The organism is Agrobacterium larrymoorei (assembly GCF_005145045.1).
Lineage (GTDB): Bacteria > Pseudomonadota > Alphaproteobacteria > Rhizobiales > Rhizobiaceae > Agrobacterium > Agrobacterium larrymoorei.
Genome location: NZ_CP039692.1, coordinates 1,292,020 through 1,407,362 on the forward strand (window position 1 = coordinate 1,292,020; position 115,343 = coordinate 1,407,362).

At 57.2% G+C, this 115,343-nt stretch carries 104 protein-coding genes, 1 tRNA gene, 1 pseudogene and 1 other annotated feature (2 of these 107 only partly in view); of the genes and pseudogenes, 65 read left to right on the forward strand and 41 right to left on the reverse strand.

The window, feature by feature from the left end; all coding sequences use genetic code 11:
* Positions 1–540, reverse strand: partial view of a GAF domain-containing sensor histidine kinase gene (locus CFBP5473_RS20225; protein ID WP_027675155.1) — the 5' portion only. Its footprint begins 1,176 nt before the window's first position; 540 of the gene's 1,716 nt are visible here — the first part of the coding sequence; it begins with the start codon at positions 538–540; the stop codon falls past the left edge of the window.
* A 316-nt stretch (positions 541–856) separates the two neighbouring features.
* Here CFBP5473_RS20225 and CFBP5473_RS20230 point away from each other — a divergent pair, with 316 nt between their 5' ends.
* Positions 857–1,228 carry a response regulator gene (locus tag CFBP5473_RS20230; RefSeq protein ID WP_027675154.1) on the forward strand — a complete coding sequence of 124 codons (372 nt, stop codon included), beginning with the start codon at positions 857–859 and terminating at the stop codon, positions 1,226–1,228.
* A 37-nt stretch (positions 1,229–1,265) separates the two neighbouring features.
* Here CFBP5473_RS20230 and CFBP5473_RS20235 read toward each other — a convergent pair whose 3' ends face one another.
* From CFBP5473_RS20235 to CFBP5473_RS20245, 3 genes are all read right to left on the reverse strand, one after another.
* Positions 1,266–1,493: a hypothetical protein gene (locus CFBP5473_RS20235; protein ID WP_027675153.1), complete on the reverse strand. Its 228-nt coding sequence runs from the start codon at positions 1,491–1,493 to the stop codon at positions 1,266–1,268.
* Between the two features lie 27 nt (positions 1,494–1,520).
* A complete protein-coding gene (gene rpsU / locus CFBP5473_RS20240; RefSeq protein ID WP_027675152.1) occupies positions 1,521–1,757 on the reverse strand; it encodes a 30S ribosomal protein S21 in 237 nt (78 codons plus the stop codon).
* A gap of 257 nt (positions 1,758–2,014) precedes the next feature.
* A complete protein-coding gene (locus CFBP5473_RS20245; protein WP_027675151.1) occupies positions 2,015–2,224 on the reverse strand; it encodes a cold-shock protein in 210 nt (69 codons plus the stop codon).
* Between the two features lie 242 nt (positions 2,225–2,466).
* On the opposite strand from CFBP5473_RS20245, the gene CFBP5473_RS20250 reads away from it, so the two are divergent.
* The 12 genes from CFBP5473_RS20250 (at position 2,467) to CFBP5473_RS20305 (ending at position 12,893) form a co-directional block, all read left to right on the forward strand.
* Positions 2,467–2,658, forward strand: coding sequence for a CsbD family protein (locus CFBP5473_RS20250; protein WP_027675150.1), 192 nt, complete (start codon positions 2,467–2,469; stop codon positions 2,656–2,658).
* A 159-nt stretch (positions 2,659–2,817) separates the two neighbouring features.
* A complete protein-coding gene (locus CFBP5473_RS20255) occupies positions 2,818–3,054 on the forward strand; it encodes a DUF6894 family protein (RefSeq protein ID WP_027675149.1) in 237 nt (78 codons plus the stop codon).
* 95 nt (positions 3,055–3,149) lie between these two features.
* Positions 3,150–4,115, forward strand: coding sequence for a magnesium/cobalt transporter CorA (corA, locus tag CFBP5473_RS20260; RefSeq protein WP_027675148.1), 966 nt, complete (start codon positions 3,150–3,152; stop codon positions 4,113–4,115).
* Positions 4,115–5,002: a PaaX family transcriptional regulator C-terminal domain-containing protein gene (locus tag CFBP5473_RS20265; RefSeq protein ID WP_027675147.1), complete on the forward strand. Its 888-nt coding sequence runs from the start codon at positions 4,115–4,117 to the stop codon at positions 5,000–5,002. Before corA ends, CFBP5473_RS20265 begins: the two co-directional genes overlap by 1 nt.
* 165 nt (positions 5,003–5,167) lie before the next feature.
* A complete protein-coding gene (gene pcaF / locus CFBP5473_RS20270; RefSeq protein WP_027675146.1) occupies positions 5,168–6,373 on the forward strand; it encodes a 3-oxoadipyl-CoA thiolase in 1,206 nt (401 codons plus the stop codon).
* 22 nt (positions 6,374–6,395) lie between these two features.
* The gene (gene paaA, locus CFBP5473_RS20275; RefSeq protein WP_027675145.1) at positions 6,396–7,400 is read left to right on the forward strand and encodes a 1,2-phenylacetyl-CoA epoxidase subunit PaaA; all 1,005 of its coding nucleotides are present in this window, start codon (positions 6,396–6,398) and stop codon (positions 7,398–7,400) included.
* A gap of 13 nt (positions 7,401–7,413) precedes the next feature.
* Positions 7,414–7,698, forward strand: coding sequence for a 1,2-phenylacetyl-CoA epoxidase subunit PaaB (paaB, locus tag CFBP5473_RS20280; protein WP_027675144.1), 285 nt, complete (start codon positions 7,414–7,416; stop codon positions 7,696–7,698).
* Positions 7,698–8,480: a 1,2-phenylacetyl-CoA epoxidase subunit PaaC gene (gene paaC / locus CFBP5473_RS20285; RefSeq protein ID WP_037170924.1), complete on the forward strand. Its 783-nt coding sequence runs from the start codon at positions 7,698–7,700 to the stop codon at positions 8,478–8,480. Before paaB ends, paaC begins: the two co-directional genes overlap by 1 nt.
* A gap of 9 nt (positions 8,481–8,489) precedes the next feature.
* Positions 8,490–9,014: a 1,2-phenylacetyl-CoA epoxidase subunit PaaD gene (paaD, locus tag CFBP5473_RS20290; RefSeq protein ID WP_027675142.1), complete on the forward strand. Its 525-nt coding sequence runs from the start codon at positions 8,490–8,492 to the stop codon at positions 9,012–9,014.
* Positions 9,015–9,036: 22 nt separating this feature from the next.
* Positions 9,037–10,113, forward strand: a complete 1,077-nt coding sequence (gene paaE, locus CFBP5473_RS20295; protein ID WP_027675141.1) for a 1,2-phenylacetyl-CoA epoxidase subunit PaaE — start codon at positions 9,037–9,039, stop codon at positions 10,111–10,113.
* Between the two features lie 102 nt (positions 10,114–10,215).
* Positions 10,216–12,273: a phenylacetic acid degradation bifunctional protein PaaZ gene (gene paaZ / locus CFBP5473_RS20300; RefSeq protein ID WP_027675140.1), complete on the forward strand. Its 2,058-nt coding sequence runs from the start codon at positions 10,216–10,218 to the stop codon at positions 12,271–12,273.
* A gap of 5 nt (positions 12,274–12,278) precedes the next feature.
* Positions 12,279–12,893: a transferase hexapeptide repeat family protein gene (locus CFBP5473_RS20305; RefSeq protein ID WP_027675139.1), complete on the forward strand. Its 615-nt coding sequence runs from the start codon at positions 12,279–12,281 to the stop codon at positions 12,891–12,893.
* A gap of 22 nt (positions 12,894–12,915) precedes the next feature.
* Here the strand turns inward: CFBP5473_RS20305 and CFBP5473_RS20310 are convergent, their stop codons facing one another.
* From CFBP5473_RS20310 to paaG, 4 genes are all read right to left on the reverse strand, one after another.
* Positions 12,916–13,512: a TetR/AcrR family transcriptional regulator gene (locus tag CFBP5473_RS20310; RefSeq protein WP_027675138.1), complete on the reverse strand. Its 597-nt coding sequence runs from the start codon at positions 13,510–13,512 to the stop codon at positions 12,916–12,918.
* Between the two features lie 96 nt (positions 13,513–13,608).
* Entirely contained in the window at positions 13,609–14,919 is a 1,311-nt protein-coding gene (gene paaK / locus CFBP5473_RS20315) for a phenylacetate--CoA ligase PaaK (RefSeq protein ID WP_027675137.1), read from the reverse strand.
* A 45-nt stretch (positions 14,920–14,964) separates the two neighbouring features.
* Positions 14,965–15,405, reverse strand: a complete 441-nt coding sequence (gene paaI / locus CFBP5473_RS20320) for a hydroxyphenylacetyl-CoA thioesterase PaaI (RefSeq protein WP_027675136.1) — start codon at positions 15,403–15,405, stop codon at positions 14,965–14,967.
* Positions 15,402–16,190: a 2-(1,2-epoxy-1,2-dihydrophenyl)acetyl-CoA isomerase PaaG gene (paaG, locus tag CFBP5473_RS20325; RefSeq protein ID WP_027675135.1), complete on the reverse strand. Its 789-nt coding sequence runs from the start codon at positions 16,188–16,190 to the stop codon at positions 15,402–15,404. Before paaG ends, paaI begins: the two co-directional genes overlap by 4 nt.
* A gap of 201 nt (positions 16,191–16,391) precedes the next feature.
* Between paaG and CFBP5473_RS20330 the strand changes: the two genes are divergently transcribed.
* The 10 genes from CFBP5473_RS20330 (at position 16,392) to CFBP5473_RS20375 (ending at position 29,203) form a co-directional block, all read left to right on the forward strand.
* Entirely contained in the window at positions 16,392–17,531 is a 1,140-nt protein-coding gene (locus CFBP5473_RS20330) for an ABC transporter substrate-binding protein (RefSeq protein ID WP_027675134.1), read from the forward strand.
* A 66-nt stretch (positions 17,532–17,597) separates the two neighbouring features.
* Complete coding sequence (locus CFBP5473_RS20335; RefSeq protein ID WP_027675133.1) at positions 17,598–18,470, forward strand: branched-chain amino acid ABC transporter permease; 873 nt, start codon at positions 17,598–17,600, stop codon at positions 18,468–18,470.
* A gap of 1 nt (position 18,471) precedes the next feature.
* Positions 18,472–19,428, forward strand: coding sequence for a branched-chain amino acid ABC transporter permease (locus CFBP5473_RS20340; RefSeq protein WP_027675132.1), 957 nt, complete (start codon positions 18,472–18,474; stop codon positions 19,426–19,428).
* Positions 19,425–20,210 (forward strand): ABC transporter ATP-binding protein, encoded by a 786-nt coding sequence (locus tag CFBP5473_RS20345; RefSeq protein WP_027675131.1) that lies wholly within the window; start codon positions 19,425–19,427, stop codon positions 20,208–20,210. The genes CFBP5473_RS20340 and CFBP5473_RS20345 overlap by 4 nt, the downstream gene beginning before the upstream one ends.
* A complete protein-coding gene (locus CFBP5473_RS20350) occupies positions 20,197–20,898 on the forward strand; it encodes an ABC transporter ATP-binding protein (RefSeq protein WP_027675130.1) in 702 nt (233 codons plus the stop codon). Before CFBP5473_RS20345 ends, CFBP5473_RS20350 begins: the two co-directional genes overlap by 14 nt.
* 3 nt (positions 20,899–20,901) lie before the next feature.
* Positions 20,902–22,962 (forward strand): 3-hydroxyacyl-CoA dehydrogenase NAD-binding domain-containing protein, encoded by a 2,061-nt coding sequence (locus tag CFBP5473_RS20355; protein ID WP_027675129.1) that lies wholly within the window; start codon positions 20,902–20,904, stop codon positions 22,960–22,962.
* A 77-nt stretch (positions 22,963–23,039) separates the two neighbouring features.
* Positions 23,040–23,957 (forward strand): helix-turn-helix domain-containing protein, encoded by a 918-nt coding sequence (locus CFBP5473_RS20360; RefSeq protein ID WP_027675128.1) that lies wholly within the window; start codon positions 23,040–23,042, stop codon positions 23,955–23,957.
* A 108-nt stretch (positions 23,958–24,065) separates the two neighbouring features.
* The gene (locus tag CFBP5473_RS20365) at positions 24,066–25,472 is read left to right on the forward strand and encodes an aldehyde dehydrogenase family protein (RefSeq protein ID WP_027675127.1); all 1,407 of its coding nucleotides are present in this window, start codon (positions 24,066–24,068) and stop codon (positions 25,470–25,472) included.
* 25 nt (positions 25,473–25,497) lie between these two features.
* On the forward strand, positions 25,498–27,477 hold the full coding sequence (locus CFBP5473_RS20370) for a copper amine oxidase (RefSeq protein ID WP_027675126.1): 1,980 nt from the start codon (positions 25,498–25,500) through the stop codon (positions 27,475–27,477).
* 229 nt (positions 27,478–27,706) lie between these two features.
* Positions 27,707–29,203 carry an amidase gene (locus CFBP5473_RS20375; RefSeq protein WP_106389381.1) on the forward strand — a complete coding sequence of 499 codons (1,497 nt, stop codon included), beginning with the start codon at positions 27,707–27,709 and terminating at the stop codon, positions 29,201–29,203.
* A gap of 227 nt (positions 29,204–29,430) precedes the next feature.
* Here the strand turns inward: CFBP5473_RS20375 and CFBP5473_RS20380 are convergent, their stop codons facing one another.
* The 4 genes from CFBP5473_RS20380 to CFBP5473_RS20395 are packed head-to-tail and all read right to left on the reverse strand — an operon-like array spanning position 29,431 to position 36,625.
* The gene (locus CFBP5473_RS20380) at positions 29,431–30,045 is read right to left on the reverse strand and encodes an invasion associated locus B family protein (RefSeq protein WP_051441255.1); all 615 of its coding nucleotides are present in this window, start codon (positions 30,043–30,045) and stop codon (positions 29,431–29,433) included.
* Between the two features lie 26 nt (positions 30,046–30,071).
* Entirely contained in the window at positions 30,072–31,805 is a 1,734-nt protein-coding gene (locus CFBP5473_RS20385) for a ShlB/FhaC/HecB family hemolysin secretion/activation protein (protein ID WP_027675123.1), read from the reverse strand.
* Between the two features lie 15 nt (positions 31,806–31,820).
* Positions 31,821–32,681, reverse strand: coding sequence for an MBG domain-containing protein (locus tag CFBP5473_RS20390; protein WP_027675122.1), 861 nt, complete (start codon positions 32,679–32,681; stop codon positions 31,821–31,823).
* A complete protein-coding gene (locus CFBP5473_RS20395; protein ID WP_234881885.1) occupies positions 32,678–36,625 on the reverse strand; it encodes a beta strand repeat-containing protein in 3,948 nt (1,315 codons plus the stop codon). The genes CFBP5473_RS20390 and CFBP5473_RS20395 overlap by 4 nt, the downstream gene beginning before the upstream one ends.
* On the opposite strand from CFBP5473_RS20395, the gene CFBP5473_RS25395 reads away from it, so the two are divergent.
* From CFBP5473_RS25395 to CFBP5473_RS20405, 3 genes are all read left to right on the forward strand, one after another.
* Entirely contained in the window at positions 36,549–36,725 is a 177-nt protein-coding gene (locus CFBP5473_RS25395) for a hypothetical protein (RefSeq protein ID WP_234881888.1), read from the forward strand. The two genes, CFBP5473_RS20395 and CFBP5473_RS25395, sit on opposite strands and share 77 nt — an antisense overlap.
* A gap of 591 nt (positions 36,726–37,316) precedes the next feature.
* A complete protein-coding gene (locus tag CFBP5473_RS20400) occupies positions 37,317–38,072 on the forward strand; it encodes a response regulator transcription factor (protein ID WP_084631621.1) in 756 nt (251 codons plus the stop codon).
* A gap of 174 nt (positions 38,073–38,246) precedes the next feature.
* Positions 38,247–40,319 (forward strand): sensor histidine kinase, encoded by a 2,073-nt coding sequence (locus tag CFBP5473_RS20405; protein WP_027675119.1) that lies wholly within the window; start codon positions 38,247–38,249, stop codon positions 40,317–40,319.
* 571 nt (positions 40,320–40,890) lie between these two features.
* Here CFBP5473_RS20405 and CFBP5473_RS20410 read toward each other — a convergent pair.
* On the reverse strand, positions 40,891–41,469 hold the full coding sequence (locus CFBP5473_RS20410) for a histidine phosphatase family protein (RefSeq protein WP_027675118.1): 579 nt from the start codon (positions 41,467–41,469) through the stop codon (positions 40,891–40,893).
* Between the two features lie 139 nt (positions 41,470–41,608).
* Here CFBP5473_RS20410 and zwf point away from each other — a divergent pair, with 139 nt between their 5' ends.
* Complete coding sequence (gene zwf / locus CFBP5473_RS20415) at positions 41,609–43,114, forward strand: glucose-6-phosphate dehydrogenase (protein WP_027675117.1); 1,506 nt, start codon at positions 41,609–41,611, stop codon at positions 43,112–43,114.
* Positions 43,115–43,186: 72 nt separating this feature from the next.
* On the opposite strand, the gene CFBP5473_RS20420 is transcribed toward zwf, so the two are convergent.
* Positions 43,187–44,458 carry an ROK family protein gene (locus CFBP5473_RS20420; RefSeq protein ID WP_084631618.1) on the reverse strand — a complete coding sequence of 424 codons (1,272 nt, stop codon included), beginning with the start codon at positions 44,456–44,458 and terminating at the stop codon, positions 43,187–43,189.
* Between the two features lie 213 nt (positions 44,459–44,671).
* On the opposite strand from CFBP5473_RS20420, the gene CFBP5473_RS20425 reads away from it, so the two are divergent.
* The 6 genes from CFBP5473_RS20425 to CFBP5473_RS20450 all read left to right on the forward strand — a co-directional run bounded on the left by CFBP5473_RS20425 (position 44,672) and on the right by CFBP5473_RS20450 (position 51,505).
* Positions 44,672–45,922, forward strand: a complete 1,251-nt coding sequence (locus tag CFBP5473_RS20425; RefSeq protein WP_027675115.1) for an extracellular solute-binding protein — start codon at positions 44,672–44,674, stop codon at positions 45,920–45,922.
* 92 nt (positions 45,923–46,014) lie between these two features.
* Complete coding sequence (locus tag CFBP5473_RS20430) at positions 46,015–46,914, forward strand: carbohydrate ABC transporter permease (protein WP_027675114.1); 900 nt, start codon at positions 46,015–46,017, stop codon at positions 46,912–46,914.
* Entirely contained in the window at positions 46,911–47,783 is an 873-nt protein-coding gene (locus CFBP5473_RS20435) for a carbohydrate ABC transporter permease (RefSeq protein ID WP_051441254.1), read from the forward strand. Before CFBP5473_RS20430 ends, CFBP5473_RS20435 begins: the two co-directional genes overlap by 4 nt.
* 29 nt (positions 47,784–47,812) lie before the next feature.
* Complete coding sequence (locus tag CFBP5473_RS20440; RefSeq protein WP_027675112.1) at positions 47,813–49,330, forward strand: DUF5060 domain-containing protein; 1,518 nt, start codon at positions 47,813–47,815, stop codon at positions 49,328–49,330.
* 16 nt (positions 49,331–49,346) lie between these two features.
* Positions 49,347–50,447: an ABC transporter ATP-binding protein gene (locus CFBP5473_RS20445; protein ID WP_051441253.1), complete on the forward strand. Its 1,101-nt coding sequence runs from the start codon at positions 49,347–49,349 to the stop codon at positions 50,445–50,447.
* A 77-nt stretch (positions 50,448–50,524) separates the two neighbouring features.
* Positions 50,525–51,505: a sugar phosphate isomerase/epimerase family protein gene (locus CFBP5473_RS20450; RefSeq protein ID WP_027675111.1), complete on the forward strand. Its 981-nt coding sequence runs from the start codon at positions 50,525–50,527 to the stop codon at positions 51,503–51,505.
* A 140-nt stretch (positions 51,506–51,645) separates the two neighbouring features.
* On the opposite strand, the pseudogene CFBP5473_RS25740 reads toward CFBP5473_RS20450, so the two are convergent.
* From CFBP5473_RS25740 to CFBP5473_RS20460, 3 genes and pseudogenes are all read right to left on the reverse strand, one after another.
* Positions 51,646–51,753 (reverse strand): annotated as a pseudogene (locus CFBP5473_RS25740) (DUF6538 domain-containing protein); the annotation flags it as partial.
* Positions 51,754–51,873: 120 nt separating this feature from the next.
* Positions 51,874–51,947: transfer RNA gene (locus tag CFBP5473_RS20455), tRNA-Gln, on the reverse strand.
* Between the two features lie 106 nt (positions 51,948–52,053).
* Entirely contained in the window at positions 52,054–52,491 is a 438-nt protein-coding gene (locus tag CFBP5473_RS20460) for an Lrp/AsnC family transcriptional regulator (RefSeq protein WP_027675110.1), read from the reverse strand.
* A gap of 129 nt (positions 52,492–52,620) precedes the next feature.
* Between CFBP5473_RS20460 and rocF the strand changes: the two genes are divergently transcribed.
* Positions 52,621–53,541 (forward strand): arginase, encoded by a 921-nt coding sequence (rocF, locus tag CFBP5473_RS20465; RefSeq protein WP_027675109.1) that lies wholly within the window; start codon positions 52,621–52,623, stop codon positions 53,539–53,541.
* A gap of 11 nt (positions 53,542–53,552) precedes the next feature.
* Positions 53,553–54,641: an ornithine cyclodeaminase gene (locus CFBP5473_RS20470; RefSeq protein ID WP_027675108.1), complete on the forward strand. Its 1,089-nt coding sequence runs from the start codon at positions 53,553–53,555 to the stop codon at positions 54,639–54,641.
* On the opposite strand, the gene CFBP5473_RS20475 is transcribed toward CFBP5473_RS20470, so the two are convergent.
* Complete coding sequence (locus CFBP5473_RS20475; RefSeq protein WP_027675107.1) at positions 54,636–55,520, reverse strand: DMT family transporter; 885 nt, start codon at positions 55,518–55,520, stop codon at positions 54,636–54,638. The two genes, CFBP5473_RS20470 and CFBP5473_RS20475, sit on opposite strands and share 6 nt — an antisense overlap.
* A 231-nt stretch (positions 55,521–55,751) precedes the next feature.
* Between CFBP5473_RS20475 and CFBP5473_RS20480 the strand changes: the two genes are divergently transcribed.
* Positions 55,752–57,977, forward strand: a complete 2,226-nt coding sequence (locus tag CFBP5473_RS20480) for a heavy metal translocating P-type ATPase (RefSeq protein WP_027675106.1) — start codon at positions 55,752–55,754, stop codon at positions 57,975–57,977.
* A gap of 257 nt (positions 57,978–58,234) precedes the next feature.
* Here the strand turns inward: CFBP5473_RS20480 and CFBP5473_RS20485 are convergent, their stop codons facing one another.
* The 6 genes from CFBP5473_RS20485 to CFBP5473_RS20510 form a co-directional block, all read right to left on the reverse strand.
* Positions 58,235–59,248 carry an IS5 family transposase gene (locus tag CFBP5473_RS20485; protein ID WP_136954340.1) on the reverse strand — a complete coding sequence of 338 codons (1,014 nt, stop codon included), beginning with the start codon at positions 59,246–59,248 and terminating at the stop codon, positions 58,235–58,237.
* 248 nt (positions 59,249–59,496) lie between these two features.
* Complete coding sequence (locus CFBP5473_RS20490) at positions 59,497–59,961, reverse strand: molybdenum cofactor biosynthesis protein MoaE (protein ID WP_027676144.1); 465 nt, start codon at positions 59,959–59,961, stop codon at positions 59,497–59,499.
* A 4-nt stretch (positions 59,962–59,965) separates the two neighbouring features.
* On the reverse strand, positions 59,966–60,220 hold the full coding sequence (moaD, locus tag CFBP5473_RS20495; protein WP_027676145.1) for a molybdopterin converting factor subunit 1: 255 nt from the start codon (positions 60,218–60,220) through the stop codon (positions 59,966–59,968).
* A complete protein-coding gene (pgsA, locus tag CFBP5473_RS20500; RefSeq protein ID WP_027676146.1) occupies positions 60,220–60,807 on the reverse strand; it encodes a CDP-diacylglycerol--glycerol-3-phosphate 3-phosphatidyltransferase in 588 nt (195 codons plus the stop codon). The genes moaD and pgsA overlap by 1 nt, the downstream gene beginning before the upstream one ends.
* Positions 60,808–61,071: 264 nt before the next feature.
* Positions 61,072–63,114: an excinuclease ABC subunit UvrC gene (gene uvrC / locus CFBP5473_RS20505; RefSeq protein ID WP_027676147.1), complete on the reverse strand. Its 2,043-nt coding sequence runs from the start codon at positions 63,112–63,114 to the stop codon at positions 61,072–61,074.
* The gene (locus CFBP5473_RS20510) at positions 63,111–63,875 is read right to left on the reverse strand and encodes an SDR family oxidoreductase (protein WP_027676148.1); all 765 of its coding nucleotides are present in this window, start codon (positions 63,873–63,875) and stop codon (positions 63,111–63,113) included. Before CFBP5473_RS20510 ends, uvrC begins: the two co-directional genes overlap by 4 nt.
* Before the next feature lie 369 nt (positions 63,876–64,244).
* On the opposite strand from CFBP5473_RS20510, the gene CFBP5473_RS20515 reads away from it, so the two are divergent.
* Together CFBP5473_RS20515 and CFBP5473_RS20520 are read left to right on the forward strand one after the other, a co-directional pair.
* Entirely contained in the window at positions 64,245–64,901 is a 657-nt protein-coding gene (locus CFBP5473_RS20515; protein WP_027676149.1) for an outer membrane protein, read from the forward strand.
* A 280-nt stretch (positions 64,902–65,181) separates the two neighbouring features.
* Positions 65,182–67,956 carry an autotransporter outer membrane beta-barrel domain-containing protein gene (locus tag CFBP5473_RS20520; protein ID WP_027676150.1) on the forward strand — a complete coding sequence of 925 codons (2,775 nt, stop codon included), beginning with the start codon at positions 65,182–65,184 and terminating at the stop codon, positions 67,954–67,956.
* A gap of 56 nt (positions 67,957–68,012) precedes the next feature.
* Here the strand turns inward: CFBP5473_RS20520 and CFBP5473_RS20525 are convergent, their stop codons facing one another.
* Both CFBP5473_RS20525 and CFBP5473_RS20530 read right to left on the reverse strand, forming a co-directional pair.
* A complete protein-coding gene (locus tag CFBP5473_RS20525; RefSeq protein ID WP_027676151.1) occupies positions 68,013–68,609 on the reverse strand; it encodes a glutathione S-transferase in 597 nt (198 codons plus the stop codon).
* An 18-nt stretch (positions 68,610–68,627) separates the two neighbouring features.
* Complete coding sequence (locus tag CFBP5473_RS20530; protein WP_027676152.1) at positions 68,628–69,356, reverse strand: ribonuclease T2 family protein; 729 nt, start codon at positions 69,354–69,356, stop codon at positions 68,628–68,630.
* Between the two features lie 206 nt (positions 69,357–69,562).
* Here CFBP5473_RS20530 and CFBP5473_RS20535 point away from each other — a divergent pair, with 206 nt between their 5' ends.
* Complete coding sequence (locus CFBP5473_RS20535; RefSeq protein WP_027676153.1) at positions 69,563–70,519, forward strand: lysylphosphatidylglycerol synthase domain-containing protein; 957 nt, start codon at positions 69,563–69,565, stop codon at positions 70,517–70,519.
* Here CFBP5473_RS20535 and CFBP5473_RS20540 read toward each other — a convergent pair whose 3' ends face one another.
* Positions 70,520–71,365 (reverse strand): 23S rRNA (adenine(2030)-N(6))-methyltransferase RlmJ, encoded by an 846-nt coding sequence (locus tag CFBP5473_RS20540; protein WP_027676154.1) that lies wholly within the window; start codon positions 71,363–71,365, stop codon positions 70,520–70,522. It abuts the gene before it with no gap.
* Between the two features lie 30 nt (positions 71,366–71,395).
* Between CFBP5473_RS20540 and CFBP5473_RS20545 the strand changes: the two genes are divergently transcribed.
* The gene (locus CFBP5473_RS20545) at positions 71,396–73,594 is read left to right on the forward strand and encodes a molybdopterin-containing oxidoreductase family protein (RefSeq protein ID WP_027676155.1); all 2,199 of its coding nucleotides are present in this window, start codon (positions 71,396–71,398) and stop codon (positions 73,592–73,594) included.
* 11 nt (positions 73,595–73,605) lie between these two features.
* Complete coding sequence (locus CFBP5473_RS20550) at positions 73,606–74,223, forward strand: NUDIX domain-containing protein (protein WP_027676156.1); 618 nt, start codon at positions 73,606–73,608, stop codon at positions 74,221–74,223.
* Between the two features lie 13 nt (positions 74,224–74,236).
* Here the strand turns inward: CFBP5473_RS20550 and CFBP5473_RS20555 are convergent, their stop codons facing one another.
* The 4 genes from CFBP5473_RS20555 to purM all read right to left on the reverse strand — a co-directional run bounded on the left by CFBP5473_RS20555 (position 74,237) and on the right by purM (position 76,677).
* Positions 74,237–74,635: a type II toxin-antitoxin system VapC family toxin gene (locus CFBP5473_RS20555; RefSeq protein ID WP_027676157.1), complete on the reverse strand. Its 399-nt coding sequence runs from the start codon at positions 74,633–74,635 to the stop codon at positions 74,237–74,239.
* Positions 74,635–74,874 carry a type II toxin-antitoxin system Phd/YefM family antitoxin gene (locus CFBP5473_RS20560; protein WP_027676158.1) on the reverse strand — a complete coding sequence of 80 codons (240 nt, stop codon included), beginning with the start codon at positions 74,872–74,874 and terminating at the stop codon, positions 74,635–74,637. The genes CFBP5473_RS20555 and CFBP5473_RS20560 overlap by 1 nt, the downstream gene beginning before the upstream one ends.
* A gap of 73 nt (positions 74,875–74,947) precedes the next feature.
* Positions 74,948–75,607: a phosphoribosylglycinamide formyltransferase gene (gene purN, locus CFBP5473_RS20565; RefSeq protein WP_027676159.1), complete on the reverse strand. Its 660-nt coding sequence runs from the start codon at positions 75,605–75,607 to the stop codon at positions 74,948–74,950.
* Positions 75,604–76,677, reverse strand: coding sequence for a phosphoribosylformylglycinamidine cyclo-ligase (gene purM, locus CFBP5473_RS20570; protein WP_027676160.1), 1,074 nt, complete (start codon positions 76,675–76,677; stop codon positions 75,604–75,606). Before purM ends, purN begins: the two co-directional genes overlap by 4 nt.
* A gap of 235 nt (positions 76,678–76,912) precedes the next feature.
* On the opposite strand from purM, the gene CFBP5473_RS20575 reads away from it, so the two are divergent.
* From CFBP5473_RS20575 to CFBP5473_RS20595, 5 genes are all read left to right on the forward strand, one after another.
* Complete coding sequence (locus CFBP5473_RS20575; RefSeq protein WP_027676161.1) at positions 76,913–78,070, forward strand: AI-2E family transporter; 1,158 nt, start codon at positions 76,913–76,915, stop codon at positions 78,068–78,070.
* A 3-nt stretch (positions 78,071–78,073) separates the two neighbouring features.
* Positions 78,074–78,787: a DnaA regulatory inactivator HdaA gene (gene hdaA, locus CFBP5473_RS20580; RefSeq protein ID WP_027676162.1), complete on the forward strand. Its 714-nt coding sequence runs from the start codon at positions 78,074–78,076 to the stop codon at positions 78,785–78,787.
* A gap of 63 nt (positions 78,788–78,850) precedes the next feature.
* Positions 78,851–81,055: an RNA degradosome polyphosphate kinase gene (locus CFBP5473_RS20585; RefSeq protein ID WP_027676163.1), complete on the forward strand. Its 2,205-nt coding sequence runs from the start codon at positions 78,851–78,853 to the stop codon at positions 81,053–81,055.
* Entirely contained in the window at positions 81,052–82,575 is a 1,524-nt protein-coding gene (gene ppx / locus CFBP5473_RS20590; protein ID WP_027676164.1) for an exopolyphosphatase, read from the forward strand. Before CFBP5473_RS20585 ends, ppx begins: the two co-directional genes overlap by 4 nt.
* Before the next feature lie 70 nt (positions 82,576–82,645).
* Positions 82,646–83,155, forward strand: a complete 510-nt coding sequence (locus tag CFBP5473_RS20595; RefSeq protein WP_027676165.1) for an MgtC/SapB family protein — start codon at positions 82,646–82,648, stop codon at positions 83,153–83,155.
* A gap of 36 nt (positions 83,156–83,191) precedes the next feature.
* Here CFBP5473_RS20595 and CFBP5473_RS20600 read toward each other — a convergent pair whose 3' ends face one another.
* The 3 genes from CFBP5473_RS20600 to rnd all read right to left on the reverse strand — a co-directional run bounded on the left by CFBP5473_RS20600 (position 83,192) and on the right by rnd (position 87,016).
* Positions 83,192–84,553 carry an esterase-like activity of phytase family protein gene (locus CFBP5473_RS20600; RefSeq protein ID WP_027676166.1) on the reverse strand — a complete coding sequence of 454 codons (1,362 nt, stop codon included), beginning with the start codon at positions 84,551–84,553 and terminating at the stop codon, positions 83,192–83,194.
* 110 nt (positions 84,554–84,663) lie between these two features.
* Complete coding sequence (locus CFBP5473_RS20605) at positions 84,664–85,686, reverse strand: adenylate/guanylate cyclase domain-containing protein (protein WP_027676167.1); 1,023 nt, start codon at positions 85,684–85,686, stop codon at positions 84,664–84,666.
* 178 nt (positions 85,687–85,864) lie between these two features.
* Positions 85,865–87,016 (reverse strand): ribonuclease D, encoded by a 1,152-nt coding sequence (gene rnd / locus CFBP5473_RS20610; protein ID WP_027676168.1) that lies wholly within the window; start codon positions 87,014–87,016, stop codon positions 85,865–85,867.
* A gap of 296 nt (positions 87,017–87,312) precedes the next feature.
* Here rnd and aspS point away from each other — a divergent pair, with 296 nt between their 5' ends.
* The 3 genes from aspS to CFBP5473_RS20625 all read left to right on the forward strand — a co-directional run bounded on the left by aspS (position 87,313) and on the right by CFBP5473_RS20625 (position 91,243).
* The gene (aspS, locus tag CFBP5473_RS20615; protein ID WP_027676169.1) at positions 87,313–89,103 is read left to right on the forward strand and encodes an aspartate--tRNA ligase; all 1,791 of its coding nucleotides are present in this window, start codon (positions 87,313–87,315) and stop codon (positions 89,101–89,103) included.
* Between the two features lie 5 nt (positions 89,104–89,108).
* Positions 89,109–89,585, forward strand: a complete 477-nt coding sequence (locus CFBP5473_RS20620; RefSeq protein WP_027676170.1) for an FUSC family protein — start codon at positions 89,109–89,111, stop codon at positions 89,583–89,585.
* Positions 89,586–89,629: 44 nt separating this feature from the next.
* Positions 89,630–89,685, forward strand: a sequence feature (sul1 is cis-regulatory element that is thought to sense ions involved in sulfur or methionine metabolism; They are found in Alphaproteobacteria).
* A gap of 76 nt (positions 89,686–89,761) precedes the next feature.
* Positions 89,762–91,243, forward strand: coding sequence for a SulP family inorganic anion transporter (locus CFBP5473_RS20625; RefSeq protein WP_027676171.1), 1,482 nt, complete (start codon positions 89,762–89,764; stop codon positions 91,241–91,243).
* Between the two features lie 43 nt (positions 91,244–91,286).
* Here CFBP5473_RS20625 and CFBP5473_RS20630 read toward each other — a convergent pair whose 3' ends face one another.
* Entirely contained in the window at positions 91,287–92,477 is a 1,191-nt protein-coding gene (locus CFBP5473_RS20630; RefSeq protein WP_027676172.1) for a membrane protein, read from the reverse strand.
* A gap of 224 nt (positions 92,478–92,701) precedes the next feature.
* Between CFBP5473_RS20630 and parC the strand changes: the two genes are divergently transcribed.
* Positions 92,702–94,957, forward strand: a complete 2,256-nt coding sequence (parC, locus tag CFBP5473_RS20635; RefSeq protein WP_027676173.1) for a DNA topoisomerase IV subunit A — start codon at positions 92,702–92,704, stop codon at positions 94,955–94,957.
* A gap of 151 nt (positions 94,958–95,108) precedes the next feature.
* Here the strand turns inward: parC and CFBP5473_RS20640 are convergent, their stop codons facing one another.
* From CFBP5473_RS20640 to hemB, 5 genes are all read right to left on the reverse strand, one after another.
* A complete protein-coding gene (locus tag CFBP5473_RS20640) occupies positions 95,109–95,498 on the reverse strand; it encodes a type II toxin-antitoxin system death-on-curing family toxin (protein ID WP_027676174.1) in 390 nt (129 codons plus the stop codon).
* A complete protein-coding gene (locus CFBP5473_RS20645) occupies positions 95,495–95,716 on the reverse strand; it encodes an AbrB/MazE/SpoVT family DNA-binding domain-containing protein (RefSeq protein ID WP_027676175.1) in 222 nt (73 codons plus the stop codon). Before CFBP5473_RS20645 ends, CFBP5473_RS20640 begins: the two co-directional genes overlap by 4 nt.
* A 62-nt stretch (positions 95,717–95,778) precedes the next feature.
* Positions 95,779–96,537, reverse strand: a complete 759-nt coding sequence (locus tag CFBP5473_RS20650; RefSeq protein WP_027676176.1) for an arginyltransferase — start codon at positions 96,535–96,537, stop codon at positions 95,779–95,781.
* 126 nt (positions 96,538–96,663) lie between these two features.
* The gene (locus CFBP5473_RS20655; protein WP_027676177.1) at positions 96,664–97,122 is read right to left on the reverse strand and encodes an RDD family protein; all 459 of its coding nucleotides are present in this window, start codon (positions 97,120–97,122) and stop codon (positions 96,664–96,666) included.
* 66 nt (positions 97,123–97,188) lie between these two features.
* The gene (gene hemB, locus CFBP5473_RS20660) at positions 97,189–98,202 is read right to left on the reverse strand and encodes a porphobilinogen synthase (RefSeq protein ID WP_027676178.1); all 1,014 of its coding nucleotides are present in this window, start codon (positions 98,200–98,202) and stop codon (positions 97,189–97,191) included.
* A 148-nt stretch (positions 98,203–98,350) separates the two neighbouring features.
* On the opposite strand from hemB, the gene CFBP5473_RS20665 reads away from it, so the two are divergent.
* From CFBP5473_RS20665 to CFBP5473_RS20720, 12 genes are all read left to right on the forward strand, one after another.
* A complete protein-coding gene (locus CFBP5473_RS20665; protein WP_027676179.1) occupies positions 98,351–98,788 on the forward strand; it encodes a DUF6163 family protein in 438 nt (145 codons plus the stop codon).
* A gap of 233 nt (positions 98,789–99,021) precedes the next feature.
* A complete protein-coding gene (gene ldtR / locus CFBP5473_RS20670) occupies positions 99,022–99,531 on the forward strand; it encodes a transcriptional regulator LdtR (protein WP_027676180.1) in 510 nt (169 codons plus the stop codon).
* Between the two features lie 306 nt (positions 99,532–99,837).
* Entirely contained in the window at positions 99,838–101,169 is a 1,332-nt protein-coding gene (locus CFBP5473_RS20675) for a L,D-transpeptidase family protein (RefSeq protein ID WP_027676181.1), read from the forward strand.
* A gap of 190 nt (positions 101,170–101,359) precedes the next feature.
* A complete protein-coding gene (glyA, locus tag CFBP5473_RS20680; protein WP_027676182.1) occupies positions 101,360–102,649 on the forward strand; it encodes a serine hydroxymethyltransferase in 1,290 nt (429 codons plus the stop codon).
* 12 nt (positions 102,650–102,661) lie between these two features.
* Complete coding sequence (gene nrdR, locus CFBP5473_RS20685; protein WP_027676183.1) at positions 102,662–103,141, forward strand: transcriptional regulator NrdR; 480 nt, start codon at positions 102,662–102,664, stop codon at positions 103,139–103,141.
* A 4-nt stretch (positions 103,142–103,145) separates the two neighbouring features.
* On the forward strand, positions 103,146–104,237 hold the full coding sequence (gene ribD / locus CFBP5473_RS20690; RefSeq protein ID WP_027676184.1) for a bifunctional diaminohydroxyphosphoribosylaminopyrimidine deaminase/5-amino-6-(5-phosphoribosylamino)uracil reductase RibD: 1,092 nt from the start codon (positions 103,146–103,148) through the stop codon (positions 104,235–104,237).
* Entirely contained in the window at positions 104,237–104,848 is a 612-nt protein-coding gene (locus CFBP5473_RS20695; protein ID WP_027676185.1) for a riboflavin synthase, read from the forward strand. The genes ribD and CFBP5473_RS20695 overlap by 1 nt, the downstream gene beginning before the upstream one ends.
* A gap of 51 nt (positions 104,849–104,899) precedes the next feature.
* Positions 104,900–105,532: a LysE family translocator gene (locus tag CFBP5473_RS20700; RefSeq protein ID WP_027676186.1), complete on the forward strand. Its 633-nt coding sequence runs from the start codon at positions 104,900–104,902 to the stop codon at positions 105,530–105,532.
* A 135-nt stretch (positions 105,533–105,667) separates the two neighbouring features.
* Complete coding sequence (gene ribH / locus CFBP5473_RS20705) at positions 105,668–106,114, forward strand: 6,7-dimethyl-8-ribityllumazine synthase (protein ID WP_027676187.1); 447 nt, start codon at positions 105,668–105,670, stop codon at positions 106,112–106,114.
* Positions 106,115–106,118: 4 nt separating this feature from the next.
* Positions 106,119–106,616, forward strand: coding sequence for a transcription antitermination factor NusB (gene nusB, locus CFBP5473_RS20710; RefSeq protein ID WP_027676188.1), 498 nt, complete (start codon positions 106,119–106,121; stop codon positions 106,614–106,616).
* 21 nt (positions 106,617–106,637) lie between these two features.
* Positions 106,638–107,861, forward strand: coding sequence for an MFS transporter (locus CFBP5473_RS20715; RefSeq protein ID WP_027676189.1), 1,224 nt, complete (start codon positions 106,638–106,640; stop codon positions 107,859–107,861).
* Between the two features lie 200 nt (positions 107,862–108,061).
* Positions 108,062–110,200 carry a sodium-translocating pyrophosphatase gene (locus tag CFBP5473_RS20720; protein WP_027676190.1) on the forward strand — a complete coding sequence of 713 codons (2,139 nt, stop codon included), beginning with the start codon at positions 108,062–108,064 and terminating at the stop codon, positions 110,198–110,200.
* Positions 110,201–110,316: 116 nt separating this feature from the next.
* On the opposite strand, the gene CFBP5473_RS20725 is transcribed toward CFBP5473_RS20720, so the two are convergent.
* Positions 110,317–113,019 carry a DNA translocase FtsK gene (locus CFBP5473_RS20725; protein WP_027676191.1) on the reverse strand — a complete coding sequence of 901 codons (2,703 nt, stop codon included), beginning with the start codon at positions 113,017–113,019 and terminating at the stop codon, positions 110,317–110,319.
* Positions 113,020–113,330: 311 nt separating this feature from the next.
* On the opposite strand from CFBP5473_RS20725, the gene CFBP5473_RS20730 reads away from it, so the two are divergent.
* The 3 genes in view from CFBP5473_RS20730 to CFBP5473_RS20740 are tightly spaced (at most 52 nt apart) and all read left to right on the forward strand, a layout consistent with a single transcriptional unit that may run on beyond the window.
* Positions 113,331–114,215 carry a dihydrodipicolinate synthase family protein gene (locus CFBP5473_RS20730; protein WP_027676192.1) on the forward strand — a complete coding sequence of 295 codons (885 nt, stop codon included), beginning with the start codon at positions 113,331–113,333 and terminating at the stop codon, positions 114,213–114,215.
* 13 nt (positions 114,216–114,228) lie between these two features.
* Entirely contained in the window at positions 114,229–114,888 is a 660-nt protein-coding gene (locus tag CFBP5473_RS20735) for a GntR family transcriptional regulator (RefSeq protein ID WP_027676193.1), read from the forward strand.
* A gap of 52 nt (positions 114,889–114,940) precedes the next feature.
* On the forward strand, positions 114,941–115,343 hold the 5' end (the start) of the coding sequence (locus CFBP5473_RS20740; protein WP_027676194.1) for an ABC transporter substrate-binding protein. Its footprint extends 926 nt past the window's final position; the window shows 403 of its 1,329 coding nt (coding positions 1–403); the start codon lies at positions 114,941–114,943; the stop codon falls past the right edge of the window.

Genomic DNA, 115,343 nt, shown 5'->3' on the forward strand with positions numbered 1-115,343 from the left:
AGGCTCTTCAACCCCGGCGGCGCTCAGCCGCAGTCCTGAATTGAATTCCATATGCTCGATGGCAGTTGCCGCGGCTTCTGCAAGCGCATCGAGCGTTTCGATTTCCCACTGCGTCGGCTCATACGGCTTTGACCAATAGGCACCGATTGCGCCCACGGGACTGGCCTTTTTGATAGGGCTCATGGCCACTGCGCGCACGAAGGTTTCGGCATAAAGCTCATGGGGTATCCGCTCGTCCACGGAGATATCTGGAACAACGACCGTCTGCCTGTTGATCATCGACCATCCGGAGATGCACGCGACTTCGGGAAAGGTCTGCCCTTTCCAGAGAGGGCCGATGGCATCTTCTTCGACATAGTGGCAAAGATCACCTTCGCGGCGAACGATCGTAATGCCCTCGCAGCCGATAAGGGTGCGCGCGCTGGCCCGGATCATTGCGATGACATCTGCAAGGCTGTGGGCGCGAGATATCGCGGATGTCGCTTCCGTGAGGCTGGCAAGAGGCGTCTTGCGCGCAGGCGTTTGATTGAGCGGTGCCATTCTCGTCCTTCCCTGGTGAGACGATGGCCTCATTTGTAATCGCCAGTTTCGCACGAAAGCGAAACATTTGAAATGTTTTGTACATTGTCGGACGCAATGTGCAACGTGGAAAAACCAAATTGCTTGCGTCAAGGTTACACCTTACGAAATGCCCGGTCGCGACTGGCTCTTTTCCAGCGAATAATTCCGAAATAGATGAAACTTAGAGCCTGCTTCGTGGAACGATATCGGAGGACGTTCGTTGAACAGCCGCGAACACCGGTCTCGCCAAGGCTTGCAGCAGAGCCAGTTCTCTTGCAACAACGTGGAACACCCCGTGCAATCTCTCAGCTCCCTATCCGTTCTCGTGGTGGAAGACGAGCCGCTCATCCGCTGCACGACAGTCGATGCGCTGGAGATGGAAGGCTATAAGGTGTTTGAGGCCGCATCTGCCGGCGAGGCGCTTTCACTCATGCATGACCACCCGGAAATCTCCCTGATCTTTACGGACATAGATATGCCGGGCTCGATGGACGGCGTGAAGTTGGCAGGTTTCGTCCGCGACAGATGGCCTCCGATCAAGATCATCGTCACGTCTGGCCGCATGTCTCCCGCATCGAGAGACCTGCCGCGCGGCGTGCCATTCATGCCGAAGCCATATGATTATGAAAAGCTCGTCGGCTCTATACGAGAACTTACACTCGCTTAATTCAGGGCGTTGAAGCCTTCGCCAGCCGCCGCCCCTTTCAGCCGTTGACGGAGGCTTTGCCTCGCTTCTTCGGCGCGTTTGGCGGTGGAATGATGACTGTCTCGGCCTCACGGGCCAGGCGCGCCTCGCGCAGGCGCTCCGTTTTCTTCAGGCGCTGGGCGGTTTCTGCTGCAATAATCTGTGCTGAAGCCTCGTCCGTGGCAGATGCCTTCTCCCTTGGACTCATCTTGCCCGGCTTGAAGAATTCTTCTTTCGTAGCGGTCATGTTGAAATCCTTTCGGTTTGATGGTCGTCAGCGGGTGCGGGCGACTTTCTTCGGTCCCGGCAGCAAGCCTTCACGCTGCATCTTTTTCTTGGCGAGCTTCCGGTGGCGACGAACGGCTTCCGCTTCTTCGCGAACACGCTTTTGGGACGGCTTTTCATAGGATTGGCGTGCCCGCATTTCGCGGAAGAGGCCTTCGCGCTGCATTTTCTTTTTCAGAACGCGGAGGGCTTGTTCGACATTGTTGTCTCTAACGAGTACCTGCAAAACGTCTCCTTATGCGGCCAGTCGCCGCTTTTTTATGAGATGAGATAGGGTTCGATTGGGCTTTTCGACGTGATGCTCCGGTGAAGTTCAAGTCGAATTCCGGGGCCGTCAAAAACGCCCGTATCTCTATCTTTGTCAGGCGTCAGGGTTTTCCCAACGCCATAAAAACAAAAGGCCGAGCGAGTGAGCCCGACCTTTCTTCAGTCTCTCGCCCTGTGCTGCCAGTCCATCCGTGGTCAGCAAAGGTGAGAAACAATTTAAGCCGCCTGAAGATTATCGGCGGAGTTCTTGCCAGACCTGCGGTCCTGAACGATGTCGAAGGTGACCTTCTGACCGTCCGTGAGCGAACGCATGCCAGCGCGCTCAACAGCAGAAATATGGACGAAAACGTCCGTGCTACCGTTGTCAGGTGCAATAAAGCCGAAGCCCTTGGTGGCGTTGAACCACTTAACAGTTCCAGTGTTCATAACGATTTCCTTTCATAGCAATCGTGGTTGTTCCCGAGATACCTTGCGGGATTAGATCGATGTTTTGAGAGGAAATCCGACGGGAGCTAAAGCTCTGGACCGACGTCACAAGCAATGGTCGATGGGTTGAATATAGGCTCAATTTTCGGTTTTACAAGGCTTTTCTCTATAAGGAACCAATACAGGAATCGGATCGTTGTCTCTCCACCTGAGCAATACCGCTCTAACCAAGGAGAACGACAATGGGTAGCACCATGGACAAGGTTAAAGGCAAGGCCAACGAGCTGGCAGGCGAAGCACGTCAGTCCGTAGGGGACGCGACCAACAACCGCGAGATGGAAGCCAAGGGTGCAGCGCAGGAGGCCAAGGGCCACGCACAGCAGACCAAAGGCGAAGCCAAGGAAAAAGTGAAGAATTTCGTCGACCGCGCATAATGGTTCGACACTCCGTAAAGAGGCCCCGGCAAGGGGCCTTTTTTTATTTTAGGCATATTTTGGATACCGGGGGCCGAAGCGTTTGTACGCTTGGGAACAAAGTGCTCCCTCGTTCCGTTGCTGGACGAAAAGACACGGGAAACAAAATCGGAATGTGAAATGCCAAGGTACTACTTCCACGTCCGGGATGCAGGCACCCTCTCTGTCGATCTTGAAGGCGCGGTGCTGCAAGGAGACGATCAGGCGGTACGAGAGGCAGTTCAGGCTGCGCGGGAGACGCTTGCCGAAAAAATCCTGATGGGTGACGTGATCAGCGACAGCAGTTTCGAAGTCGTGCGCGCGGACGGACATCTGATCGCGGTAATCCCAGTTTCTTCAGTGCTCAGATTTCAGTAATCCGATTTTCCAACTTCACCACTCTTTCTTAAATCGCTACCTTCTGCGCAACGTCGCGTGTATCGCCCATTCTCTCAGAGCATAAACGGAAAAAGATGACAGTCGTCGCATCCTATCTTTATCGCAACGGCAAGCGCGCCGGTGAGGTTGCACTCTCCTCTCAGCCCTTTGAAACAAACGCAGGCGACTTCGCCTGGATCGGGCTGACCGATCCGACCCCGGAGGAAATGGCATCTCTGAAGGCTATGTTCGGGCTTCATTCTCTGTCCGTCGAGGACGCATTGAATGGACGGCAGGTGCCTAAAGTCGATATTTACGGCGACCAGTTGTTCGTCGTGGCAAAGACTGCCTATCTGGAAAACGACAGGATCGCCTATGGCGAGACCTGTATTTTCGTCGGCCTGCGCCATGTCATCACGGTGCGGCATGGGTCTGCACGATCGCACGAGAAATTACGCGAGCAGCTTGAGCAGGCGCCCCAACTCCTTTCGCATGGACCGGACTATGTTCTCCACGGCATACTCGATTTTATCGTGGACGGTTATCTTCCCTTGGTCGAAACGATAGAAGACCGGGTGCTGGAAATCGAAAAACACGTTCTGATTTCCTTTCTGGAACCGGAGCAGATTCGCAGGATCTTCCGGATGCGCAGGCAGGTGATCAAGTTTCAGAGGGTGATCGGTCCGATGGCGGAAGTTGCGAGCAAGCTCGCCCACCTCGAACTACCCTGCGTCGATGACAACGCCAGGCCTTTCTTCAAGGACGTGTACGATCATGTCCGCCGGGTCGAAAACATGGTCATCGGGCTGCGCGACATCGTGACCTCCGTCTTCGAGGCCGCAAACCTTCTGGAACAGCAGCGGCAAGGCGCGATAACCCGCCAGCTCGCCGCCTGGGCCGCAATCCTGGCAGTGCCGACAGCCATCGCCGGCATATATGGCATGAACTTCGAGAACATGCCGGAGCTGAAGACCGAGTACGGATACTACATAGTCCTCGCCGTCATCGTCGTTTTATGTGGCCTTCTTTATTATCGGTTCAAACGTGCGGGTTGGGTTTAGTGCGAGGGGCAGGAGGTTTACAGGCTGGCGAACTCATCAGCACGCTTCTTGATGGAAATCCGCTGAAGGCGGCGGGTTTTATCGTTACCATTTATGGCGACGTGATCGAGCCTCGGGGCGGTGTTGTCTGGATGGGAAATCTGATCGAGACCTGCGCTATGGTGGGCATCAGTGAAACGCTGGTTCGCACGGCTGTCTCGCGGCTCGTGGCGGCAGAGCAGCTGGTTGGGGAGAGAGAGGGACGGCGTAGTTTTTATCGGCTTACCAAGCTCGCCCGTACCGAATTCGCGATAGCGGCGCGATTGCTGTTTGGGCCGCCTGAGGAAGTGAGCTGGAATTTTGTTCAGCCGAGCGGCGATGATGCCGATGAAGCGATGTTCGTTCTGGAGCGCGCTGGCTATGCCCGGCTCGGACCGCGCCTTGCGGTTGGGCCCCGCGCTGCACCAGCAATGAAGCCGTCGGCGGTGGTGTTTCATGCAGAGCTTGCGGCAGGTGAGGGAGGTCTTCGCGCCTTCGTTGCCGACCATTGGAACCTCACCCCGCATGCTGATGCCTATCGCGGCTTTCTCACCCGTTTCGGGCTTATTTCAAATTATATCGAGCGCGGGGGTTCGCTGAGTACGTCGCAGAGCCTTATTGCCCGGCTTCTGCTGGTGCACCAGTTTCGGATGGTCATGCTTCGCGACCCACGGCTGCCGGAGGCGGGGCTGCCCGAAGACTGGCCGGGAGGGCAAGCGCGGCTCCTCTTCGCCAGGCTCTATTGCCAACTTTCGCTGAAGGCGGATTTGTATGTCGCCGATCAATTTATAAGCGTGGATGGCGCGTTGGAAGAAGCGAATGCTGCCACACGAGCCCGTTTGACCTCTCTCGCACACGTTCTTGGCTGACAGTTGAAAACGCGTCGCCGCCAGAGAAAAGCTGCGCCTGAAAGCGTCACAAAATTTTATAAAATCATTGTTGATTTGTGATGCTTTTGGAGTTATTAATTAACCGATCGGTCGGCGATATGAGATGTTCGTCCCGGCCAAGCTAAGTACCAAGGGAGGAGCCGCGTGTACGAAGCCTTTATCTGCGATGCCGTGCGCACGCCCATTGGTCGATATGGCGGACCTCTGTCTTCCATTCGTGCCGATGATCTTGCGGCTTTGCCTGTGAGCGCGCTCATCGACCGTAACCCTTCGGTCGACTGGTCCAAGGTGGACGATGTCATCTATGGATGTGCCAATCAGGCCGGTGAAGATAATCGCAATGTCGGTCGCATGGCGGTTTTGCTGTCCGGCCTGCCGGTTTCCATTCCTGCGACGACGATCAACCGGCTGTGCGGCTCCGGCATGGATGCCATAGGCATGGCTGCCCGCTCCATACGATCCGGTGACTGCGATTTCGTGATTGCAGGCGGTGTGGAAAGCATGAGCCGCGCGCCATTCGTGATGCCCAAGGCCGAAAGCGCGTTCTCTCGTTCGAACGCGATTTACGATACGACGATTGGTTGGCGGTTTGTCAATCCGAAGATGAAGAACGCGTTCGGCGTTGATTCCATGCCGCAGACGGCGGATAATGTCGCTGCAGATTTTGCCGTAAGTCGCGAGGATCAGGATGCCTATGCTGTGCGCAGCCAGTCCCGTTGGGCGGCTGCGAATGCTGCCGGTATCTTCGCCGAAGAAATCGTGGCGGTTCATGTGCCTCAAAAGAAGGGTGAGCCGCTTGTTGTCGATACCGATGATCATCCGCGTCCCGGAACGACCATAGAGCAATTGTCGAAGCTCAAGGGCGTGAACGGTCCAGATTTTTCGGTAACTGCGGGTAATGCGTCTGGTGTGAATGATGGCGCGGGCGCGTTGATCGTCGCAAGCGAAGCGATGGCGAAGGCTCAAGGGCTGACGCCGAAGGCGCGGGTCGTGGCCATGGCCGCCGCAGGGGTCGAGCCCAGGGTCATGGGCATTGGCCCGGTTCCGGCGGTGCATCGTGTTCTCGAGCGTGCAGGTCTGTCGCTCGAACAGATGGATGTGATCGAGCTCAACGAAGCATTTTCTGCTCAGGCACTCGCGGTTTTGAGACAGCTTGGCCTTCCAGATGATGCGGAGCATGTGAACCCCAATGGAGGCACAATCGCTCTTGGCCATCCGCTGGGAATGAGCGGCGCAAGACTTGTGATGACAGCCGCCTACCAGCTTCAGCGCCAAGGTGGACGCTATGCGCTCTGCACCATGTGCGTAGGCGTCGGTCAGGGCATTGCCATCATTCTCGAACGCGTTTGACGCGTCAGCAGGAGGAAAGATCATGTATGCGCAGATGGTGAAAACGGATGCCACCCGTGTTCAATCTCTCAGCGAGATGGAGCCGCAGGACCGGGCTTTTCAAGAGCGGATCGACGCCGGGCAAAAGATCGAGCCGAAGGAGTGGATGCCGGAGGGTTACCGCAAAACTCTGGTGCGTCAGATCAGCCAGCATGCGCATTCGGAGATCGTTGGCCAGCTTCCCGAGGGAAACTGGATTACCCGTGCGCCGACTCTGGAACGAAAGGCTATCCTTCTTGCCAAGGTGCAGGATGAGGCAGGCCACGGCCTCTATCTCTACTGTGCAGCGGAAACGCTCGGCATCACCCGTGACCAGATGTATGAACAGCTTCATTCCGGCAAAGCGAAATACTCCTCGATCTTCAACTATCCGACGCTGACATGGGCCGATATCGGAGCGATCGGATGGCTGGTCGACGGTGCGGCCATCATGAATCAGGTGCCTTTACAGCGCTGTTCCTACGGGCCTTATGCCCGTGCCATGGTGCGTATCTGCAAGGAGGAAAGCTTCCATCAGCGTCAGGGCTACGATGCATTGATGCGCATGGTGAAGGGTACGCCTGCGCAAAAGGCCATGGTTCAGGATGCGCTGAACCGCTGGTGGTGGCCATCCCTGATGATGTTCGGTCCTTCTGACGATGCTTCCGTTCACTCCGCGCAATCGATGGCCTGGAAGATCAAGCAGAATTCGAACGACGAGCTGCGACAGAAATTCGTCGATCAAACGGTTCCTCAAGCCAAATATCTCGGGCTGACCGTGCCGGACCCAGATCTCAAATGGAACGAGGAAAAAGGCGGTTACGATTTCGGCGAGCCGGATTGGGAAGAGTTCTTCAATGTAATTGCAGGCAATGGCCCGTGCAATGTCGAGCGCCTGAACGCGCGCAAAACGGCCTGGGAGAATGGCGCATGGTTCCGGGACGGTTTGACTGCGCATGCCGAAAAGGCAGCGGAGCGCAGGGCAGCTGCCCGGATCGCGGCTGAATAAGGGAGAGAGCATGATGTCGAGTGAATGGCCGCTTTGGGAAGTCTTCATCCGGGGCCAGCATGGTCTCAATCACCGCCATGTTGGAAGCCTGCATGCGCCGGATGCGGAGATGGCGATCAATAATGCCCGCGATGTTTATACCCGGCGTAACGAGGGGGTGAGCATCTGGGTGGTGAAGTCTGCCGATATCACTGCCAGCGCACCCTCGGAGAAGGGGCCGCTGTTCGATCCGTCGAATTCCAAGGTTTATCGTCATCCGACTTTCTTCGATATTCCCGATGAAGTGGGGCACATGTGATGTCGGGCGCCGCAATCGATCCCACCGTTCGTGACGATGCGCTTTTCGAATTTCTTCTGCGCATCGGCGATAACGCGCTCATCCTCGGGCACCGCGTGTCCGAATGGTGCGGGCATGCGCCAGCACTGGAAGAGGATATCGCGCTTGCGAATACGGCACTCGATCTGATCGGCCAGACGAAGCTTTGGCTTGGTCTGGCAGGCGAGGTCGAGGGCAAAGGTCGATCAGCGGATGATCTTGCCTATCTGCGAGATGGCTATGATTTCCGCAATATTCTTCTGGTCGAACGTCCGAATGGTGATTATGGCCGCACCTTGATGCGCCAATTCCTGTTCGATGCCTGGCATTATCTGCTTCTGAAATCGCTGAAAGGCTCATCGGATCAGCGCATCCGCGAGATCGCCGAGAAGGCGTTCAAGGAAGTGTCTTACCATCTGGAGCGCAGCAGCGATCTTGTCATCCGGCTGGGTGATGGTTCGGCGGAAAGCCACCGCCGCATGCAGGAGGCCTTGGATGAACTCTGGCCCTTCACGGGTGAAATGTTCATGAGCGATACGCATGACGAAAAGCTGGTCGAGGCTGGCGTCATCCCGCAGCCCGAGAGCCTGAAAGAAGGGTGGAATGCGCTCGTTGCCGAGACGTTGATGGAAGGTCTGCTGAAGAAGCCCGATGATGGCTATATGCATAAGGGTGGACGGCGTGGCGTACACACGGAGCATCTTGGCTACATTCTGACCGAGATGCAGTTTTTGCAGCGCGCCTATCCGGGCGCAAGCTGGTAGGCGGCGGTTATGAACGCGGCTCCACGCCCCTCGCTGGATCAGGTATGGCACTGGCTGGCTCAGGTGCCGGACCCGGAGATACCGGTCATCTCCCTTACGGATCTCGGCATTATCAGGGATGCGCGATGGCAGGATGACATGCTGGTGGTGACGGTAACGCCGACCTATTCGGGCTGTCCAGCCACCGCTGTCATAAATCTCGATATCGAGGCTGCGCTGAATGAGCGAGGTGTCAGCAAGGTCAGGCTGGAGCGTCAGCTTTCACCTGTCTGGACGACGGACTGGATCAGCGCCGAGGGGCGCGAAAAGCTGAAGGCCTACGGTATCGCCCCGCCGGTCGATGGAACGGCGGCGGACGGTTTGCTGATGAAGCGCATAGACCGGCTCTCGGGACGTTCAAATCTGACCATCGTCTGTCCGCGATGCGGATCGGCGAACACCGAAAAGATCAGCCAGTTCGGCTCGACGCCCTGCAAGGCGAGCTATCGGTGCACCGACTGTCTGGAGCCGTTCGATTATTTCAAGTGCATTTGATCCATAGGAAAAGGGTCCGCCCATGGCACGTTTTCATCCACTGACCGTCACCGACGTTAGACGCGAAACACGCGATGCCGTTGTCGTGACATTACAGCCATCCGAAGAGGATCGCGCGATCTTCGATTTCACGCAGGGTCAATATCTCACATTCCGCCGCATGTTCGGAGACGAGGAGCTTCGCCGTTCCTACTCCATTTGTGCGGGCAAGAATGAAGGTGTCCTGAAGGTCGGCATCAAGCGCGTGGATGGCGGCTGTTTTTCCAGCTGGATCAACGAAAGTCTGAAGCCCGGCGATATGTTGGAAGCCATGCCGCCCATGGGGGCATTTTTCACCGCGCTGGAGCCAGATATTGCCAAGCATTATCTCGGCTTTGCCGGAGGCAGCGGAATTACGCCGGTGCTTTCCATTATCAAGACGGTGTTGGCCCGGGAGCCGAAGGCGCGCTTTACGCTGGTTTACGCCAACCGCCAGATCAACTCCATCATGTTCCGCGAAGAGCTGGAGGATATCAAGAACCTCTATCTCGGGCGGTTTTCCGTTCTGCATATTCTGGAAAGCGAGGCGCAGGAGATCGATCTGTTCACGGGCCGTATCGATGGCGAAAAATGCGCGGCGCTGTTTAAAAACTGGATAGACATCCGGTCCATCGCCACCGCCTTCATTTGCGGCCCAGAGCCGATGATGCTGGCCATCGCTGCGGCGCTGCGGGAGCATGGGCTTCGCGAAGACCAGATCAAGTTCGAACTTTTTGCCTCCTCCCAACCAGGGCGCGCGCGGCGCGCAGCCGCGGCAGCGATGGCGGCGGATCAGGTGCGTAACTGTCAGGCAACCGTCACGCTGGACGGTGCGACACGGACATTCACCTTTCCGAAACAGGGACAAAGCCTGCTGGATGCTGCGCTGGAGAACGCGTTGGACGTTCCCTATGCCTGCAAAGCCGGTGTCTGCTCCACGTGTCGGGCCCGTGTTCTCGAAGGTGAGGTGGAGATGGAGGTCAACCACGCATTGGAGGATTACGAGGTTCGTCAGGGATACGTCCTGTCCTGTCAGTGCTACCCGTTAACCGATCGTATCGTTGTCAGCTACGACCAGTAGCGGCGGACTTTCGGCAATAGCCAAACAACGATGCCGCCCTCCCTCAGTGACGGTCAAAGCTCTTGATTTGCTTTCCGCTGGATCGATTTGAAAGGAACAGAAATGAACATCATGGCAAACCGGCCCCGCCGGCTTGAAAGCTATGTTGCTGGCCAATGGGTCGTCGGTGCTAAAGAAGGCGTGCCTTTGCTCGATGCATCGACCGGAGCCCACGTTGCGTTCATCGATTCCACCGGCATAGATTTCAAGGCGATCCTGACCTATGGGCGCGAAAAGGGCGGCCCCGCGCTGCGCCGCATGTCTTTCCATGAGCGGGCCGCGATGCTGAAGGCTCTCGGTCTGGCCCTGATGGACCGCAAGGAAGAGTTCTACGCGCTTTCCACCGCCACCGGCGCTACCCGCGCCGACAGCTGGGTGGATATCGAGGGCGGTATCGGCACCCTGCTTTCCTACGCCTCCAAGGGGCGGCGCGAACTGCCCAACACGCGGGTACTGCTGGATGGTGACGTGGAACTGCTGTCCAAGGACAACACCTTCTCCGCGCAGCACATTCTAAGCCCTCTGCAGGGAGTAGCCGTCCATATCAATGCGTTCAATTTCCCGTGCTGGGGCATGCTGGAGAAACTTGCTCCGACATTGCTGGCGGGGGTCCCAGCCATCGTCAAACCCGCAAGTCAAACAGCCTATCTGACCGAACTCATGGTTCGTCGTATCATCGAAACGGGAATACTGCCCGATGGCGCGTTGCAACTCGTCTGTGGATCGGTGGGCGATCTGCTCGATCATGTCGAGGGACAGGATGCGGTGACGTTTACCGGTTCTGCCTCGACCGGTCAGCGCCTCAAGACGCATAAGGCAATCGTGCAGAATTCGGTGCGCTTCACCATGGAGGCGGATAGTCTCAATGCCGCTGTGCTCGGTCTCGATGCCGCGCCGGGAACGCCGGAATTTGATCTCTTCGTGAAAGAGGTGGCGCGCGAGATGACGGTGAAGGCCGGGCAGAAATGCACGGCGATACGCCGTGTCATTGCGCCGCGATCTTACAGTGAGGCGCTCATCGACAGCCTGCGCGCTCGTCTGGGGCAGACGGTCGTCGGCAATGTCGCTGATGAGGCCGTTCGCATGGGTCCGCTTGCGAGTCTCGATCAGCGTGAGGAGGTGCGAGCCCGAATTCGCGATCTTTCAGTGGATGCGGAAATCGTGGCGGGCAATCCCGACAGCCCCAATATCCAGTCAGGCGATGTCGAGGCCGGTGCGTTTCTCGATCCTGTTCTGCTTTACTGCGACAAGCCTGCTTCGGCGTCTGCCATCCATGATGTCGAGGCTTTCGGCCCGGTCAGCACCGTCATGCCTTACGATACTGCGCAAGAGGCTGTTCATCTCGCTTATCGCGGCAAGGGAAGTCTCGTCGCTTCCGTTTTCACCAACGATCCAGCCTTTGCGGAAGACGTCGTTTTGGGTCTCGCACCCTTTCATGGTCGTGTCATGATCGGAAATCGAGCCAGCGCCAGATCGTCTACGGGGCACGGCTCGCCTTTGCCGGGTCTGGTTCATGGTGGGCCGGGGCGTGCAGGCGGTGGTGAAGAGCTGGGTGGCATCCGTGGCGTCAAACACTACATGCAACGCACTGCGATTCAGGGCGCGCCGACGATGCTGTCTGCTGTCACAGGCCGATGGATGCAAGGGGCTGAAGCCGTGCATTCGGACCGGCATCCTTTCCGCAAATCGCTCGCCGAGCTGAAGATCGGCGATCAGCTGCTGACCGAATCTCGCACTGTAACGCTGGAAGACATCGAGCATTTTGCCGGTTTCACCGGAGACACATTTTACGCCCATATGGACGAGGAAGCTGCCAAGGCAAATCCGTTCTTCGAGGGTCGTGTCGCGCACGGTTACCTCATCGTCTCCTTTGCCGCAGGCCTGTTCGTCGATCCGGCGCCCGGTCCGGTTCTTGCCAATTACGGCGTGGACAATCTTCGCTTCCTCACGCCGGTCAACCCCGGAGATGCACTGAAGGTGCAGTTGACCTGCAAGGAAATCAATCCACGCATCAACGCGGATCATGGAGAGGTGAGATGGGATTGCAACGTCACCAACCAGACGGGTGCCACGGTTGCACAATATGATGTTCTGACCATGGTCGCCAAAAGCTGGAGCTGACGGCTATGCGCCAGATATATGCGTATGACGATGTCGTGCCGGTCATTCATCCCGATGCATTCGTGCATCCCGCGGCAGTGATTATAGGTGACGTGATCATCGGGCCCGCCTGCTACGTCGGGCCCGGTGCGGTGCTGCGCGGGGATTTCGGACGCATCGTTCTGGAACGAGGATCGAATGTACAGGAGACCTGTGTCGTACACAGTTTTCCCAATCTCGAGGTCATCATCGAAGAGGATGGCCATATCGGCCATGGCGCGGTGCTGCATGGTTGTCACATCGGTCGCAACGCCATGATCGGCATGAACGCGGTGGTGATGGATCAGGCCGTGATCGGTGAAAACGCGATCGTCGCCGCGATGGCCTTCGTCAAGGCGGGGGCCGAAATTCCGGCCAATAGTCTGGCGGTGGGATCACCTGCACGGGTCATCCGCGAACTTTCCGCCGAAGAAATCAAGTGGAAGCGTGAGGGGACAGGCGTTTATCAAAGGCTGGCGCTGGAAGCGAAAGACAAGCTGAAGCCGGTGGAGCCGCTGACGGCAATCGAGCCCGACCGACGCCGGATCAAGGCCCCGGAATATGATCCGCTTATTCTGGAGCGGCTGAAGCTGGAAGGCTGACTTGTGGCGCCTGAAGCATGCATTAGTGTACGGCCTTGACCCCTTCGAGGATCAACGTCGTTGCAATTTCCGCATATTGGTCTCTCGTAATCGGGCCATCGGGGCGAAACCACATATAGACCCAGTTCATCATGCCGAAGAGCGACATCGTAACGGGCATCAGGAGGGGGCGATCCTTGTCGAGATCAGGGTTGATGTCCCGGATGACATTGGAAAAACGCTTTACAATTTGACGCTCGATGGCTCGCAATTCGGCAAGTTGCTCTGCCGATAGAGCATTGGTGCCATTGAGCTGAACCTTATGCTCATTATCGCGGCCTTCGTAGTTTTTCAGAACCGCTTTCACCAGCAGGCGCAGACGGTCCTGCGGCGACACGTCTGTCCGGTCGGCGGTCTCTATTGCGCCGCTCAATTCCGTCAGATGCGTGCGCACGATATCGAAGATCAACGCGTCCTTGCTCGGATAATAATGGTAGAGAAGCGCTTTCGAGACACCGCTATGCGAGGCGATCATCGACATGGAGGCTTTCTCCATGCCCATCTCCGCAAACACTGCCGCAGCGTTTGATAGAAGACCACGCTGTTTTTCCTCGAAATCAACTGCGCGCGTGCGTGCCATGGTTCCTGCTCTGCTGATGTGTGCCTGGATTTGCGACGGGGAGGGTGGTTACCCTCCCTATACACAGTAAAGCCTGCGCCGTGCTATCCCGGCGTTTCATTCTTTCGGTCGATTATCCACCACGCGCTTCGCTTTGCCCTCCGAACGGATAATGCCACCCGGCTCGTGGACTGCAATTTTCGTGGAGACCCCGACGATGCTCTTGATGTGATGCGCAAGTTCCTTGATCGAACCGGCACGCGCAGTTTCATGCGCGGCATCCGGCGTGCACTCAACGTGAACCGTCATGTCATCCATACGTCCCGCGCGCGTGAGTTCGATCTGGAAATGCGGTGCCAAACCGCGACATTTCAATATTTGTTCCTCGATCTGCGTCGGAAAGACGTTCACGCCCCGCAATATCATCATGTCATCCGAACGCCCCGTCACCTTTTCCACGCGGCGCATGGAGCGGGCGGTGCCGGGAAGCAGACGTGTCAGATCACGCGTGCGATACCGGATGATGGGCAATCCTTCCTTGGTCAGCGTGGTGATCACCAACTCGCCGATCTCCCCATCCGGCAGCACTTCCCCGGTTTCGGGATGAATGATCTCGGGATAGAAATGATCCTCCCAGATGTGCAGTCCGTCTTTCGTTTCAACACATTCATTGGCAACACCGGGGCCCATGACCTCGGACAGGCCATAGATATCGACAGCATGCATGTCGAAAGCCTGCTCGATTTCGGCGCGCATGGCGTTCGTCCAGGGCTCGGCCCCAAAAATTCCGACAGCCAGAGAGCTTTCCCGAGGATCGATGCCGTGCTTGCGGAATTCATCGAGGATGGAGAGCATATAGGAAGGCGTGACCATGATGATCCGCGGCTTGAAATCCATCATCAACGTGACTTGCCGCTCAGTCATGCCACCGGAAATCGGCACGACCGTACAGCCCAGTTTCTCCGCACCATAATGTGCGCCTAGACCGCCGGTGAACAGGCCGTATCCATAGGCGACATGCACGATATCGCCGGGGCGACCGCCCGATGCGCGGATCGAGCGGGCTACCACGGTTGCCCAGGTATCGATATCGTTCTTCGTATATCCGACGACCGTCGGTTTGCCTGTGGTGCCGGAGGACGCATGGATACGGGCGAGTTTCTCGCGCGGCACCGCGAACATGCCGAAGGGGTAGGTATCGCGAAGATCTTTTTTCGTGGTGAAGGGAAATTTTGCCAGATCGGATAAGGTCTTCAAATCAGATGGATGAATGCCAGCCTGTTCGAAGCGCTGGCGATAAAAAGGTGAGTTTTCGTATGCGTGGTTCAAAGACCACTTCATGCGCTTGAGCTGGAGCGCGGAAATTTCGTCGCGCGATGCCGTCTCTATCGCTTCCAGATCTCCCGGACGGGGGGAAAGGTCTTCCATATGCTTGTCTCCTCCAAGTATACGAATGGGTAGTATCGCGCCTGCTCACTCCGGCAGGTGCGTGCCCTTTATTGTTCGCGAGTGGCCGCGAAATTCCGCGATCTGCTCGCCCTCCTGATTGGTGATACGGATGTCATAAATCCCGCTGCGTCCCTGTCGCAGAACCTCATGAGCCGTGGCCGTCAGCCTGTCGCCCTTCAAGGCGGGAGCGATGAAGGTCACTGAACAATGCTGCGCGACGGTTCGCTGGTTGTAGGTGTTGCAGGCAAATGCGAAGGCGGAATCCGCCAGCGTGAACATGTAGCCGCCATGGCAGGTGCCGACACCATTGGTCATGTTTTCGGTAATGGTCATGGTTATGGCTGCCTTGCCCGGGGCAACGGAGATGATTTCCATGCCAAGATGACGGCTGGCATTATCTTCGTCCCACATGGCTTTGGCGCAGGCTTCGGCAAGGGCTTGAGGGGAAAGATTCGACACGCTCATTTTCCCTTGAATTCCGGTTTGCGCTTCTGGAGAAATGCGGCAACGCCTTCGGCATAATCTGCGCTTCGGCCCGCTTCCCGCTGGAGGTCGCGCTCGAGATCGAGCTGTTGATCCAGTGAATTCGTTGCAGCGGCCTGGATGGCGCGTTTGGTCATTCCCAAACCGCGCGTCGGCCCGGCGGCAAGCTTCGCCGCAAGATTGTACGCCTCATCCAAAAGCTTGTCGTCATCCACGACACTCCAGATGAGGCCCCATTCCGCAGCGCGTTCCGCGCTGAGTGGCTCTGCGGTCAAGGTCAGTGCCTTTGCGCGCGCTTCGCCGATCAACCGAGGCAAACTCCATGTTCCGCCGGAGTCCGGCACGAGGCCGATTTTCGAGAAAGATTGAATGAAGCGTGCAGACCGTGCGGCGAGGGTAATATCGCAGGCCAGCGCAATGTTGGCGCCAGCGCCTGCGGCCACCCCGTTGACGGCGCATATGACCGGCTTCTCAAGGCTGCGGATGAGGCGCAAAAGCGGATTGTAATATGTTTCGATCGTATGACCGAGATCCGGTACGCCCTTGCTCGGGTCGCGGTCGCCTAAATCCTGTCCCGCGCAGAAGCCTCTTCCCGCACCGGTTAGCAGAACAGCGCGAACCTCATCGTCGGCATGGGCCCGCTCGAATTCGGTGCGCAGCGCAACGTGCATTTCCTCATTGAAGGAATTGAGTTTGTCCGGGCGATTGAGTGTAAGCGCGAGAACGCCATCGGCAAGCGCCGACAGGATCGTGTCGGAATCTGACATTTTACCTCCCTGCCGCCTTTCCCAATGGCGACGATAAAAAATCTCTTGCATAGACCGACCGGTCAGTCAATTATAAAGCTCCAGATGGGGAGGAGATTTTCGCTGAGAGCAGGTCAGGCGCCTTCACCGGGTGCCAGCCGCTACCAGTATAGGGGAGTTTTTGCCTCAGTCATCGTCGTTGTTTTTGGGAGGAGAACCGACATGAAACTTACGCTTACCACCACCGCGCTCGCGCTCATTATCGGGTGTGCTACGCCTGCTTTTGCCGAAATCAAGATCGGCGCTACGATTTCCGAAACCGGCCCGGCTTCTTTTTTGGGAGATCCCGAGGCCAAGACGCTGAAGATGCTCGTTGAAGACATCAATGCGAAGGGAGGCGTCAATGGCGAGCAGCTAAAGCTCGTGATCTATGACGATGGAGGCGATCCGAACAAGGCCCGGACTTTTGCCACACGTCTGGTCGAGGATGACGAGGTGGTCGCAGTCATCGGCGGTACGACAACGGGAACATCCATGGCGGTGATCCCGGTGCTCGAAGATGCCGAGGTGCCTTTCATCTCATTGGCGGGCGCGATTGAAATCATCGATCCGGTCCGGCCTTACACCTTCAAGACGCCGCACACCGACCGCATGGCCTGCGCGAAGATTTTCGAAGACATGAAGAAGAACGGTATCGGCAAAATCGGCATGATTTCCGGTTCGGACGGCTTCGGCGCTTCCATGAAGAAGCAGTGCCTGTCGATCATCGGCGATTACGGTATCGAAGTATTGGCCGATGAGACATACGGCCCGACGGACGCCGATATGACACCGCAACTGACCAACATCAAAGGCAAAGAGGGCATCCAGGCGGTGCTCAACCCCGGCTTCGGACAGGGGCCAGCGATCATTACGCGCAATTATGCTCAGCTGGCCGTCGGTTTGCCGCTTTATCAGTCCCATGGGGTGGCGTCGGACGGGTTCATAGATCTGGCAGGAAAGGAGGCTGCGGAAGGTGTTCGCCTGCCGGGAACGGCTTTGCTAGTCGCCAAGCTTTTGCCGGAAAACGATCCGCAACGGGCAGTCGTTACCGCCTATAAGGAGGCTTACGAGAAGGCAACCGGCAAGTCGGTTTCCACCTTCGGCGGCTATGCCCATGACGCCCTGTATATCCTGGTCGACGCCCTGAAGCGTGCAGGCAGCGCGGAACCGTCCGACATTCGTGACGCAATAGAGGCGACCAAGGGGCTCGTCGGCACCACGGGCACCGTCACCATGTCAGCCGATGACCATCTGGGTCTCGACCTCTCTGCCTTCCGAATGCTGCGGATCGAAAAAGGCGGCTGGACAATCGTCGAGTGATCGCCTGCTGGCCGCTGCCTTGAGCAGTGGCCAGCAGACACCGTCTTGCGCGAAGTGGAGGCCTCTATGCCCGAATTGCTGCAATTTTTTCTATCCGGGATCACTGTCGGTGCGGTCTACGCGCTGGTCGCGCTCGGCTTCACGATCATCTACAACGCTTCCGATGTGGTGAATTTCGCTCAGGGCGAGTTCGTCATGCTGGGCGGGATGATAACCTTTTTCGCCCATGCGGCAGGCGTGCCGCTTCCGATTGCCGGATTGATTGCCATCATCGCGACAGCCGCAATTGGCGTAGCGCTTAACAAACTTGCCATAGAGCCCGCACGGGGTGCGCCGGTCGTATCGCTGATCATCATCACCATTGGCGCATCTATCTTCATACGGGGTGCCACGCAGCTGGTTTTTGACAAGCAGTTGCATAGATTTCCCGCCTTTTCCGGCGATCAGCCGATCTCCATTGGCGGCGCGACAATTCTTCCGCAAAGTCTATGGGTCATCGTTGGCGCGCTTGCGGTTTTTACGGCTCTCTGGCTGTTCTTCACGCGGACCCTGATTGGGCGCGCCGTCCTGGCGACTGCAAACAATCGCGTGGCCGCTCAACTGGTCGGCATCAACACCAACTTCGTCATGACGCTGTCATTCGCGATGTCTGCCGCCATCGGCGCCCTGGCAGGTGTGCTGGCCACGCCAATCACGCTGACCAGCTATGATGTCGGCCTTTCCTTGGCACTGAAAGGATTTGCAGCCGCCATGCTGGGCGGCATGGGCAATCCCAAAGGCGCGCTGATCGGCGGCTTGTTGCTCGGCATTCTCGAAGCGATGACCGCTGGCTATCTCAGTTCGCAATACAAGGATGCCGCAGCATTCGTCGTCATCCTTGCCGTGCTCTTTGCCATGCCGCAGGGCCTGTTTGGCCGAACATCGACGGATCGGGTCTGACATGCGGCTATCAAGCAAAGCAATCACCCTTCTGCTTCTGGCTGCAATCATAGTCATTGCGCCCTTCCTGTTTCCCTCCTCCTATTATTACCGGGTGGGATCCTTGATCTTCGTGAACGGGCTGGCGGTCACCGGGCTCGTCATTCTCGTTGGTTATGCCGGGCAGATCAGCCTCGGCCATGCCGGCTTTGCGGGTATCGGCGCATATGCTTGCGCGTTGGCTCCGGTTCATCTCGGCTTGCACCCGGCATTTGCTGCCGTTCTGGGTGCCGCGCTGTCGGCGCTGATCGCGTATCTTGTTGGTCGCCCTATCCTTCGGCTCAAGGGCTATTATCTCGCGGTTGCCAGCCTTGGCTTCGGCATTCTGGTTTCGATGGTTCTGTCCAACGAGGCCCAATTGACCGGTGGCCCCGATGGTATCGCCGTGCCGGAACTCGGCCTGCGCGCCGCCTTAAAGACTGCCGGTATCGATCTCTCGAACAGTGAGTTCTGGTATGCATTTTCCGGTCTAATGCTACTGGTTGGCGCCTGGCTTGCTCTCAATCTTCGCTATAGCGCCACAGGAAGGGCATTGCGTGCACTGCACGGATCGGAAGTCGCGGCTCGAACTGTCGGTATCGATGTCGCGCGTTACAAGCTTGTCGCATTCGTCATTTCGGCAGTCTATGCCTCGGTTTCGGGCTCCTTACTGGCTTTGCAAAACAAGTTCATCACGCCGGATGTCGCGGGTTTCCTGCATTCGGTCGAGATGATCACGATGACCGTGCTTGGCGGCGCCGGTTCCGTGCTGGGGGCAATTTTGGGCGCGGCGATCCTGACCACATTGCCGCAGGTTCTAACCGTTTTTCAGGAATACGAACAGCTCATGCTCGGCCTCGTGATGATGCTTGTCATGATTTTCATGCGTGAGGGGCTGCTGCCATCCATCGCACGGCGCATTCGTGGGAGGGCGGAATGAACCTACTGCAAATTGAAGGACTGGGCATAGATTTCGGCGGCCTGCGAGCCGTCAACGATGTCAGCTTTTCCTTGAAGGAAGGAGAGATCGTTTCCGTCATCGGGCCAAACGGTGCCGGAAAGACCACGCTGTTCAACATGATCTCCGGTGTATACGCCCCGGGCCGCGGTCATGTGATGCTGGATGGCAAGGATGTGACTAGCTTGCAGCCGCATCTTTTGGCGAAACGCGGCCTGTCACGGACGTTCCAGAATCTCCAGATATTTCAAGCGATGAGTGTTCTGGAAAATGTCGTCACGGGCTTTCATCTGAGCGAAATAGCGTCTGTGTTCGCGGATTTGTTTTCCATTCCTGCCGCGCGTCGCCGCAGCAGGGCATCAGAGGAAAGCGCCCGCATATTGCTGGATCGTGTGGGCTTAGGTCGCGTCGCAGGGCAGGAAGCAGGCTCCCTGTCCTACGGTGCATTGAAACGGCTGGAAATTGCGCGGGCACTAGCGCTCAAACCACGTGTTCTTCTGCTCGATGAGCCTGCTGCGGGATGCAACGCCGTCGAAACGCAGGAGATCGATCATTTGATTGCGCAGGTCGCAGCCGCAGGTGTCTCCATCCTGCTGGTGGAGCATGACATGAAAATGGTGATGCGGATTTCCAACCACATCGTCGTGCTCGATCATGGAGAGAAGATTGCAGAGGGACGCCCTGAAACAGTCTCCCGTGATCCGCGTGTGATCGAAGCCTATCTCGGCGCCAATGCAGTGGAGGCGAACCATGTTGTCGGTTGAAGGGTTGCGCTCGCGTTATGGCCGTATCGAAGTCTTGCATGGCATCGATCTCGAGGTCGCTGCTGGCGAAATCGTCACTGTGGTCGGGGCCAATGGCGCTGGCAAAACGACGCTTCTGAAATGCCTTTCCGGCATCCAGCCGGTCACTTCCGGCTCAATTCGTTTTCGGGGCGAAAACCTCACGGCGGTATCGGCCCATGCGCGTGTCGCGCATGGTCTTTCGCAGTCTCCTGAAGGACGCCAGATATTCACCAACCTTTCGGTGGAAGAGAACCTGCGTCTCGGCGCCTATCTCTTTCATGACGATAGGGTGGACCGCGATATGCAGGATGCGTTTGCGATGTTTCCCATGTTGAAAGAGAAGCGCAGCCTCTCCGCCGGGGGACTTTCGGGCGGGCAGCAGCAAATGCTGGCTATCGCCCGTGCGCTGATGGGCCGCCCCTCCTGTCTGCTCCTCGATGAGCCCAGCATGGGTCTCGCGCCAATCCTTGTCGCTCAGATATTCGATGTGGTGAAGAGCCTGAAGGCGCGTGGAGTGACCGTGCTTCTCGTCGAGCAGAATGCATTCGGGGCATTGTCGGTCGCGGACCGGGGCTATGTCATGGAGACGGGGCACATCACATTGACCGGGCCCGCTGCCGATCTGATTGCGGACGAGCGTGTCCGCGAAGCTTATCTGGGGATTTGATACATGACGATTACCACGAGCCGCGAAGGCGCTGTTGCCATCGTTACCATCGATAATCCACCCGTCAACGCGCTGTCGCAGGGGCTTCGACAGGCATTGATCGAAACGGTGCGTGATCTTGACGGCGATGCGACATTGGACGCTGTCGTGCTCATCTGCGCCGGACGCACCTTTATCGCCGGTGCGGATGTCAGCGAGTTCGACAAGCCGCCGCAGCCACCGCATTTGCCGGATGTGGTGGATGCGATTGAAAATGCTAAAAAGCCCTGGATTGCAGCCATTCACGGCAGCGCGCTTGGGGGTGGGCTGGAAATTGCGCTCGGCTGTGCCTATCGGCTGGCCACGCCGTCCGCCAGCCTCGGCCTGCCTGAAGTGAAGCTTGGCGTCGTTCCCGGTGCCGGTGGAACGGTCCGTCTGCCGAGGTTGATCGGCGCGGGTGCCGCCGTCGATCTCGTCACAAGCGGAAGCCCGGTGACGGCAAAAAAAGCCGAAAGTCTCGGTCTTGTCGATGCGATCATTGACGGTGACTTGCGAGTTGGTGCGATTACATTTGCGCAAAGTGTTGCGCAAGCGGCTTTGCCACAGCCCTTGTCGGTTCGGGCCGCGCCCGCAGTAGCGGAAGGTTTCTGGGAAGATGCCGAGAAGTCCGTTGCAGCAAGGGCCAAGCGGGAGGTCGCGCCGATCCGCGCTTTGGCCTCGATACGCAAGGGGCTCGAAACGGATTTTTCCAGCGCCATGGCTTTCGAGCGCGAAACCTTTCTGAGCTTGCGCGGCTCTTTGCAGGCCTCTTCCCTCCGTCATGTATTCTTTGCCGAGCGAGCGGCTCCACGACCGCCTGAACTTTCCGGCATCGAGCCACGGGACATCCGATCGGTAGCCGTTATAGGTGGGGGCACGATGGGTGCTGGCATTGCTGCGGCGTTGCGCGATGCCGGATTGCCGGTGGTTCTGATAGAGCGCGATGCCGAGGCTGTCGAACGCGGTCTCAATAACGTGCGCAGCATCTACGATGGCTCCGTTAAGCGGGGTCGCCTTTCACAGGAGGCTGCCGACCAGCGTATCGCAGGGGTTACGGGCAGTGACGATTACGGAAAACTCGCCGATATCGATCTCGTCATCGAGGCGGTTTTCGAGGACCTTGCGGTCAAGCGTGCCGTTTTCGAGAAGCTGTCATCCGTGTGCCGTCCAGATGCAATTCTTGCGACCAATACGTCCTATCTCGATCCCAATGAGATGGGCGCGGCGGTTGTTCATGCTGAACGGTTTCTTGGTCTGCATTTCTTTAGCCCCGCGCATGTGATGAAACTTCTGGAAATCGTCCCTGCCGCCAAGACATCGCCGGAGGTTCTGGCGACCGGCTTTGCGCTTGCGCGGCGGCTGGCAAAGATTCCCGTGCGTGCGGGCATTTGCGATGGTTTCATCGGCAACCGCATTCTGAAGGTTACACGCACGCAGGCGGAAAGGCTTTTATTGTCGGGTGCGACACCATCTGCCGTCGATGCTGCAATGCGTTCATTCGGAATGCCCATGGGACCATTCGAGGCGCAGGATCTCGGCGGCCTGGACATCGCCGCCTTCCAGCGCTCCGCCGCGCGCAGACGCGGCGAGACGCCTTTCGCACCGATTGCGGACCGGCTTTGCGCGGAAAGCCGCTTCGGTCAGAAGACCGGCGGAGGCTGGTACGATTATGCGGGTGATCGAACGCCGCAGGAATCGCCTGTCGTGGCGAAGATCATAGCGGAGGAAGCCGGGAAATATCCGCAACGGAACTGGGATGAGACGAGCATTACCGACGCTATCGTTCTTCCGATGGTCAACGAGGCGACGCGTATTCTGGATGAGCGCGTCGCGTTGCGAGCCGCCGATATCGATCTGGTGGAAATCCATGGCTACGGCTTCCCCCGCTGGCGCGGCGGGCTGATGCATTACGCCAGGACAAGAGGACTTGGCGAGGTGATATCTATTTTGGAAAGGCTTGCGTCGGACGGACTTGCTGAAATGCCCAGCGAGAGTTTGCGTCTTGCGGCGCAGGCCGGAGATTTTTCGGTGTCCCCATCACAATAGCATTTCTGCTTATGAGATTTTGATCGTAATGTTTGCTCAAGGGACAAAAAAATATCCCAAACGCGAATGAGGGCGCGATGCAGCAACTGGTGTTACCGACGCACAGGCCGACGCCTGTCGAAGTCATGCGAAAAGAATTGCGCCGCGTTTGCGGCGTCTTCGATATTGAGCCATCTCACTCCAGTAATGGTATCATCTCCGGCGACATCAGCCTTCGCCACATGGGCAGCTTCGATGCGGCTGTCGTGGCACTGGATGCGAGCCGCGTCGTGCGCGACAGCCGAGCGATCCGCCGAGATCCCGGGGAACATCTGTTTCTTTTGCTTCAGGATGAAGGCCATTGTCGCATCGAGCAGAACGGTAAAAGCACGTTGCTCTCACCGGGCGACATGTTTCTCGTCGACGCGGGTAAGCCTTCCTGCTTCATCTATGATGGTGAAAGATCTAACCAGCTGTCCTTTCATTTGTCGCGAGACGAAATGATGCACCGTTATGGAGAGGTGTGTACGGGCGGGCTTGCGATTGAACGGCAGGATCCGCTCTGGTTGGCGCTGCGCGCCGTTATCAGCAAGATCGTGGCGATGCCGAATGCGTCCCTGCCGCTTCAGGAAGCATTATTCGGCCTGTTTGGCGCTTATTTCCATGACCTGCGCGCATCCGCCGGATCAAGAGATACGGTCCTTTCGCGTGCGCTGGCATTGATCGACCGGCATGCCATGGACCCATCCTACAGTGCTCGGGAACTCGCATTCCACCTCAATGTTTCCGAACGCACCTTGCAAAGGCACTTCGAGCCTTTGGGAGAAACGCCCAGCCGCAGGCTGATGAAGCGGCGACTGGAACTTGCACGCAGCCGGTTGATTGCGGACGGAAATGGCCGCGCGCCAAATGGCATAGCAGCCATCGCCTATGAATGTGGCTTCAACGATCTTTCCTATTTCTACAGGGAGTTTCGCAAACAATATGGCGAGACGCCCGGCAAGGTTCGTCATTGACGCAATAGTCCAATTCATGCGGCGGCTTTCTCCAAGCCGCCTTTCTCCATCGCTCCTATCCTGTGACGCAGGGATAACCGCATGCACGCATGCAAGGGTGAGGAGAGTATCGTGGAACATGTGGCAACGATCAGCGGAGAACCGATTTCCGCTTCCAGTCATTTCACAGTCATCAACCCCGCGACCGGCGAGGCTGCGGGCAGCGCTCCGAACCTCGGCGGCGCGGAGCTGGATGAAGCCGTCGCAGCAGCACGGCTGGCATTCGAAACCTGGTCGCAGAAGAGCGATAGCGAGCTGCAGGAAGCCTGTAACGCCGTTGCGCACAAAATCGAAGAGCATAGTGAGGAGCTGGCGCAGCTGATCACGCTTGAGCAGGGCAAGCCTTTGAACGGGCTCGGCTCGCGTTGGGAAATGGGCGGGGCCGTGGCCTGGGCTACCTATACTGCGGGGCTTTCCCTGCCGGTCAAGGTTTTGCAGGATAATGAGCAGGGGCGTATAGAACTCACCCGCAAGCCACTCGGCGTGGTCGGTTCGATAACGCCCTGGAATTTCCCTGTCATGATAGCCGTGTGGCACGTACTGCCCGCGCTGCGTTCCGGCAATACAGTCGTTATCAAGCCATCGCCCAACACGCCGCTCTCCACGCTCCGCCTTATTCAGATTATGAATGAAGTGCTTCCCCCGGGTGTCGTCAATGTCGTGACGGGCGATGATCGGACGTTCAATCTGGGCGGAGCGATGTCCGCCCACCCGGACATTGCCAAGATCGTTTTTACCGGCTCCTGCGCAACCGGGCAGAAGGTGATGCAGACGGCAGCCTTCACCATGAAACGGCTGACACTTGAGCTAGGCGGCAACGATGCTGGCATCGTGCTGCCCGATGCCGATCCTGCGGCCATTGCGGAGGGGTTGTTCTGGGGAGCCTTCATTAATAATGGCCAGACCTGCGCCGCGCTAAAGCGACTTTATGTGCATGACGCGGTTCACGACGCCGTCTGCGAAGCCTTGGTTGCCTATGCGCGCAACATTCCCGTTGGCGACGGACTGGATGAGGCGAGCATTCTCGGACCGATCCAGAACCGCATGCAGTTCGATAAGGTCTCACGGCTTGTCGAAGATGCGAAGCTGCGCGGCAAGGTTTTGCTGGGAGGGGCGCCGGGCGATGGCCTGTTTTTCCCGCCGACGATCATTTCCGGCCTACATAACGGCGATGCTCTGGTTGATGAGGAACAGTTCGGGCCGGTGTTGCCGATCATCCGCTATTCCGATGTCGAGGAAGCCATTCGACTGGCCAATGACAGCCCGAATGGTCTTGGCGGCTCCGTGTGGTCATCGGATATCGAGGCAGCGAAACGGGTTGCGAGCCGCATGGCATGCGGCTCGGTATGGATCAACAAGCACGGCGCCATTCAGCCGAATGCACCCTTCGGAGGTGTCAAGCAGTCCGGCATCGGGGTGGAATTCGCAGAGGAGGGGCTTGCAGAATATACCGATATTCAGGTGGTTTTTGCCTGAAAAAATAAAACAAGAGGGAACGATAATGAAACTGACGAAACTTATTGCAACAACGACCCTGACATTGGGCCTTGCCGCCTCAGCCGCACTCGCGCATCCCTTGGACGGGCTGACCGCGGATGAATACAAGAAGATCAATGACATCATGCGGGCCGAGAAGGTGGCTGACGATGCTACGCTCTACCCACTCATTGAATTGAAGGAGCCGCCGAAGGCGGATGTTCTGGCCTGGAAAGAGGGCGACAGCCTGGATCGCAAGGCGACCGTTTATCTGACCAGCAAGGACGGTTTCAATGAGGCCGTCGTCAACATCACCAAGGGCACGGTGGAAAGCAACACGAAGGCCGGGGGCCAACCCATGGTCCTTTTCACGGAGTTCATGAATGCGCTGGAGGGTGCGCTCAGCCATCCTGACATGATTGCAGGACTTGCCAAGCGCGGTCTGAAGCCTGATCAGGCTTTCTGCCTGCCGCTTACTGCCGGTAACTTCTTCACCGAGGAATATGAGAATTCCCGTTTGATGAAAGTGCCGTGCTATCAGGTGCCGGACGGCTCCAATTTTTACGCAAAACCCATCGAAGGCCTCTTTGCCCTTTACGATGTCGGCAAGAAGGAAGTGCTGCGGGTTGTCGATAATGGCGTGATCGACTTACCGAAGGATGGCTGGGGGTATACGGAGGAAGAGGTCGCGAAGCGCACGCCGCTGCGGCCCAAGACCAACCCGGTCAAGCTTTTGCAGGAGGGCGGCCCGAACTACAAGATCGATGGCAGCCATCTGGAATGGGATATCTGGCGCTTCAATTTTCGCGTCGACAAGCGCCCCGGACTGGTGCTTTCCAATCTGGATGTCGATGATGGCGGCACCTGGCGGTCTGTCATCTATCAGGCACATCTATCGGAAGTCTTCGTGCCCTACATGGATTCGGCGGAAGGCTGGTACTGGCGTACATATATGGATAGCGGGGAATATGGCTTCGGTCTTTTCATGACCCCTCTGCGTGCCGGTATCGATTGCCCGGCCAATGCGACTTTTCTTCCGGCCACCATTGCTGACGATAAAGGTAATCCGCTGGTCATTCCCGATGCGATCTGCATCTTCGAGCGCAGCAATGGCGATCCCGCCTGGCGCCATTTCGAAATCTTTGCCCAGACGCCCGACAAGCCGGTGCCTGCGGAGGGGCGCCCTGCAACAGAGCTGGTCGTGCGCACGGCGTCGGAAGTCGGCAATTACGATTATCTCATCGACTATCGATTGCAACAGAATGGTCAGGTCAACATCTATATCGGTGCCACTGGGCTCGACGCGGTAAAGGGCGTTGCCTCGACCTCTATGAAGGATAAGACCGCAAAGGCCGATACGGCCCACGGGACGCTGATCGCTCCCAATCTGGTTGCCATCAACCACGATCACTATTTCAATTTCCGTATCGATTTCGACATCGATCAGCCGATCAACCACTTCTCGACCATGGATATCGTACCGGCAAAGGTCGATCCTTCAAGCCCGAGGAAATCCATGTGGACGGTCGAGCATAATATGCCGATGACGGCAATGCAGGCGCGTTACAAACTTTCCGCCATGCAGCCACGCTACTTCCATATCTCGGACCCATCTCGCGAGGGATATCTCGGTCACGAGCCCGGCTACATGATCCACCACGGCGATGTGTCCTACGGTCCGTTCGATTTCGCCAACGACCCGCCGATGAAGCGTAATGCCTATATCGAATATTCCGTCTGGAACACTGTCTATGACCCGGAGCAACGTTATGCCGGAGGCAAGTTCGCCATGCAAAGCGATGGTTCCGATACGCTCGCGGAATGGGTGAAGAAGGATCAAAGCCTGATGGGCAAAGACATCGTCACCTGGTTTTCCGCCGGTTTCCACCATATTCCGCGCATGGAAGACTGGCCGGTCATGTCGACCGAATGGAAAACGATTCACATCATGCCGCATAACTTCTTTGCTCATAATCCGGCTCTGACGATCCGCAATCCTGAATGATCCAGCCGAGGCGCCGAAAGGCGCCTCGCTTCGCTTCTGGACGGAGCGGGACCGCCTTCGCAGAAGCGCTTTTGTATCAACCCGAAAACGAGACGTTCCGGCAATTGCTGCGGCATGCCGGTGGAAACTCTTTTTGAGAGAAGGAAAAGTCATGACTATTGTCAGGGATGATGCATCGGCATCACCATTGCGCTTGACCCGGAGAAGTCTGCTAAAAGGCGGAGCGGCTATGACGGCATTTGCGGTAGCGCGTTCCGTGGCCGGTGCCGCGCAAACGAAGGCGACCGGCGGTATCATCGATATGACCGCGGTCGATCTTCGTGCCGCCATAGCAAGCCGGAAGGTCTCTTGCCGGGAGGTGATGGAAGCCTATCTCGGTCGCATCGAGGCAGCCAATCCGACTTTCAATGCAATCGTTTCTTTGAAGGATCCCAAAGCTTTACTCGCCCAGGCGGATGACGCCGATGCCGTGTTGAAGCGCGGTGATGCGGTTGGACCGCTGCACGGGTTTCCGCAAGCGCCGAAGGATCTGGCCGCGACCACCGACATGCCGACGACCCAGGGCTCGCCCATCCTGAAAAACTATATGCCCAAAGCCGACGCCATCGTGGTGGAACGGGCAAGAAGAGCAGGCGCGATCCTGATCGGAAAAACCAATACACCGGAATTCGGCTTGGGATCGCAAACCTATAATTCCGTGTTCGGGACCACCGTCAACGCGTGGGACCCGAATCTGACAGCTGGCGGCAGCAGCGGCGGCGCTGCGGTCGCATTGGCGCAGCGAATGCTTCCGGTGGCGGACGGCAGCGACATGATGGGGTCTTTGCGAAATCCCGCTGGCTGGAACAATGTGGTCGGGTTCCGACCTTCCCAAGGCCGGGTGCCTTACGGGCCAACAGGGGAAGTCTTCATGCAACAACTCGGCTACGAGGGCCCGATGGGCCGAACGGTTGCCGACGTGGCATTGCTTCTGTCCGTGCAGGCCGGTTTCGATCCGCGTACACCCATGTCGATCAGCGAAGACCCTGCGAAGTTTCAGAGTTCGCTGAACCGCGATTTCAAAGGCGCGCGCATCGGCTACATGGCAGATTTAGGCGGCTATCTTCCGATGGAAGCGGGTGTCCTTGATGTCTGCGCGGCTGCCTTGAAGCACTTCGAAGCCATTGGCTGCACCGTGGAGACTGTCACGCCGAAATACGACATGGCGCAACTATGGCAGACATGGCTGACACTTCGCGGCTTCTTCATCGCGGGGATCGCAGGCGGTCTTTATGCCAAGCCGGAATTGCGGGAGATGATGAAACCGGAAGCAATATGGGAGATCGAAAACGGCCTGTCATTGACCGGCCCGCAGGTTTTTCAGGCAAGCGCCAATCGCAGCGCGTGGTATCAGGTCGTAAGAAGCCTGTTCGAGCAATATGATTTTCTCATTCTGCCGACCGCGCAAGTGTTTCCCTTCGATGCAAAAACCCATTGGCCGAAGGAGATCGCTGGCCACAAGATGGACACTTACCATCGCTGGATGGAAGTGGTGGTACCGGCAACTCTCGCCGGAGTGCCGGTTATAGGCGTACCGGCGGGCTTCAGCCCTAAAGGTTTGCCGATGGGGTTACAGATCATGGGACCGGCACAGGCCGATTTCGCCGTGCTGCAAATCGCTCACGCCTACGAAAAAGCCAGCAAATTCTCCAGCAACTGTGCGCCGGATGTGTGCGTATCACGGTGAGACGGTTGTTGGTGGAGCGGGGGAATGCAGCGCTGGTGTTGCGTGATATTAGATAGAACAACGGCGCGGCGGTGCATATTGCCGTCGCGCCGCAACAGCCGCCAGTTTTGACGCCCGGCTGCCAAAGGTCGCAGAAGGCTTCACGTTAGCAACCTCTGTCGGCGTCCCGACTTTGATGAAAGCCGACAGGTTGCAGAGAAGCGTCGATTGCGAAATCGATAGGCTGTTCACTTTACCTTATCGAGCGCCGTCATGGCTTGATCGAGGCCGCGCCAGGATAGGGGGATCGCTACGGTTTGTCCGCCGCCATCAACGAAGCGCAGCTGTCCATCTGTGCCGGCACGCAATAAAGTAAGCGTCGCTGCATCAGGCTTTCCACTCGCTGCACAGCTGCCCCCAAAGCAGCGGCTCCAGCTAAGTTCCAGTCTTCCTTTTTCTTCCGCGCCGGTTTTACCGTTACCGGAGATATGTACGTTTCCGGGCAGTGAGACGTTGACCGGCAGAAGCGCTGTCAAGAGAAGGTCTTTCTGATCTGGAAGCCGTCCAATGGCAATCTGGGCGATTGGTTGCTGTTGGCCCTGAACCTGTATGGTCTGCACGATTTCGCAGGTCTGCGCGCCCGGACGCCCGGTTTTGGCAGCATCCGATGCCGCTGCGCTTTGCGTTTGCAATTGAACGCAACGCAGCACCCAACTTCCGTAGGTTGCCGTTGTGCTGACAGGTTCGGTCGGTACGGGGCTCTCGGCTGGCGCTGCTTTGGTCTGTGCGAAGACGGGCAAGGCCGTTACCGCGCTGATGATGAGAGCGAAAGTGGAACGGGAGATGGACTGCATGATGGGCATGAATAAGAACCTGTCGGTGTTTTCTATCAGAAACGGGCGATGAAACGGAGATTGAAGCGATTGTCGCTTTCAATGTCGGAGGCGTTGCCGTGGGCGTATTCTAGGGAGAGGGTGCCGGAATGCGGCGTTGCCTTTTCGGACAAGCCAAAGCGGATACCGGCGCCGAAGGAGCTTGCCCGCGTCACATCCGCTTCCAGTGCGGTGGGCTGCTCAAGTCGCGTGATACCGGCGGCACCGAAAACATAGGGTGCAGCTGCGCTGCCCAATGTGTTGGACAAGCTGACTGTGAGCGGGAAGGCGAGTTCGGCACGCAACGCTGCACCGGCATCGCCCTGGATCTTGCCGCTATCGAAACCGGACAACCAGTCGAAGCCGCCGAGGCCGAATTGTTCCGATGATGCCAGTGCATCGCCGAAGGACGTTTGCGCTTTGCCCGACAGCGATACTCTCACCCGGTCATCGACCAGCGACTGGCTATAGCCAAAGGAAGCCTCCAGCTTGCGAAAGTCCGGTTCGGCACCATCGCGGGATAGCGGCAGATCGGCGGTTGCGCTGCGGGCGCCTAGCGCATCGAGACCAAAGGAAGCCGTTGCGCTGGCGTTCAGCTGTCCGCCCCAAGGCAGAAAAGCATCGCCGGTTTGGGTGAAGCGGAGAACGCGCAACCGGTCTTCGGTGAAAGCGGTGCGGGAGCCTCCAAGATCGAGCTCCTGCTTTTCCTGCATCACATCCAGTGCCAGAACGGAACCGGTGTTGAAATCGCGGGAGCGCACCCAGCTGTAACCCAACTTGGTGGAAAAGCGCTGGTAATGATCGACCATAGTGAAAGAAAGTTCGGACGTTGGGTGTGTGTGGCTGTCGACACCTTCCAGATTGAGCCATGCACCGTCGGTACCCAGCGGTACCGTCACACCTGCAACGATCTGGCGATTGCGGGGGTCGCTATCGAAGACCGCGTCGTTGAAACCGGGATAGCCTGACAGGCGCAGATAGCCGACTTCGCCGAAACCCAGAACGCTGTTGAAGTCTGCTCCCAGACCCAGCGTATAGGTGCCGAGGTTATCATCCAGGCCGTTGTCGAGTGTTACGGTTGTGGTTACGGCGTCGTATTTTCCGTCCACGACCACGATGGTCGAGCCGGGTTTCGTGCCCGCCTTGAGGGTGGATTTCAGCACCACGCCCGGCGTGTCGCCCGCCAGAAGCAAACGACGTTCAAGCTCCGCCTTGGTGAGGCTGGATTGCCCGACCAGTGGCGCAAGCACGCTTTCGATACGGGCTCTGACCGCTGGTGGCAGTGCCGATGTATCGACGGTTTCCACCGTACCTTGCGTTACGACAAGGCGTAGAGGCTTTCCGTTCTTGATGGTTTGCGCAGGCAGCGAGACGCGCACGAGAATGTACCCGGCGCGCGCATAGGCTTCCTCGAGCCTACGTGCAGCGGCGAAAAGATCGGCACCCGTGACGCGCTTGTTTTTCAGAGTGGCTTCGACGGAAGCGGTCTCCTTGGAAAGAGCGGGCAAACCGCCTTCAACCACGAGACCCGAAGGGGTGACGCCGAGCTTTTCAGCGCCTTTCGGAGCATCGACGCCTGTCGAGGCGGGAAGGGCGAGGCCGCCCTCCGCGGAACGAACGACGGGGGGAGCATAGCTTTCCTGCGTCAACTGGCCAGCGGTCTGGGCAGGAGCGGAGGCAGGCAGGGCGATGGCCAGAACAAGACCCGGAAATGCGGCTGCCAGCAGGGGATGTTTTTTCAAAATAATCATGATCTTACTCAAATATCAATTGCCGGAGCAGGAAATGGCGAAGTTGGGACCGAGGAAGCAGACCGCGTTGGAGAATTGCGGATTTTCGGTGGTCATTGCCCCATCGTTAGCCGCCGAAGAGTTGGCGGAATATTGAACCAGCTGGGCCAGCGACACCGGAACGAGCGTCGGCTGCGTGCTTGCCTGGAAGGTATTGCTGGGGCGCGGCGTGTAGGTGGCGGCCGGTGCGTGGCCGACCGTCAACGTCCCCGGACGATAATCGATGGTGTAGTTTTTCGAACCATAACCATCGACCGTGATCGTGTAGGTTCCGGCCTCCACCGCTTTCTGTGCCGTGCCGCCGTAATCGACGCCGCCATTCAGCACCGAGGCATCCTCGCCATTGACGAAGCCGCTGAAGGTAACGCCATTCCCGCCGGTATAAGCCTTGCCGTCATAGGTCTTGCTTGCGTCGTTTGCGGCGACGGTCAGCTTGGCCGGAGTGACCGTCAGGTTCGCGCCTTCGAAGCTTATGATGTAATTGCTGTTGGCAAGCGTGCCCTTTTCGATGACGTAAGTGCCGACACCGGCCGAGGCCGTATTACCCGTGCTTGAAAGCGAACCGGAAAGCACATCGCCCTCGACAAGACCTTCCACTGAGTATGACAGGTTCGCAATGTCATCAGCGTTAGAAGTAATGACCCTTGAATATACCTCTGTCGGGATATCCGTGACGAAGTATGTCAGATCCGCGACGTCACCATAGGTCTTGGAGATATCATCAGCCTTAACGAGGATGGCTTTTGCATATATTTCTAACGCGCCATCCTTATAGGAAATGGCGTAATTGTCCGAGCTGAGGCCACTGGCGGAGATGATATAACTGCCTGCATTCACCGCACCTTGAGCATTACCGGAATAGACAGTGTTCCCCCCAACACATCCTTGTTCTCACCCTCGATAAAGCCATTATAGCGAACCCCGTTGCCACCGGAATAGGCCGTGCCATCATAGGTCTCGCCATCGGCGTTCGCCGTTACGATCAGGGCTTTTTTATTAACGGTCAGCGTGCCGTCTTTGAATTCGATGATGTAATTGCTGTTGCCGAGGTCGCCCTGAGTGATGGAATATGAATCGGCACCGGCGGTTGTTGCCTTGCCATCGCTGGCCAGAGAACCGGAAAGCGTATCCCCCGTTATGAGACCATCCGCCTTGTAGGTCAGCGTAACGCTGTCGCCATAGGTCTTGGACTTGCTATCTGCCGTGACCGTGATGGTCTTCTTGTCTACCGTCAGCGTGCCGCCGACATAGGTGATCTCGTAATTGCTGTTGTTGAGCGTACCCAGCGTAATGCTATAGGAGTCGACATTGGCACTCGTTGCCGACCCATCGCTCGCAAGCGATCCCGAGAGTTCATCACCGTTGATAAGACCATCCGTACTGTAGGTAAGCAAAACGGTGTCACCATAGGTTTTCGTTTTGCTGTTAGCCGTTACGGTGAGTGTCGCTTTTTCAACCGTTGTAGTGTGAGTTCCGTAAACGAGAACACGATAGACTGTGCCATTGGAGCTCGTTATGGTTGTGTTCGCTGTCGACAGCGTTTCTGGTGAACTGCCCGCAGCGGTGGTCGGATCGACAGAAATAGTCTCTTCTGAAAATAAGAGCTTATCCCCATCCGAAGCAAAAACGTACGATGACGTGCCGCCGTATGTTGTGCCCACGCTTGTAGTAGCGGTGCTGTCACCATATTTGGATGAGGTCGTGACTTCTTTCACCCAGACAACTGTCGAAAGGGCGTAGAGTTCGGGATAATGGCCGCTTGAGGATGGTGCCCATGTGGTGTTGAAGTCCCACGCTGATGCCTGCTGCATGAAATATTGCGTGTTTTGGAACTGACTGGTCGTAAAGCCGCTTACGCTACCCGTCATTCCACTTTGCGTTTGAACACCATAGGTGACGCCTGTGGTCGTTATGTCGAAGTAAGAGTTAGTAACAGATCCGTTAACGAAGGTGCCCACCAATCCACCGCTCGCCCACGTCATAATGGTTTGAAATTTTACTGCCCCGGTCGCATAAGTGTTGGTAAGCTTTGTATCAGCTGAATATCCTAGCAGTCCACCAGCATACGACTGGAGAGCTGCTATTGCAGTATTGATTACGGAACTGCCTCCGGTCGCATATGCGTTCGTTACTGTAGAAGAAGACGTATATCCTATTAGGCCTCCCACATAAAAGACTGGCTGGAGAACCTCGTTGCTGACTGTTACATAACCGGTTGCATATGCTCCGGTAATAGTGGAACCTTTATCGTAACCAATCAGGCCGCCGCCGTAGTTCGTGACAGTGGTGGCGCCGCCGGTACTGGCATCGGTACTGGTTACAATGCTAGTTGAATAGGAATTCTTGATTGTGGTTGTATCTGCATTACCCACCAGACCCCCAGCGTACGTACTGTACGATTTAGTTCTTGCACTCGTGTTGTTTGCTGTAACGTCACCGGTGGCGTAACCGTTCGTAATCGTTGCAAAATAGGCCTTTCCTATCAATCCTCCAGCTATGGTGTCATTGCTTCCGCTGCTTGTGCTGTTTATATTACCCGTCGCGTAGGAATTTTTGATCGTTGAAGACTGCCCAATATAACCTACAAGCCCACCGGCAAGACTGTAATTGTTGGATTTGACAGTGACGTCACCCGTCGCATAAGCATCCGTGATTGTCACAGACGTATCTACGTATCCTATCAGTCCTGCCGCTTTGGCCACGAATGATCCTGTGGCAGTAACGTTGCTGGTACTGTAGACATCGTTGATGACAGCTTTGGAACCTGCGTAGCCGATCAAGCCACCTACGTTAACGTCAGAAGCAGTCGTTGTGACTTTAACAACGCCTGTTGCATAGGCATTAGAAACAACTGTCGAGGCAGCGGTAACGCCAATGAGACCGCCAACGTAGCTGGGGCTGCCGGTTATTGAGATGAGATTATCTACGAGGCCTACGTCACGGATCGTGGCGCCAGACACATATCCAAACAAACCGTAATAAGTGCCTGATGCCGCGCTGTTACTGATTGTCAAGCCGGAAATCGTATGACCGAGACCGGCAAAGGTGCCAGTAAAGCCTGCGCTCGAAGTTAAGCCTACAAGCGCCGATGTGTAGGTGGTATCTGAAGCATCAAGGTCTCCGGCCAGCGCGTAACGTCCGCTCAGGTCGGTGGTGTCGATTGCATCAAGTTCGCTCATCGAATGGATCAGCGTGTAATTATTGCCGTTGATGGCGAGAGTAGCGTCGTTCCCGGAAAGGGTTATCGAAGCGCCGGAGGCAATCGAGTAATCCGTGCCGGATGTTGCCGAGCCTGTCGTTGCATATCCACCATAGTATAGCGTCAGCCCGGCGCTGGCACCCGTAGCGGTGATATCAGCGTTGATGTAGATATTGTTAGAGGCAGCTAACACCAGTGTCGTGGCGTTCGACCATTCAATATCAGATGCGACGGTGATGTTGCCCATCTGGCTGCCGGAAGAGCCGGTGCTGATAACGACATTTGCATTAGCTAGCGCGGTTTCCAGCCTCGAAACGCTAATGACACTATTCTCGCCGGTGGCCGTAAAGCCGGAAGAATTCGAAGCCTCACCATCCGAGATCGTAATATCATAAGGATCAAGCAGCAGCGTTCCAAACCCGCCGGGGCCGGAGAGGTTGGTGAAGCCGGTGTAGGACAGCACGGCCTTGCCAGACACTTCAGCATCGCCGCCCGTTCCCGTGCCTGCGCCGTGTGCGGTAATCAGGCCTGCGAATGTGGTCAGATCGTTCGACCAGACGACGACGGAGCCGCCATTGCCGCTTTCGCTTGCATCGGCGCGGATGACCGTATCGGCATCGACGCTTACGGTATCGGCGGTTTGCAGGCTGCCCTTGCCTTGATAATCCCCGCCGATGCGGACCTTGCCGCCGCCGGTCTTGCCGGAAGCGTCTATGGTCGCACCCTTCAGCGCAACGGATTTGCCGGTGACCGTGACCTTGCCGCCCTTGCCGGTGGAAGACGTGGTTTTGACCTTGCCCGACACCGTGACCGCGCCGCCCTCTCCGCCGCCGATGACGATTTCGCCATCGCTGCCTGAGATGCTGTCTGCTTCCACCACGCCGGAAAGGTTGACTGCGTGACGCGCGGCATTGCGCGCGGTTGCGGCACTCATGACCACGGTTCCGCCATCGGCCTTGATCGTGCCGTTGTTTTCAACGAGCGCGCCGTTGCCTTCGGCACCTTCCTTGGTGGGAAGTGCGACTTGCAGGAAGCCATCGCCGGAAAGATCGAGCGTGGCCTGTTCGCCGGAGCCGAGGCCGACTTTGCCGACCGGAACCGCGATCAGCCCGTCATTCTTCACCGTGCCGCCGATGAGCGCGGCATAACCGCCGCGACCGACGGTGATGATGCCTTCATTCTTGACCTCGCCGGAGGCGCCGTTGCCGGCAAATTTGTAATTACCGTTCAGGAAGTCTTCGTTGGAGATATCCAGCGTTGAGGCAACAAAACCGCCGCCGACATCAACTGTGCCCGTCGAGGTGATGGCGATGCCGTTGGGGTTGATCAGGTAGACCTGTCCGTTTGCGGTAATCGAACCTGCAATCGTTGAAGTGGTGTTGCCCGTAACGCGGTTGAGAATGGCCGAGGTGCTTCCCGGCTGTACGAAGGTGACACTATTGCCCGAGCCGACCGAAAAACCGTTCCAGTTGACGATGGCCTTATCCGACCCTTGGGTAATCGTCATGCTCGTGCCGGACGTGCCGACCGAAACCGCGCCCGATACGACCTGCGCGCCCGTCGGCAGGTTTTCTGCTGCCATCAGCGGCGTCACCGTCAAAGCTGTCGAGGTGAGAAGTGCCGTGGCGAAGCGACCACGCCGCACAGACCGCGCCGTACTGGATGAGGACCGAATAGGGTGAGAACCAGCCGATGACATGAAAAGTCCTTTGTTTAAATTCCTGCGCCACTCTTGTTCGGAGCTTTGAATAAAGCCCGGTTGCAGGCGCCGAGGGAAAACATCATTTATATATTCTCAGGACGTCATGTCCTGAAAAAGCGGGGGCGAGAGCTTGGCATCCATGGTGAGGTCACGGATGCAGGCTGCTCAGGCGTCTGGCGATGGAAAAGGTTGCAGGTTCAACAGACACCCGCACCACCAACCCAGATATGCTGCAAAATTTCCAAGATTGCCGTCCCCCGTTTCGCAAACTGAACGGACCGCCATCCGTCAGGGCGTAAGAATCTTTTCGCCGGAGACGATCATTAAGCCGACGTAACGGAAGGTGTTAGCGCTGAAATGTAACGAATGTTGCAAGTGTAACGAGTGTTGCGAAATAGCGTGACATTTGCGCAACTGGCTTCGAAAACCGTGAAACCGGGGAACAACCCTGCGATATGAAAAATGGATTGGCGGTCTATATGGGTGCAACGTTTATGCAACGAGCCGCATGTGCGACCCGATGAGACGTAATTTTTGATCGCTTCCAATTATCGAAAAACATAATATATAAATGAGAAAAAAACTAAACGAAGATAGTGGAAAAGCCAATTTCCGTGCTAACCATATTGGCGTGTTGATTGTTGAGGACGACGATCTTCTTAGACAAAGCATCGCGGATTACCTGCGCCAGCGCGGTATGACCGTTTCAGAAGCTGAATCCGGTTCTGAATTTCGATCCATGCTTAAAACGCGATCTCATGATGTTTTGGTGCTCGATATTAATCTACCGGATGTTTCCGGTTTTGAATTGGCCGAATTTGCCCGATCGCGCAGCGATATGGGCATTATCATTTTATCGGCGCGTAGTGGTCGAGATGATAAATTGAGCGGGTACGGCAAAGGCGCGGACCTTTATTTGACCAAGCCCGTGGATAGTGAAGAGCTGACCTTGGCGATTGCCAATTTGGCCAGAAGGCGTCAGTCCTCACGCGGTTCCGTTCCGTCGAAAGCACGTCAGAGCGATGGTTCGAGCTTGACTCTCGACCGCCACCGCCAAACCCTGACGACGCCTGATGGGGTCGTACTCAAACTCTCTGCTCGGGAAGCTGCCTTTCTCGAATATATTGCCGCTGGACCAAACGCGATCATCTCGCGTGCAGAGGTTGCTGAAATCTTTGGAGAGGATTTGTCTTCACCCAGCAGTCGGCTCACAGATGTGGCGCTTGCGAGACTTCGGGCGCGCTTACGCAAGGCAGGGGTGGAGCTCCCTCTCCAGGTCGTGCGGAATGCAGGCTACCGCCTTCATGGCATATTGGATGTTGTCTAAATTTTTTTAGTGGTACTGGCTGCTCCGTGGGGCGTTCTCGATCCATCTAAGTTTACGCAGACAGGTTACTGTTTAGCCCGATGAAATGAACAAATACAGAGCGAATTGCGGAAACGTTTTCCTAAATCTGTATCGATCTTTTTAAAATATGCTCTAGCAAAGTTGCCCCGATTAATGTCGATTTTTCGTTTTGTTTTATCAACATGCCTTGCCCTTTTTGCGGGCGTTACGATGGTAATGGCGAATGATGATGATCAGTCATCTCCCGTCCTTCAGCTTCATTTGCCGCTTGAAAAGACAATATCGCTGGATGGCTTTATCGATGTCGCTTTTGTCGATGAGCCTTCCGAAAACCTCCTCCTGGACTCAGCTACTCGTTTCAGGCACTTATCCGGTCACGATGTGAATTTGGGCTTTGTACGGACCTCTGTATGGATGAGATTTCGCATTGCTCTCCCGCCTGAGGCCGTTGAGGCGGCGGACCTACTGCTATCGATCAAACCAAACTTTACGGATGAGCTGAACGCGTATGTGGGCAAGCAGAAAGCGCACATGACAAAGCAAGACTTCGAGCGGTTTGAACTCGGTGATCACGCTCCGCGCGAAGAAACGATCTCAAACACTCTCGCAAATATCCTGCCTCTCAAACTGTATCCAGGTGAGACGACGGTTGTATATTTGCGTGCCCGAAACCATGATGCGAGTCTGAACGTCTCCGCCGAATTGATATCTCCTCAGCATTATCTGTATTGGACACTCATCCAGAACACCGTGCAAGGCGCGTGGTTTGGTGGGATGACTATCCTTCTCGCGATCCAGTTCTTCTTCTACTATTTCGATAGGAAGAAATTTTATATTCTTTTGGCAGCAGACATACTCGCTGTCAGTTGCACATATTTTGGAAGTCTCGGCTTTGCGCGATTCCTGCTTTTCAATCAGGGAGGTTTGGGAAATGACTTCTTCACAAGCGCATCTTCCTGGTTTGGTTTAACTGCAGGATCGCTATCCTTTTCCGCTATACTTGAACTGCGGAAACGTTATCCGCGTCTGCATTACTTCTTTTGTTTCGCTGCTCTTGCCGGGATAGTTGGCGTCTTTTGCGTTTTCGCTGGCGTCAACCGCTATTTCATTCTGTTGGCAGGGCCGCTGATCCTACTGTTGACGACGTTTGCAATGTCGGTGGCGCTGCTAGATTTGATTCGAACGCCTGGAGCACAGCAAGGTCTTAATTTCTCGGCATTCGTCCTGTTGTGGGCGGGCCTTATTGCGACGAACGGGCAGCGCTACGGTGTTTTATCGTTACCCAGTTGGGTTGCCAGTTTTTACGCTATCACGAGTATCATCCACTTCACTTTATTGACGGGTTCATTGGCAGTGCGTCTGAGAAACGCTGAAACTTCAGCTCGAGACGCAGATCGACGTGCGCTACTCGCTGCTGGTGCGGCAGAACAACACGCTATTGATCTTGTGACTGAGCGAACAAAAGAGCTGCGCGCAGCAACGTTGGTGGCGGAAACGGCGTTGCGCGCAGAGTTGGAGGCACAAGAACAACAGGTTCGTTTCATGGAGGTAATATCCCATCAATATCGGACACCGCTGGGCATTATCAGGACAAATCTGGAGAGTGTACGTCTCACATTATCGAAAAAGGATGCCGCTAACCGCCAAAGGCTGGACAGAGCCAACATAGGTATCACCCGCCTTGTTGAAGTTCTTGAAGTAAACCTGACCAGAAGCCGGGTTCAAGGTCTAGCGTACAAGCCCTCTTTCAAGGAAACCTCCGTATCAGATGTGATCAATAGTGCTGTCAGCAGCGCCACAGATTTGTTTCAGGGCGCAGAACTGACCGTGACATCGGAACCAGGCTCTGAGCGAGCCAAAATCTATGCAGATGCGGAGATGCTTAGGCTTGCAATCCTCAATCTCCTGGAAAATGCCTTCAAGTTCTCAGCTCCAGTGGGCTCTACATCCATATGGCTTGAGGTTCGAGTGATAGATGATCAATTGCAGGTTCAAGTCAGAGATAGAGGCATCGGCATCGAGCATGAGGATGTCGAAAAACTTATCCTTGAACGAACGCGAGGGAAAAACGCCTCGCATATACAGGGAAGTGGGGTCGGACTTGCACTTGTCAAGCGTACCGTAGATGTACACAGAGGCAAGGTCGCTTTCGCCAGTCTGCCTGGCGGCGGAACCTCAGCGACAATTTCATTGCCATTGACGGCGGCGCATCGACCACCGTTTTGAACGTTGGACGGTTGGAACAGCACAGCAGTCAAGACGGGGAAGTGGGGCGTCTGAAATGGGCGTTCGGAGCTTCGCTCATGACGGCTCAAGTATCAAATCGATCCTGATAAGACAGTCGGGGCCGCACCGTCGCCCGAATTATTTGCGTGATGGTGGTTCGCTTCTATCTGAGCCGACATAATTTGCACCTCTCTGCGCGTTCAGGCCCCCGCAACCAACGATAATTGCGATAGCAAACTCCGCGCATCAGCGGCCCAACCGGAGACTTTTTGCGTCCGCAAGTCTTGATGGTTGCGCCCCTCTCGCAATAGCCACAGCTCGCGGCTGCTTGTTCTGCGGCTCAAAACTGGCGACGCATAGCAACTCGATACGACAGGCTTGCTGCGGACTATTCGATCTGCAATTGCCATTGTTTCAGCAGTTACCGCATGAATTTGAATGAATACCGACCCTAAAGTTCCGTTGATCTTGCTGGTGCACTCAAATCTAACGTCGATACTCCTGGATGCAAGTATGCCACTCGCGGTCCCGCTGTTCCATAGCTTGGACCGGTGGTCCACTGTAACGGTCTTCAAGTGTTCCACGCCCGGATGACCGGTTCTTGAAGATTGTGCTCGTACCCGAGCGTGCTGATACTTGCGGTGTCGAGCACGAAGCTTTGTCCGCGGTCGGGTGGAAGGCCGATCCATCTCGCTGCCAGCACCCGCAGGAAATGGGAGCTTGAGAAGATGAGGATCGTTGCGCCGCTGTGCCTGATGTCTTGGATGATGCGATCTGCTCGTTGTCCCACCTGTTCAACGCTTTCGCCGCCCGGAGCGCCATCGCGGAAAAGCTGCCAGCCGGGTGAGGTCTTATGAATTTCTTTTGTGGTGATCCCCTCGTACTGTCCGTAATCCCACTCCTGAAGATCAGCCTTCACGGACATTCCGGAAGCAAATCCGGCAAGTTCGCATGTCCTTCGCGCTCGCAGGGAAGGGCTTGACCAGACGATATCGGCGGTCATTTCTTTCAGGCGTCCGGCAAGTGTTCTTGCAGCCGCTTCTCCGTTGGGCGTCAGGTCGATATCCGACCTTCCGGTATGGCGACCCGATACCGACCAGGCGGTTTCGCCGTGTCGAACCAGAAAAATCTGCGGCAACGATGTCGGCATGGCTCATCCCTTCCATAAGTCTCGATCCTATATAAGATAAGCCTGTTCTCTTTTCGGGAAAGCCCTCTTCGTCGGAGAGCGACTGATCCGGGCCTATGCCACTTATCTCTGCGATTTTCATAGAAGGAAGCCAAGTTTGATGGTCTCAAAATCAGCGCCGCCAGTCACTCTCGTCATTTTCGGTGCCACCGGCGATCTGACACGTCGCCTGCTTATCCCCGCGATTATCAACCTGACCCGAAGCGGTCTCGTGGGAAATGACCTCACCATTCTCGGCGTCGGCATCGATCAGGGCGATGACGAATTTCTGCGAGGGCGCCTCGATCAGTTTTTGAGCCAGCTCAATCCTCACCCGGATGAAAAGACGACGGAGGATGATGCCTGGAAAAGCTTGAAATCCCGGATTTCGTATATGGGCGGCGATTTCACGAAGGACGACATTTACGATGCCATTGGAAAACGGCTGGGACCGACGGCGAACGCCGCTTTTTACCTTGCCGTGCCGCCTGTCTTTTTTGGTTCGATCGTTGAGAAGCTTGCCGCTCATGGCCTGATGGAGGAAACGGAAAGCCGCTTTCGGCGCGTCGCAATCGAGAAACCGTTTGGTACGGACCTTGCCTCTGCGCGGGCTCTCAATTCCCAGATACTGGCGAAGGTTTCTGAGACGCAAGTCTATCGGCTCGATCATTTCCTTGGAAAGGAAACCGTGCAGAACCTGATGACGGCGCGCTTTGCCAACATGATCATCGAAGGCCTGTGGAGCAACAATTATATCGACCATGTGCAGATCACGGCGGCTGAGATTGTCGATGTCGGCAGTCGCGGCAAGTTCTATGACGCGACAGGCGCGCTCAGGGACATGGTTCCAAACCATCTGTTTCAGTTGCTGGCGATGATCGCCATGGAGCCGCCGAACAGTTTCGATGCCGAGGCGGTTCGCAACGAAAAAGGAAAGGTGCTGAAAGCTCTTCGTATCTATTCGACGGAGGAGGCGGCTGCAAACAGCGTGCGGGGTGCGTATGGGTCCGGACATCTCAATGGGCAGCAGGTGAACGCATATAGGGAAACGGCTGATGTGGCATCCGATAGTCGAACCGAGACCTATGTCGCCCTCAAGCTCTACGCCGACACATGGCGCTGGGCGGGAGTGCCATTCTATCTGCGAACGGGCAAAGCCTTGAAAGCGCGGGACACCGAAATCGTCATCACCTTCAACAAGGTGCCGTTTGCCCAGTTCCGCGATACCGAAGTGGCAAAACGCCTGCCGCCAAACCGTCTTGTCATTCAGGTTCAGCCGGATGAGGGCATGAGCATGGAGATATCGATCAAACGCCCTGGTCAATCCGTTGAAACCGTGCCCGTATCGCTTGATTTCCGTTATGCCGACAGGTTCGATATCGGGCACACGACCGGCTATGAATCCTTGATCTACGATCTGTTCATAGGCGATCAAACGCTGTTTCAGCGCGCAGACAGCATCGAAGCGGGATGGGCGGCGGTCCAGCCGTTTCTTGATGCCTGGGCAGGTAACGACACAACCCCGGAAATCTACGCGCCCGGCAGCATGGGACCGGCCTCCGCGGATGACCTGATCCAAAAGGACAAGCGGGAGTGGCACGAGCTCGGCGTCGTTTTGCACCGGTAATTTGGTGTTTACGAGCAGAAGCGCTCAACGGGCTACGGGCGCGTGCGTTGACCCGTGGCTCGAAGAGGTGCGTCAACCGGGGAAACTTACCTGTCCATGTTGATGAAGAACCAGTGCGACGGCTCCCATAACGGTGTCGTCGTTTCCCGTGAATTTCCCGGTGACGAAGCGAGGGGATCTCAATTCGGGTGCGTAATTGGGCGGGCGCAGGCTGTGCCTTGCAAAGTTGCGCCTTAGGGCAGCGACAAAAGGTTCCCCTGCCAAGGCAAGCTTGCCCGAGATGACGAATAGAGGGGGGCTGATGATAGTCGAGGCTATTCCCATGCCCCAGCCAGCCATTTCGGCAGCATCTTCCATAAGCCTCACGTAAGAGGGTTCGCCCTCCTGTATCAGCTTGACGAATTCTTCCAGATTCACCTTTTTGCCCGTCGCCTGCTCGGCGATGCGCATCAAGTTGAATCCTCCGGCATAGGTCTCAAGACAGCCACGGTTGCCGCAACGGCATAGCGGGCCATGGGGATTAAGAGAGATATGGCCGAACTCGGCTGCGTTACCGAACGCCCCGCGTTGCACGGTGCCGTTGATGACGATTGCGCCACCAATGCCGAGATCGAATTTGAACAGAACGAAGTTCCGCTCTCCCACGGCGGCACCCCATGTCATTTCTGCGAGTGCGCCGCAATGACTTTCATTTTCAAGAAAAATCGGGCACTCGATCCGGGACGAAAACACGTTTGCAACGTCTATGCCCGACCATGTGGGCAATATAGAGCCGTTGAGAATTCTGCCATCGAAGGACACGGGCGCGGAAACGGCAAGCCCCAGTCCAATCAGTTTGCTCGCTTCGATACCAATCGCGTCGCATTGCTCCTTCAGATGTAGGGCTACCTGCTCGGCAGCGAATTCCGGCGTATAGTCTGGCGGCATTTCGAACCAGCAATCGGACAGAACGGTGTGAGCTAGATCGCAAACGGCGATCCGAAGCTCGTTCAGGCCAAGCAGAACTCCGGCGCAGAAACCCTTGTCAGGATTGAGGGATATCAGACGTGTAGGGCGCCCGAACCCTCCGCTCCGGGTTTCGCCTTCCAAAACTATTCCGCGCTCTTTCAGATCGGTCAGCAATGTAGACACCGTCGACCGGGCAAGGCCGGTCGAAGAGACCAGTTCCGTCGCGGTCACGGACCCCGAGCTCGCAATTGCACGTACTATTTTCCCGGCGGGCGCGTCTAAGCTTCCAAAAAGTTCTCTGAATTCATCCATTCCGATCTCCTGAACGATGAATAGCGGTTTCATCGACGGGCACAACATTTTTCTTATTAGAAAAATATAGCGGGAAATTTCCATGGATTTCACGCTTTAATCGCATCCAGAAAGCAACTTATTTCGAAATTGAAAAAAGTCTTGACAGATTTCGATGGCTGGGGAAGAAATGTCGGTGGAGGAGCACGAAAGAGACGGAGGCGGACCTGTGGATCGTCGGACGATCATTCAGGCGGCGCCTGCGGTCTATAAGTGTCGGAAAGTCCAACTGGATCTTGGCTGAGTGGAGGAGCAAACATGCCGAAAATCTGGAATAAGCTTGGATTGATTGGTGCAGCAGCGATTGCTGCCGGTACGGCGTTCACATCCGCACAGGCGGAGACCCTTACGCTATGGACGCTGAATTTCGATAACAACGCCGCAAACATCGCACTGAAGAAAGTCGCGACCGATTTCGAGGCTGCAAATCCCGATACGAAAATAGAGATCGTGCAGCGCGGCATCGATGAGCACAAGACGGCACTGCGCGTTGCCGCTGGCTCCAATCGCGGGCCTGATATTTATTTCAGTTGGGCAGGGCTGGGGCTTGGCGGCGAATACGTCAAGGCTGGTCTCTCGCTACCGCTCGATAAATACTACACCGAATATAAGTGGAATGACGAACTGCTTCCTTCTGCGGCGGCATTCGCAGACCTTTATCCGGGTGGCAAGCACGGGGTTCCATTCACCTTCAAGGGTGAGGCCGTTTATTATAACAAGAAGCTGTTCGCAAAGGCGGGCATTACCGAGGAGCCGAAAACCTACGAAGAATTTCTTGCCGATGCACAGAAACTCAAGGATGCCGGTATCGCTCCGTTCACATTCGGCGGCACGGTCAACTGGCACGTGATGCGCCTGATGGATGTCATTCTGGAGACGAAGTGCGGCGCTGAGAAGCATGACGCTTTGAAGTCGATGAAACTCGACTGGACGAAGGAACCATGCGCGACGGATTCCTTTACCGAATTCGCCAAGTGGACCAAGGACTATACCTTGCAGCCATTCATGGGCATCGACAACAAGCAGTCCTACAGCCTGTTTACCGCCGGGCGTGCAGCGATGATGCTGGAGGGGGACTGGCTGGTGAGCCAGCTTTCGGGTTCCAAGGTCAATCTGGATGACTACGGTATCTTCCCGTTTCCGACCAACACGAACCGTCTCTATGGCTTTGCCGAATATAATTACGTGAGCACCAAGAGCAAAAACCCGGACACAGCCGCCAAATTCCTCGATTATTTCCTGTCTACGAAGGTGCAGCAGGATCTTCTGGGTCAGTTCAGTTCGATCTCGATCAACAAGAACGTCAAATACACCGACCAGAAGCCGCTTGAGGCGGAGTGGCTGGACATATTCAACAAATATGGACAGGTCTACATGAATGGCGATCAGGCCTTCCCGCTCGATGTTACGACGGAATATTTCCGTGTCATCAACGGTGTCGCCTCCGGTGGCGTAACGCCTGCCGATGCCGCCAAACAGCTGCAGACCTTCATATCCAGCAGAAGCTGATTCCTCTCAAGATGAAGGCCGGTTGGCGAAGCGACCGACCGGCCTCGCCTCGAACATGAGACTGGCAGCATTTGCGCTGCCCGGAGGAAACGATGTCATCCAAGCAACTGTCGCATGATACACGCGTACAGGCAGCCATCCTGCTTGTCCCGGCACTGGTGATCTATGCCATTTTCGCACTGTATCCCATGCTCAACGTCGTGGTCCTGAGTTTCCAGAAATGGGACGGGCTCTCGCCGGATCGCCAGTTTGTCGGGCTGGCGAATTATGTTGCCATCTTTACGCGCGATCCGGTTTTCTGGATGGCCTTCAGCAATACCGTGCTGTGGACGGTGATGAGTCTTATCTTTCCCCCGGCAATAGGGCTTCTTCTTTCGCTCAGCCTCAACCAGAAGATTTTCGGGCGAAACAGCCTGCGCGCGATATTCTATCTCCCTGTTATCATTGCGCCTATCGCCGTCGCGACCATGTGGAAGTGGATGTACGATCCCTTCTTCGGTCTGTTCAATCAACTCCTGATCAACTGGGGAATGCAGGACTGGATTCAGGACTGGCTGGGCAACAAGGACATTGCGCTCTATTCGGCATTCGTCGCCTATATCTGGCAAACCGTCGGCTTTTCGATGGTGCTGTTTCTGGCAGGTCTGCAAAACGTATCCCAGACCCTGGTCGAAGCCGCCCGCATCGATGGTGCCGGTCGCTGGGCCGTTTTCAAGCACGTCACGCTTCCTGCCCTTCGTCCCACACTGACGGTGGTGCTTGTACTGTCGATCATCTCGTCGCTCAAAGCCTTCGATATCGTCTATGGCCTGACCGGTGGTGGGCCAGCGCAAAGTACGCAGATGCTGGCGCTCTGGGCCTTTACCCAGTCCATGCAGATTTTCGACTTCGGCAGGGGCTCAGCAATTTCCGTCGTTCTGCTCATGATTACCATGGTGATCGTCATTCCCTATCTGCGCTGGATGCAAAAGAACGAGGAGCACGAACAGTGAGCCACCTTTCCGCAGCAGACGCACATATCCCACCCCGCAATACAAAGCGTGATCCGGTTCTGATCGGGCTCTGGATCGCCCTGTTCGCCGTTGCCCTTGTCTGGGTCGCACCCTTCATCTTTATTGTCTTCACGTCCTTGAAGAGCCCGGCGGATGTGACGAGTACGGGGGCCTTCATGCCGCCTGTCGATGTTGCGTGGGATAATTATTCGAGCGCGTGGAACCGGGGCAGCTTTGCGCGCTCTTTCGTCAACAGTGTCATCATCACCATCGTCAAGGTTCCGCTCGGTCTGGCGATCTCGGCAATGGCGGCCTATGCGCTTGCGAAGATGCGCCTAAAGTTCGGGAAGGCTTTGTTGCTGCTCGTCGTGTTTGGCACGATGATCCCGTTTCAGGTCATGCTGGCGCCGCTGTTTACCCTGGTGAATTCGTTCGGCCTGATCGATACCTATCCGGGCGTGATCCTGCCCTATATCGCCTTCGGCGTGCCCTATCAGGTCTTCATTCTGCATGGCTTTTTCAAAGGCATTCCGAAGGAGTTGTCGGAGGCCGCGCTGATCGATGGCGCGTCGCATTTCACGATCTTCCGGCGCATCTTTCTGCCGGTATGCCTTCCGGTGCTGGCGGCCCTTTTCATCCTGGATTTCGTTTCCACCTGGAACGAATTCGCCATGGCGCTGGTGCTTCTGCAAGACCAGAAGATGTGGACCCTGCCACTGGGCCTGATGTCTTTCCAGGGTCAGTTCTCCAGCAATTACGGCGAACTCAATGCGGCCATCGTCATGACCGTGCTGCCAGCCACGCTCGTCTACCTCATATTCCAACGTTACTTCGTGTCGGGCCTCACCTCCGGCGCGGTCAAGGGCTGAGCCCTGCATTCATCTTCGAGGAGAAAAACATGTCCGATGCAACAGTCGAAAAATGGGGTTTGTTCGAGGCCTCCTTTACAGGTCCTTCAAACGGCAATCCCTATCTCGACGTGGCATTCGATGCCATCTTCACGCATAAAAGCCGTAAGGTTCGCGTTCCAGGCTTCTATGATGGAAACGGTGAATACCGCATTCGCTTCATGCCTGATGTGGAAGGCGAATGGAGCTTCAAGACCCGCTCCAAGACCGATGAACTCAATGAAAAGACGGGTTCGCTGATCGCGACACCCGCCACCGGAAACAACCGCGGTCCGGTACGCGTGCGCAACAAGTTCCACTTTGCCTATGCGGATGACACGCCGTTCTTCCCTTTTGGCACAACGTGTTACGCCTGGACCCACCAGCCGCCGGCCATGCAGGCCCAAACGCTGGAAACGTTGCAGAAGACGCGTTTCAACAAGATCAGAATGGGCGTCTTCCCGAAGGATTACCCATACAACACCAATGAACCGCTTCATGCGTGCTTTGAAAAAGGCGCCGACGGAAAGGAGGATTTCGATCGTCCAAATCCGCAACTCTTCCGTCATTTTGAGCGTCAGGTCGCAGCTCTCTGCGAATTGGGGATCGAAGCGGACATCATCATGTTTCACCCCTATGACCGATGGGGCTATGCGGATATGTCCGCCGAGCAGGATTACCGCTACGTCGCCTATCTGGCGGCACGCCTTTCGGCTTACAGAAATGTCTGGTGGTCGCTTGCCAATGAATATGACTTCCTGCTGGACACGAAGCCGTTGAACCAGTGGGACCGTTACTTCCACATTCTGGAGGAGAACGACCCGTACCAACACCTGCGGTCGATCCACAATGGCGATGTTACCGCCAATTACGACCACCGCAAACCATGGGTCACCCATGTCTGCATCCAGAATCCGGACGTGAAGCGCACGCAGGAATGGCGCGACACCTATGGAAAGCCAATCGTCAACGACGAGCCGGAATATGAAGGCGACATTCTGGAATCCTGGGGCAACCTCAGTGCGCAGGAGCTGGTTCATCGATACTGGATTACGGTCACTCGCGGCGGCTACATAGGTCACGGTGAAACCTATTCCAATGCGGATGATCTGATCTGGTGGGCAAAGGGCGGGGTTCTGCACGGGGAAGCCTGGAAGCGCATCGGCTTTCTTCATGATCTTCTGAAAGACGCCGGGCAAGGACTTGATCCGCTCGGTCCGGTAACGCAATGGCCGTGGTCGCGCGTTTCCGGGGCGCGGGACGGGAACGGCGATTTCCGCCTCATCTATTTTGGCGAGCACCAACCCGTCATCTGGTCATCGGGACTTCCGCTCGATGACGGTGATTACGATGTCGATCTGATCGATACGTGGAACATGACTGTTTCACCGGCAAGGAAAGTCGCGGCACCGGTGACGCACCCCGTAAGGCACGGTGCGATTACCCGGGGAGGAAAAGCCGACGCCGCTTTTGGCGTCGAAATTCCACGCAAGCCCCATCAGGCTTTGCGCGTGCGCAGAAAGCGATAATCAGGGGAGAGCGGCTATGGCCGGGCTAAGCATCAATAATGTCAAAAAGTCCTTTGGCGCGGTCGATATCATCCATGGCGTCGATGTCGAGATCGGCGACGGAGAATTCGTCATTCTCGTCGGACCTTCGGGATGCGGTAAATCCACACTTTTGCGGATGATTGCCGGTCTCGAAGAGATCACGGCTGGCGAGATCAGCATAGACGGCAGGGTGGTCAACAACCTTCAACCGAAGGACCGGGACATCGCCATGGTTTTCCAGAACTATGCCCTGTATCCGCAGATGACGGTTGCCCAGAACATGGGGTTTGCGCTGGAACTCGCGGGCGCGAAGAAGCCGGAAATCGACCGCAAGGTTGGCGAGGCCGCAGCCATCCTCGGTCTTCAGTCGCTTCTCGACCGCAAGCCGGGGCAACTTTCCGGCGGTCAACGCCAACGCGTCGCAATGGGGCGCGCCATCGTGCGCAACCCCAAGGTCTTTCTCTTCGATGAGCCGCTTTCGAACCTCGATGCAAAATTACGGGTGAAGATGCGGGCCGAGATCAAGGCGTTGCACCAACGTCTCAAAAGCACCATCGTCTATGTCACGCACGATCAGATCGAAGCGATGACCATGGCGGACAAGATCGTGGTCCTGCATGGCGGCATCGTAGAGCAGATCGGAACGCCTATCGATCTCTATGATCACCCGAAAAACATGTTCGTCGCCGGTTTCCTTGGTTCGCCAGCCATGAATTTCATTGAGGGTACGCTTCAGGATGCGCAGACGCTCGTCACGGAAAAGGGTGGACGGCTTCATCTCTCCGGAGCGCCACAGGAAGCTGTGGGTCAGCAGGTGGTGCTCGGTATCCGCCCGGAAGACATCGTGATTGGCAGTGAGAAGGGGATCGATGCCGTCGTCAAGCTTGTCGAACCGACAGGCTCCGAAACGCATCTTGTCGTGGACCTTGAGGGGCAGGAAATAACCTGCCTCGTTCGAGACCGAACGGACTTCAAGATCGATCAGTCGATCAGGCTGTCCTTCCAGTCGCCGAAAGTCCATTTCTTCGACAGGTCCACGCAGGAGCGTCTGGCTGCCGAGGCAGGCATCTCAGCGCGCGGCGAAACTGAAATCTAAAATTCCGAGATGTGGGATGGGCGCAACCGCGGTCTCATTCTACACTTATTCGTCATCAGAGAACTTGGAGGAGACACATGGGTACACAACGTTTCGGTGCCGGAATCTGGCACTTCGCCACCTATCTGGATCGCTATGCGACCGACGGCTACGGCACGCCTCGCAGCGTGATCGATGCTATCGACCTTGCAGGCCAGGTGAATGACCTTTCGGTGGTCGATATCAACTATCCTTTCTTCGGCGGGAATTTTTCCAACGCCCAGGTGAAGGAGGCGCTCGACCGAAACAAGCTTGGCGTCATCGGCATCACGCCGGAAATCTACACGCGTGAATTCGTCAAAGGCTCGTTCACCAATCCCGATGCCGGGGTGCGCCGCCGCACCCACGAACTGGTAACGGAAGCTTGCGAACAGGTGCGTTACTTCGGCGCCGATTACGTGAAGCTGTGGCCTGGCCAGGATGGCTGGGATTATCCCTTCCAGGTGGATTACGGAACGCTGTGGAAGCACTCTCTCGATGGCGTCGGCCAGCTTGCCAGCGAAAATCCCGATCTGAAATTCGTGATCGAATACAAGCCCCGCGAGCCGCGCGTGCGCATGAGCTTTGGTTCGGTGGCGCGGACGCTGCTGGGTATCGAGAAAATCGGCTTGCCGAATGTCGGCATTCTTCTCGATTTCGGCCATGCGATCATGGGCGGGGAATCGGCTGCCGACAGCGCCCAACTGGCAATCGATTATGGACGGCTTTTCGGCATGGACGTGAACGATAATTATCGTTCCTGGGATGACGATCTCGTCGCTGGCAGCTTGCATCCCATCGAACTGTTCGAATTCTTCCATGTGCTGAGAAAGAACAAATGGGAAGGCGTATGGCAACTGGACCAGTTCCCGTTCCGCGAGGACAGCGTCGCAACCGCCAACCACGCCATCGACTTCCTGAAAGCCGCAGCACGAGGTCTCGATGCTTTGGATGTGGACGCCCTGAAAGAAGCGCAGTCGCGTCACGACGCGATCGGCGCGCTGAAAATCGCTCAAAAAGCTTTGTTTGGAGCCATGTAGACGCCTGCCACGACGCAGTCATAGTTTGACTGCGTCGTGGCCAAAATTAGATAGTGTTAAAGAATATCAACGACGCACCCCAGCCAGGGTGTCTTGGCGTCAACCTTGTCCAATAGTTACATCGTGTAGATCGGAGAGGATCATAGGTGCGCAGCCCGCGCTCTGGCTGTTCTTCGCATGGTGGTCTTTAAGGATCTTAATATCTCTGTCTGCCCTAGGCGAGCTTGGAGCGGAGCGGGGCCACGTCGCCTGAGGAAGAAGGGATCAACTTAGCGCGGAAAGATGTTCGACATCGCCCAAAAACGCTCGTTGTGATGGTGCCAACAACGCTGCGACACAAATCTAAATTATTGAATTACAGTGAAAATTGGCTGGGGAACCTGGATTCGAACCAAGATTAACGGAGTCAGAGTCCGCCGTTCTACCATTGAACTATTCCCCAACTCGAGAAGCGCGTGGCGCTTTCGTTTGGTGGGTCGTGATATAGATGATTTGTTCGGCTATGCAAGTCGAAAAATGCATTTTTTGCTTCTTGTTTTCGATCACCCTCAAAGTCTGGCCTTTGTGGAGCGTGGTGTGGAGAGGATGAGGCTGGTTTCGCTGCCGGTTATGCCGGGAACGAGGCGGATGCGGCGGAGTATGGCGTCGAAGTCGGTGAGGGTGGCAGCGCTGAGTTCTACGATGAGATCCCAGCGACCGTTCGTGGAGTGGATTTCCGAGATTTCGGAGAAGCCGCCGAGGGTTTTGATGACCCTATCCGTCACATGACCTTCGATTTCGATCATCATGACACCTCGCACCGCCGCCTCCACTGCATCTGCACGCAGGATAACGGTGTAGCCGATGATCGTGCCGGTTTGTTCGAGACGCTCCATTCTGGCTCGGATGGTGGCGCGTGAGGCGCCGGTTTCGATGGCGAGATCGGAGATGCTTCGGCGCCCGTTGTGGCGCAGCAGGGTGATGAGTTTTTCGTCCAGATTATCCACGTATCACCATTTTGGCAGATCGATTGATCAAAACGATAAGTCAATTGGGAAAATTTGCCAATCGTCCTTGTTCATTCCTCCAGTGCTTTGTGGTGTCATGGTAGGAAATTCGTTGAGATGGAGGATGGTATGAACTGCACGTTGATCGGGGTTCCTTTGCAGATTGGTGCGGGTCAGTTGGGCTGCGAGATGGGGCCGAGTGCGCTGCGCATTGCCGGGCTGAAAGCATCGCTGGAAGAGCTTGGGCACAAGGTGACCGATCTTGGCAATGTATCGCCAGCGCCGTTGCGCGAGATCAGCCATCCCAATCCTGCGGTTCACCATCTGCCGGAAACCGTGGCCTGGACGGAGACGCTGATCGATGTCGCTTATCGTGAAAGCGCAGACGCGCTGCCGATTTTTCTGGGCGGGGACCATGCTATTTCCGCCGGAACGGTGGCGGGGCTTGCGCGCCGCGCGGCAGAGCAGAAACGACCGCTTTTCGTTTTGTGGCTGGATGCGCATACGGATTTTCACACGCTCGAGACGACGCGCAGCGGCAATCTGCATGGGACGCCGGTGGCCTATTATACGGGGCGCAGCGGATTCGAAGGCTATTTTCCGGTGCTCGAACATCCGGTCGATCCGAACAATATCTGCATGATCGGTATAAGAAGCGTCGATCCCGCCGAGCGTGCGGCGCTTACCGATTCGGGCATTACCGTGCATGACATGCGCTCGATTGATGAGCATGGCGTGGCGGTGTTGCTGCGGGAGTTTCTGGCGCGGGTGGAGGCGGCGAACGGGCTTTTGCATGTGAGCTTCGACGTGGATTTTCTCGACCCTTCCATCGCGCCCGCCGTTGGAACGACCGTTCCGGGTGGCGCGACATTTCGCGAGGCGCATCTGGTGATGGAGATGCTGCATGACAGCGGTCTCGTCAGCAGCCTGGACCTTGTGGAACTGAACCCGTTTCTGGACGAGCGCGGGCGCACGGCGACATTGATGGTGGACTTGACGGCGAGCCTTATGGGCAAGCGCGTGATGGACCGTCCGACAAGAGCAGGCTGAGGAGGAAAGCCATGACATCCATACCGAAGCTGAACGTGGTGCCCTTCGTCAGCGTGGACCACATGATGAAGCTGGTGTTGAAGGTTGGCATCGACACGTTTTTGCGCGAACTGGCTGATGTGATCGAGGAAGATTTTCTGCGCTGGGAGACATTCGACAAGACGCCACGCGTGGCTTCGCATTCGCAGGAAGGCGTGATCGAGCTGATGCCGACGAGCGATGGTACGCTCTATGGCTTCAAATATGTGAACGGACATCCGAAAAACACGCGCGAGGGGCGGCAGACCGTGACGGCGTTCGGTGTTCTTTCCGATGTGGGCAATGGCTACCCCATGCTGCTATCGGAAATGACGATTTTGACGGCGCTTCGGACCGCTGCGACTTCGGCCGCTGCCGCCAGGCATCTGTCGCGAGACGGAGCCCGCTCCATGGCGATTATCGGCAATGGGGCGCAGAGCGAGTTTCAGGCCCGCGCCTTCAAGGCGATTCTCGGTGTCGATCAGTTGAGGCTTTATGACATCGATCCTTCGGCCAGCCAGAAATGTTACGCCAATCTGCAAGGGCTGGGTTTTTCCATCACCATTTGCGACAGCGCGGAGCAGGCGGTGGAAGGCGCGGATATCATCACCACCGTTACGGCTGACAAGCAGTATGCGACGATCCTGACCGACAATATGGTTGGCCCCGGCGTGCACATCAACGCGATCGGCGGGGATTGCCCGGGCAAGACAGAGCTTCACCGCGACATTCTGCTACGCTCCGATATTTTCGTGGAATACCCGCCGCAGACGCGGGTGGAGGGCGAGATTCAGCAACTGGATGAAGACCATCCGGTGATCGAGCTATGGCAGGTCATGGCGGGCAAAGTGAAGGGCCGCAAGGACGAGCGGCAGATCACGCTTTTCGACAGCGTGGGCTTTGCCATCGAGGATTTTTCGGCGCTTCGTTACGTTCGCTCGAAACTTGTCGAGACAGGGCTGTTCGAAGAGCTGGATCTGCTGGCGGACCCGGATGAGCCGCGCGATCTATACGGCATGTTGCTGCGCTGTGAAGCGGCCATGCAGGCGGCACCAGAGAAGAAGCCGGAGGGCGTTCTATAGCTTTTCGAGCCTTTGCTTTCTCGCCTTGACCTGTTCACGCCATATGGTGAAGAGGCCCGCCGCGATGACCACCATAGCGCCGATGACCATGTGGGCTGTCAGCACTTCGCCGTAGATCGTAACCCCGACGATGGAGACGAGAACGAGCTGGTAATAGGAGAATGGCTGCACGGTTGCGGCATTCGCCAGCTCGAAAGCGCGAATGAGCAGATAATGGCCGCTCATGCCGGTGATGCAGAGCGCCAGCATCCACAGCCAGTCCGTCGGCGCCATGTTGACCCAATAAAAAGGGCCAACGAGCGTGAGTGCTGCGGCACCTGCAACGCCGGTATAGAAGAAGCTGGTCATGGCAGTATCGGTTCGGCTGGCAAGGCGGGTCAGCACACCATAGAGCGCCAGCATGAAAGCGGCGGTGAAGGTAACGAGAAGCGTGAGATCGAACTCGGTTTCGCCCGGCTTTAGAATGATAAGTACGCCGAGAAAGCCGACAAGGATGGCCGACCAGCGCCGCCAGCCCACTTTTTCTCCAAGCAACGGCACGGAAAGCGCCGCGACGATGAGGGGGATGGAGGCGAAGATGGAGTGCGTATGCGCAAGGCCGACCCATGCGAAAGAAAAGATCGAGAGCACGATCTGAACTGCCAGAAGAACGCCACGGCTGATTTGCAGCCACAGCCGGTTGGCGCGCATCGTGGCTTTCAAACCTTCGCTGGAGCGCATGGCGAGGATGATGGCGAAGACCGCGAACGCCCAGTAGCGAAGCATGACGACGAAAACCGGCGGGTAAAGCTGGCCGAGATGCTTGGAGATGCCATCCTGCACTGCAAAGATGGTGAACGCCATGAGGGCGTCAATAAGTCCTGTCGATTGGGTGGGCATGAATGTCTCGCGGCAGACCAGCGCAAGCTACACGCCGATATTCTAATAAAAACGCAATTTAACGGAAAACACACGGGGCGAAAGGCCAGAGGGCCGCTTATTCCGTTCCATTTGCGAATAACTGCCATGCATTGGCGGCGGTTCGAGAAAAAATCGAAAACGACATTTTTGCTCTTGTAGCTCTAGTTGCTAGAGGTCGTAAGACATGCTCAACATAAAGAGGAACCTCAGATGAGCATGGCTTCACAGACCAGATTTCGCGTTGGCGGCATGGATTGCGCATCCTGCGCCAGCAAGATCGACACCGCCGTTCGGCGCATGCAGGGCGTGGAAGATGTTTCCGTTTCCGTGACCGCAGGAACGATGAGCGTGAAGCATGATGAGACGAGCGATCTCGACGCCATCGGCAAGAAGGTGAAGGGGCTGGGCTTCACGGTGGAGCGGCTTGTGGGCCGTAAAGAGGCGAGCCAGCCTGTTCATGCACATGGCCCTGACTGCAATCATGACCATGATAGCGGTCATAACCACACCGGCGCCAGCCACGATCACGCGCATGGTGTCGAAGGTCTTCACGGGCATGACCATGGTCCGAACGAAGGGCCTTGGTGGAAAAGCAGGAAGGGCAGGGCGACCATTCTGGCGGGTGGCGCGCTTGTGGTTGCCTATCTTGTCGGGCATCTCGTGCCCGCGATCCAGCTCTATGCCTTCGCAATTGCCATGTTGGTTGGGCTGGTGCCGATCGCGCGCCGCGCCATCATGGCGGCATTTGCCGGAACGCCTTTCTCCATCGAGATGCTGATGACGATTGCGGCGGTGGGTGCTTTGGCAATCAATGCGACGGAAGAGGCGGCAGCGGTCGTTTTCCTCTTTCTGGTTGGCGAGTTGCTGGAAGGGGTGGCGGCTGGAAAGGCGAGGGACAGCATCAAATCTCTCTCCGCGCTCGTTCCCAAAACGGCGCTGCTTGAAGAGGCGGGCAAGACCCGTGAAGTGCCTGCGGAGACGCTGCAGATCGGCGCGACCATTCTGGTTCGCCCGGGCGACCGGATATCGGCAGATGGCGTCATTCTCTCCGGTGAAAGTGCCATCAACGAAGCGCCCGTGACGGGGGAAAGCGTGCCGGTACAGAAGAATGCCGGAGACAGCGTTTTTGCCGGAACGGTAAACGGCGATGCTGCGCTGCGCATCCGCGTGACCGCCGCCGCCGCCGACAATACGATTGCGCGCGTGGTGAAGCTGGTTGAGGAGGCGCAGGAAAGCAAGGCGCCGACAGAGCGCTTTATTGACCGCTTTTCGAAATATTACACGCCGGGTGTCGTGGTCGTTGCTGCTTTGGTGGCCGTTCTTCCGCCGCTCTTCATGGGTGGGGATTTGGGCGAATGGATCTATAAGGGCCTTGCCATTCTCCTGATCGGCTGCCCCTGCGCGCTGGTCATTTCCACACCTGCGGCAATCGCCGCCTCGCTTTCCGCCGGTGCACGCCGTGGCCTGTTGATGAAGGGCGGTGCGGTGCTGGAAGGGCTGGGCCGCTTGACGGCGGTGGCTCTGGACAAGACCGGCACGCTGACGGAGGGAAAGCCGAAGGTAACGGATCTCGTGCCGTTTGGAAAATCCGGCCCGGAAACCCTGCGGCTTGCTGCAGCCCTAGAAGCCGGCTCCAGCCACCCGTTGGCGCTCGCCATTCTTGCGATGGCGCAGGAGGATGAAATCGATGTGCCGACCGCCAGCGATGCAAAGGCGCTGGGTGGCAAGGGCGTATCGGCAACAGTGGAGGGACAGTCCGTTTTTCTCGGCTCCGCTAAGGCTGTTGCCGAAATTGTGGCTATTCCCCCGGCGCATCAGCGCATGATGACTGCGCTCAACGATGAGGGCAAAACGGTGTCTGTTCTCGTCGTGGATGGCAAGCTGGGCGGTGCGATTGCCATGCGCGACGAGCCGCGTGCGGACGCTGTCGAGGGGCTTACGGCGCTTAAAGATGCGGGCGTCAAGGTGGTGATGCTGACGGGCGATAACCAGCGCACCGCCCGTGCCATCGGCGAGACGCTTGGTATCGAAGTGCGCGCCGAATTGCTGCCGGAAGACAAGCAGCGCATCGTGGGCGAGCTGAAGCAACAGGGCTTCGTCGTCGGCAAGGTGGGTGACGGTATCAACGACGCACCGGCCCTTGCCGCAGCCGATGTGGGCATCGCCATGGGTGGCGGGACGGATGTCGCGCTGGAAACCGCAGATGCCGCAATTCTGCACGGGCGCGTCGGCGATGTCGGCAGAATGATCGCTCTTTCCAAGCGGACGATGCGCAATATCTATCAGAATATTGCCATGTCGCTTGGGCTGAAGGCGGTGTTTCTGGTGACGACCATCGTGGGAATTACTGGTCTATGGCCTGCGATTTTGGCGGATACGGGGGCGACCGTGCTGGTGACGATGAATGCGCTTCGGTTGTTGAGAGGGGTGAAGTAGTGTTTGATGTACGTTCGCGAGAACAGAGGTTTAGTCGCGAACCCCTCTACCCGAGAAAACCTAGGACTTCGCTTTGCGAAGTCGAGGTTTTCTATCCTCTCCCACAAGGGGACCGTTGCGTAACTTCCGACATAAGCTGATTGCCAAACGACAAATCACCTTGGCCACCGCCCTTCCTATCGAGGGGCGGTTCTAGGTTCGTGTAGGCTGGTTGATGGGTGATATGGCTGAACTGCGGACACAGTTCTCCCCTCGGCTCACGCGCTCAGCGTCACCCAGCGGCGCATGTTGAACGCCATGGCCGCAAGCAGAACCTGGGCGGATGCCTTGGCAAGACCGATGTAGCGAATGTGGCTCAGCCCCATGCGGCGCTTGAGCGTGGCAAAGGTCGTCTCGACCGCAGCGCGTCGTCTGGCCACGGCACGGTTGAAACGGCGGGCTGCGGCTTTGAGAACAGGGTGATGCTTGTTGGGGCGCTTCATCAGACCGCAGAAAATCCCGCGCTCCTTCAGCATCGCGGCCCGTTGATGTGTGTGATAGGCGCTGTCGCCCAGAACCCGCGTCTCGTCGCCCACGATCAGCAGATCGGCAGGCACGGTATCGTTGATATTGGCCGGCGTGGTGATCACCCGCCGGATCAGGCCCGAACCTTCATCCACGCCCACATGGGCCTTGTAACCATAGCTCGAACCCTGCCGACCCTTGCGCCGGGTAAACGCCGCATCCGGATCGCGTGCGCTCGTCTGCACCTTGTCTTCTTTGTCTTCAGTGCCTTCGGCACCGTTGTTCGTATCTTGAGCACGCGGCGGGCGAGCAGCTTGCGTCTCGATGACAGTCGCATCCAGCATCGTGCCGCGCCGCAGGATCAGGCCTGCGGCATCGAGCTGCCTGTCAAGCTCGCCAAACAGCTTCTCCAGAAGTTTCCGTTCCACCAGCCGGTTGCGAAAGCGGCACAGTGTCGTGTGATCGGGAACAGCCTCATCGAGGCCAATGCCACAAAAGCGGCGAAAGGAAAGGCGGTCATAGATCGCCTCCTCCAGTTCCGCATCGGACAGGCCGTAAAGCTGCTGCAGCATCAAAGCCTTGAACATCGTCAGAACAGGATAGGCAGGCCGACCGCCAGTCTCCCCATCAGGTTCAAGCGACCGCAGCACCTTCTCGAAGCGATACCACTTCACCACCGACAACAGCTTGCCCAACCGGTCCGGCCCACTGCGCACCGTCACAAGCGCATCCGCAAAGCTGAACTGAGAACCGCTCTTCATCGCCATCCAAACACCCCTTCGATCGCTCACGAACAGAGTGAATCATATCCGTAGGGTTTTGCAACAGGCCCACAAGGGTAGAGGAAAAGACGGCACCGTTCTCGCCCCTCTCGACGTTCAACAGAGAGTGAAAATAGAGAAGCTGGGTTTACCTCTACCCCATTATCCTGAGCCTGTCGAAGGAGTGGGAGAGGAAGAAAAATCATGGTCTTAGCGAAGCTAAGTCATAGATTTCCAGGTGAGGGGTGTCGCTTTCACGACCGCCACTTATCCTTGGCACTCTCATCCGCATCCTTTGCCGAAATCCAATCACCGGCTTTCCCGTTCTTGCCGTGCTCCTTCTTCCAGAAGGGGGCGGCGGTTTTCAGGTAGTCCATGACGAAGTTTGCGCCGTCGAAGGCGGCCTGTCGGTGGCGGGAGGCGGCGATGACGAGGACGATGTTTTCGCCGGTTGCGATTTTGCCGTAGCGGTGGATGGCGGTGAGGCCGAGGAGGGCGAAGCGTTCGATGGCGAGTGTCGCGATGCGCAACATTTCCGCTTCCGCCATGCCGGGATAATGCTCCAGTTCCAGAGCTGAAAGCGTGCCGCCGTCATCCCGGCAAAGACCGGTAAAGGTGACCACGGCACCGATGCTCAGGTCGTTTTGGGTGAGGAGGCGTGCTTCCTCAGCGGCATCGAAATCCTCCGCCTGAACGCGGATGGTCGGGAGGATCGCCATAGTCTCAACCGCCCGTCATGGGTGGAAAAATACCGATTTCGCGTGCGCCGACAATGCTCTCATCGTGCTCCACATGTTCCTGATTGACTGCCACACGAATGACGTCGGGGAATTCAAAGGCGGCTTCGTAGTCTTCGCCTAACGTCTTGAGATAGGCGATCAACTGGCGCGGTGTCGTCACGTCGGCTGGAATGTCGAGGACTTCTTCGGCCTTGCCGATCTTTTCACGAACCCAGGCGAAGTAAACGAGATGCGTCATCACTCTTCATCCACGATGTGCTTGAGACCGGCCTTGAAATAATCGTAGCCCGTGTAGATCGTCAGCGCTGCTGCGATCCAGAGAAGGCCAATGCCCATTTCGGTGGTGTAGGGCAAGATCTTGTCACCTGCCGGACCTGCCAGAAGGGTTGCGATGGCAACCATCTGGATCGTCGTCTTCCACTTGGCAATGCGCGTGACGGGCACGGACACTTTAAGCGCCGCCAGATATTCGCGCAGGCCGGAAACGAGAATTTCGCGGCACAAAATGGTGATCGCGGCCCATAGCGACCAACCCGCAATCGTGCCATCTGCGGCCAGAAGCAGCAGGATGGAGGCGATCAGCAGCTTGTCGGCAATCGGGTCCAGCATCCGTCCGATATTGGAGGTCTGGTTCCAGATACGCGCGAGATAGCCATCGAGAAAATCGGTAATGGAGGCGATGATGAACAGCCAGAGCGCGGTCCATCGCGCAAAATCCGAACTTTCCAGTTTGCCCTCGATGAAGAAGCAGAGGACGATGACCGGCACGGCAAGAATGCGGCCATAGGTCAGGAGGTTCGGGATGTTGTACGTGCGCGAAGCCATGGAAAACCTGTCTGTCGATATCTAAGAGCCTGTTTGAAAACTCGGACGGGTCGATCCGGCGATGCTTTTCGCGCCCCGCTGCGTCGAAAATCTTGTCGATATCAAAGGATATCGGCTACGATCTTCTCCTTACAGGACACAAAATCATTCTCCGGCTTCCGCCGCCGAGTTTCCAAACAGACTCTAAGCGTTGATGACGCCCCGAGGTGCAAGCGTCAACACCTCATTGTGTTTTTTTAGCGAGCAACCGCGAAAGCCGCCGCGTCACTCGCGACCGCTCTCATGGAAGTGATTGTAAATCTGTTTTGCAACAGTTTCAGAAATACCGCCCACCGCCATCAGGTCGCTGAGTGCCGCGCGGGAAACTGCTTTGGCCGTGCCGAAATGCTGGAGAAGTGCGCGTTTGCGCCCCGGCCCGATGCCGCTGATTTCATCGAGCGGGTTCTTGATCATTTCCTTCTTGCGGCGCGCGCGATGCGAGCCGATTGCAAAGCGGTGCGCCTCATCGCGCATGCGCTGGATGAAATAAAGAACCGGATCACGCGGCGGCAGGGAAAAGTCGCTGCGCATATCGGCGAAAAACCGCTCGCGGCCCGCGTCGCGGTCAACGCCTTTCGCGACACCGATCGCGGTGACGCAATCGCGAATGCCGAGTTCATCCAGAATGGTGCGGACCGCCGTCATCTGGCCCTGACCACCGTCGATCAGAATGACATCCGGCCAGGACGGAAAGGGCATATCCACCGCATCTTCCGGCGAAACGGGCTGGCTGCGGTCCGGCCTGCCTTCTTCTTTCAGCAGGCGAGAGAAGCGGCGGGTCATGACTTCCCGCATCATGCCGAAGTCGTCTCCGGGCGAGATGTCGGTCGATTTGATGTTGAACTTCCGGTACTGGTTCTTGACGAAGCCATCCGGCCCCGCCACCACCATGCCGCCAACCGCATTGGTGCCCATGATGTGGGAGTTATCGTAAATCTCGATGCGGCGCGGAATGTAAGGCATGCCGAATGTCTCGGCAAAGCCCTTCAGCAGCCGCGCCTGCGATGAGGTTTCGGCCAGCTTGCGGCCATGCGCTTCACGGGCATTGCCCAGAACGTGGTCGACAATGTCCTTCTTCTCCCCGCGCTGCGGCACGGAGATCGTTACCTTATGGCCCGCCTTTTCCCCCAGGGCAGCGGAGAGCAGTTCCTGTTCATCTACCGTTTCTGACAGAAGAATCTGCTTCGGCACCGGCTTGTCATCATAGAACTGGGCCAGAAAGGCGTTGAGGATTTCAGAGCCCGGCAAGGCCGGATCGGCCTTTGGAAAATAAGCCCGGTTGCCCCAGTTTTGACCGGTGCGGAAGAAGAAGACCTGAATGCAGGAAACGCCGCCTTCGTGATGAATGGCGAAAACATCCGCCTCCTCGATACCGGCGGGATTGATGCCCTGATGGCTCTGGACATGCGAAAGGGCTGCCAGCCTGTCGCGATAGACGGCAGCGCGCTCGAAATCGAGGTCTTCCGAGGCCTCGTTCATCTGCTTTGCAATCGTCGATTTCACGCTCTGGCTTTTGCCGGAGAGAAAGTCCTTCGCCTCGCGAACGAGTTCGGCATAGCCCTCATCGCTGATTTCATGCGTGCAGGGGCCGGAACAGCGTTTGATCTGGTAAAGCAGACAGGGCCGGGTTCGGGTTTCGAAAACGCTGTCCGTGCAGGTGCGGATGAGAAAGGCGCGTTGCAGCGAGTTGATGGTGCGGCCAACCGCGCCCGCCGAGGCAAATGGACCGAAATAATCGCCCTTGCGCGCCCGCGCGCCGCGATGCTTGAATATGGCCGGAGCGCGATTATCCGCCGTGATGAGGATATAAGGAAACGACTTGTCATCGCGCAGCAGCACATTGAAGCGCGGGCGGAAGCGCTTGATGAGATTTGCTTCGAGCAGCAGGGCTTCGATTTCGGTGCGTGTGGTGACGAATTCCATATGGGTCGTCAACCGCACCATCTGGCCGATGCGGTTGGAATGGAAGCGCCCCTGCGCATAATTGCTGACACGCTTTTTCAGCGAGCGCGCCTTGCCGACGTAAAGAACGTCTCCCGCCTCGTTGAACATGCGATAGACGCCAGGATTGTTGGGCAGGTGTTTGACGAATTCGCCAATCAGGTCCATGCCCTTCAGGCCGGATTCGTTCTTCCAGCCCGCATTCCAATCCATGCCCGCATCGTCCCGCGCCACGGCAGTCTCGCTGGTGGAGGGGGCGACATCGTCTTCATCGTCGTCGGTTTCATCGAAGAGAACACCGCCATCCGGCAGCTTCTTTCCGTTCATTCATTAATCTCCGCATCCGGGGTTTCCCAGCCAAGGTGCTGGCCCCCGTCGAGCGCGATCATCTGGCCGGTCATCGACGGGGTGTCATAAAGAAAGCGAATCGTCCGCCCGAACTCATCGGGCTTTGGACCTCTCTTTAATATAAGGGCGTCGATCTGCGCCTGAAAGTCCTCGTCAAGCTGTCTATCGTTTTTAAAGGTCGGGCCGGGGCCAATGGCATTCACCCGAATGCGCGGTGCAAAGCTTTGTGCCAAGGTCTGCGTTGCCGTCCAGAGCGCGGCCTTGGAAAGAGTGTAGGAATAAAAACGCGGATTGAGCGCCAGCACCCGCTGATCGATGATGTTGACGATCAGGCCGGAATTCTCTTTGGGCAACTGTTCTGCAAAGGCGGCAGCCAGAATGGTTGGCGCGCGGACGTGGACGGCGAAATGCGCCTCGAATGTCGCCGCATCGAACTGGCTGGCCTCATCCTTATGGAAAACAGACGCATTATTGACGAGAACACCTATGGGGCCAAGCGCTTCCGTGGCCTTGTTCATCAATTGCGATGTCGAAAAAGAATCCTCGAGATCGGCCTGCACAACGGCTGCACGACCACCTTGTTGCCGTATTGTGTTAGCGAATTCCTCTGCTTCAGCGATGGAAGAGCGAGCGTGAATGCCGATCGCAAAGCCCTCGGAAGCAAGATATTCGGCAATTGCCCTTCCCACACGGCGGGCAGCGCCCGTTATCAAGACGGTCTTTGGTATAGTCTCTGTCAAAGCTGGCCTGTGCTCTTTTCAAATCACATTCTGCTTTAGATATAGATCGAAAGCAGCAGCTTTGCACGTTGGGAAGGCGTTTTATACAGGCTTGTGGAAAGAGAGTCTAAAGCGCGTAATTTAATGTAAATACAAGTAAAAACGCGCGTTGCTTAAATTAACGATCCATTATCCTTAATAGATTTTTGTGTCATTTTAGCAACGTCCCATTTCCGTCACGTCGCTGCCCCAATCAATTCACATTTTGGCTGTGTGATTTCCTCATTCGCCCATCATTTTGCATTTCCAGAAGGGCAGGGAACTAACTGTTTTATACCGCGTTTGGGAACCTAGTGTGTGAGCACCCCGCGGGTTTGAAAGGAGAATAGCATGCGTACTATCGTTGCAACACTTATGGCTACCACAATGGCGGCAGCCGCTTTCTCGGCAGCCAAGGCGGCCGACGCTGTCAATGAAGTGCCGCAGGCACCTGTTGCCGTGGAACAGCCAGCACCTATCAAGGACTGGTCCGGTGCATACCTCGGTGGTACCGTGAACTACGACTGGGGCCGTTTCAGCGGCAGCAATAATGGTCGTGACGCGGACGGCTTCGGCGGCGGTCTCTACGGCGGTTACAACTGGCAGAGCGGCCAGATCGTTTACGGTGCGGAAGCAGACATCGCTTATGGCGATGAAAAAGGTTCTGCTGGCACTTTCGCTGGCGAATCGCTGCAGGGCAAGCAGAAGCTTAACGGCTCGCTGCGTGCTCGCGTCGGTTACGACATGAACCCATTCCTGATCTACGGTACGGGTGGTTTGGCTGTCGGCAACCACGAGATCAGCAACCCAGGTTCCAAGGACGATGCGACCGCACTCGGTTACACGGTTGGTGCCGGTGTTGAAGCCCTCGTAACGGACAACATCACCGCTCGTCTGGAATATCGTTACACCGATTACCAGAACAAGGACTTCACGCTTGACACCGGAACCGTATCCCGCGGCTTCGACGATCACAGCGTCAAGGCTGGTATCGGCGTAAAGTTCTAATCCGTCACGGATTGAATGCAAAAGAAGGCCGGAGCTCACGCTCCGGCTTTTTTTGTTTTGCCCTGAATGCACCAACTGGCAACGGCCAGAGGATAGCCACCTTCGAGGCATTCCCAGCCAAATATATGCGTCGACCGTCCATTTTTGACGCGCCGCCGGTTTCCCCTTGCCGAAGATAAGGGGCCATGAGATTTCAGTTTCAACAACGTTTGCGTTGGAACGTGAATCATCGGGACACTACATCGGCTGCAATTTTGCCGGTGCGCAGGGATTTTGAACAATGAGACATTTTAATCTGCCTCTGTGCGGAACGGCGAAGCTTTGCGCGCGCAAGCGTGCCCTAGCAACGGCTTTCATGACCGGCGTTTCGACGCTTGCGCTTTTTGCCGCGATGCCGGTGAAGGATGCTGCGGCTGCGGATTGTACCGTTTCCGGCAGCGCCATCTCCGGGCAGACAGATTGTACGGTCACGAATTCAGGGGAGATGACGTCTCCCGAAGGTGGCCTCATCATCAATCAGGGTTCGGAAAACATTACGGTCAACAACGAGGCTAGCGGCACTATTTCAGGCACAGGTGGCTGGTCGGGGATAACGATCAACACGTCGGACAATACAGTCATCAACAATGCCGAGGGTGCGACCATCAGCGGTGAGGGTTCGGGTTCCGCTGGTATCAACGTTACTGACCCGGATTATTCAGGGTCTTCTCCCGCAGGAACAATTATCAACAATGCAGGATCCATCGCTGGGGAAAACGCGGGTATCGATCTCAGATATTTCTATGGAGCCTCAATCGTCAACCAGACGACAGGTTCTGTTGAGGGCGGCTACGGCATATATGCCTATTCATCTTCCGGTATTCTGGATATCCAGAACGATGGTACGATAACCGGAGACTCCAATTACGGTATCTACATCGCCAATATGGTCGGTGCCAATATAAGCAACGCCGGTTGGATTTACGGCCTCAACACGGGTATAGACATCAATGGTGCAACGGAAATAGCTATCACCAACAGTGGTACCGTCTCATCGAACGCACATGCCATATATGCTGGTTCCATAGGCGCTTTTTCGCTTATCAATAGCGGCACGATCTCTTCAACCGGGACCGACGACCTCTATTATGGCGTCAATCTCGACATCGTAGATGTTGCCACCATCGTCAACAGTGGCACCATCTCGTCTTCCCTTGCAGGGCAGGATCGCGGCCTCCGCCTAAACGAGGTGGATAATGCCACGATCGTCAATAGCGGAAGCATTCTTGGCGGCTATTTTGGCATCGAATTCCTTGGAGACGACTCTTCGGCGACGATTACCAATACCGGCACTATCTCCGGCGGCGTGTTTGGTATCTGGGCTTCCGACACTGATCTGACCCTCTCGAACGCAGGAACGATCAGCGGTGGCGTGCGCTCGACCTATGCCGAAAGTCTGAACGCGACAAACAGCGGCACAATAACCGGTGGTTTTGATCTTGCTGCCCTGAACGAAGCCATCATTTACAACAGCGGTACGATTTCCGGCGGTATTAGCACAAATGAGGTCAATACTGTCGATATCACCAACAGCGGTACGATCTCCAGCGCTTCGGACGGTGTTAGTGTAACGAGTGCGGCATTCTCGCTTATCAATAGCGGGACTATTTCCGGCGAGTCCGATGGCGTCTATGTTCGAGAATCAAATGGATCCATCATCAACAGCGGAACGATTTCCGGCGGTGATTACGGTATTAACGCCGATCGTTTGTCTCTGACCATCACCAATAGCGGTACGATTTCCGGTGGAACGGCTTCCGTTTTGTTTTCAGAGGATGGCAACACGCTGAATGTTCTACAGGGCGCGCTGTTCAACGGTGTCGTGGATTATAACGGCACCGTGGATAACACGACGACCTTTGGCACAGGCAGCTATTTGCTTGGCGTTGCCAATTACGATCAGACCGACAACACGATCAATCTGAACAATGCCCATCAGACATTGATCCTGACGAATACGAATACAGGCAGCGGCACGGTCAACGTTGTCGATATTGGCTCCACCTCGATGGACTCTGCCGTGCGTGGTTATACCAACTCGGTCGGCAATGTCCTCGGCTCAATCCTCAGCATCGATGTGGGCTCTTCTGCCGGTGGTTCGAGTGAGCCGACCAGCTCCGGCGCTCTCGGTTATGCGGAAGAAAAGAAGCCGACGGGTGCCGCCGCTGCCGTGAAGAAGGGGGGTGACGACACGGCGGTCGACCGTTACGGCAACCTTTTCTGGATCCGCGCCTTCGGCGGCCAGACCTTCGACAATGCCAAGGACACGAGTTCCACCAATTATGGTGTCGCAGCCGGTGTGGATCGCCAGTTCGATGAAGGCCGCTTCGGTGTGTTGGCAGGCTATGGCCGCATCATCAACAAGGCGGATGATGGTTCCGGCAAGACAACAGGCAATACGGGCTTCGGCGGTGTTTATGTCCGCAAGGATGTGGGCTCGGTAACGCTGGATGCCTCGTTGATCGCCGGTGGCATCGACAATGACAGCCGTCGCGAGATTTCCGGCTCCGATCCGGCGCGTGGTTCCTTCACCGGCTGGTACGTTTCACCCGAAATCGCGATTTCGCAAAAACACGAATTCGCCCCCGGCTGGATTTTCACGCCATCTGCCCGCCTGCGCTACACGGCTGGCTTCTATGACGGTTACACCGAAACGAGTTCGACGCAGAACATCACCTATGATGACCGCACTTCGAACACGCTGGAAGGTATTCTGGAAGGCAAGATCACCAACCGCAACACGCTGGCAAACGGCATGAAGGCCAATGTCTCCTTCAGTGCTGCGCTGGTCGATACGCTGAACCTCGGCTCTTCCAACATGAATGCCAGCCTGAGCGGCACGGACTTCACCGTCTCGGCCATCGGCAACCGCAACCTGATCGGCACTCGCTTCGGCCTTTCGGGCGACGTCCAGCTTAACCAGCAGACCACCATCTATAGCGGCATTACGCTCGGCACCTATTCCAGCGATATCGGCTCCTGGTCGGCCAATACAGGCGTGAAGGTCAAGTTCTGATCACCGCACAATTACAGCAAAAAGCCGGGGCATTGCTCCGGCTTTTTGTTTTGCGCTCACGCCGCAGACTTCATCTCGGCATATTGCTTGAACTTCTTGCCGAATTTTTCCGGCCAGTCGGCCAGCGTCTTGCGGCCATCGGCCCATTCTCCGGCAAAGCGCAGATCGAGATAGCCGATCATGGCTGCAAGCGCGAAGTGGCCGCCGTGGAGTTTTTTGCCGGTTTTCGGCAGATTGGCGTTGAGGTAATCGAGACCCTTCACCACCTTGCGCCACTGCTTGTCGATCCATGGCTGATGGACCTTTTCCTCCGGTCTCAGGCGCCGCTCGTAGACGATGGCGAGAAGGCAATCCATGATGCCGTCGCAGAGCGCTTCCAGGATTTCGGCTTCCGTGCGCTTGCCGTGCTTCTTCGGATAGAGCTTCCCGCCGGATTCCCGGTCGAGATAGTGCATGATGGCGACGCTGTCATAGACCGATCCGCCGTCATCCAGCAGCAGAACCGGGATTTTGCCGAGCGGGTTGTTGTCCATCAGCGTGGCAGGTTCGGCACTCGTATCCACGCGAACATCCGTGATGCCGATATCGAGGTAGCGCGCGGCCATGCGCACCTTGGCGGAATAGGGGGAAGCGGGAGAATAAAGCAGTTCCATGGGCTTTTCCTGTTGAGATTATCGAATTGGAATGATGTCGGTGGCGTTGGCGCGGCAGCCCTGACGATCCACCTCCGCGCAATTGCGGAAAGTGAGGTCCCGGTTCAGGCAGATGCGGACTTCCTCCAGCGCAGCGCCGTCACAGCTGATGGCAATACCCTGCTTCGTCATGCCGGGATTGGCGGTAACGAATGCGGTCTCGATTGCATCCGCCGATAGCCGCTTGTTCTGGCTGCCCGAAGCAATATCGGCGGGCAGGGCGATGCGGTTGTAAGCGGCGCGGGTGGTGTCGAAATAATCCTTCTGCGACAGGCCGCTGCATGAGCCGTGTTTGCGCCATTGATGACCGATCAGGCCCATCGAGGGCATGATGTCGAACATACTACGACCGAGATTTTCCGGCACCCGCTCGCTTTTGTCGTTTCCGCAAAATTCCGGATAGCCGCGCTCGTTCTGCGGCCACAGGCCGTGTACGACGAAGCCGTATTTTTGGTCCGAGCCGCATTGCTGTCGGCTGTTTTTGCCCGCATCGCTGGCGCAAAAGGCCGGTGACCAGGAAAGCGACAGAACGTAAAACTCAAAGCCCTGACCTTGGACGGATGGCGGATTTGCCGATGGCCGTGGCGAGGACGAGGGAACTTTGGCAGGCTCCGCGGGTCTTATTGACTGAGACTGTGGAAGGACTATCCACGCCGCTGCTGCCAGTGAAAGTGCCGCCAATGCGATAAAACCGAAATATTGTTTCATCGAACGGGCTGTCTTTCTGCACAGGGATGACGATTTGTTGAATGGTTGTTGGGTTTTATACCATCTTATGCCTGTGGCAAACAGGCCGCCGAAAAATGACGTATCCATCATGCTTCGTGTTGAAACGGAGCTATTATAACGAATAAGCTTGGCGAATCCGGTATTATGCAAATGCCGGAGGGAGGAGTGAGCCTGGGCATGTCCGCATGAACATGAAAAAGTATCTTTGGCCCATCATCGGGGTTGCCACGATCTGCTTTTCCGTGTGGCTGCTCTATAAGGAATTGCGCCATCTTTCGCTCGATGACGTCTGGGATAGCCTCGCCGCCATCGGCACGCATGACTGGATCATGTCCGGCCTGTGTACGCTGGTGGCCTATGCGGCTTTGGCTGGTTACGACCGGATTGCCCTGCAGCATTTGAAGCGCAAGGTGGGCTGGCTTTTCATCACGCTGACGTCCTTCACCACTTACGCGCTGTCTCACAATGTCGGGGCTTCCGTGTTTTCCGGCGCGGTGGTGCGTTATCGTGCCTATACGTCCAAAGGCCTGAGCGCTTCGGAAGTGGGCATTCTCGTTGCGCTCTGCACCTTCACCTTCGCCATCGGCACGATCATGCTGATCGGTTTCATTCTTGTCTACGAGCCGAATATTACCGAGCGTTTCGTCGATATTCTGCCGGTAGAGGCGTCTACCACCACCGGCATTCTGCTGCTTGCCATCGTGGCCCTCTACGTCATCGGAAGTCTGTTGAGGCTGAGGCCGCTCAAGATAGGCTCCTTCACCCTGTTTTACCCGGCCCCGAAACTGGTGGCGCAGCAGCTGGTGATCGGTCCAATCGAGCTTATCGGGGCGGCGGGCATCATCTATTATGCGCTGCCGGATGTCGGAAATCCCGGCTTCATGGTGATCCTGGGGATATTCCTCATTTCCTTTTCAGCGGCGTTGATTTCCCATGCGCCGGGCGGACTTGGCGTGCTAGAACTCGTCTTCGTCATGGGCCTGCCGGAAATGAACCCGGCAGACGTGATTGCCGCGCTGCTCGTCTTCCGCCTGTTTTATCTTATCATCCCGTTCGTCATCGGGCTTTTCATCATCCTCTTTTTCGAGCGCTCGCAACTGGCCGCAGCCGAGCGGGAGGAGAGGCGGTTGCAGGGGAAGTAGCTATTCCCCTTGCAGCCAGAAGGCGCGGTGCGAGGCATATCGATCCTGCGCCATGACCGACTTCAGGACCGGCAGCAGAATATGCAACTCGTCCTTCAGCGTGTAGGGCGGGTTGACGACGATAAGCCCGGAGCCGCTCAAGCCTTCAAGCCGGTCGCTTCTGACCGAAAGCTCGGTGCAGAGCATTTTCGGGATCTCGTATGATTGCAGGAGTTCGTGAAACTCCTTGATCGGTGCGCCTTTTTTCAGAGGATACCAGAGACAGTAAGTGCCGGTGGCAAAGCGGCGATAGGCTTTGTGCAGGCCCTCTGCCAGCCGCTCATATTCGTTTTCCTTCTCGAAAGGCGGATCGACCAGAACGAGGCCGCGCTTCTCCTTAGGCGGCAGGTGAGCGCCGAGCGACAGCCAGCCATCGAGTTCCGTTATCCGTGCCTGATAATCGCCTTCGAATAGACGCGAGAGCGCGCGAAAATCATCCGGGTGCAGTTCCATAGCGGAAAGGCGGTCCTGCGGGCGAAACAGCATGCGCGCGAGTTTTGGCGAGCCGGGATAATATTGCAGCCCGCCTTGCGGGTTCAGTTCTCTGACGGCGGTCAGATATGGCTCCAGCAATTCGGCGACTTCGGCGGGAAGGTCCGCTTCCAGCAGCTTGCCGATGCCCGTCTGCCACTCGCCGGTTTTCTGGGCTTCCTCGGAGGACAGATCATAGAGGCCGATACCCGCATGCGTATCGAGCACCCGGAAGGCCTTGTCCTTGTTTTGCAGATATCGCACGAGCCGCGCCAGAACGGCGTGTTTCAGAACATCGGCGAAATTGCCTGCATGATAGATGTGCCGGTAGTTCATTCGGGCCGATGCCTCGTGAGATATGTTGCTATGAATAATCTTGATAAGCGTCACTTCGGCCTTTTGGCGGCCTTGGACATGCCATATACAAAACTCATGAACGTTGCGACCCCGATTTCCGCCAAAGCCGTGACCGACGCCACCCGCATCGGCCACACCGTCTGTCCGCATGACTGTCCGAGCGCCTGCGCGCTGGAGGCCGATATCAATGTCGATGGCCGTATCGGCAGGGTGCGAGGCGCCAATGCCAACACCTATACGGCGGGCGTGATCTGCGCCAAGGTCGCGCGTTACTCCGAGCGCATCTATCATCCCGGACGCCTGCTGACGCCGAAGCGCAGAAAAGGCGCCAAAGGCGCTGGCGACTGGCAGGAAATTGGCTGGGACGACGCGCTGGACGAAATTGCCAATGCCTTCGTTAAGGCGGAGGCCGCGCATGGCGCGGAGGCGATCTGGCCGTATTTCTATGCGGGCACCATGGGGCAGGTGCAGCGCGACAGCATTGAGCGGCTTCGCCATGCCAAGAAATATTCCGGCTTCTTCGGTTCCATCTGCACCAACATGGCATGGACTGGCTATGTGATGGGCACCGGCGCGCTTCGCGGGCCCGACCCGCGAGAGATGGCGAAGGCCGATGTCGTCGTGATCTGGGGCACGAATGCGGTTGCCACGCAGGTCAACGTCATCACCCACGCAATCAAGGCGCGAAAGGAACGGGGCGCGAAGATCGTCGTTGTGGATATCTACGATAACCCGACGATGAAGCAGGCGGATTTAAAGCTTATCGTAAAGCCGGGCACCGATGCGGCGCTGGCCTGCGCAGTAATGCATATCGCCTTTCGCGATGGTTACGCCGACCGGGCCTATATGGCTAAATTTGCCGATGATCCTGCCGGGCTCGAAGCGCATCTTGCCACTAAGACCCCGCAATGGGCTTCCGAGATAACCGGGCTTTCGGTCGAGGAAATCGAGGCTTTCGCGCAGCTTGTCGGCACCACGAAGAAAAGTTTCTTCCGTCTGGGATATGGTTTCGCCCGTCAGCGGAATGGCGCGGTTGCCATGCATGCGGCACTCTCTATCGCGACTGTGCTTGGCTCCTGGCAATATGAGGGCGGCGGGGCGTTTCACAACAATGGCGATATCTTCCGTCTGAACAAGGCGGAGCTGATGGGTACGGCCTATGCCGACCCGAATGTTCGCCAGCTGGACCAGTCGCAAATCGGGCGCGTTCTGACGGGAGATGCCGAGGCACTGCGCGGTGGCGGGCCTGTGACGGCGATGCTGATCCAGAACACCAATCCCGCCAATGTCTGTCCGGAACAGCGGCTGGTGAGGCAGGGTTTTCTGCGCAACGACCTGTTTGTCGCCGTGCATGAGCAATTCATGACCGAGACGGCAGACATTGCCGATATCGTGCTGCCGGCGACGATGTTTCTTGAGCATGACGATCTCTACCGTGCGGGTGGCCAGAATCACATTCTGCTTGGGCCAAAGCTTGTCGAGCCGCCGGAAACTGTGCGCACCAACCTTTTCGTCATCGAGGAACTGGCGAAGCGCCTCGGTATCGATCATATGCCGGGTTTTGGCCTGAGCGCGCGGGAGCATGTGGAGCAGATTCTCCAAACGAGCGGCTGGGGCAGCTTCGACAATCTGGCCGATGAAAAATGGATCGATGCGCAGCCCGATTTCGAGGTCGCTCATTATCTCGAGGGCTTCGGTTATGCGGATGGAAAATTCCGTTTCAGCCCGGATTGGCATAACGGCCCGTCGCCCAACAAGCCGCCGAAAAATATCGGTGTGATGGGCCCTGCCGACGCATTTCCCGAATTCCCGGATCAGGTCGATGTGATCGAACTTGCGGACGAGGCGCACCCCTTCCGTCTGGCGACGTCTCCGGCCCGAAACTTCCTGAATTCCACTTTTGCGGAAACCAAGACATCCGTGCAGAAGGAAGGCCGCCCGGAACTGATGATCTCGCCGGTTGATGCGATCCGCCTCGATATTGCCGATGGCGATGTCGTGCGGATCGGCAATTTGCGCGGCGATCTCCGCATCCATGCGAAGATCGTTGAAGGTGCGAGGTCGGGTGTGCTGATCGCTGAAGGGCTGTGGCCGAACAAGGCGCATCTGGATGGTGAAGGCATCAACGTGCTGACGGGTGCCGATGCTGCTGCGCCCTATGGCGGCGCGGCGTTCCACGATAACAAGGTTTGGCTGAAAAAGGCCTGATAGGAGTGTCCATGGATCGGTCCAACGCGGTTCAACTGTCGCAGCCGGATGACGAGGCCCGCGTCAAACTCGTCGAGAAGCAGACAGTCTGGAAGCGTTTCATCCATTTGCAGACGATGGTTTTCGAGCAGCAAACCCGTGATGGGCGCACGATCCGTATTCACCGCGAAGTGCATGATCACGGCGTTGCCGCTGCCATTCTTCTTTTCGACCCGAAGCGGGAAGAGATCGTCCTCGTCCGCCAGTTCCGCCCCGGCGCCTTCGCCAATGGCGATGCAAGCTTCATGCTGGAAATCCCTGCCGGTCTGACCGACGGTGACCAGCCCGATGAGGCAATCCGGCGCGAATCCATGGAAGAGACGGGCTATGCCGTCAGCGCCCCGCGTTATCTCTTCGATACCTATGCCAGCCCCGGAACGCTGACGGAGAAGATCAGCCTATTTTATGCCCGCGTCGATCTTGCTAAAAAGGCAGGGAAAGGCGGCGGGCTGGAGACGGAAGGTGAGGATATCGAGGTTCTGACCGTGCCGCTCAACGAGGCTTACGGGATGATCGCATCTGGTGAGATTACCGATTCCAAGACGATCATCATGCTGCAATGGGCGATGCTGAACCGGGCGAGTTTGTAAGCAATTCTTTGCCTTAGGCGAAAGCTACGTTTTCTGCTTTCGCCGCCGCGACAAGTTTCTTGTCCATCGTGGCGAGCGGCATGCTTCTCCCGATGGAGAGAGCGAGATAGGCTGCGTCGTAAGCAGATAGCGCATGCTGGCGTGCAAGTTTTACGATTGAAACGGCATCGTCGCCGGACACGAGCGTAATCGGCAAACTGTTGAAGCGCAGAAGAATGGAAAGGACATCTTCCGGTTCTATGCGTTTGCGCCGCTCTGCCATGACCAGAATATTGCGGAGTTCGTGTGCCAGCAGATCGGGCGCGAAAGCATCTTCGCTTTCGAGACGCTGGAGCGCCTTTTCAGCAAGTTCATTGGCCTCATCCGGCAAAAACCATGCAGCGACGACCGATGCGTCAACGACAAAGGACATCAACGTCGTCCTTCATTCTTCCAGTCAGCGATTTCGTCTGAGGTTACTTGCGCCCGCAGAGCGCGTTCAGACCGCAACGTATTTATCAATTGTTTGCGTGCCTGAGCATCGTTGGTCCTGACGAGCCGCGCAACGGGTTCGTTGCCGCGTGCTATGACAACATCCTCGCCAGCTTCAACCTTCGCAAGAAGCTCTGAGAGATGCGTCTTAGCTTCGCCCACTTTGACGGTCAGCGTCATGGTCTATTGCTCCATTCGAGCAAAATAATACCAGTACGCAAACCGCTTGGTCAAGGCTTGGCCAAGTCGTGTATCAGGCCGATATCAGCTGCTGGGACGCTGGTTTCGTGTCGCTGTTACGCACAGCCTTGCCGTCCGCCATCCGAACTTTACCCTCCGCCAACAGCTTCAGAGAAAGCGGGTAAAGCTGATGCTCCACCATCAGCACACGGGCGGCGAGCGTTTCGGCTGTATCGTCGGCAGTGACGGGAACGGCGGCCTGGCCGATGACGGGGCCTTCATCCATGCCTTCGGTGACGAAGTGGACGGTGCAGCCGGTGATTTTCATGCCGTTGTCGATGGCGCGCTGGTGGGTGTGGAGGCCCGGGAAGAGCGGCAGCAGCGAGGGGTGGATATTGATGATCCGGCCCTCATAAGGCGCGATGAAATCCCCGGAAATCAGGCGCATATAGCCTGCGAGGCAGATGATGTCGGGTGCAATCTCCCCAAGCGCGGCGAGGATTGCCGCTTCATGCTCGGCCTTGCTCGCATAATTCCTGCGCTCGAAGACGAGGGTTGGGATGCCGAAGCCCTGCGCCTTGGCAAGCCCGCCTGCTGTCGGCTTGTCGGAGATGACGCAGACGATTTCGGCGGGGAAGTCCGGGGTTTGGCAGGCCTCAGCCAGCGCCACCATGTTGGAGCCGCTGCCTGAAATGAACACCACGACTTTGCTGCGGGCAGAGCCTGTGCTCATAGTGCGAGCGTGCCCTTGTAGATCGTGCCATGTGCACCTTCTTCGCGGGCAACCATGCGACCGAGCGGGAACACGGTTTCACCTTCCGCCGTCAGCGCGTCGGTCACTTTCTGCGCATTTTCTGCCGAAACGACGACGATCATGCCGACGCCGCAGTTGAAGGTGCGCAGCATTTCATTGGCCGCAACGCCGCCGGTTTTGGCAAGCCATGAGAAAACAGCCGGTACTTCGATGGATGCGAGATCGATTTCCGCCGCCAGATGCTTTGGCAGCACGCGCGGAATATTTTCAGGGAAGCCGCCGCCGGTAATATGCGCCAGAGCCTTCAGGGCACCCGTCTCGCGAATGGCCTTGAGAAGCGGCTTCACATAGATGCGCGTTGGTGTCAGCAGGGCTTCGCCGAGCTTCTTGCCGTCTGCGAAAGGCGCAGGCGCATCCCAGCCGAGGCCGGAGAGGGAAACGATCTTGCGCACCAGCGAGAAACCATTGGAGTGGACGCCGGAGGAGGAGAGGCCGAGGATGACATCGCCTTCTGCGATGTCGCCAGCGGGCAGAAGCTGTCCGCGTTCGGCAGCGCCCACGGCAAAGCCCGCCAGATCGTAATCGCCATCGGAATACATGCCGGGCATCTCGGCGGTTTCTCCGCCAATCAGCGCGCAGCCGGATTGAAGGCAGCCAGCGGCAATGCCGTTGACGATGGCCGCGCCCTGATCCGGATCCAGCTTGCCGGTGGCGAAATAATCTAGGAAAAACAGCGGCTCTGCGCCCTGAACCACCAGATCGTTGACGCACATGGCAACGAGGTCGATGCCGACCGTATCGTGGAAATTCGCGTCAATGGCGATCTTCAGCTTCGTGCCGACGCCATCATTGGCAGCAACGAGAACAGGGTCCTTGAAACCAGCGGCCTTGAGGTCGAACAGGCCGCCGAAGCCGCCGATCTCGCCATCCGCGCCCGGACGGCGCGTAGAGCGAACGGCTGGCTTGATCTTCTCGACCATCAGGTTTCCGGCATCGATATCGACGCCTGCATCGCTGTAGGTAAGACCGTTCTTGCCCGACTGGCTCATGGCTCTCGTCTCCGCTGGTTTTCTTGGCGTCGCCATTCGCATGAGATGGGTGCCGATGCAAGGGTGAGAGCGCCGGAACGCATGTTTTTCATGCCTTTTCGCCCCGAAGTCGGTCTGTGATCCCGACATCCCCCACCTGAGGGCGTGAGCGCTATCGCCCTTGACCAGTCCCGCCTGCGCATCCTATCTCCTAGGACTGGCGTTATCACGGGCTGACGCGCACGAGGAAAAAACGATGCAACCACATATCAGAGGCATAAATCTGAGGCGCCAGATCTTCTTCTGGTTGGGCGCGCTCGTGATTTTCGTCGTGTTCCTCATGGTGTTCAGCTCCATTCTGCTGCCCTTCGTGGCGGGCATGGCGCTAGCTTATTTCCTCGATCCCGTAGCGGATTGGCTGGAGCGGCGCGGCCTCAGCCGCATGATGGCCAGCATTTTCATTCTCATTTCCTTCGTGCTGCTGTTCGCGCTTTCGCTGATCATCATCATTCCGCTGATTGCGGCGCAGGCATCGGAATTCATCAGCCGCATTCCTCAATATATCTCGTCTCTGCAGCAATTGATCGCGGGCACGGATACGAACCTGCTGCCCGGCTGGGTCAGTTCGCAGATCGATACGGTGAAGGAAAACTTCTCCAAACTTCTGACGGAAGGCGCAGGCTTTATCGGCACGCTGCTGACGCAGATATGGAATTCCGGCAAGTCGCTGGTGGATGTGATTTCGCTGCTGGTGGTGACGCCCGTGGTCGCATTCTATCTGCTGCTGGACTGGGACCGGATGATCGATAAGGTGGATAGCTGGATTCCGCGCGACCACGTAACGACTGTGCGCCAGATTGCGCGCGACATGGATGCGACGATTGCGGGCTTCATCCGCGGTCAGGGTTCGCTTTGCATCATTCTCGGCGTTTATTACGCTGTCGGCCTCTCGCTCGTCGGCCTGAATTTCGGTCTTCTGATCGGCATGTTCGCAGGCGCCATCAGCTTCATTCCCTATATCGGTTCGATGGTGGGTCTGGTTCTTGCCGTCGGCGTGGCGCTGGTTCAGTTCTGGCCGGATTATATCTATGTGATCCTGACGCTTGCCGTTTTCTTCTCCGGCCAGTTCATCGAAGGCAATATTCTTCAGCCGAAGCTGGTTGGCAGTAGCGTGGGTCTTCACCCCGTCTGGCTGATGTTTGCGCTGTTTGCCTTCGGCGCTCTCTTCGGCTTCGTCGGTCTTTTGGTGGCGGTTCCCGCTGCCGCTGCGGTCGGTGTGCTTGTTCGCTTCGCTCTATCGCGCTATCTTGATAGCGATCTCTATCATGGGCGTGCAGCCAATCTTCCTTGGGAGCCGCCGGAGGCTGGACAGCTGGAAGCCCTGCCGCCGCAGAAGATCGATTCTCAGAGCTGATCGATGAACGAAAACAATAAACCCGGCCCTGCCCGGTCCAAGGCCGAGCAGTTGCCGCTTGCCTTCTCGCACCAGACGGCGACGGGACGTGAAGACCTTCTGGTCGCCGCTCCGCTGGATGCGGCTGTCAGCATCGTGGACGAATGGCCACGCTGGCCGTCCCCGGTCGTCATTCTGGCCGGTCCTCCCGGTTCGGGCAAATCGCATCTGGCGTCCATCTGGAAAAATACCAGCGGTGCCAATGAGATAACGCCGCAAAAAGGACAGGATGCCGCGCGTGTTGCGGAAAACGGCCCGGTGCTTTTCGAGGATGCGGACCGCAATGGCTTTGACGACACCGAGCTTTTCCATGTCATCAACAGCGTGCGCGAAAACGGAACCTCGCTGCTGATCACGACGCGGCAATGGCCTGCGGCCTGGCCGGTAACGCTGCCGGACCTACGCTCCCGCCTGAAAGCGGCGACCGTGGTAGAAATCGGCGAACCCGACGAGGATTTGCTGGCGCAGGTGCTGATGAAGCTCTTTGCCGACAGGCAGCTTTACATGGATGACAAACTTGTCAGCTATATCGTTGCAAGGATGGAGCGTTCGCTGGATACGGCGCAGTCCCTTGTCGAGCGGCTGGACCGGCTGGCGCTATCGCGCGGCACACGGATCAGCCGGGCGCTTGCGGCAGAGGTTCTGACCGAGATGGGCAGCACTCTGGAAGACGATTGACTGTCACAGTTCCGTCGTCAAACTGTTATACGGGCAATGGCAGATTTAGAGGTGGAGTATTAGATGGATACGGCTGTGCAGGATGAGTTCGAAAAGGGCGGCTTGGCTCCGGCAGCAGAGGTGGAAAACCTATGGGATAGCCCCGCGCGTTTCGTCAACCGGGAATTTTCCTGGCTGCAATTCAACCGCCGCGTTCTGGAAGAAACGCTGAATACATCGCACCCGCTGCTGGAAAGGCTGCGCTTCCTCTCCATCTCCGCTGCCAACCTCGATGAATTCTTCATGGTGCGCGTTGCCGGTCTCGAAGGCCAGGTGCGCCAGTCCATCACGGTAAAGACACCGGATGGTCGTACTCCCGCAGAGCAGCTGGAAGATATCCTCAAGGAAATCGATAATCTCCAGATGGAGCAGCAGGCTTCGCTTGCCGTTCTCCAGCAGTATCTCGCCAAGGAAGATATCTATATCGTTCGCCCGGCGGCGCTTTCCGATGAGGACCGTACATGGCTGGAAAACGAGTTCGAAGAGCGCATCTTTGCGGTTCTGACGCCGCTTTCCATCGATCCCGCGCACCCGTTCCCCTTCATTCCCAATCTCGGCTTTTCCATGGGCCTGCAGTTGGAGAGCGTGAACGGGCGCGAGCCGATGACGGCGCTTCTGCGTTTGCCGCCAGCGCTGGACCGCTTTATCCGCCTGCCGGATGACAAGACGGCGATCCGCTACATCACGCTGGAAGATGTCGTTGGCCTTTTCATTCACCGGCTTTATCCCGGCTACACCGTCAAGGGCTTCGGTACTTTCCGCATCATCCGCGATAGCGATATCGAGCTTGAGGAAGAAGCCGAAGATCTGGTGCGTTACTTCGAAAGCGCCCTGAAGCGCCGCCGTCGCGGCTCGGTCATTCGCATCGAGACCGACAGTGAAATGCCGCAGTCCCTGCGTCAGTTCGTGGTGCATGAGCTTGGCGTGCCGGATAACCGCGTTGCCGTTCTGCCGGGTCTTCTGGCGCTCAACACCATTTCGGAAATCGTGAAAGCGCCGCGTGAAGACCTGAAGTTCGAGGCTTACAATGCCCGCTTCCCGGAACGCGTTCGCGAACATATGGGCGATTGCCTCGCCGCGATCCGCGAAAAGGACATGGTGGTTCACCATCCTTACGAAAGCTTCGACGTGGTCGTGCAGTTTCTGCTGCAAGCGGCGCGCGACCCGGATGTTCTGGCCATCAAGCAGACGCTCTACCGCACCTCGAATGACAGCCCTATCGTTCGCGCGCTGATCGATGCCGCCGAACTTGGCAAGTCCGTGACGGCGCTGGTGGAGCTCAAGGCCCGCTTCGATGAAGAAGCCAATATTCGCTGGGCGCGAGATCTGGAGCGCGCTGGCGTGCAGGTCGTGTTCGGCTTCATCGAACTGAAGACCCACGCGAAGATGTCGATGGTCGTGCGCCGTGAAGATGGCAAGCTGCGCACCTATTGCCACCTTGGAACGGGCAACTATCACCCGGTCACGGCAAAGGTTTACACCGACCTGTCCTTCTTCACCTGCAATCCGAAGATTGCGCATGACATGGCCAATATCTTCAACTTCATCACCGGCTATGGCGAGCCGGAAGAAGGTATGAAGCTGGCGGTTTCGCCCTATACGCTGCGCGCGCGCATCTTGAAGCACATCAATGACGAGATCGAGCATGCCAAGGCCGGTGCACCGGCGGCGATCTGGATGAAGATGAATTCGCTGGTCGATCCAGAAATCATCGATGCGCTCTACAAGGCGAGTGCGGCGGGCGTCGAGATCGATCTGGTGATCCGCGGCATCTGCTGCCTGCGTCCGCAGGTGCCGGGTCTGTCGGATAATATCCGGGTGAAATCCATCGTCGGTCGTTTCCTGGAACACAGCCGAATCTTCTGCTTCGGCAATGGTTACGGCCTGCCATCCGATAAGGCGCTGGTCTATATCGGCTCTGCCGACATGATGCCGCGCAACCTCGACCGCCGCGTTGAAACACTGGTGCCTCTGGTCAATCCAACCGTGCATGAGCAAGTTCTTTCACAGATCATGCTGGGCAATCTCATTGACAATCAACAGAGCTACGAGATACTTGCGGACGGAACGTCCAGGCGCATCGAAGTGCGCAAGGGCGAGGAACCGTTCAACGCGCAGCACTATTTCATGACCAATCCAAGCCTGTCCGGACGTGGTGAAGCCCTGAAATCCAGTGCGCCAAAACTGATTGCGGGGCTGATCTCGGCCCGCAAGAAACAGGCTGAATGACACGATCAGAAGCACAGGGGCGGCTGACCGGCCTTGCCCCCGTTTCCGTCATAGATATTGGTTCGAACTCGGTTCGTCTCGTCGTTTATGAAGGTCTCTCGCGCGCACCTGCGGTGCTGTTCAACGAAAAGGTACTGTGCGGTCTCGGCAAAGGGCTTGCCCTTACCGGGCGCATGGATGAGGAAGGCGTGCGCCGCGCGCTGACCACGCTCAAGCGCTTCCGTGCCCTTTCCGCGCAGGCGCAGGCCCAGCAACTGCATGTCCTGGCAACCGCTGCCGCGCGCGAAGCCGAAAACGGACCGGACTTCATTCGCGAAGCGGAAGAAATTCTGGGCTGCGAAATCGAGGTTCTGTCCGGTGAAAAGGAAGCGCTCTATTCTGCCTATGGCGTGATCAGCGGCTTCCATGAGCCGGATGGCATTGCGGGCGATCTCGGCGGCGGTTCGCTGGAACTGATCGATATCAAGGGCAATAAATGCGGCACGGGCATCACCCTGCCGCTCGGCGGTCTGCGCCTGTCCGAACAGGCGGGCGGCTCGTTGGAAAAAGCTGCGGCCTTCGCCAAGAAGCAGGTCAAAAAGAGTGCAGCACTTCTCGCTGCCGGTGAAGGGCGCACCTTCTATGCGGTGGGCGGAACGTGGCGTAACATCGCCAAGCTCCATATGGAAATTACTCATTACCCGCTTCATATGATGCAGGGTTACGAGCTTCCGCTGTCGGAAATGCTGAGCTTTCTGGACGAGGTTGTCGCCTCCAAGGATAGCAAGGACCCAGCCTGGCAGGCGGTTTCGAAAAACCGCCGCTCGCTTCTGCCGTTCGGCGCCATCGCCATGCGCGAAGTGCTGGAAGCGATGAAGCCCGCCAGGATCGCCTTTTCCGCACAGGGCGTGCGTGAGGGCTATCTTTATTCGCTTCTCTCGGAAACCGAGCAGGAAGCCGATCCGCTGCTGGTTGCCTCCGATGAATTGGCGATCCTCCGTGCCCGCTCGCCGGAACATGCACGTGAACTGGCGGACTGGAGCGGGCGGACTTTCCCGGTCTTCGGCATCGATGAGACGGAAGAGGAAAGCCGTTACCGGCAGGCTGCGTGCCTCGTTGCGGATATCAGCTGGCGCGCGCATCCCGATTATCGCGGGCTTCAGGCGCTCAACATCATCGCGCACTCCTCCTTCGTGGCCATCACCCATCCGGGTCGCGCCTATATCGCGCTCGCCAACTACTATCGTTTCGAAGGCCTGAACGATAATGGGACGACCGATGGTCTGGCCAAGATCGCGACGCCCCGCATGATCGATCTGGCCAAGCTGCTCGGTGGCCTGCTGCGCGTCGTCTACCTCTTCTCGGCCTCGATGCCGGGGGTTGTCGACCACCTGCGTTTCCGCAAATCGGAACAGCAGGATTTCGATCTCGAATTCGTCGTTCCGCATGAATATTGCGATTTTGCCGGTGAGCGTCTGGAAGGGCGCCTGCAGCAGCTGGCGAAACTGACGGGCAAGCGACTGGCCTTCGTTTTCGAATAGTCCGAAGCCGAACCGGAACAAAAACCCCTCCCTTATGCTTTGACGCTAAAATATAAGGGAGGGTTTCATGATACCACAGTCATTTGCGGAAGAGTTCGATTTCGCGCTGGTTCTTCCGATCAGCGTCCTGCTTGCGCGCATCGTGGGCGCGCTTTTCCTCTGCGGTCTGATCGGTCTTGAGCGCGAGTTTCGCAACAATACGGCGGGCATTCGCACCAATATGCTGATCGGGCTGGCCGCCGTCGTCTTCAGCGTTGTGACGCTTGAACTGATGCATGCCTATCAGCAGACGGGCGATTCCGCCCGCATGGACCCTATACGCCTTGTCGAAGCCGTGACTGCCGGGATCGCCTTTCTTGCTGCAGGCATGGTGGTTTATCAGCGGGGTGATGTGAAAGGCCTGACGACCGGCGCCAGCATGTGGCTTTCCGCCTCCATAGGTCTTTCAGTCGGCCTCGGGCTCTGGCCGCTTGCCATATTCGCGACCTTCATCGGCATCGCTGTGCTGTGGCTTTTGCGCAAAGCAGAGATCGCCACTGGCATCAAAGACGAAGCTGGCGTGCGAAAGCTCGGCGAGTAGGGACAAGCGCCGCCCGAAGACGGCGCTTGCAATCGGTTACTTCGCGTCGAGGAAGTCCTTCACATCGAGAACGACGAACTCGTTATCGTCTGCCTTGCCCAGCGCGCGGCCTGCCGAGAAGGGCAGGTTGTTGTCGTTACCGACGATGATATGGTTGGCGTCGATGCGGTCCACATTTTCGATGGTGACGAAAGGCATGGTGTAAATGCCGTTTTCAGAGCCCTGGCTGGCCTTCTTGTCAGGATCGGCGATCTTCATCAGGTCGATATAGCCGATCTTGCGGGCGGCCTTGCCGACATTGGCGTCGCTGAATTCGATCTTGTAGATGCGCTTCAGCTTGGCAGGCACGGCAAAGCAGTTCGGCTCAGGCTTCTTCGGGTCGGCGCAGGCCTTATCGGACAGACCGGCACCATTGTCGCGCTCGATGACAAGGGCGGTGGTGTCGTCCAGCATGTTGAAATCGCCAATCGCTTCGCCGCCTTCCGCCAGCGGGTAAAGCCATGTGCGGCCGGTCCATGCCTTGGAGGCAACATCGAGTTCGATGATGCGCAGACCGGTTGCGCCATCTTCGGTCTTTTCGACCTGGCCCTCGGCATTGTAAAGCGGGCCTTCAAGCAGGCCGTAAAGCTTGGTTCCGTCCTTCGACATTGCCATGCCCTCGAAGCCGCCGGAGCGCTTCAGGTTGAAAACGGGCATTTTCTGCGTCGGGTTGCCCGGCAACGCAAGCGTCGGATGATCGGGCGACTTGACCTCGATATCGCCTGCCTTGGTGGAAATGACGTCCGTCAGCTTTCCATCGCGTGTGAACTTCAGAATGTAGGGGCCGAATTCTTCGCCCACCCAGAAACCGTCCGCAACGGGCTGGATCGATTCGACATCGAAATCCGCGCCCGTGAGGTAACGCTTTTCCGTGCCTTCAAGCACGATTGGGAAGGGTGCCTTCTTGTCTGGGTCCGACAGGAAAACGGTTTCGAGCGCGTTGACCTTGCCTGCATCCCAATCGAATTTCAGGTGGTGGAGCATCAGCATTGCATCGCTGGAGTTCAGCTTGGAGCCGAAGCCATTGTCGGACAGGCTCCAGAAGGTACCGTCATCCATGGTCTTGATGCCGGAGAAGCCCTGCATGGCCTGACCATCGAACGGCATGGAAAGGCCGGTGGGGCGCACGCCATCCTTGCCGGGCACGGTGCCAAGCCCTTCCGCGCGCTTGCGATCCGCCGTCGTGAACTTGGCCGAGGTCTTCAGATGGTCCGGCGCATCCGAAGGTGCGGCGATGATGGTGTTGGCTGGAAGCACCGCCTGCGAGACGAGCTTGGCCGGAAATTCTTTCTCTGCGGCAAAGGCATGAAGGCTGCCGAGCATCAGGAAGGCCGCGGAGGAAAGAAGAAGCTTTTTCATGAAACATACCTGTCGGTTTGCGTTGTGGCGCATGGACCGATAGGTGCCGTTTGTGACAGCTTCGTTATGGGGTTTTGAACGTTTGATGAAGCTTTTTTAGCGAGCTTGAATCAGAGGGCTGCCTGCCGGGTAAGCGCGCAGACGCCAAGGGTCTGACCGCGACCCTTTACGGCATGTTCGCCCAGATATTCGCTCTTCACGCCCTTTGGCAGCAGTAACTGGTGGGCGAGATCGGACGAGATGAGAATGGGATGGCCCAGCATCTTGCTCAATGATTCCAGACGCGCAGTGGTGTTCACCGTGTCACCGAAATAGGTGATCTTGTGGTGGTCCACGCCGATTTCCGCCGTAATGACAGGCCCGCCGTGAATGGCGAAGCGCAGCTTCGGCACGGTGCCGAAATTGGCGAGCCAGGTGGCGCGGCTGCTTTCTATTTCGGAGAGAATATCGAAAACGCAATTGATGCAGGCTGCGCGCCGGATGGCCAGATGATAGGGCCATGTGATGATGGCAGCGTCGCCGATATAATCATCGATCACCCCGCCATGCTTGCGCACCGGGTTTGCGTAAGTCGAAAACAGCTCGCCCAGAAACTCCTGCGCCTTCAGGTCGCCATGGGTTTCGGCAAAAGAGGTGGAGCCGACCAGATCGATGAAGAGAAAGACGCGCTCTTCGCTGACCGGCCTGCGGTATCGCCCCAGAATGAGGTCGATGAAGATATCGCGGCCCAGCAATTCTCTTACGCGCATGATGAAGACGATGATGGCGCAGACGCCGAGCGTGAAGACCATTGTCTGCATTTCTGCATGCACGGCACGCCGCCAGCTGGTTGGGAGCACGCCCGTTGCCCATAAAATGGTGCCGCCGAGACCGAAACCGCAAAAGACGAGAATGACATAAATGAACATGCCGACGGCGATATAGGCGGGTGTGGGAAGCATGCTGACGCGCTTCGACAGGCCGGGCATGATATAGCCGCGTTCGAAGGCGAGGATGGGGGCGCAGGCAAACAGCGCATAGGTGGCGCCGATGAATGCGCCGCCGCCATACTCAAGAAATGCGTAGACGACGCCGCTGCCGGCAACTGCCAGAAACAGCACGACATAGTCCAGCATCGCCAGAATTTTTCTCATCTTTGACCTTTGCGTCAGCGAACGATGCCGCTTCCCCCAAAGCGAGCTCTCCTGATTCCTCGTGGCCCGGATACTAGTTCGGAACCCTCAGCGTCAAAAGTGACGATTGAGTAAGGTTGGACGATGGCCGGGGCCTGTGACAGATTTGCATATGAGAGCCAAATCCAAGCCTTTGGAATCAGGCTGGCAGTTCGACAGCCTCGACCTTTTTGCCTGCAAAGCGCAGAGCGACCTCACCACGGATGAGTTTCAGCGCCGGTTCACCGAAAAGCTCGCGCCGCCAGCCGGAAAGTGCTGGAACGGTCGCCTTCTCACCCTCGGAGGCAATCTTGTCCAGATCGTCGCTATTGGCGATGACCTTCGCGGCAACGCCATGTTTGTCCGCCGTCAGCTTCAGCAGAACCTTCAGCAATTCCACCGCAGCACCGGAGCCTTCCGGGGAGTGGCTGTGCCGGGGGGCCTGCGGCATCTCCGACCTTGGCAGTTCGAGCGCCGCATTGACGGTTTCAATGATTGCCGTGCCGGAGGAGGAGCGTTCCCAGCCCTTCGGGATAGTGCGAAGACGCGATAGCGCCTCGGTATCCTTTGGCTGCTGCTGTGCGATCTCGAAAATCGCGTCGTCCTTCAATACGCGCGAACGTGGAACGTTGCGCGAGCGCGCCTCGCGCTCTCTCCATGCCGCAACGAATTTGAGAATAGCAAGCTCTGTCGGTTTGCGCAGGCGCGATTTCAGCCGCAGCCATGCATCATCGGGATGCATGTCGTAAGTATCGACCGATTCCAGAACATCCATTTCCTCCTTCAGCCAGGAAGAGCGGCCTTCACGCTCGAGCTGGCCCTTAAGTGACAGATAGACGTCGCGCAGATGGGTTACATCGGCCAGTGCGTAATCCAGCTGCTTTTCGGACAGCGGACGGCGGCTCCAGTCGGTGAAGCGCGAGGATTTGTCGATCTGGACGTTCTTGATCTTCTGGACGAGCTGATCGTAGGAAATCGAATCGCCGAAGCCGCAGACCATGGCTGCAACCTGCGTATCGAAGATCGGGTGCGGAATGAGCCCGCCCAGATGGTGGATGATTTCGATATCCTGCCGCGCTGCGTGGAAAACCTTCACCACATTCGTATCGGCCATCAGCTCGAACAGCGGGGTCAGATCAATGCCCTTGGCAAGCGGATCGACCAGCACTTCAAGAGTTGGGCTCGCCATCTGCACAAGACACAGCTCGGGCCAGAAAGTCGTCTCTCGAAGGAATTCAGTATCGATGGTAATGAATTCTGATTTCGCCAACTCCTTGCAGGCATCGGCGAGTGCTGCTGTCGTGTCAATCATTGCGTTCGGCCAGTCCAGGAAAAGTATCCGTCTTACTTTCCCTTTGAACGGCACATGTCAATATGAACAGCCGGTTTCTGCGTTCTTTGACGCATCTTTCCTCTCTTCTCTGGTCTATTTGCCGGTGATTTCGCTTCTTTCATCGCAATCCGGCACGCGAGACAGGATTGCGATGCAGCGCGTGGAAAAGCCCTTCGGTTGCGCTTTTTCTTGACAAATCGGGCCAGCCATGCGCTTTTCCGCCCAATTTCGAAAGTGCGGCCTTCTATGGCCGCTGCATGCTTCAGGATATCACTATGCATCGTTACCGCAGCCACACCTGTGCCGCTCTCCGCAAGTCGCATGTCGGCGAGACCGTTCGTCTTTCCGGCTGGGTTCACCGCGTGCGAGATCATGGCGGCGTTCTCTTCATCGACCTTCGCGATCATTACGGCATTACCCAGGTCGTAGCCGATCCCGATAGCCCTGCTTTCAAGACTGCCGAAGTTGTGCGTGGGGAATGGGTCATCCGTATCGACGGTCTCGTCAAGGCGCGTTCGGAAGACACCGTCAACAAGAACATGGCAACCGGCGAAATCGAGCTTTACGCGCAGGAAATCGAAGTGCTGGGCGTTGCCAAGGAATTGCCGCTGCCGGTTTTCGGCGAGCCTGATTATCCGGAAGACGTTCGCCTGAAGTATCGCTTCCTCGATCTTCGCCGCGAAACGCTGCACAGAAACATCGTCAAGCGCACGCAGATCATCTCCGCCATGCGCAACGGCATGGCAGAAGCCGGTTTTGCCGAGTACACCACGCCGATCCTGACGGCATCGTCGCCGGAAGGCGCGCGCGACTTCCTCGTGCCGTCCCGTATTCATGAAGGCAAGTTCTTCGCGCTGCCGCAGGCGCCGCAGCAGTACAAGCAGCTGCTGATGGTTGCCGGTTTCGACCGTTACTTCCAGATCGCACCGTGCTTCCGCGATGAAGACCCGCGCGCAGACCGCCTGCCGGGCGAGTTCTATCAGCTCGACGTGGAAATGAGCTTCGTGACCCAGGAAGACGTCTGGGAAACCATGGAGCCGATGATGACATCGGTTCTGGAACAGTTTGCCGAAGGCAAGCCGGTGACCAAGCAGTGGCCGCGCATTCCTTACGATGAGGCGATCCGCAAATACGGTTCCGACAAGCCTGACCTGCGCAACCCGATCGTCATGCAGGCCGTGACAGACCATTTCGCCGGTTCGGGCTTCAAGGTCTTCGCAAACATGATCGCGTCCAACCCGAAGGTCGAAGTCTGGGCAATCCCGGCCAAGACCGGCGGAAGCCGTGCATTCTGCGACCGCATGAATGCCTGGGCGCAGTCCACCGGCCAGCCTGGCCTCGGCTACATCTTCTGGAAAGAAGAAGAAGGCAAGATCGCAGGCTCCGGCCCGTTGGCGAAGAACATTGGCGAAGAGCGCACCGAAGCTCTGCGCGCACAGCTCGGTCTCGAAGCTGGCGATGCCTGCTTCTTCGTGGCTGGCGATCCTGCCAAGTTCTACAAGTTTGCGGGTGAAGCACGCACTCGCGCCGGTGAGGAATTGAACCTCGTCGACCGCGATCGTTTCGAACTTTGCTGGATTGTTGACTTCCCGTTCTTCGAATACAACGAAGAAGAAAAGAAGATCGACTTCGCGCATAACCCATTCTCCATGCCGCAGGGCGGAATGGAAGCGCTGGATGGTCAGGACCCGCTGTCGATCAAGGCTTACCAGTATGATGCGGTCTGCAACGGCTTCGAAATCGCTTCCGGTTCGATTCGTAACCAGTCGCCGGAACTGATGGTCAAGGCCTTCGAAAAGGTTGGCCTGTCGCAGAGCGACGTGGAAGAGCGTTTCGGTGGTCTCTACCGCGCGTTCCAGTATGGCGCGCCTCCGCATGGCGGTTGCGCTTTCGGCATCGACCGCGTCGTCATGCTGCTCGTTGGCGCCAAGAACCTGCGTGAAATCACGCTGTTCCCGATGAACCAGCAGGCGCAGGACCTTCTGATGAACGCGCCATCGCCAGCAACGCCAACGCAGCTTCGCGAACTGGCCCTGCGCGTCGTTCCATCGCCGAAGAAAGACTGAACACGATGATCAAGGAGGTGATCGAGCGCGTTCGATCATCCTTCACGCGTGCGCTTGCGGCAGCCTTGGCTGCCGCTTTTGCATTCTGGGCCTCGAGACAGTTACTGGGCCATGAACAGCCGGTCTTTGCTGCCATCAGTGCTCTTATCTGTCTCGCGCCGGGTATTCCCAGCCACATCCGCCAAGGATTTGGGCTTATCGTCGGTGTGACGCTCGGCATTCTGATCGGCGAAATCGCACTGACGGTGCCGAATGAATATGCCGAAATCAGGCTCGCCTCGGCAACCTTCATCGCCATGATTATTGCCTGCACCTTCGGCATGCCACCGGTCGTGCCTATTCAGGCTGGCGCGTCGGCAATGCTTGTCCTTTTGATGGGGCCGCAGACGGCAGGCTTCGTCCGGTTTCTGGACGTCGTGATCGGCGTTACCACAGGCCTGGTCGTGGCCTTCGTCTTCTTCCGCGAGCGCTTGAAATTCTAAAGCTTGCCCCATTCTTAAACTCGTTTTATACAGTCCGTACTCACCACGGACCCGGTGAAATTCCGGGTGGCTCTTCTGGCCGCCGATCCGCCAGACAACGCAAAGCACCTTTCAGTCATTCTTGAACTCCCGGATCATCGTCCGGCCGGTGCGTTATTCTTTGCGAAAAAATTCAAATGAACAGACTTCAAGTTTACAAACGTGAGTGGTTTTCCAACATCCGTGCCGATGTGCTGTCGGGTATTGTCGTGGCGCTCGCGCTCATACCCGAAGCCATCGGCTTTTCCGTTATTGCCGGTGTCGATCCGAAGATCGGTCTCTTTGCATCCTTCGCCATTGCCTGCGTATCCGCCTTCACGGGTGGGAGGCCGGGTATGATTTCAGCCGCCACCGCCGCTACCGCGGTTCTGATGGTGACGCTGGTGAAGGAGCATGGGCTGCAATATCTCTTCGCCGCCACCATCCTCATGGGCGTTTTACAAATTCTGGCAGGATTTGCGAAACTTGGCCGCATCATGCGTTTCGTTTCGAAATCCGTCATGACGGGCTTCGTCAATGCACTGGCGATCCTGATTTTCATGGCGCAGTTGCCGGAGCTTATCGGCGTGCCGTTCGAGACCTATGTGATGATAGCGGCGGGGCTTGCGATTATCTACCTGCTGCCGCTGGTGACCAAGGCAATTCCGTCACCACTCGTCGCTATTGCCGTTCTGACCGCAGTCGCCTTTTATAGCGGCATGGATATCCGCACCGTCGGTGATCTCGGCGAACTTCCTTCTACCCTGCCAATATTGGCTTTGCCGCAGGTGGCGCTGACATTCGAGACGCTGCAGATCATCTTTCCCTATTCGGTAGCGCTCGCGGCGGTAGGCCTTCTGGAATCGCTGCTGACGGCGCAGATCGTTGATGAGATGACTGATACGCCAAGCAATAAAAGCCAGGAATGCATAGGGCAGGGCGCCAGCAACATTGCATCCGCCATGATTGGCGGCATGGGCGGTTGCGCCATGATTGGCCAATCCGTCATCAATGTCAGCTCCGGTGGGCGCGGGCGGCTCTCGACATTCGTGGCTGGCGCCTTCCTGCTGTTCCTCATCCTCGTGCTGGACGATCTCGTCCGCATCATTCCCATGGCCGCACTCGTGGCGGTGATGATCATGGTGTCCATCGGAACGTTTTCCTGGCGCTCGATCACCGATCTGCGGAAGAACCCGCTCTCTTCCAGCATCGTTATGCTGGCCACGGTCGGCACGGTTGTCGCAACGCATGATCTCGCCAAGGGCGTTCTGGTCGGTGTGCTGCTTTCCGGCGTGTTCTTTGCGGGAAAGGTCGCTCGGCTCTTCCATGTCCGCTCCGAATTGAGCGAGGATGGCAAGATGCGAAACTACCGGGTGGATGGCCAGATATTCTTCGCCTCGACCGAGAGTTTTATCGCTGCCTTCGATTTTGCCGATGAGGTAGAGGGGGTGACAATCGATGTCAGCCAAGCGCATCTTTGGGATATCTCAGCTGTGGGCGCGCTGGACAAGGTGGTGCTGAAATTCCGTGCCAGAGGCAAGATCGTGCATGTGAACGGTGTCAACGCGGCAAGCGCCCACATGATCGACCGTTTCGCGCAGCATGACAAACAAGGCGCTTCAGCCCCGTCATTGCATTGAAGTGAAAAAAGCCCCGGAACATCTCTGCTCCGGGGCTTCTCGATTATTCGTTGGCCGTAACCGTTACGCCCAGAACCTTGGGAAGCGTGTTCGGCGCGCCCATGGCCGCACCCATGATCATGGGGAACGGAACGGGCTTTTCCGGAGCGGCGGAGACGGTGAAGTTCTTCGGGTCATCGATATAGGTGTTGACCGCTGCCGAAACCGCATTCTGCAATTCGGGAACATTGAGCTGGGCCATCATCAGCGGAACCATGCCCTTGATCGTCTGGGCCAGCTGGTCGCCAGTCATGCCCTGTTCGCCAGCGGCGTAATCGATAGCGCGCTTGGTGATGCTGGCATCATCGAAGCTGATTTCGGCATTGTTGAAGCTCAGCTGCTGGATGAGGCCCAGCATGGCAAGGCCGAAGGCCTGGTCAGCCTGTTCCTTGTTGGGGTTGGCTGCCTGCGCCTTCACTGCGTCCTGCATGGACTTGATGAAATCCAGCGTATAGCCGGAGAAGCTGACGCTCATGTTGAGGCGGCCGACATCCTTCAGGTCGAGAGCATATTCATCGATATTGACCGTGCCGGGGGCGATTTCCCAGGAACCGCTCATGTTCAGCTCGCCAGCAATGGACTGAAGCTTCAGCTTGTCGATGGCTTCCTTGGTTTTCGGGTCCTGAATCGTGGTCAGATCGCCCTTGAAACCGGTGGCGTTGACGTCGAAACTGACCGTGCCTTCGTCTTCGCTCTTGGTCATCGTCGCGGTGCTTTCCTCGACCGAGAACGTCTCCTTGCCGTCGATCTTGACCGAGACGGGGCCGCTATGGGCTTCATCGTAGAACAGCATGGAGTCCAGCTTGCCGGTTGTTGTATCGGCAGGGACAATGACGCCGGACATGTAGATGTCGCTGACGGTGAAGGAGACGTTCTCCTGAGAATAGTTGATATTCTCGAAAGCCATCTTCTCAATCGTGTAGCCGCCATTGTCTTCTTCGACGCCGTCCAGCGTGACGGTGCCGACCGGGATCTGCTGTGCTGCATCCGCACCTGAACCGAGGGTGACGCCCGTCAGTGTCACCGTATCGCCATTGACCGCGATGGATTTAGCCGCGATCTCAGCGCCCTGCACATGATAGGCCGCATTGATTTTCTTCAGAACATCCGCGCCATCCAGTGCGAAGGCCGGCGAGGAAAACGCGACCATTGCCGCGCTGGCAAGCAGAAAATGCCGGGTCGTTTCGAGTCTCATTCTGTCTCTTCCCTTGTAGGTACGAAAATCTGCATCAAAAATAGGAATCACGCATCTATATCCGCAGCATAGGCGCGGTCTATGGCATTGGTAGTTTGCAACGAATGGCTGAATTGCGGCATAAAAACAAGATTAACGAAAAATATACGCATGGCTCCCGTCATCCACAGCCGAAAAAGCCCGGATTTCTTGCCGCAATCCTGCATTTCCGCTAGTCAAGCGACATGGGTAAAAATTCTGTTCCTCCGTCTGGCGGAGATGACGATCATATTGTTCCGGTCGACCTCAAGGCGGCGCTCGAGGAGCGCTACCTTGCCTATGCGCTTTCGACCATCATGCACCGTGCCCTGCCGGATGTGCGCGACGGGTTGAAGCCGGTTCACCGGCGCATCGTTCACGCCATGAGCGAGATGGGAATTCGACCCAATTCGGCCTTCAAGAAATGCGCCCGTATCGTTGGTGACGTGATGGGTAAATTCCACCCGCACGGCGATGCATCGATTTACGACGCACTTGTGCGCCTCTCGCAGGATTTTGCCATTCGTTATCCGCTGGTCGATGGCCAGGGTAATTTCGGTAATATCGACGGTGACGGCGCAGCGGCGATGCGTTACACCGAAGCGCGTATGACCGATGTTGCTGCGTTGCTGCTGGAAGGCATCGAGCAGGACGCGGTGGATTTTCGCCCCACCTATAACGAGGAAGACGAAGAGCCGGTGGTTATGCCGGGCGCGTTTCCTAACCTCTTGGCAAATGGTGCCTCCGGCATCGCCGTTGGCATGGCGACCTCCATTCCGCCGCATAACGCCCATGAAATCTGCGATGCCGCGCTTCACCTGATCAAGCATCCCGATGCGAGCGTCGAGACGCTGCTGGAGTTCATTCCCGGCCCCGACCTGCCGACTGGCGGCATCATCATCGAAAGCCGCGAGAATATTCTCGATGCCTACAAGACGGGTCGCGGCGGTTTTCGCGTGCGCGCGAAATGGGAGACGGAAGATCTCGGTCGCGGTGGCTACCAGATCGTCGTTACCGAAATTCCGTTCCAGGTGCAGAAGTCGCGGTTGATCGAAAAGATTGCCGAACTGCTGCTGGCCCGTAAGCTGCCGCTTCTTGAAGATGTGCGCGACGAATCTGCTGAAGATGTGCGCATCGTATTGGTGCCGAAGAACCGCACCGTTGATGCGACGCTGCTGATGGAATCGCTGTTCCGTCTCTCGGATCTCGAGAGCCGCATTCCGCTGAACATGAACGTGCTGTCTCTCGGTCGCGTGCCGAAAGTTATGGCGCTGAATGAAGTGCTGACGGAGTGGCTGGCGCACCGCAAGGATGTGCTCGTTCGCCGCTCGAAGTTCCGCTTGGCCGCCATCGACCGCCGTCTGGAAATTCTCGGCGGCCTGCTGATTGCCTATCTCAATATCGATGAGATCATCCGTATCATCCGTGAGGAGGATGAACCGAAGCCGGTGATGATGGCGCGGTTCGGCCTGACGGATAATCAGGCGGAAGCCATTCTCAACATGCGTCTTCGCTCCCTGCGCAAGCTGGAAGAGTTCGAAATCCGCACGGAATTCGATGCACTGACGAAGGAGAAGGGCGAGATCGAGTCGCTGCTGGCATCCGACGAGAAGCAGTGGCAGGCGGTTTCCTGGGAGATTGGCGAGGTCAAAAAGAAATACGCCAAGGCCACAGAACTGGGTCGTCGTCGCACACAGTTTGCCGATGCGCCCAACGCCGATGTCGAGGCCATTCAGCAGGCCATGATCGAGAAGGAACCTGTCACGGTCGTCATCTCGCAGAAGGGCTGGATCAGGGCGCTTAAGGGCCATATGTCGGATACGTCGAGCCTCACTTTCAAGGAAGGCGATGGACCGAAGCTGGCATTCCCGGCGCAGACGACCGACAAGCTGCTGCTGGTCACGACCGGCGGCAAGGTCTACACGCTCGGTGCCGACAAGCTTCCGGGTGGCCGCGGACATGGCGAGCCGGTCCGGATCATGGTCGATATGGAAAACGATCAGGACATCCTGACCGCCTTCGTCCATGACGCGACACGCAAGCTCCTCATCGTCTCGACGGCTGGCAACGGCTTCGTCATTCCGGAAACCGAAATGGTCGCCAATACCCGCAAGGGCAAGCAGATCATGAATGTTTCCATGCCGGACGAGACCAAACTCGTGGTGCCGGTCACCGGCGATCACGTCGCCGTCGTCGGCGAGAACCGCAAGATGCTGACTTTCCCGCTATCGCAGGTGCCGGAAATGTCCCGTGGCAAGGGCGTTCGTCTCCAGCGCTACAAGGATGGCGGTATTTCCGACGTGAAGTGCTTCGCGCTGGCAAACGGTCTGACATGGGAAGACAGCGCCGGTCGCTCCTTCTCCAAGGTGGGTGATGAGTTGCTCGAATGGATGGCAGACCGTGCCACCGCCGGACGGACTGTACCGAAGGGCTTTCCGCGCAGTGGGAAGTTTGGTGGTTAAAGGCTGAAGCGTTTCGTTAAAAGGAAACGCTTCACCTCATTCAAAGGTGATTGGCTTTATCGACCGTATCTTGGTGTATGCTCTTCGCCAATTGCCTGCGCTCTGACGACAACCGGCTCCGGCGGGATTTTGCTATTCCACAAAGAGACGCTCAAGGCAGGCCCACAACGTGATCCTTGAGGAAGCGGACTATCCCTTCCTCATCAATCTCACCTGCGGCAACGGCCATGACAAACGCATAAAGTTTTGCCTCATCTGTTTCCAGCATATGGCCATTCTCCATGAGGAAAACGCCTGCGGTGACGATCGCTATTCTCTTGTTGCCATCTACGAAAGGGTGGTTTCTCGCGATACCGAAAAGGTAGGCGCCAGCCAATTCGCAGGCGTCCATACAGCCATAAGCAGCCTTATTGACCGGGCGGTTGAGTGCTGAATCCAGCATAGCTCTGTCGCGCAGCCCATGACTGCCGCCGAAGTGCTCGATCTGCATCTGATGTAGTTGTTCTACCAGTCCGACTTCGAGAAAAATGAAATCAGTCATTCGGCCAGCTTCTTCAAGGCGGTCTTGTATTTGTCCATAAAGACCTGGGCATGTTCAAGCTGACGGGTAAAGGCTTCGTCTGCGGCGCGGAGGTGCCACTCACCTTCTCTTTTATCGAGGCTGACCATGTCTCCAGCTTTCACGCCGAGGCTTTCCAAAACCTCTTTTGGAATGATGATGCCTTCCGAATTGCCGATTTTCCGTACAGAAAGATTCATGGCTCTTACTCCAGTTATAACGCTGTTATAACATCGTGGAGCCGCCATTGCAAGGCCAGCGATCAACCGGCATCCGGCTCGTACAACTCCCATCCTCGCGGAGTTAGATGCTCTTGCGGGTGATATCGTGTTTTGTAACCCATCTTGTCCGAACCATCGACCCAGTAGCCCAGATAGACGTGGGGCAGGCCGAGCGTACGGGTGCGTGCGATGTGGTCGAGGATCATGAGGGTGCCGAGTGAGCGCTTTTCGAGATCGGGATTGAAGAAGGAATAGACCATGGACAGGCCATCGCTCATCATGTCCGTCAGCGCGACGGCTATCAGTTCTCCGCGCTTGCTGTCGTCAATCCCAGCGCCCGGTTCGCGCTTGCGGTATTCGATGATGCGGGTGTTGACGTGCGTGTCTTCCACCATCACGGCGTAGTCTAGGGCGGACATGTCCGACATTCCGCCGGTTGTGTGGCGGCTGTCGAGATAGCGACGGAAAAGGGAGAATTGTTCGGTAGAGGGTTCTGCCCGATGAATGGTGGCGACGAGGTCGTTGTTGGTGGCCAGCACACGGCGCATGGATTTTGTCGGGTTGAAACGTTCAGCGAGAATGCGAACCGACACGCAGGCGCGGCAATTTTCACAGGCCGGGCGATAGGCGATGTTTTGCGAACGACGGAAGCCACCCTGCGTCAGCAGATCGTTCATTTCCGCTGCGCGCGGGCCGACCAGATGCGTAAAAACCTTCCGCTCCAACTGGTTCGGAAGGTAGGGGCAGGTGGCCGGTGCTGTCAGATAAAACTGCGGCGAAGGCGTCGTCTGCGTGTTCATCGAACCTAATCGCTCCCTTCGCAAGTCAACCCTCTGTATCAGAATGACAAAAAGGTAGAAAACGTCAACTGGGAAGACAACCTTTGCGTCAAATAAGCCGCCGAAAAGCGGCTTTTATGAGTTGTTTCAGCGGGTTCTGATCGTCACGGTTCCGAGAAGGAAATCGTGAACGAGCCTGGAGCGCTCCGTGCACAGGCCAGCGAGCAGAATCAGCGGCGTCAAAACCGAGTTGATGACCCAGAAAAGCACGATATGCGCCGTCGAAATCAGGAAGTCGATTCGCTGGCCATCCAGTCGCGCCATGCCGATGCCGACGGCGCGCATGCCGAGCGTTGCCTGCGCCGAGCTGCCCAGCGTCATACCGAAATAAAGGATCGCCACGATGAAGAACATCGCGGGATAGAGCATGAAGCCGAAGCCCAGCGTCAGAATGCCGAGGAAGAAGATGATGACCGCCGCTGGAATGCACAGCAGAAGCACGAGCATGTAATCGATGATGAAGGCCACGACTCGGCGGCTGAGAACGCCGCTATATGCGCGCCAGTCCTCTGTCGGAACGTAAGTCGGGTTAGGGTCGATGCTCATCGGCGGTTTTCTCCTTTTCACCACGAGATATGGTGTCGAAAATTGCAAATGCAATGAGCGCCTTTTCTAGCTCTTCGCCAGTTTTTTCGCGACCTCGATCGCGAAATAGGTCAGGATACCGTCGCAGCCCGCGCGCTTGAAACAGAGCAGCGTTTCCATCATCACCCGGTCGCCGTCGATCCAGCCATTCATGGCAGCGGCCTTGATCTGGGTATATTCGCCGGAAACCTGATAAGCGAAGGTCGGAAGCCCAAAAGCCTCCTTCAGGCGCCAACAGATATCGAGATAGGGCAGGCCGGGCTTCACCATCAGCATGTCCGCGCCTTCTTCGACGTCGAGCGCGGCATCCCGCATCGCTTCGGTGCCATTGGCGGGGCTGATGTAATAGCTGTTCTTGTCACCTTTCAGCAGGCCGCTGGTGGAAATCGCTTCGCGATAGGGGCCATAGAAGCCGGATGAGAATTTCGTGGCATAGGCCATGATACCGACGCTCTGGTGGCCAGCAGCATCCAGACCACGGCGAATGGCACCGATTCGGCCATCCATCATTTCCGAGGGGGAGATGATATCCGCACCCGCATCGGCCTGCATGATGGCAGCCTTGACCACCTGATCGACAGTCTCATCGTTGACGATGTCATCGCCGCGCAAAATGCCGTCATGACCGTGGTTGGTGAAGGGGTCCAGTGCCACATCCGTAATAATGCCGATATTCGGCACGGCCTTCTTGATGGCGATGGTTGCCTGATTGATCAGGTTGTTGGCTTCCAAAACCTGCGATCCGGTCTGGTCGCGCAACTCCATTTCGATATTGGGGAAGGTGGCGATGGCCGGAATGCCCAGATCAGCCGCTTCCTTTGCCGCTTCCACCAGCCTGTCCACGCTCATGCGGTTCACGCCGGGCATAGCGGGGATCGGCTCGACAATATTGGTACCGGGTACGATGAAGACCGGCCAGATGAGATCATCCACCGTTACCTGGTTTTCACGCACCAGCCTGCGCGTCCAGTCTGCCTTGCGAACGCGGCGCATGCGGCGGTGGCCAGTGATGTGATCTACCAGATGTGTTTTGTCAGTCATGTCTGTCCTTCCAACTTGGTGCGGACATAGCACAACAAAGGCAATATGCGAATGCGACAGAGTGGCTGAATAGCTGATATGCTGCCATGTTGACGCTCCATCAAATTATGCAGTGGCAGGAGCACTGCCGGAAACGTATCTTCGCCGCATGGAACCTGATTCTTTACCGCAGCCGAAACGGCCCCTGACGGAAATCCTTTACCTCGTCTTCCTGAGACTGGTGGCGCTTTCCTGTTTCTGGTTCGGGCTGCAATATTGGGCGATGCTGACAGGCTACTCGCTGAGTGGCCATGGCCGGTTCGATATGCTCAATCTGCCCTGGCGCGTTGCGGGCACCGGCCTTGCCGTCGTCTTTCCTGTCGCGGCACTTGGTCTTTGGCTCGGCGTCTCATGGGGCGCGGTCATGTGGGTTATCGGGGCAGGGGCACAGATTGCGATGTATAAGGTGTGGCCCAATATCTTCGGCAGCAACACCATGGTACCCGTCATGCACGGCATCGTAGCAACTGTTTATATACTATTTCAGGTCGCTTTCTGGCTGGACGCGCGTCAAAACGATGAGCGCGCAAGGATTGATTCACCATAATAATAAAGCAGTTCGGCCCGGATTCTGGCGATTTTTATCGCGTAAGGTATTGATTTTATTAGTGTTGAGAATTCCCCCTGCACCTTCGGCACAAGTCTCATCAAAAGCGGAAGGTCGCGGTAACCATTCATTAATGATGCATTTTAAGTAGAATTTTATGCGCATTGCTTAGGTTTGCTCACAAGGCGGGAAACAAAATCAACACCGCCAAACAAAACAGTGAGGCAGTCATGATCAATAGCAAAGCAAAGCCGCAGGCCATCGTTTCCGATATCCAGGAAGAAACCATTCGTTCGCTCTACATGGAATCCCTTCATCTGGTAGAGCGTCTGCACCGCCGCCTTCTCGATGTCATCAAGGACGAGTTCGACCGTCAGGGTCGCGATGACGTCAACGCCGTTCAGGCACTTCTGCTCTTCAACATCGGCACGTCCGAACTGACCGCTGGCGAACTCCGTTCGCGCGGTTACTACCTCGGCTCCAACGTATCCTATAACGTCAAGAAGCTTGTCGACCTCGGCTTCATCAACCACCAGCGTTCGCGCATCGACCGTCGCTCGGTTCGCATTTCCCTGACCGAAAAGGGCCAGGATATCGCTGAAACCGTAGCCCGCCTCTACGAGCGCCATATCGGCTCCATCGAAAAGGTCGGCGGCATCGGCACGGGCGAATTCGCCGAGATGAACAAGCTGCTTCAGCGTCTTGATCGCTTCTGGAACGATAGCATCGCTTACCGCCTCTAATCGGGCCTCGATACATCATTCAGCAAAGCCGGATGTGGGGACGCGTCCGGCTTGTTGCATTTTTGTGCGCAACACAGCTAAAAAGCCTTGTGACACAGCTTCGTGAGCACTGCCAAGGTGACACGAATTGGCCATATTGCTATGGGACCGGCAAAGCCTAGGAGCCGGCGGTTTCTCCTGTGATCGCGTAATGCGTTATTCATTTTCGCTTAGAGTATTTCCTGCCGGCAGGCGTCCATAGGCGTTTGTTAATTATGTTGTTCTAGGCATCGTTAAGATTGCCTGATGAAGTGGCTGGTAGGTAGAATGACAAAGAAATCCGTTCCTGAACTTATTTCGCGCCGCACCATGCTGCGCTCCGCTGTTTCCTTCGGTGCTGCGGCCCTTGCCGCGCCCGCACTTGCGCAGGATGCGTTCAACGATCTGATCGGATCGTCGCGCCGCGGTAACTGGGACGATCAGTTCGACGCCAATTCCTCCCGCTCCGCCGTTGGCGTTGTGTCCAACAACCCGGTTCTCGGACCGGAAGCGCCCGGCTACATGCAGCAGGCGATCATGCAGTACCAGCAGATCATCTCCAATGGTGGCTGGCCGGAAGTTCCTTCGAGCCAGCAGCGTTTGCAGATCGGCGTCAGCGATCCGTCCGTTCAGGCACTTCGCCAGCGCCTGATGATTTCGGGCGATCTGCCGCGTGAAGCCGGTATTTCCAGCGCATTCGATTCCTATGTTGATGGCGCGCTGAAGCGTTTCCAGGCCCGTCACGGCCTTCCGGCTGATGGCGTGATCGGCGAATATACGCTGAAGGCTCTGAATGTTTCGGCGCAAATCCGCATGGCGCAGCTGCAGACCAACCTCATCCGCATCCAGACGATGGCGGGTGATCTGGGTCAGCGCCACGTCATGGTCAATGTTCCGGCTGCGTCCATTGAGGCTGTCGAGAACAACCGCGTCGTGCTGCGCAACACCGCAGTCGTCGGTCGCGCCAGCCGCCCGACCCACATGATCAACTCCAAGATCTACGAGATCATTCTCAACCCTTACTGGACGTCGCCGCGTTCGATTGTCGAGAAGGACATCGTTCCGCTGATGCAGAAGGATCCGACCTATCTGGAGCGCAACAATATCCGCCTCATCAACGGCAAGGGGCAGGAAGTTTCGCCGGAGACGGTGGACTGGTTCGCGCCGAAGGCTCCGAACCTGATGTTCCGTCAGGACCCGGGCAAGAACAACGCCATGGCGTCCACGAAGATCAACTTCCACAATCCCAACAACGAATATATGCACGACACGCCCCAGCAGGGCCTGTTCAACAAGCTGATGCGCTTCGAATCCTCCGGCTGCGTGCGCGTGCAGAACGTGCGCGACCTGACGACATGGATGCTGCGCGACACGCCCGGCTGGTCGCGTCAGGATATCGAACGCGTCATCGCAAGCCGCGTCAACACGCCGATCAAGCTGGCGACGGAAATTCCGGTCTACTTCGTTTACATCACGGCATGGTCCGCCAAGGATGGCGTGGTGCAGTTCCGTGACGATATTTACGGAAATGACGGTAACGCCGAGCTTGCGCTGAACACCACGAACACGCAGGAGCAGCCTTCCGGCTCCATCGATGACGATCTGGTTCCACGTAACTGATCTATCTCTAAAATAAGAAAAAAGCCGCGTTTGACCCGAACGCGGCTTTTTTCTTTTGCCGCTTCGCTGCATCAACCCATTTTTTTCTGCCTGACGTCGCAGTTTGACGGGCAAATCTCGCTGGCCTTATTGCTCTTGCCAAGGTGGAGCGCTAAGACGCCATCGCATTACTGTTTCAGGAGCCTTCATCATGTCGAACACAGATGCCTTCTTCTCCAAGCCGCTTGCCGAAATCGATCCGGATATCTTTGGCGCGATCGAGAAGGAGCTTGGTCGCCAGCGCCACGAAATCGAGTTGATCGCCTCGGAAAACATCGTCTCGCGCGCTGTGCTCGAAGCGCAGGGCTCCATCATGACCAACAAGTACGCCGAAGGTTATCCGGGCAAGCGTTATTATGGCGGATGTCAGTTCGTGGACATCGCCGAGGAACTGGCAATCGACCGCGCCAAGAAGCTGTTCGGCGTCAACTTCGCCAACGTTCAGCCGAATTCCGGTTCGCAGATGAATCAGGCCGTCTTCCTCGCGCTGCTTCAGCCGGGCGATACGTTCATGGGTCTCGACCTGAATTCGGGAGGTCACTTGACCCACGGTTCGCCGGTCAACATGTCCGGTAAGTGGTTCAACGTCGTTTCCTACGGCGTTCGCGAAGGCGACAACCTGCTCGACATGGACGAAGTGGAGCGCAAGGCCAAGGAACACAAGCCGAAGCTCATTCTGGCTGGTGGCACGGCATATTCGCGCGTTTGGGACTGGAAGCGCTTCCGCGAAATCGCAGATGAAGTCGGCGCTTACCTCATGGTCGACATGGCCCACATTGCCGGTCTGGTTGCCGGTGATCAGCATCCCTCGCCATTCCCGCATGCACATGTTGCGACGACGACGACGCACAAATCCCTGCGCGGCCCGCGCGGCGGCATGATTTTGACCAATGACGAAGATCTGGCAAAGAAGTTCAACTCTGCCGTCTTCCCTGGCCTTCAGGGTGGCCCGTTGATGCACGTCATCGCCGCCAAGGCCGTTGCCTTCGGTGAAGCGCTGAAGCCTGAGTTCAAGGACTACGCAGCCCAGATCGTCAAGAACGCGAAGGTTCTGTCCGAGACCCTGATCGAAGGCGGCGTGGACGTCGTTTCCGGCGGTACGGACAACCACCTGATGCTGGTCGATCTTCGCAAGAAGAACGCGACGGGCAAGCGCGCGGAAGCAGCGCTCGGCCGCGCCTACATCACCTGCAACAAGAACGGCATTCCTTTCGACCCGGAAAAGCCTTTTGTGACGTCCGGTATTCGCCTAGGTACGCCTGCTGGCACCACGCGCGGCTTCAAGGAAGCCGAGTTCCGCGAAATCGGCAAGCTTATCGTGGAAGTGCTGGACGGTCTGAAGGTTGCCAATTCCGATGAAGGCAATGCTGCCGTTGAAGCTGCGGTTCGTGAAAAGGTCGTCGCACTGACGGATCGTTTCCCGATGTACCCGTACATGTAAGAAGAGACAAAGATGCGCTGCCCTTTCTGCGGTTCTGAAGATACTCAGGTCAAGGACTCACGTCCGGCGGAGGATAACACCTCCATCCGCCGGCGGCGCATCTGCCCGGATTGCGGCGGCCGTTTCACGACCTATGAGCGCGTGCAACTGCGCGAGCTTATGGTCATCAAGAAAAGCGGTCGCAAACTGCCCTTCGACCGGGAAAAGCTGGTGCGATCCTTCGAAATCGCTCTGCGCAAACGCCCCGTGGATCGTGACCGGATAGAGCGTGCTGTTTCCGGCATCGCGCGCCGTCTGGAAAGCTCGGGCGAAACGGAAATCTCGTCGGAAGAAATCGGCCTGCAGGTTCTCGAAGCCTTGAAGAGCCTGGATGATGTGGCTTTCGTTCGCTACGCATCCGTGTACCGTGATTTCTCCCACGCGGAAGACTTCGAAAACGTCATTGCGGAAATCAACGCGAAGATCGCCCGCGATACCGACGCAGGGGCGTAATTCCGTGACGTTCAGCGCCGATGACGAAAAATTCATGGCGCGCGCCATCGAAATGTCCCGCCGCCATACAGGTTTTACTGAAACCAACCCATCTGTCGGCTGCGTTCTGGTCAAGAATGGTGAGATCATTGCCGAGGCCGTCACGTCTATTGGCGGCAGGCCGCATGCGGAACGCAATGCGCTTGATCTGGTGGGTGAGGCGGCACGCGGCGCAACCGCCTATGTGACCCTTGAACCCTGCTCTCACTGGGGAAGAACGCCGCCCTGCGCCAACGCGCTTGTGGATCGCGGCATTTCGCGCGTGGTCGTTGCCGTCGATGACCCCGATGAACGCGTGTCCGGGCGCGGCTACCAGATTTTACGAGATGCCGGGATCACGGTGGAAACCGGCCTTCTTCGGCAACCAAGCGAGCGCGCGCTGGCGGGATATCTAACGCGAAAGATCAAGAAGCGTCCGCATGTTACGCTGAAGCTCGCCATCTCCGCCGATGGCATGATCGGTCGCGAAGGCGAGGGGCAGGTTGCGATAACAGGCGTAGAATCCCGGCAGGCCGTACATGAATTGCGCTCGCGCTGCGATGGCATTCTCGTCGGCATCCGCACCGCGCTCGCGGATGACCCCGAGCTTAATGTTCGCATTTCCGGGCTGGAGCATCATTCGCCGGTCCGTTTCGTGCTGGACAGGCGGCTGGAATTGCCGGTGAGTTCGAAACTGGTGAAAACTGCCAAGGATATTCCGGTCGTTGTGGTGGAGATACCCAATGGCGGGAAAAGCGGCGATCTTACCCAAAGACGCTCCGACCTGACAGCCGCAGGCGTCGAAATCCTTCAGGTCGAAGACCTTGAAGACTTCCTCCTAACCCTCGGCGCGCGCGGAATGTCGGAACTCCTCGTCGAGGGCGGCGCCGTGGCAGCGAGGGCTTTCCTCGATGCAGGTTTCGTAGACCGCATTCTTCTGTTCGAAAGCCCGGTCATAATCGGCGAGCGTGGTATTGAAACGCCGCTGAAGCGCGCCGATATCCCACAGCAATATTCCTTTGTCAGTGAGACGGCTTATGGTCAGGATCGCTGCTTCGATTATGAAAGGCCGCTTTGATGTTTACCGGTATCGTCACGGATGTTGGAACCGTTTCGCAATTGCAGCCGCTGCCTGAGGGCGTGCGCCTGCGCGTGGCCACGAATTACGATCCGAAGACCATCGATATGGGGGCTTCCATTTCCCATGGCGGCGTCTGCCTGACGGTGACGAAGCTGCCGGAAGATGGCAGCAACGAACGCTGGTACGAAGTCGAAGCCTGGGAAGAGGCGCTGCGCCTGACGACGATTTCCGACTGGCAGCAGGGCACGAAGGTCAATCTGGAGCGCGCCCTCAAGATCGGCGACGAACTCGGCGGGCACATCGTCTCCGGCCATGTCGATGGCAAGGCAGAAATTCTGTCCGTCGAATCTGAGGGCGAGGCCGTGCGTATCCGCCTGCGCGCGCCGGAACATCTGGCAAAATTCGTCGCACCGAAAGGCTCCATCGCACTGGACGGCACGTCTCTGACCGTAAACGCAGTCGATGGCCAGGATTTCGACGTGCTGCTGATCCGTCACACACTCACTGTCACGACCTGGGGTGAGCGCAACCCGGGCGACTTCGTCAATTTCGAAGTCGATACGATGGCCCGCTACGCCGCACGCCTTGCGGAATTTCCGTCGAAGTAGGATGGTGACGGAGAGCGGCGCCTGAACGCGCTGCACTGCCTCGGAGTCAACATGCCATCTTATGAACTGCTTGCGGCTTTCTTCGTGACGACCGCTCTTTTCGCCTATATTCCCGGTCCAGCCATGCTTTATGCCGCGGCGCAGACCATGGCGCGGGGGCGGTTTGCCGGGGTGATGGCGGTTCTTGGGATTCATGTTGGTTGCTATGTTCATATTTTTGCAGCGGCGGCAGGGCTGTCGGTTCTGTTTCAGGCGGTGCCGTGGCTCTATCTTGCCGTGAAGCTTGGGGGCGCGTGCTATTTGATCTGGCTTGGCTTTTCGATGCTTCGCTCGAAGCTTGAAGATGGAACGGCGAGCGTCATGATCGAGCCGAAGTCGGCCAAACGGGCTTTTGTAGACAGTATCATCGTGGATGTGTTGAACCCTAAGACCGCGCTGTTCTTTCTGGCGTTTCTGCCGCAGTTCGTCGATCCCGCAGCGGCATTTCCGGTGTGGCTGCAATTCTTGATCCTCGGCGTGGCGGTGAATTTCATTTTCTCCTCGGCGGATCTGGTGGGTGTTATCCTGGCAGGCGCGATGGTGGGGCGGCTGAAACGATCCTCATTCGCGCAGGCGATTGCGCGGCGTGCGGCGGGCACGGTTTTGATGGGGCTTGGCGTTCATCTGGCGCTGCAACGGAGCTGATTGGCGGGCCGGATGACGCGACCAAACGCCGCCCACGCGGCAGCAATGCATTAAAAATACTTGCCAAGCGCTGCAAGCCATGGTTTGACCGCGCCAAAAGCCGGTATGATCCGGCGTAAGCTTCAGGAAACTCCCATGTCCAAGCCCCATCTTCTCATCGTAGAAGCTCGTTTTTATGACGATATGGCCGATGCACTGCTCGATGGCGCAAAGTTTGCGCTTGAAGAGGCTGGCGCCACCTATGACATCATCACCGTTCCCGGCGCGCTGGAAATTCCCGCAGCCATCGCCATGGCGCTGGATGGCGCAGATAATGGCGGTACGGAATATGATGGCTTCGTTGCACTCGGCATGGTCATTCGCGGTGAGACCTATCACTTCGATATCGTTGCGAACGAGTCCTCCCGCGCCATCATGGATCTCACCGTCAGCGAATCGCTTGCCATCGGCAACGGCATCCTGACCGTCGAAAATGACGAGCAGGCCTGGGCACGCGTTCGCCGGTCGGACAAGGACAAGGGCGGCTTTGCTGCCCGTGCAGCGCTGACCATGATCGAACTCAAGAAGAAGCTGGGTGGTTGATAGCATGACGAGTGTCGAAAACGGCGCAGAACCGCGTCAGCCTTCCATCAAGCCGGTAAACCAGCGCGGTGCAGCACGTCTTGCCGCCGTGCAGGCGCTGTATCAGATGGATGTCGGTGGCACGGGCGTTATGGAAGTGGTCGCCGAGTATGAAGCGCATCGTCTCGGCAAGGAAGTGGATGGCGAGACCTATCTGAAAGCCGATCCTTCCTGGTTTCGCTCCATCGTCTCCGGCGTCGTGCGAGATCAGACCAAGATCGACCCGCTGGTGCGCTCCGCCCTTCAGGAAGACTGGCCGCTTTCGCGCCTCGACACCACGGTTCGCGCCATTCTGCGCGCTGGCACCTTCGAAATTCTTGAGCGCAAGGATGTTCCGGTTGCCGTTATCGTAACCGAATATGTGGAAATCGCCCGCGCATTCTTCGAGAACGACGAGCCGAAGCTCGTCAATGCGGTTCTTGATCGCATTGCCAAACAGGTGCGCGGCGAGGCCAAGCGCTGATCAACATGGAATGAGGAAGACATGAGCGCGGTATCGGTTGCTGGTCTGGAAGGCCAACTTTCTGAGGCGAAGCGCAATGTCTTTCTCCTGACCATCGCTCAGGCAATCCTTGGATCTGCCGGGCCTCTGAGCTTTTCCGTCGGCGCTTTGGCGGGATATCAGCTTCTCGGTGCAGACAAGTCTCTGGCCACCGCTCCGCTCACCGGTTTCAACATCGGCGTTGCCTTCGGTGCCATTGCGGTCGCTCTGGCTGCAAAGTTTCTCGGGCGGAAGGCGGGTTTCATTCTCGGTGCGCTGCTATGCTCCACAGGCGGCGCACTTGCAGCAACCGCGCTGTTTCGAACGGATTTCTGGCTGTTTGCGCTGGGCCTGATGCTGATCGGGCTCGCGGGTGGCTTCACGCAGAAAATCCGTTTCGCCGCTGCCGATGCATCTCCATCCTTCTACAAGCCGAAGGCCATCTCCTGGATTCTGGCGGGCGGAGTGATCTCCGCAATCGTTGGGCCTCAGCTGGCCATTTTCGGCAAGGATATTCTTGCCCCGGTCACTTTCGCAGGTGCTTTCATTGCGCTCGTGCCTCTTGGTTTGATTGCTGCTGGCGTCCTCACGCTCCTGAAATTGCCTGAGCCTAAGCAAGCGGCAACGACCGAGCCTGTACGGCCACTCCTAGAAATCGTCGCAACGCGTCGTTTCATGACCGGCATGGTATGCGGCATCGGCTCCTATGCGTTGATGACCTTCATGATGATCGGCGCGCCTCTTGCTATGGTCGTAGGCTGCGGCTTTCCAAGCGAGCTTGCGACCCTTGGTATTCAATGGCACGTACTTGCCATGTTCGGCCCCAGCTTCTTTACCGGCATTCTCATCACGCGATTCGGGGCGGAAAAGGTCGTGGCTGTGGGCCTCGTCATCCTCATGGCCTGCGCAATCGTGGCGCATGTGGGCGTGGAGCTCTGGAATTTCTGGCTGGCGCTCATTCTTTTAGGAGCCGGCTGGAATTTCGGCTTCATCGGGGCAACCTCCATCGTTTCCTCCAGCTACCGCCCGCATGAGGCGGACAAGGTGCAGGGCTTCCATGATATCGTGCTGTTCGGCACGGTCGCCCTTTCCTCCTTTTCGTCTGGCAAGGTCTTCACCACATGGGGCTGGTCTGTCATGAACCTCGTCATCTGGCCGGTCGCGGGTCTCTGCCTTCTGTTGGTGATGACGCTGATATTCAGCAAAGCGCAAAAACCAAAATCATAAAGATAAGCAACTGCTTGTTAATCTTCGCACTTGACGCGACGCCTTCCGGCAACGCAATCTCCACCCGCATGCCGTTTCTTCCTTGGGAGGGGAACAAATGGCTCACCTTGGCGTAAGGCGCTTTGCGCCTCACGCCCCGCATGTGGTTTCGCCCGCCGGGGAGGGAGTTGAGGACCCGGCACAATGGGAGGTAAGTGCGAATGACAGTCATTGCATTGGTAATTTTATGCGGTGCCCTTTCTATCGCTTATGCGATTTGGGCAACGAAAAGCGTTCTGGAGGCCGATGAGGGCACGGAGCGCATGCGTGAAATAGCAGGCTATATTCGTGAGGGCGCGCAGGCTTACCTCACCCGTCAATATCTCACCATCGCAATTGTCGGTGTAATCGTCACGATAGCGGCATGGATTCTTCTCTCAGCCGAAGCTGCTGTCGGTTTCGTCATTGGTGCCGTTTTGTCGGGCGCTGCCGGTTTTGTTGGTATGCACGTCTCGGTCCGGGCCAATCTTCGCACGGCGCAAGCCGCTTCTCACAGCCTTGCGGCAGGTCTCGATATCGCGTTCAAATCCGGCGCGATTACCGGCATGCTGGTTGCCGGTCTGGCACTGCTCGGTGTCTCCATTTACTATTTCATTCTCACCTCGGTTCTCGGTCACCCGACCGGCTCTCGTGAGGTGATCGACGCGCTGGTGTCGCTTGGCTTCGGCGCATCGCTGATTTCGATCTTCGCCCGTCTCGGCGGCGGCATCTTCACCAAGGGTGCGGATGTCGGCGGCGATCTTGTGGGCAAGGTTGAGGCGGGCATTCCAGAGGATGACCCGCGTAACCCGGCCACCATCGCCGATAATGTCGGGGACAATGTGGGCGATTGCGCAGGCATGGCAGCGGATTTGTTCGAGACCTACGCCGTCTCGGTCGTCGCAACCATGGTGCTTGCCGCCATCTTCTTTGCCGGTGCGCCGGTGCTGGAAAGCGCGATGCTCTATCCGCTTGCCATTTGCGGCGTCTGCATTCTCACCTCCATTGCCGGAACGTTTTTCGTCAAGCTCGGCACCAACAACTCCATCATGGGCGCGCTTTACAAAGGCCTGATCGCCACGGGCATCTTCTCCGTTGCGGGCCTTGCGGTTGCGACATTCCTCACCATCGGTTGGGGATCGATAGGCACCGTGGCGGGCAAGGATATTACCGGCACGAACCTGTTTTTCTGCGGCCTTCTCGGCCTGCTGGTGACGGCGCTGATCGTGGTGATCACCGAATATTATACGGGAACGAACAAGCGTCCGGTCAACTCCATCGCCCAGGCCTCCGTCACTGGCCACGGCACCAACGTCATTCAGGGTCTGGCCGTTTCTCTCGAATCGACAGCGCTGCCCGCCATCGTCATCGTCGGCGGTATCATTTCGACTTATCAGCTTGCGGGCCTCTTCGGCACCGGCATTGCCGTTACGGCGATGCTTGGGCTGGCGGGCATGATCGTGGCGCTCGATGCTTTTGGTCCGGTGACGGATAATGCCGGGGGCATCGCTGAAATGGCGGGCCTCGACCCTGATGTGCGCAAGGCAACGGATGCGCTGGACGCGGTGGGTAACACCACCAAGGCCGTGACCAAGGGGTATGCCATCGGCTCCGCCGGTCTGGGCGCGCTGGTATTGTTCGCAGCCTATTCGAACGACCTGTCTTATTTTGCCGCGAACGGGGAGACCTATCCTTATTTTCAGGGAATAGGTGAAATCTCCTTCAGCCTCTCCAACCCTTATGTGGTTGCGGGTCTGCTGTTCGGCGGTCTCATCCCATATCTCTTCGGCGGTATCGCCATGACTGCGGTCGGCAAGGCGGCGGGCTCCATCGTTGAAGAGGTTCGCCGCCAGTTCCGCGAAAAGCCCGGCATCATGCAGGGCACGGAAAAGCCGGATTACGGCAGAGCCGTGGATTTGCTGACCAAGGCGGCCATCCGCGAAATGGTCATCCCCTCCCTGCTGCCGGTTCTGGCACCCATCGTCGTCTATTTCGGCGTGCTGCTGATCTCCGGCTCCAAGGCCTCGGCCTTTGCAGCCCTCGGTGCTTCACTGCTCGGCGTCATCATCAACGGTCTGTTCGTGGCCATCTCGATGACCTCCGGTGGCGGTGCATGGGATAATGCCAAGAAAAGCTTCGAAGATGGCTTCGTGGACAAGGACGGCGTTCGCCATGTGAAGGGTTCGGAAGCGCACAAGGCTTCGGTGACGGGCGATACGGTGGGTGATCCTTACAAGGACACGGCTGGCCCGGCGGTAAATCCGGCAATCAAGATCACCAACATCGTGGCGCTGCTGCTGCTGGCGATTTTGGCGGGGTAAGGGTGGGGCGACGGCGTTTCAAACGTTGCCGTAAATCCATAAGCCCGCCGCGTCATTGCGCGGCGGGCTTTTTTAGGGGCTCACTGTATTTTTGAGTGACCGCGCCGATATCGCGATCAGTCTCCCGCGCCCGGCACCTCAGGGGCATCGCGCTCACCCACAATGATGGAGCGCTTGCCGACGTGGTTGGCAGGGCCGACGATGCCTTCCTGTTCCATGCGCTCTACGAGTGACGCAGCACGGTTATAGCCGATGGACAGGCGGCGTTGGATATAGGAGGTCGAGCACTTCTTGTCGCGCAGGACCACCTTGACGGCTTTTTCATAGAGATCGGCAGTATCGTCTTCTGCCATAGCGGTTTTGTCGAAGACGGCGCTGTCTTCTTCCTCGCCCTCTTCGGCCTCGTCCGCATCTTCCGTAACGGTACCGAGATATTCCGGGCGCCCCTGCGTCTTCAGATGCGCGACGACCTTCTCGACTTCTTCGTCGGACACGAAGGGACCGTGGACACGCGCGATGCGACCGCCGCCGATCATGTGCAGCATATCGCCCTGCCCGAGAAGATGCTCCGCACCCTGCTCACCGAGAATGGTGCGGCTGTCGATCTTGGACGTTACCTGGAAGGAGATGCGCGTCGGGAAGTTCGCCTTGATCGTGCCGGTAATGACATCGACCGATGGGCGTTGCGTGGCCATGATGAGGTGGATACCTGCCGCACGCGCCATCTGCGCCAAGCGCTGGATCGCGCCTTCGATTTCCTTGCCCGCGACCATCATCAGATCGGCCATTTCGTCCACGATGACGACGATGTAAGGCATCGCCGTGAGGTCCATTTCCTCCTGCTCGTAGACGGCCTCGCCGGTCGCGCGGTCAAAACCGGTCTGGACATTGCACATCACGGTCTCGCCCTTGGCGCGGGCCGAAGCTGCGCGGGCATTGTAACCGTCGATATTGCGAACGCCAAGACGCGACATCTTGCGATAACGGTCTTCCATTTCGCGCACGGCCCATTTCAGCGCCATGACGGCCTTCTTCGGGTCGGTCACGACAGGTGTCAGCAGGTGCGGAATGCCGTCATAAACGGAAAGCTCGAGCATCTTCGGATCGACCATGATCAGCCGGCACTCTTCCGGCTTCAAACGGTAGAGCAGCGACAGGATCATCGTATTGATGGCAACCGATTTACCGGAGCCGGTCGTGCCTGCTACGAGCAGATGCGGCATCTTCGCCAGCTCCGCCACAACGGGCTCGCCGCCAATGGTTTTACCGAGGCACAGCGCCAGCTTCATCCGTGTTTCAGCATAATCTGGCGATTCGATCAGTTCACGGAAATAGACGGTTTCACGAACAGGGTTCGGAAGCTCGATACCGATGACATTGCGACCGGGAACGACGGCAACACGCGCCGAGAGCGCGGACATGGAGCGCGCTATATCATCCGAAAGGCCGATGACGCGGGAAGACTTCACGCCCGGTGCCGGTTCGAATTCATAGAGCGTGACGACGGGACCCGGACGCACATCAATGATCTCGCCCTTGATACCGAAGTCTTCCAGAACGCTTTCCAGCAAGCCGGCGCTCTGCTCCAGCGCTTCCGGCGTCATGGTCGTGGTTTGCAAAACCTGCGGCTGTTGCAGAAGGTCGATAGGCGGATATTCGTACTCGCCTTCACCGAAGACCGGCGCATCCAGAAACATGGGCTGATTGTTGCGGGCAACGGTGCGCATCTCGCGGCGCGGCGCGGAAACCTCGACAGGTGCCTGCTCGACCGCCTCTGCCACCGGCGCCAGTTCCTGAACCGGCGCAGCCTCTGCAATCGGCGCTGCCTCAACTTCCGCAGGCTGGTAGCCACGCACGCCAACTTCCCGATACAGCGCAATGGCTGAACCGCCCAAGGCAGCGAAGGAGGGGCGCGGCGTTGCGATGTGGCGTTGCTGCTGCTGTTGTTGTTGCTGCTGAGGAGCAGCGATTTGAGGCGGAGGTGCCTGCCGTGTGATCGTTATCCGGCGTGCATCAGCCGCCGGAGCAGGCGAGGGGGGCTGAGCGGCGGCAAGACGCTGGGCTTTCAGGCGCGCCAGTTCGGCCAAGCGCATGGGTTGGGCGGCAGGCGCAATCTGTCCGTCGACATCGAGGCTCATGGCCTCCCAGAACATGTCGTCGGAAAGATAGGCGGCGAAAGCTGGTACATCGAGCTCAGGCTGCCTGACCTGTTCAGCCGGGAAGCAGGCGACATCGATCTGCTCGTTTTGTGGCGCCTCGGTCGCTGCTTCGACAACCACCTCTGCGGCACGCTCCGCCTGCTGCATCTGTTCCTGCTGCTGGCGTAGCGCCAGTTCGCGACGCAGGCGATAGCTCAGCGCGCGCGCACCTGTCGCACCGGGAGGCTGTGGAAGGATGGCAGGCTTTGCTATACGGCGCTCAACCGGCGCAGTCTGTTGTTTGACCTCAAGCCTGGCCTCGGCAGAAGCGGGTTCAGCCGCCTCCGTTTGCGCAGCCGTCACCTCTGGACCTGCTGTCGCAGCCTTGCTGGAAAAGATGCTTTGAGGCGTGCGGGAAAAGCGCACATTCGGCCCAAGCGTAAACGCATTCTGCCAGCCGGGCATATCCACGCGTCCCTCGATCGCATTTGCGGCGATCTCGTCGGCATTGCGGCCAACGGCAGCGTGCTGCGCAGGGGTTAACGCCTGGCTGTTTGGGGAAGACGTCTGGTTCGTTGGAACCATGGTTTCGGACGGTTCAACTTCTCCCCCCTCTATCGCATTGACGGAATTATTAAAATTGGAACGGGGAAAACGCATGACAGCCTGTACACTCATCATAAACGGACAATTGGCACAGCAAATGAGATAAAAAATAAAGGTTAATCACATATTGCCAAGCGCGCTTTCAGAGCGAATTTTCCCAAGCTTCTTTTACCCTGTGTCCGGCCTGCCACGGAAATTCCAGCACTTTCGATCCCGCTTCAGCCTGCAATAGAAGCGCGAATGCCCCGGCAATCAAAGGTCCTCGGCGGCACAGCCATGAAATTCAACCCGTCGTCACAGCAGAGTGAACAGCTGAAAACTATCCTCTTTACAACTAACATGTTAATGTCGTATCACGCTGTCGTCAGCTTTGGAGGAGCATGCAAGTGACTGGTAAATTCGGCCTTTCGGCAGCCTTGACGACCCCTTTTCTAGAAAACGGCGAGATTGCCACCGACGCGCTCATCAAGCAGGCAAAGAGAGCGCTGTCTTCCGGCTGCGATAGTGTGACGCTGTTCGGCACCACGGGCGAAGGCAGCTCCATCGGTGGCCGCGAACGAGCAAACGTTCTTTCCGCCTCTCTGAATGCAGGGATCGATGCGAAAAATATCGTTGTCGGCGTATTGGTCGATTCGGCGCAGGATGCAGCGGAGCAGGCAAGTGCGGCGCTTGGTGCAGGGGTGAAGAACATCCTGCTTGCTCCGCCATCCTATTTCAAGAATGTCAGCGATGACGGACTGTTTGCCTGGTTCTCTTCCGTTTTCGATGAGATCGGCGCAAGCGCGCGGGATATCCTCGTTTACAACATTCCGTCCGTCACCATGGTCGCGCTATCGGTGGATCTCATCGGACGCCTGCGGAAAGCCTTTCCCGGCGTCGTCACCGGTGTAAAGGATTCGTCGGGCGACTGGCCTTACACGCAACGCCTTCTGGCAGAACACAGCGACCTCATCATTCTGATCGGTGATGAGCGTCATCTGGCGCAGGGCGTTCGGCTGGGCGGGCAGGGTGCCATTTCCGGCTGTGCTAACTTCCTTCCCGCAGAAATCCGCGCCATGGCTGTGGATGGCAAGGATGATGCCCGCGTGCAGGACCTCGTCGTGGAGCTTCTGAAATACCCCGTCACGCCAGCCGTCAAGGTTCTGGTTTCCTATCTGACCGGAGAGGAAATCTGGCACGCCGTTCGTCCACCGCTGGTTTCCATTTCCGCTGAAAATCGTAAAAAGATCGAAGCGGCATTCGAGTCGCTGTTCAGCAGCAAGGCGGCTTGAAGGGGAGTAGCGGATGGAAGACACCGGCGAACAGACCACGTTGAGAGAGAAGGCGTATGAGAGCTTCACGCACCATCTCCTCGCGCGCGATGTTCGTCCGGGCCAGTTCATCTCGCAGCGTCGTCTGGTCGAACTGACAGGATTGCCGCTGGGTGCGATCCGTGAGGCGATCCCGAGGTTGGAAGCCGATGGGCTGATCAAGACCGTGCCGCAGCGCGGTCTTCAGGTCGCCCATATCGACATCAACCTGATACGCGAGGCCTTTCAGTTCCGCATTCTGCTGGAAAAAGAGGCTATCGCCAACTTCACGCGCACCGCATCCGATGAGGCGATAGCGGTGCTTCTGAAGGACCATCGGGATATTGCCGAGCTTTCCAAGAGTGGCCAAAGCTCTGCCGAACTCGATGCACGGGCGCAGGCCGTCGATTGGGGCATGCATGACGCCTTCGTCGATTCGCTTGGCAATTCGATCATTTCGAACGCCTATCGCGTCAATTCGATCAAGATGCGCCTCATCAATCAGGAGCGCTTTCGCATCGCTGGCCATGTGAAATCGGTGATGGTGGAACATCTCGCCATTCTGGAGGCCGTCGAGCGGCGCGCAGTCGATGAGGCTGTCGAGAGGCTGGTTGCCCATATTCGCAATGCGAGGGACAGGGCGCTCGCCGTGTAAATACATCAACAAGGCCGGGGTGAGGAGATTTCGGCCACAAGAGGAGGAACTGATGACGCATTCATTCATGAGTCCAACGCGCCGTGCCTTTCTGGCTGGCACCGCAGCACTTGGCGGTGCCGCCATGCTTGGCGTTCGCTCCGCTTCAGCAGCGGTGAACTGGAAGAAGCACGCGGGCACCACGCTCGAGGTCAATCTGGTCAAGAGCCCGCGCAGCGAAACCCTGCTGAAATATATCAAGGAATTCGAAGAGCTGACCGGCATCAAGGTCAATGCCGAGGCAACGCCCGAGCAGCAGCAGCGCCAGAAGGTCGTCATCGAGCTTTCTTCCGGCAAGCCGAGCTTCGACGTAGTTCACCTCAGCTACCATGTTCAGAAGCGGCAGTTCGAAAAGGGCAAGTGGCTGGCCGATATCAGCGGCTTCTTGAAAGACCCATCGCTGACCGATCCGTCTC

Bases quoted from the DNA above. Each gene is read 5' to 3' on its own strand.
- CFBP5473_RS20235 (WP_027675153.1), bottom strand. From the start codon at position 1,493: ATGACCGCTACGAAAGAAGAATTCTTCAAGCCGGGCAAGATGAGTCCA.
- CFBP5473_RS20245 (WP_027675151.1), bottom strand. From the start codon at position 2,224: ATGAACACTGGAACTGTTAAGTGGTTCAACGCCACCAAGGGCTTCGGC.
- CFBP5473_RS20250 (WP_027675150.1), top strand. From the start codon at position 2,467: ATGGGTAGCACCATGGACAAGGTTAAAGGCAAGGCCAACGAGCTGGCA.
- CFBP5473_RS20255 (WP_027675149.1), top strand. From the start codon at position 2,818: ATGCCAAGGTACTACTTCCACGTCCGGGATGCAGGCACCCTCTCTGTC.
- corA (WP_027675148.1), top strand. From the start codon at position 3,150: ATGACAGTCGTCGCATCCTATCTTTATCGCAACGGCAAGCGCGCCGGT.
- paaA (WP_027675145.1), top strand. From the start codon at position 6,396: ATGTATGCGCAGATGGTGAAAACGGATGCCACCCGTGTTCAATCTCTC.
- paaB (WP_027675144.1), top strand. From the start codon at position 7,414: ATGTCGAGTGAATGGCCGCTTTGGGAAGTCTTCATCCGGGGCCAGCAT.
- paaC (WP_037170924.1), top strand. From the start codon at position 7,698: ATGTCGGGCGCCGCAATCGATCCCACCGTTCGTGACGATGCGCTTTTC.
- paaD (WP_027675142.1), top strand. From the start codon at position 8,490: ATGAACGCGGCTCCACGCCCCTCGCTGGATCAGGTATGGCACTGGCTG.
- paaE (WP_027675141.1), top strand. From the start codon at position 9,037: ATGGCACGTTTTCATCCACTGACCGTCACCGACGTTAGACGCGAAACA.
- paaZ (WP_027675140.1), top strand. From the start codon at position 10,216: ATGAACATCATGGCAAACCGGCCCCGCCGGCTTGAAAGCTATGTTGCT.
- CFBP5473_RS20305 (WP_027675139.1), top strand. From the start codon at position 12,279: ATGCGCCAGATATATGCGTATGACGATGTCGTGCCGGTCATTCATCCC.
- CFBP5473_RS20310 (WP_027675138.1), bottom strand. From the start codon at position 13,512: ATGGCACGCACGCGCGCAGTTGATTTCGAGGAAAAACAGCGTGGTCTT.
- paaK (WP_027675137.1), bottom strand. From the start codon at position 14,919: ATGGAAGACCTTTCCCCCCGTCCGGGAGATCTGGAAGCGATAGAGACG.
- paaI (WP_027675136.1), bottom strand. From the start codon at position 15,405: ATGAGCGTGTCGAATCTTTCCCCTCAAGCCCTTGCCGAAGCCTGCGCC.
- paaG (WP_027675135.1), bottom strand. From the start codon at position 16,190: ATGTCAGATTCCGACACGATCCTGTCGGCGCTTGCCGATGGCGTTCTC.
- CFBP5473_RS20330 (WP_027675134.1), top strand. From the start codon at position 16,392: ATGAAACTTACGCTTACCACCACCGCGCTCGCGCTCATTATCGGGTGT.
- CFBP5473_RS20335 (WP_027675133.1), top strand. From the start codon at position 17,598: ATGCCCGAATTGCTGCAATTTTTTCTATCCGGGATCACTGTCGGTGCG.
- CFBP5473_RS20340 (WP_027675132.1), top strand. From the start codon at position 18,472: ATGCGGCTATCAAGCAAAGCAATCACCCTTCTGCTTCTGGCTGCAATC.
- CFBP5473_RS20345 (WP_027675131.1), top strand. From the start codon at position 19,425: ATGAACCTACTGCAAATTGAAGGACTGGGCATAGATTTCGGCGGCCTG.
- CFBP5473_RS20350 (WP_027675130.1), top strand. From the start codon at position 20,197: ATGTTGTCGGTTGAAGGGTTGCGCTCGCGTTATGGCCGTATCGAAGTC.
- CFBP5473_RS20355 (WP_027675129.1), top strand. From the start codon at position 20,902: ATGACGATTACCACGAGCCGCGAAGGCGCTGTTGCCATCGTTACCATC.
- CFBP5473_RS20360 (WP_027675128.1), top strand. From the start codon at position 23,040: ATGCAGCAACTGGTGTTACCGACGCACAGGCCGACGCCTGTCGAAGTC.
- CFBP5473_RS20370 (WP_027675126.1), top strand. From the start codon at position 25,498: ATGAAACTGACGAAACTTATTGCAACAACGACCCTGACATTGGGCCTT.
- CFBP5473_RS20375 (WP_106389381.1), top strand. From the start codon at position 27,707: ATGACGGCATTTGCGGTAGCGCGTTCCGTGGCCGGTGCCGCGCAAACG.
- CFBP5473_RS20380 (WP_051441255.1), bottom strand. From the start codon at position 30,045: ATGCCCATCATGCAGTCCATCTCCCGTTCCACTTTCGCTCTCATCATC.
- CFBP5473_RS20385 (WP_027675123.1), bottom strand. From the start codon at position 31,805: ATGATTATTTTGAAAAAACATCCCCTGCTGGCAGCCGCATTTCCGGGT.
- CFBP5473_RS25395 (WP_234881888.1), top strand. From the start codon at position 36,549: ATGCTCGTGCCGGACGTGCCGACCGAAACCGCGCCCGATACGACCTGC.
- CFBP5473_RS20395 (WP_234881885.1), bottom strand. From the start codon at position 36,625: ATGGCAGCAGAAAACCTGCCGACGGGCGCGCAGGTCGTATCGGGCGCG.
- CFBP5473_RS20400 (WP_084631621.1), top strand. From the start codon at position 37,317: ATGAGAAAAAAACTAAACGAAGATAGTGGAAAAGCCAATTTCCGTGCT.
- CFBP5473_RS20405 (WP_027675119.1), top strand. From the start codon at position 38,247: ATGTCGATTTTTCGTTTTGTTTTATCAACATGCCTTGCCCTTTTTGCG.
- CFBP5473_RS20410 (WP_027675118.1), bottom strand. From the start codon at position 41,469: ATGCCGACATCGTTGCCGCAGATTTTTCTGGTTCGACACGGCGAAACC.
- zwf (WP_027675117.1), top strand. From the start codon at position 41,609: ATGGTCTCAAAATCAGCGCCGCCAGTCACTCTCGTCATTTTCGGTGCC.
- CFBP5473_RS20420 (WP_084631618.1), bottom strand. From the start codon at position 44,458: ATGGAAATTTCCCGCTATATTTTTCTAATAAGAAAAATGTTGTGCCCG.
- CFBP5473_RS20425 (WP_027675115.1), top strand. From the start codon at position 44,672: ATGCCGAAAATCTGGAATAAGCTTGGATTGATTGGTGCAGCAGCGATT.
- CFBP5473_RS20430 (WP_027675114.1), top strand. From the start codon at position 46,015: ATGTCATCCAAGCAACTGTCGCATGATACACGCGTACAGGCAGCCATC.
- CFBP5473_RS20440 (WP_027675112.1), top strand. From the start codon at position 47,813: ATGTCCGATGCAACAGTCGAAAAATGGGGTTTGTTCGAGGCCTCCTTT.
- CFBP5473_RS20445 (WP_051441253.1), top strand. From the start codon at position 49,347: ATGGCCGGGCTAAGCATCAATAATGTCAAAAAGTCCTTTGGCGCGGTC.
- CFBP5473_RS20450 (WP_027675111.1), top strand. From the start codon at position 50,525: ATGGGTACACAACGTTTCGGTGCCGGAATCTGGCACTTCGCCACCTAT.
- rocF (WP_027675109.1), top strand. From the start codon at position 52,621: ATGAACTGCACGTTGATCGGGGTTCCTTTGCAGATTGGTGCGGGTCAG.
- CFBP5473_RS20470 (WP_027675108.1), top strand. From the start codon at position 53,553: ATGACATCCATACCGAAGCTGAACGTGGTGCCCTTCGTCAGCGTGGAC.
- CFBP5473_RS20475 (WP_027675107.1), bottom strand. From the start codon at position 55,520: ATGCCCACCCAATCGACAGGACTTATTGACGCCCTCATGGCGTTCACC.
- CFBP5473_RS20480 (WP_027675106.1), top strand. From the start codon at position 55,752: ATGAGCATGGCTTCACAGACCAGATTTCGCGTTGGCGGCATGGATTGC.
- CFBP5473_RS20485 (WP_136954340.1), bottom strand. From the start codon at position 59,248: ATGGCGATGAAGAGCGGTTCTCAGTTCAGCTTTGCGGATGCGCTTGTG.
- CFBP5473_RS20490 (WP_027676144.1), bottom strand. From the start codon at position 59,961: ATGGCGATCCTCCCGACCATCCGCGTTCAGGCGGAGGATTTCGATGCC.
- moaD (WP_027676145.1), bottom strand. From the start codon at position 60,220: ATGACGCATCTCGTTTACTTCGCCTGGGTTCGTGAAAAGATCGGCAAG.
- pgsA (WP_027676146.1), bottom strand. From the start codon at position 60,807: ATGGCTTCGCGCACGTACAACATCCCGAACCTCCTGACCTATGGCCGC.
- uvrC (WP_027676147.1), bottom strand. From the start codon at position 63,114: ATGAACGGAAAGAAGCTGCCGGATGGCGGTGTTCTCTTCGATGAAACC.
- CFBP5473_RS20515 (WP_027676149.1), top strand. From the start codon at position 64,245: ATGCGTACTATCGTTGCAACACTTATGGCTACCACAATGGCGGCAGCC.
- CFBP5473_RS20520 (WP_027676150.1), top strand. From the start codon at position 65,182: ATGAGACATTTTAATCTGCCTCTGTGCGGAACGGCGAAGCTTTGCGCG.
- CFBP5473_RS20525 (WP_027676151.1), bottom strand. From the start codon at position 68,609: ATGGAACTGCTTTATTCTCCCGCTTCCCCCTATTCCGCCAAGGTGCGC.
- CFBP5473_RS20530 (WP_027676152.1), bottom strand. From the start codon at position 69,356: ATGAAACAATATTTCGGTTTTATCGCATTGGCGGCACTTTCACTGGCA.
- CFBP5473_RS20535 (WP_027676153.1), top strand. From the start codon at position 69,563: ATGAACATGAAAAAGTATCTTTGGCCCATCATCGGGGTTGCCACGATC.
- CFBP5473_RS20540 (WP_027676154.1), bottom strand. From the start codon at position 71,365: ATGAACTACCGGCACATCTATCATGCAGGCAATTTCGCCGATGTTCTG.
- CFBP5473_RS20545 (WP_027676155.1), top strand. From the start codon at position 71,396: ATGAATAATCTTGATAAGCGTCACTTCGGCCTTTTGGCGGCCTTGGAC.
- CFBP5473_RS20550 (WP_027676156.1), top strand. From the start codon at position 73,606: ATGGATCGGTCCAACGCGGTTCAACTGTCGCAGCCGGATGACGAGGCC.
- CFBP5473_RS20555 (WP_027676157.1), bottom strand. From the start codon at position 74,635: ATGTCCTTTGTCGTTGACGCATCGGTCGTCGCTGCATGGTTTTTGCCG.
- CFBP5473_RS20560 (WP_027676158.1), bottom strand. From the start codon at position 74,874: ATGACGCTGACCGTCAAAGTGGGCGAAGCTAAGACGCATCTCTCAGAG.
- purN (WP_027676159.1), bottom strand. From the start codon at position 75,607: ATGAGCACAGGCTCTGCCCGCAGCAAAGTCGTGGTGTTCATTTCAGGC.
- purM (WP_027676160.1), bottom strand. From the start codon at position 76,677: ATGAGCCAGTCGGGCAAGAACGGTCTTACCTACAGCGATGCAGGCGTC.
- CFBP5473_RS20575 (WP_027676161.1), top strand. From the start codon at position 76,913: ATGCAACCACATATCAGAGGCATAAATCTGAGGCGCCAGATCTTCTTC.
- hdaA (WP_027676162.1), top strand. From the start codon at position 78,074: ATGAACGAAAACAATAAACCCGGCCCTGCCCGGTCCAAGGCCGAGCAG.
- CFBP5473_RS20585 (WP_027676163.1), top strand. From the start codon at position 78,851: ATGGATACGGCTGTGCAGGATGAGTTCGAAAAGGGCGGCTTGGCTCCG.
- ppx (WP_027676164.1), top strand. From the start codon at position 81,052: ATGACACGATCAGAAGCACAGGGGCGGCTGACCGGCCTTGCCCCCGTT.
- CFBP5473_RS20600 (WP_027676166.1), bottom strand. From the start codon at position 84,553: ATGAAAAAGCTTCTTCTTTCCTCCGCGGCCTTCCTGATGCTCGGCAGC.
- CFBP5473_RS20605 (WP_027676167.1), bottom strand. From the start codon at position 85,686: ATGAGAAAAATTCTGGCGATGCTGGACTATGTCGTGCTGTTTCTGGCA.
- rnd (WP_027676168.1), bottom strand. From the start codon at position 87,016: ATGATTGACACGACAGCAGCACTCGCCGATGCCTGCAAGGAGTTGGCG.
- aspS (WP_027676169.1), top strand. From the start codon at position 87,313: ATGCATCGTTACCGCAGCCACACCTGTGCCGCTCTCCGCAAGTCGCAT.
- CFBP5473_RS20620 (WP_027676170.1), top strand. From the start codon at position 89,109: ATGATCAAGGAGGTGATCGAGCGCGTTCGATCATCCTTCACGCGTGCG.
- CFBP5473_RS20625 (WP_027676171.1), top strand. From the start codon at position 89,762: ATGAACAGACTTCAAGTTTACAAACGTGAGTGGTTTTCCAACATCCGT.
- CFBP5473_RS20630 (WP_027676172.1), bottom strand. From the start codon at position 92,477: ATGAGACTCGAAACGACCCGGCATTTTCTGCTTGCCAGCGCGGCAATG.
- parC (WP_027676173.1), top strand. From the start codon at position 92,702: ATGGGTAAAAATTCTGTTCCTCCGTCTGGCGGAGATGACGATCATATT.
- CFBP5473_RS20640 (WP_027676174.1), bottom strand. From the start codon at position 95,498: ATGACTGATTTCATTTTTCTCGAAGTCGGACTGGTAGAACAACTACAT.
- CFBP5473_RS20645 (WP_027676175.1), bottom strand. From the start codon at position 95,716: ATGAATCTTTCTGTACGGAAAATCGGCAATTCGGAAGGCATCATCATT.
- CFBP5473_RS20650 (WP_027676176.1), bottom strand. From the start codon at position 96,537: ATGAACACGCAGACGACGCCTTCGCCGCAGTTTTATCTGACAGCACCG.
- CFBP5473_RS20655 (WP_027676177.1), bottom strand. From the start codon at position 97,122: ATGAGCATCGACCCTAACCCGACTTACGTTCCGACAGAGGACTGGCGC.
- hemB (WP_027676178.1), bottom strand. From the start codon at position 98,202: ATGACTGACAAAACACATCTGGTAGATCACATCACTGGCCACCGCCGC.
- CFBP5473_RS20665 (WP_027676179.1), top strand. From the start codon at position 98,351: ATGGAACCTGATTCTTTACCGCAGCCGAAACGGCCCCTGACGGAAATC.
- CFBP5473_RS20675 (WP_027676181.1), top strand. From the start codon at position 99,838: ATGACAAAGAAATCCGTTCCTGAACTTATTTCGCGCCGCACCATGCTG.
- glyA (WP_027676182.1), top strand. From the start codon at position 101,360: ATGTCGAACACAGATGCCTTCTTCTCCAAGCCGCTTGCCGAAATCGAT.
- nrdR (WP_027676183.1), top strand. From the start codon at position 102,662: ATGCGCTGCCCTTTCTGCGGTTCTGAAGATACTCAGGTCAAGGACTCA.
- CFBP5473_RS20695 (WP_027676185.1), top strand. From the start codon at position 104,237: ATGTTTACCGGTATCGTCACGGATGTTGGAACCGTTTCGCAATTGCAG.
- CFBP5473_RS20700 (WP_027676186.1), top strand. From the start codon at position 104,900: ATGCCATCTTATGAACTGCTTGCGGCTTTCTTCGTGACGACCGCTCTT.
- ribH (WP_027676187.1), top strand. From the start codon at position 105,668: ATGTCCAAGCCCCATCTTCTCATCGTAGAAGCTCGTTTTTATGACGAT.
- nusB (WP_027676188.1), top strand. From the start codon at position 106,119: ATGACGAGTGTCGAAAACGGCGCAGAACCGCGTCAGCCTTCCATCAAG.
- CFBP5473_RS20715 (WP_027676189.1), top strand. From the start codon at position 106,638: ATGAGCGCGGTATCGGTTGCTGGTCTGGAAGGCCAACTTTCTGAGGCG.
- CFBP5473_RS20720 (WP_027676190.1), top strand. From the start codon at position 108,062: ATGACAGTCATTGCATTGGTAATTTTATGCGGTGCCCTTTCTATCGCT.
- CFBP5473_RS20725 (WP_027676191.1), bottom strand. From the start codon at position 113,019: ATGATGAGTGTACAGGCTGTCATGCGTTTTCCCCGTTCCAATTTTAAT.
- CFBP5473_RS20735 (WP_027676193.1), top strand. From the start codon at position 114,229: ATGGAAGACACCGGCGAACAGACCACGTTGAGAGAGAAGGCGTATGAG.